General features: G+C 59.0%; 102 protein-coding genes (1 of these 102 only partly in view). 45 read left to right on the top strand and 57 right to left on the bottom strand.

Annotated elements, in window-relative coordinates; genetic code table 11:
• The first annotated feature begins 87 nt into the window (after positions 1–87).
• Both RBB77_RS15795 and RBB77_RS15790 read left to right on the top strand, forming a co-directional pair.
• On the top strand, positions 88–900 hold the full coding sequence (locus RBB77_RS15795) for a GNAT family N-acetyltransferase (protein WP_353062700.1): 813 nt from the start codon (positions 88–90) through the stop codon (positions 898–900).
• Complete coding sequence (locus RBB77_RS15790; RefSeq protein ID WP_353062699.1) at positions 887–1729, top strand: lysophospholipid acyltransferase family protein; 843 nt, start codon at positions 887–889, stop codon at positions 1727–1729. Before RBB77_RS15795 ends, RBB77_RS15790 begins: the two co-directional genes overlap by 14 nt.
• 72 nt (positions 1730–1801) lie before the next feature.
• Here RBB77_RS15790 and RBB77_RS15785 read toward each other — a convergent pair whose 3' ends face one another.
• The gene (locus RBB77_RS15785) at positions 1802–2710 is read right to left on the bottom strand and encodes a purine-nucleoside phosphorylase (RefSeq protein WP_353062698.1); all 909 of its coding nucleotides are present in this window, start codon (positions 2708–2710) and stop codon (positions 1802–1804) included.
• Between the two features lie 468 nt (positions 2711–3178).
• Between RBB77_RS15785 and RBB77_RS15780 the strand changes: the two genes are divergently transcribed.
• Positions 3179–3721, top strand: coding sequence for a hypothetical protein (locus RBB77_RS15780; protein ID WP_353062697.1), 543 nt, complete (start codon positions 3179–3181; stop codon positions 3719–3721).
• 118 nt (positions 3722–3839) lie between these two features.
• Here the strand turns inward: RBB77_RS15780 and RBB77_RS15775 are convergent, their stop codons facing one another.
• The 3 genes from RBB77_RS15775 to RBB77_RS15765 form a co-directional block, all read right to left on the bottom strand.
• Complete coding sequence (locus tag RBB77_RS15775; RefSeq protein ID WP_353062696.1) at positions 3840–4964, bottom strand: PP2C family protein-serine/threonine phosphatase; 1125 nt, start codon at positions 4962–4964, stop codon at positions 3840–3842.
• Between the two features lie 126 nt (positions 4965–5090).
• The gene (locus tag RBB77_RS15770; protein WP_353062695.1) at positions 5091–6326 is read right to left on the bottom strand and encodes a NupC/NupG family nucleoside CNT transporter; all 1236 of its coding nucleotides are present in this window, start codon (positions 6324–6326) and stop codon (positions 5091–5093) included.
• Positions 6327–6420: 94 nt separating this feature from the next.
• Positions 6421–8283 carry a sigma 54-interacting transcriptional regulator gene (locus RBB77_RS15765; protein WP_353062694.1) on the bottom strand — a complete coding sequence of 621 codons (1863 nt, stop codon included), beginning with the start codon at positions 8281–8283 and terminating at the stop codon, positions 6421–6423.
• Positions 8284–8612: 329 nt separating this feature from the next.
• Here RBB77_RS15765 and RBB77_RS15760 point away from each other — a divergent pair, with 329 nt between their 5' ends.
• On the top strand, positions 8613–9203 hold the full coding sequence (locus RBB77_RS15760) for an FkbM family methyltransferase (protein WP_353062693.1): 591 nt from the start codon (positions 8613–8615) through the stop codon (positions 9201–9203).
• Here the strand turns inward: RBB77_RS15760 and RBB77_RS15755 are convergent.
• Complete coding sequence (locus RBB77_RS15755) at positions 9200–9652, bottom strand: hypothetical protein (RefSeq protein ID WP_353062692.1); 453 nt, start codon at positions 9650–9652, stop codon at positions 9200–9202. The genes RBB77_RS15760 and RBB77_RS15755 overlap by 4 nt on opposite strands.
• On the opposite strand from RBB77_RS15755, the gene RBB77_RS15750 reads away from it, so the two are divergent.
• Positions 9651–10076 carry a hypothetical protein gene (locus RBB77_RS15750; protein ID WP_353062691.1) on the top strand — a complete coding sequence of 142 codons (426 nt, stop codon included), beginning with the start codon at positions 9651–9653 and terminating at the stop codon, positions 10074–10076. The genes RBB77_RS15755 and RBB77_RS15750 overlap by 2 nt on opposite strands.
• An 83-nt stretch (positions 10077–10159) precedes the next feature.
• Here the strand turns inward: RBB77_RS15750 and RBB77_RS15745 are convergent, their stop codons facing one another.
• Together RBB77_RS15745 and cdd are read right to left on the bottom strand one after the other, a co-directional pair.
• Positions 10160–11551: a thymidine phosphorylase gene (locus RBB77_RS15745; protein ID WP_353062690.1), complete on the bottom strand. Its 1392-nt coding sequence runs from the start codon at positions 11549–11551 to the stop codon at positions 10160–10162.
• 32 nt (positions 11552–11583) lie between these two features.
• Positions 11584–12018, bottom strand: coding sequence for a cytidine deaminase (gene cdd, locus RBB77_RS15740; RefSeq protein WP_353062689.1), 435 nt, complete (start codon positions 12016–12018; stop codon positions 11584–11586).
• Positions 12019–12103: 85 nt separating this feature from the next.
• Here cdd and RBB77_RS15735 point away from each other — a divergent pair, with 85 nt between their 5' ends.
• The 6 genes from RBB77_RS15735 (at position 12104) to RBB77_RS15710 (ending at position 22160) form a co-directional block, all read left to right on the top strand.
• Positions 12104–14290: a chemotaxis protein CheA gene (locus tag RBB77_RS15735; protein ID WP_353062688.1), complete on the top strand. Its 2187-nt coding sequence runs from the start codon at positions 12104–12106 to the stop codon at positions 14288–14290.
• A complete protein-coding gene (locus RBB77_RS15730; RefSeq protein WP_353062687.1) occupies positions 14287–14820 on the top strand; it encodes a chemotaxis protein CheW in 534 nt (177 codons plus the stop codon). The genes RBB77_RS15735 and RBB77_RS15730 overlap by 4 nt, the downstream gene beginning before the upstream one ends.
• On the top strand, positions 14801–15172 hold the full coding sequence (locus tag RBB77_RS15725) for a response regulator (RefSeq protein ID WP_353062686.1): 372 nt from the start codon (positions 14801–14803) through the stop codon (positions 15170–15172). Before RBB77_RS15730 ends, RBB77_RS15725 begins: the two co-directional genes overlap by 20 nt.
• Before the next feature lie 37 nt (positions 15173–15209).
• A complete protein-coding gene (cheB, locus tag RBB77_RS15720; RefSeq protein ID WP_353062685.1) occupies positions 15210–16442 on the top strand; it encodes a chemotaxis-specific protein-glutamate methyltransferase CheB in 1233 nt (410 codons plus the stop codon).
• Positions 16429–17256 (top strand): CheR family methyltransferase, encoded by an 828-nt coding sequence (locus RBB77_RS15715; protein ID WP_353062684.1) that lies wholly within the window; start codon positions 16429–16431, stop codon positions 17254–17256. Before cheB ends, RBB77_RS15715 begins: the two co-directional genes overlap by 14 nt.
• Before the next feature lie 77 nt (positions 17257–17333).
• Complete coding sequence (locus RBB77_RS15710; protein WP_434557068.1) at positions 17334–22160, top strand: DNA glycosylase AlkZ-like family protein; 4827 nt, start codon at positions 17334–17336, stop codon at positions 22158–22160.
• 2 nt (positions 22161–22162) lie between these two features.
• On the opposite strand, the gene RBB77_RS15705 is transcribed toward RBB77_RS15710, so the two are convergent.
• A complete protein-coding gene (locus RBB77_RS15705) occupies positions 22163–23362 on the bottom strand; it encodes a DUF1624 domain-containing protein (protein ID WP_353062683.1) in 1200 nt (399 codons plus the stop codon).
• Between the two features lie 102 nt (positions 23363–23464).
• On the opposite strand from RBB77_RS15705, the gene RBB77_RS15700 reads away from it, so the two are divergent.
• Positions 23465–24376: an Fpg/Nei family DNA glycosylase gene (locus RBB77_RS15700; RefSeq protein WP_353062682.1), complete on the top strand. Its 912-nt coding sequence runs from the start codon at positions 23465–23467 to the stop codon at positions 24374–24376.
• A gap of 35 nt (positions 24377–24411) precedes the next feature.
• Here the strand turns inward: RBB77_RS15700 and RBB77_RS15695 are convergent, their stop codons facing one another.
• The 3 genes from RBB77_RS15695 to RBB77_RS15685 form a co-directional block, all read right to left on the bottom strand.
• On the bottom strand, positions 24412–27012 hold the full coding sequence (locus RBB77_RS15695; protein WP_353062681.1) for a transglycosylase domain-containing protein: 2601 nt from the start codon (positions 27010–27012) through the stop codon (positions 24412–24414).
• 20 nt (positions 27013–27032) lie between these two features.
• Positions 27033–28832, bottom strand: coding sequence for a proline--tRNA ligase (locus RBB77_RS15690; RefSeq protein ID WP_353062680.1), 1800 nt, complete (start codon positions 28830–28832; stop codon positions 27033–27035).
• Positions 28833–29035: 203 nt separating this feature from the next.
• The gene (locus tag RBB77_RS15685; RefSeq protein ID WP_353062679.1) at positions 29036–30037 is read right to left on the bottom strand and encodes a KpsF/GutQ family sugar-phosphate isomerase; all 1002 of its coding nucleotides are present in this window, start codon (positions 30035–30037) and stop codon (positions 29036–29038) included.
• 168 nt (positions 30038–30205) lie between these two features.
• Here RBB77_RS15685 and RBB77_RS15680 point away from each other — a divergent pair, with 168 nt between their 5' ends.
• From RBB77_RS15680 to alaC, 3 genes are all read left to right on the top strand, one after another.
• Positions 30206–30883, top strand: coding sequence for a TlpA family protein disulfide reductase (locus RBB77_RS15680; RefSeq protein WP_353062678.1), 678 nt, complete (start codon positions 30206–30208; stop codon positions 30881–30883).
• A gap of 26 nt (positions 30884–30909) precedes the next feature.
• Positions 30910–31374 (top strand): protein-disulfide reductase DsbD N-terminal domain-containing protein, encoded by a 465-nt coding sequence (locus tag RBB77_RS15675; protein WP_353062677.1) that lies wholly within the window; start codon positions 30910–30912, stop codon positions 31372–31374.
• A gap of 108 nt (positions 31375–31482) precedes the next feature.
• Complete coding sequence (alaC, locus tag RBB77_RS15670) at positions 31483–32700, top strand: alanine transaminase (protein ID WP_353062676.1); 1218 nt, start codon at positions 31483–31485, stop codon at positions 32698–32700.
• Positions 32701–32867: 167 nt separating this feature from the next.
• On the opposite strand, the gene RBB77_RS15665 is transcribed toward alaC, so the two are convergent.
• Positions 32868–33263 (bottom strand): nuclear transport factor 2 family protein, encoded by a 396-nt coding sequence (locus tag RBB77_RS15665; RefSeq protein WP_353062675.1) that lies wholly within the window; start codon positions 33261–33263, stop codon positions 32868–32870.
• Between the two features lie 165 nt (positions 33264–33428).
• Between RBB77_RS15665 and RBB77_RS15660 the strand changes: the two genes are divergently transcribed.
• The 3 genes from RBB77_RS15660 (at position 33429) to RBB77_RS15650 (ending at position 35170) form a co-directional block, all read left to right on the top strand.
• Positions 33429–33881 carry a DUF1569 domain-containing protein gene (locus tag RBB77_RS15660; RefSeq protein WP_353062674.1) on the top strand — a complete coding sequence of 151 codons (453 nt, stop codon included), beginning with the start codon at positions 33429–33431 and terminating at the stop codon, positions 33879–33881.
• Positions 33882–33958: 77 nt separating this feature from the next.
• The gene (locus RBB77_RS15655; protein ID WP_353062673.1) at positions 33959–34342 is read left to right on the top strand and encodes a GntR family transcriptional regulator; all 384 of its coding nucleotides are present in this window, start codon (positions 33959–33961) and stop codon (positions 34340–34342) included.
• A 123-nt stretch (positions 34343–34465) separates the two neighbouring features.
• A complete protein-coding gene (locus RBB77_RS15650) occupies positions 34466–35170 on the top strand; it encodes a DUF5808 domain-containing protein (protein WP_353062672.1) in 705 nt (234 codons plus the stop codon).
• A gap of 124 nt (positions 35171–35294) precedes the next feature.
• Here RBB77_RS15650 and RBB77_RS15645 read toward each other — a convergent pair whose 3' ends face one another.
• Positions 35295–36695, bottom strand: coding sequence for a DUF418 domain-containing protein (locus tag RBB77_RS15645; protein ID WP_353062671.1), 1401 nt, complete (start codon positions 36693–36695; stop codon positions 35295–35297).
• A 193-nt stretch (positions 36696–36888) separates the two neighbouring features.
• Positions 36889–38409, bottom strand: a complete 1521-nt coding sequence (gltX, locus tag RBB77_RS15640; protein WP_353062670.1) for a glutamate--tRNA ligase — start codon at positions 38407–38409, stop codon at positions 36889–36891.
• A gap of 177 nt (positions 38410–38586) precedes the next feature.
• Here gltX and RBB77_RS15635 point away from each other — a divergent pair, with 177 nt between their 5' ends.
• The gene (locus tag RBB77_RS15635; RefSeq protein ID WP_353062669.1) at positions 38587–39732 is read left to right on the top strand and encodes a serine hydrolase domain-containing protein; all 1146 of its coding nucleotides are present in this window, start codon (positions 38587–38589) and stop codon (positions 39730–39732) included.
• A 9-nt stretch (positions 39733–39741) separates the two neighbouring features.
• On the opposite strand, the gene RBB77_RS15630 is transcribed toward RBB77_RS15635, so the two are convergent.
• Positions 39742–40533, bottom strand: coding sequence for a 3-keto-disaccharide hydrolase (locus RBB77_RS15630; protein WP_353062668.1), 792 nt, complete (start codon positions 40531–40533; stop codon positions 39742–39744).
• Between the two features lie 359 nt (positions 40534–40892).
• Here RBB77_RS15630 and RBB77_RS15625 point away from each other — a divergent pair, with 359 nt between their 5' ends.
• The 3 genes from RBB77_RS15625 to RBB77_RS15615 all read left to right on the top strand — a co-directional run bounded on the left by RBB77_RS15625 (position 40893) and on the right by RBB77_RS15615 (position 43640).
• On the top strand, positions 40893–41477 hold the full coding sequence (locus RBB77_RS15625) for a PEP-CTERM sorting domain-containing protein (RefSeq protein ID WP_353062667.1): 585 nt from the start codon (positions 40893–40895) through the stop codon (positions 41475–41477).
• 306 nt (positions 41478–41783) lie between these two features.
• Positions 41784–43340, top strand: a complete 1557-nt coding sequence (locus RBB77_RS15620) for a multicopper oxidase family protein (protein WP_353062666.1) — start codon at positions 41784–41786, stop codon at positions 43338–43340.
• A 66-nt stretch (positions 43341–43406) separates the two neighbouring features.
• A complete protein-coding gene (locus RBB77_RS15615; RefSeq protein WP_434557067.1) occupies positions 43407–43640 on the top strand; it encodes an alpha/beta fold hydrolase in 234 nt (77 codons plus the stop codon).
• 310 nt (positions 43641–43950) lie between these two features.
• Here the strand turns inward: RBB77_RS15615 and RBB77_RS15610 are convergent, their stop codons facing one another.
• Positions 43951–46407: an ADOP family duplicated permease gene (locus tag RBB77_RS15610; protein ID WP_353062665.1), complete on the bottom strand. Its 2457-nt coding sequence runs from the start codon at positions 46405–46407 to the stop codon at positions 43951–43953.
• 127 nt (positions 46408–46534) lie between these two features.
• Entirely contained in the window at positions 46535–46936 is a 402-nt protein-coding gene (locus tag RBB77_RS15605) for a YciI family protein (protein WP_353062664.1), read from the bottom strand.
• A gap of 832 nt (positions 46937–47768) precedes the next feature.
• On the opposite strand from RBB77_RS15605, the gene RBB77_RS15600 reads away from it, so the two are divergent.
• On the top strand, positions 47769–49091 hold the full coding sequence (locus RBB77_RS15600; protein WP_353062663.1) for a multicopper oxidase family protein: 1323 nt from the start codon (positions 47769–47771) through the stop codon (positions 49089–49091).
• A 35-nt stretch (positions 49092–49126) separates the two neighbouring features.
• The gene (locus tag RBB77_RS15595; protein ID WP_353062662.1) at positions 49127–49984 is read left to right on the top strand and encodes a carbohydrate porin; all 858 of its coding nucleotides are present in this window, start codon (positions 49127–49129) and stop codon (positions 49982–49984) included.
• A 708-nt stretch (positions 49985–50692) separates the two neighbouring features.
• Here the strand turns inward: RBB77_RS15595 and RBB77_RS15590 are convergent.
• From RBB77_RS15590 to ileS, 5 genes are all read right to left on the bottom strand, one after another.
• The gene (locus RBB77_RS15590; protein ID WP_353062661.1) at positions 50693–51175 is read right to left on the bottom strand and encodes a DUF4760 domain-containing protein; all 483 of its coding nucleotides are present in this window, start codon (positions 51173–51175) and stop codon (positions 50693–50695) included.
• 61 nt (positions 51176–51236) lie between these two features.
• Positions 51237–52670 (bottom strand): DUF2252 domain-containing protein, encoded by a 1434-nt coding sequence (locus RBB77_RS15585; protein ID WP_353062660.1) that lies wholly within the window; start codon positions 52668–52670, stop codon positions 51237–51239.
• Between the two features lie 151 nt (positions 52671–52821).
• The gene (uvrA, locus tag RBB77_RS15580) at positions 52822–55812 is read right to left on the bottom strand and encodes an excinuclease ABC subunit UvrA (RefSeq protein ID WP_353062659.1); all 2991 of its coding nucleotides are present in this window, start codon (positions 55810–55812) and stop codon (positions 52822–52824) included.
• Positions 55813–55835: 23 nt separating this feature from the next.
• Positions 55836–56381, bottom strand: coding sequence for a signal peptidase II (gene lspA, locus RBB77_RS15575; RefSeq protein WP_353062658.1), 546 nt, complete (start codon positions 56379–56381; stop codon positions 55836–55838).
• Entirely contained in the window at positions 56381–59350 is a 2970-nt protein-coding gene (gene ileS, locus RBB77_RS15570; RefSeq protein ID WP_353062657.1) for an isoleucine--tRNA ligase, read from the bottom strand. Before ileS ends, lspA begins: the two co-directional genes overlap by 1 nt.
• A gap of 298 nt (positions 59351–59648) precedes the next feature.
• Here ileS and RBB77_RS15565 point away from each other — a divergent pair, with 298 nt between their 5' ends.
• Positions 59649–60731 (top strand): energy transducer TonB, encoded by a 1083-nt coding sequence (locus RBB77_RS15565; protein WP_353062656.1) that lies wholly within the window; start codon positions 59649–59651, stop codon positions 60729–60731.
• Positions 60732–60800: 69 nt separating this feature from the next.
• Here the strand turns inward: RBB77_RS15565 and RBB77_RS15560 are convergent, their stop codons facing one another.
• The 5 genes from RBB77_RS15560 to RBB77_RS15540 all read right to left on the bottom strand — a co-directional run bounded on the left by RBB77_RS15560 (position 60801) and on the right by RBB77_RS15540 (position 65815).
• Entirely contained in the window at positions 60801–62510 is a 1710-nt protein-coding gene (locus tag RBB77_RS15560) for a methyl-accepting chemotaxis protein (protein ID WP_353062655.1), read from the bottom strand.
• Positions 62511–62612: 102 nt separating this feature from the next.
• The gene (locus RBB77_RS15555) at positions 62613–62948 is read right to left on the bottom strand and encodes an energy transducer TonB (RefSeq protein WP_353062654.1); all 336 of its coding nucleotides are present in this window, start codon (positions 62946–62948) and stop codon (positions 62613–62615) included.
• Between the two features lie 49 nt (positions 62949–62997).
• Positions 62998–63609, bottom strand: coding sequence for a class IV adenylate cyclase (locus RBB77_RS15550; protein ID WP_353062653.1), 612 nt, complete (start codon positions 63607–63609; stop codon positions 62998–63000).
• 41 nt (positions 63610–63650) lie between these two features.
• The gene (locus RBB77_RS15545) at positions 63651–64664 is read right to left on the bottom strand and encodes an L-threonylcarbamoyladenylate synthase (RefSeq protein WP_353062652.1); all 1014 of its coding nucleotides are present in this window, start codon (positions 64662–64664) and stop codon (positions 63651–63653) included.
• Positions 64661–65815: an ATP-binding protein gene (locus tag RBB77_RS15540; RefSeq protein WP_353062651.1), complete on the bottom strand. Its 1155-nt coding sequence runs from the start codon at positions 65813–65815 to the stop codon at positions 64661–64663. The genes RBB77_RS15545 and RBB77_RS15540 overlap by 4 nt, the downstream gene beginning before the upstream one ends.
• Before the next feature lie 421 nt (positions 65816–66236).
• Here RBB77_RS15540 and RBB77_RS15535 point away from each other — a divergent pair, with 421 nt between their 5' ends.
• Positions 66237–67553, top strand: coding sequence for a carbohydrate porin (locus RBB77_RS15535; RefSeq protein WP_353062650.1), 1317 nt, complete (start codon positions 66237–66239; stop codon positions 67551–67553).
• Positions 67554–67648: 95 nt separating this feature from the next.
• Here RBB77_RS15535 and RBB77_RS15530 read toward each other — a convergent pair whose 3' ends face one another.
• On the bottom strand, positions 67649–68389 hold the full coding sequence (locus RBB77_RS15530; RefSeq protein ID WP_353062649.1) for a CAP domain-containing protein: 741 nt from the start codon (positions 68387–68389) through the stop codon (positions 67649–67651).
• Between the two features lie 101 nt (positions 68390–68490).
• On the opposite strand from RBB77_RS15530, the gene RBB77_RS15525 reads away from it, so the two are divergent.
• Entirely contained in the window at positions 68491–68916 is a 426-nt protein-coding gene (locus RBB77_RS15525) for a TOBE domain-containing protein (protein ID WP_353062648.1), read from the top strand.
• A 12-nt stretch (positions 68917–68928) separates the two neighbouring features.
• Here the strand turns inward: RBB77_RS15525 and RBB77_RS15520 are convergent, their stop codons facing one another.
• A complete protein-coding gene (locus RBB77_RS15520; protein ID WP_353062647.1) occupies positions 68929–70377 on the bottom strand; it encodes a cytochrome P450 in 1449 nt (482 codons plus the stop codon).
• Between the two features lie 87 nt (positions 70378–70464).
• Positions 70465–71139 (bottom strand): dTMP kinase, encoded by a 675-nt coding sequence (gene tmk, locus RBB77_RS15515; protein WP_353062646.1) that lies wholly within the window; start codon positions 71137–71139, stop codon positions 70465–70467.
• Positions 71140–71239: 100 nt separating this feature from the next.
• Here tmk and RBB77_RS15510 point away from each other — a divergent pair, with 100 nt between their 5' ends.
• On the top strand, positions 71240–71392 hold the full coding sequence (locus RBB77_RS15510) for a hypothetical protein (RefSeq protein WP_353062645.1): 153 nt from the start codon (positions 71240–71242) through the stop codon (positions 71390–71392).
• A 318-nt stretch (positions 71393–71710) separates the two neighbouring features.
• On the opposite strand, the gene RBB77_RS15505 is transcribed toward RBB77_RS15510, so the two are convergent.
• From RBB77_RS15505 to RBB77_RS15490, 4 genes are all read right to left on the bottom strand, one after another.
• A complete protein-coding gene (locus tag RBB77_RS15505) occupies positions 71711–72067 on the bottom strand; it encodes a hypothetical protein (RefSeq protein ID WP_353062644.1) in 357 nt (118 codons plus the stop codon).
• A 176-nt stretch (positions 72068–72243) separates the two neighbouring features.
• Complete coding sequence (locus tag RBB77_RS15500; RefSeq protein WP_353062643.1) at positions 72244–73077, bottom strand: response regulator; 834 nt, start codon at positions 73075–73077, stop codon at positions 72244–72246.
• A gap of 57 nt (positions 73078–73134) precedes the next feature.
• Positions 73135–74130, bottom strand: coding sequence for a UDP-3-O-(3-hydroxymyristoyl)glucosamine N-acyltransferase (lpxD, locus tag RBB77_RS15495; protein WP_353067644.1), 996 nt, complete (start codon positions 74128–74130; stop codon positions 73135–73137).
• Between the two features lie 145 nt (positions 74131–74275).
• A complete protein-coding gene (locus tag RBB77_RS15490) occupies positions 74276–74815 on the bottom strand; it encodes a DUF6982 domain-containing protein (RefSeq protein WP_353062642.1) in 540 nt (179 codons plus the stop codon).
• A 205-nt stretch (positions 74816–75020) separates the two neighbouring features.
• Here RBB77_RS15490 and RBB77_RS15485 point away from each other — a divergent pair, with 205 nt between their 5' ends.
• On the top strand, positions 75021–76925 hold the full coding sequence (locus tag RBB77_RS15485) for a CCA tRNA nucleotidyltransferase (protein ID WP_353062641.1): 1905 nt from the start codon (positions 75021–75023) through the stop codon (positions 76923–76925).
• A gap of 145 nt (positions 76926–77070) precedes the next feature.
• Positions 77071–77208 (top strand): hypothetical protein, encoded by a 138-nt coding sequence (locus RBB77_RS15480; protein ID WP_353062640.1) that lies wholly within the window; start codon positions 77071–77073, stop codon positions 77206–77208.
• On the opposite strand, the gene RBB77_RS15475 is transcribed toward RBB77_RS15480, so the two are convergent.
• The 11 genes from RBB77_RS15475 to RBB77_RS15425 form a co-directional block, all read right to left on the bottom strand.
• Complete coding sequence (locus RBB77_RS15475; RefSeq protein WP_353062639.1) at positions 77205–78032, bottom strand: isocitrate lyase/PEP mutase family protein; 828 nt, start codon at positions 78030–78032, stop codon at positions 77205–77207. The genes RBB77_RS15480 and RBB77_RS15475 overlap by 4 nt on opposite strands.
• Positions 78033–78053: 21 nt before the next feature.
• Positions 78054–78347 carry a hypothetical protein gene (locus RBB77_RS15470; RefSeq protein WP_353062638.1) on the bottom strand — a complete coding sequence of 98 codons (294 nt, stop codon included), beginning with the start codon at positions 78345–78347 and terminating at the stop codon, positions 78054–78056.
• A 93-nt stretch (positions 78348–78440) separates the two neighbouring features.
• A complete protein-coding gene (locus tag RBB77_RS15465) occupies positions 78441–79214 on the bottom strand; it encodes a cytochrome c oxidase subunit 3 (RefSeq protein WP_353062637.1) in 774 nt (257 codons plus the stop codon).
• Between the two features lie 37 nt (positions 79215–79251).
• The gene (locus RBB77_RS15460; protein ID WP_353062636.1) at positions 79252–81093 is read right to left on the bottom strand and encodes a cytochrome c oxidase subunit I; all 1842 of its coding nucleotides are present in this window, start codon (positions 81091–81093) and stop codon (positions 79252–79254) included.
• Positions 81090–81839, bottom strand: a complete 750-nt coding sequence (locus RBB77_RS15455; protein WP_353062635.1) for a cupredoxin domain-containing protein — start codon at positions 81837–81839, stop codon at positions 81090–81092. Before RBB77_RS15455 ends, RBB77_RS15460 begins: the two co-directional genes overlap by 4 nt.
• A 55-nt stretch (positions 81840–81894) precedes the next feature.
• Complete coding sequence (locus tag RBB77_RS15450; RefSeq protein WP_353062634.1) at positions 81895–82098, bottom strand: hypothetical protein; 204 nt, start codon at positions 82096–82098, stop codon at positions 81895–81897.
• Positions 82099–82142: 44 nt separating this feature from the next.
• Positions 82143–82787 (bottom strand): pyridoxal 5'-phosphate synthase glutaminase subunit PdxT, encoded by a 645-nt coding sequence (gene pdxT / locus RBB77_RS15445; RefSeq protein WP_353062633.1) that lies wholly within the window; start codon positions 82785–82787, stop codon positions 82143–82145.
• A gap of 342 nt (positions 82788–83129) precedes the next feature.
• Complete coding sequence (locus RBB77_RS23715) at positions 83130–83492, bottom strand: hypothetical protein (RefSeq protein WP_434557066.1); 363 nt, start codon at positions 83490–83492, stop codon at positions 83130–83132.
• A 523-nt stretch (positions 83493–84015) separates the two neighbouring features.
• Positions 84016–84189 carry a hypothetical protein gene (locus RBB77_RS15435; protein WP_353062631.1) on the bottom strand — a complete coding sequence of 58 codons (174 nt, stop codon included), beginning with the start codon at positions 84187–84189 and terminating at the stop codon, positions 84016–84018.
• A 71-nt stretch (positions 84190–84260) separates the two neighbouring features.
• Entirely contained in the window at positions 84261–85205 is a 945-nt protein-coding gene (locus RBB77_RS15430; protein WP_353062630.1) for a SphA family protein, read from the bottom strand.
• Positions 85206–85460: 255 nt separating this feature from the next.
• On the bottom strand, positions 85461–86168 hold the full coding sequence (locus tag RBB77_RS15425; protein ID WP_353062629.1) for a lipid-binding SYLF domain-containing protein: 708 nt from the start codon (positions 86166–86168) through the stop codon (positions 85461–85463).
• A 280-nt stretch (positions 86169–86448) separates the two neighbouring features.
• On the opposite strand from RBB77_RS15425, the gene RBB77_RS15420 reads away from it, so the two are divergent.
• Positions 86449–87573 (top strand): hypothetical protein, encoded by a 1125-nt coding sequence (locus tag RBB77_RS15420; RefSeq protein ID WP_353062628.1) that lies wholly within the window; start codon positions 86449–86451, stop codon positions 87571–87573.
• Between the two features lie 326 nt (positions 87574–87899).
• Positions 87900–88112 (top strand): hypothetical protein, encoded by a 213-nt coding sequence (locus RBB77_RS15415; RefSeq protein WP_353062627.1) that lies wholly within the window; start codon positions 87900–87902, stop codon positions 88110–88112.
• Between the two features lie 43 nt (positions 88113–88155).
• Here the strand turns inward: RBB77_RS15415 and RBB77_RS15410 are convergent, their stop codons facing one another.
• Positions 88156–88521, bottom strand: a complete 366-nt coding sequence (locus RBB77_RS15410) for a hypothetical protein (protein WP_353062626.1) — start codon at positions 88519–88521, stop codon at positions 88156–88158.
• Between the two features lie 4 nt (positions 88522–88525).
• Positions 88526–89485: a pyridoxal 5'-phosphate synthase lyase subunit PdxS gene (pdxS, locus tag RBB77_RS15405; RefSeq protein WP_353062625.1), complete on the bottom strand. Its 960-nt coding sequence runs from the start codon at positions 89483–89485 to the stop codon at positions 88526–88528.
• Between the two features lie 251 nt (positions 89486–89736).
• Between pdxS and RBB77_RS15400 the strand changes: the two genes are divergently transcribed.
• The 3 genes from RBB77_RS15400 to RBB77_RS15390 are packed head-to-tail and all read left to right on the top strand — an operon-like array spanning position 89737 to position 91051.
• Entirely contained in the window at positions 89737–90132 is a 396-nt protein-coding gene (locus RBB77_RS15400; protein WP_353062624.1) for a (R)-mandelonitrile lyase, read from the top strand.
• Positions 90129–90299, top strand: a complete 171-nt coding sequence (locus tag RBB77_RS15395; RefSeq protein ID WP_353062623.1) for a hypothetical protein — start codon at positions 90129–90131, stop codon at positions 90297–90299. The genes RBB77_RS15400 and RBB77_RS15395 overlap by 4 nt, the downstream gene beginning before the upstream one ends.
• A gap of 32 nt (positions 90300–90331) precedes the next feature.
• Positions 90332–91051, top strand: coding sequence for a glycosyltransferase (locus RBB77_RS15390; protein WP_353062622.1), 720 nt, complete (start codon positions 90332–90334; stop codon positions 91049–91051).
• Between the two features lie 113 nt (positions 91052–91164).
• Here the strand turns inward: RBB77_RS15390 and RBB77_RS15385 are convergent, their stop codons facing one another.
• From RBB77_RS15385 to RBB77_RS15365, 5 genes are all read right to left on the bottom strand, one after another.
• Positions 91165–91707 carry a PaaI family thioesterase gene (locus RBB77_RS15385; protein ID WP_353062621.1) on the bottom strand — a complete coding sequence of 181 codons (543 nt, stop codon included), beginning with the start codon at positions 91705–91707 and terminating at the stop codon, positions 91165–91167.
• A gap of 80 nt (positions 91708–91787) precedes the next feature.
• Positions 91788–92165 (bottom strand): glyoxalase superfamily protein, encoded by a 378-nt coding sequence (locus RBB77_RS15380; RefSeq protein ID WP_353062620.1) that lies wholly within the window; start codon positions 92163–92165, stop codon positions 91788–91790.
• A gap of 30 nt (positions 92166–92195) precedes the next feature.
• A complete protein-coding gene (locus tag RBB77_RS15375; protein ID WP_353062619.1) occupies positions 92196–92480 on the bottom strand; it encodes a hypothetical protein in 285 nt (94 codons plus the stop codon).
• Positions 92481–92546: 66 nt separating this feature from the next.
• Complete coding sequence (locus RBB77_RS15370; protein ID WP_353062618.1) at positions 92547–95042, bottom strand: RecQ family ATP-dependent DNA helicase; 2496 nt, start codon at positions 95040–95042, stop codon at positions 92547–92549.
• Positions 95043–95151: 109 nt separating this feature from the next.
• The gene (locus tag RBB77_RS15365) at positions 95152–95658 is read right to left on the bottom strand and encodes an energy transducer TonB (protein WP_353062617.1); all 507 of its coding nucleotides are present in this window, start codon (positions 95656–95658) and stop codon (positions 95152–95154) included.
• Positions 95659–95830: 172 nt separating this feature from the next.
• On the opposite strand from RBB77_RS15365, the gene RBB77_RS15360 reads away from it, so the two are divergent.
• The 9 genes from RBB77_RS15360 (at position 95831) to RBB77_RS15320 (ending at position 104991) form a co-directional block, all read left to right on the top strand.
• Positions 95831–97030 (top strand): acyltransferase family protein, encoded by a 1200-nt coding sequence (locus RBB77_RS15360; protein WP_353062616.1) that lies wholly within the window; start codon positions 95831–95833, stop codon positions 97028–97030.
• Positions 97031–97295: 265 nt separating this feature from the next.
• Positions 97296–97742 (top strand): rhodanese-like domain-containing protein, encoded by a 447-nt coding sequence (locus RBB77_RS15355; protein WP_353062615.1) that lies wholly within the window; start codon positions 97296–97298, stop codon positions 97740–97742.
• 139 nt (positions 97743–97881) lie between these two features.
• Positions 97882–99474, top strand: coding sequence for a S10 family peptidase (locus RBB77_RS15350; protein WP_353062614.1), 1593 nt, complete (start codon positions 97882–97884; stop codon positions 99472–99474).
• Between the two features lie 142 nt (positions 99475–99616).
• On the top strand, positions 99617–99844 hold the full coding sequence (locus RBB77_RS15345; RefSeq protein ID WP_020713518.1) for a hypothetical protein: 228 nt from the start codon (positions 99617–99619) through the stop codon (positions 99842–99844).
• A 127-nt stretch (positions 99845–99971) separates the two neighbouring features.
• The gene (gene ribB, locus RBB77_RS15340; RefSeq protein ID WP_353062613.1) at positions 99972–101117 is read left to right on the top strand and encodes a 3,4-dihydroxy-2-butanone-4-phosphate synthase; all 1146 of its coding nucleotides are present in this window, start codon (positions 99972–99974) and stop codon (positions 101115–101117) included.
• 294 nt (positions 101118–101411) lie between these two features.
• Positions 101412–102335 carry a GAF domain-containing protein gene (locus RBB77_RS15335; RefSeq protein WP_353062612.1) on the top strand — a complete coding sequence of 308 codons (924 nt, stop codon included), beginning with the start codon at positions 101412–101414 and terminating at the stop codon, positions 102333–102335.
• A 107-nt stretch (positions 102336–102442) separates the two neighbouring features.
• Positions 102443–103219, top strand: a complete 777-nt coding sequence (locus tag RBB77_RS15330; protein ID WP_353062611.1) for a hypothetical protein — start codon at positions 102443–102445, stop codon at positions 103217–103219.
• Between the two features lie 89 nt (positions 103220–103308).
• Positions 103309–104037, top strand: coding sequence for a DUF4440 domain-containing protein (locus RBB77_RS15325; protein WP_353062610.1), 729 nt, complete (start codon positions 103309–103311; stop codon positions 104035–104037).
• Between the two features lie 33 nt (positions 104038–104070).
• Entirely contained in the window at positions 104071–104991 is a 921-nt protein-coding gene (locus RBB77_RS15320) for a hypothetical protein (protein WP_353062609.1), read from the top strand.
• A 74-nt stretch (positions 104992–105065) separates the two neighbouring features.
• Here the strand turns inward: RBB77_RS15320 and RBB77_RS15315 are convergent, their stop codons facing one another.
• A complete protein-coding gene (locus RBB77_RS15315) occupies positions 105066–110987 on the bottom strand; it encodes a choice-of-anchor D domain-containing protein (protein ID WP_353062608.1) in 5922 nt (1973 codons plus the stop codon).
• Between the two features lie 103 nt (positions 110988–111090).
• Positions 111091–111753, bottom strand: a complete 663-nt coding sequence (locus RBB77_RS15310; RefSeq protein ID WP_353062607.1) for an HAD family hydrolase — start codon at positions 111751–111753, stop codon at positions 111091–111093.
• 80 nt (positions 111754–111833) lie between these two features.
• On the opposite strand from RBB77_RS15310, the gene RBB77_RS15305 reads away from it, so the two are divergent.
• Positions 111834–113012 carry a pyridoxal phosphate-dependent aminotransferase gene (locus RBB77_RS15305; RefSeq protein ID WP_353062606.1) on the top strand — a complete coding sequence of 393 codons (1179 nt, stop codon included), beginning with the start codon at positions 111834–111836 and terminating at the stop codon, positions 113010–113012.
• Between the two features lie 57 nt (positions 113013–113069).
• Here RBB77_RS15305 and RBB77_RS15300 read toward each other — a convergent pair whose 3' ends face one another.
• The 3 genes from RBB77_RS15300 to RBB77_RS15290 all read right to left on the bottom strand — a co-directional run.
• Complete coding sequence (locus tag RBB77_RS15300) at positions 113070–113699, bottom strand: MBL fold metallo-hydrolase (RefSeq protein ID WP_353062605.1); 630 nt, start codon at positions 113697–113699, stop codon at positions 113070–113072.
• A gap of 92 nt (positions 113700–113791) precedes the next feature.
• Complete coding sequence (gene secG / locus RBB77_RS15295) at positions 113792–114091, bottom strand: preprotein translocase subunit SecG (protein ID WP_183980833.1); 300 nt, start codon at positions 114089–114091, stop codon at positions 113792–113794.
• 231 nt (positions 114092–114322) lie between these two features.
• Positions 114323–114737: the 3' portion of a response regulator transcription factor gene (locus RBB77_RS15290; protein WP_353062604.1), read on the bottom strand. Its footprint extends 338 nt past the window's final position; the window shows 415 of its 753 coding nt (coding positions 339–753); the start codon falls outside the window, past its right edge; its stop codon occupies positions 114323–114325.

Here is a 114737-nt window from a genome sequence, read left to right as displayed (position 1 = left end):
TGTTCACTTGCCGTGAACACTCTGTTACAGAAGTCGACGCACACTGACATCGAAAGCACCACATTCTGGACGTAGTCAGGAGATTCGATGCTCACAGCAGCTGAGTCGCGGTCCGTCCCACTTCTTCCAAATAAAGCAATGTCGCCGGAGTTGCCGTCGAAAAAAGACATTCGACTGGAGGCCGGAGAGTATGTTGTGCGCCTTGCATTGAGCGAGGGGGAGCGCGCTGCGGCGTACAGGCTGCGCTTTCTGGTATTCAACCTGGAGATGAATGAAGGGCTCGAGTCGGCCTACGTGGATGGGTATGACAAAGACCACTTCGACGATGTGTGCGACCACATGATTGTGCAGGAGCGTGGCACGGGCGAGATTGTGGGAACGTACCGAATGCAGATGGGGGATGTAGCCGGGAAGTATTTCGGGTATTACAGCGAGCAGGAGTTCTGCTTCGCTCCCTATGCGGCCATGCGTGGGCAGATTGTGGAATTGGGGCGAGCGTGCATTCATCGGGAGCATCGGTCGCCTGAGGTGTTGCATCTGCTGTGGCGGGGAATTGCACGGTATGCGCTGGTGAACGGCGCGCGGTACATGATGGGATGCTGCTCGTTGACGTCGCAGGATGCGGAGATGGGCCATGCGGTGTACCAATCGCTGCGGGACTGTATGGTGGAACCGGCGCTGTTGACGGTTGCTACGCCTGCTTATCGACTGCCCAAGGCTGAGGTTCAGATGACGGATGTGCGGGCTCCGAAGCTTCTGCGGGCTTACCTGACGATTGGGGCGAAGATATGCAGTGAACCGGCGATCGATCGCGACTTCAAGACGATCGACTTTCTGACGTTGCTCGATCTGCAGACGCTGCATCCGAGGGTGGCAAAGAGATTTCTTGAGGGGTGCTGAGGTGAGTGGGGTGATCGCAGTGTGGCGATTTCTGCGTTCGCGGCTGCGTGGTTTTTTGTTTGTTGGATTGCTGGTGGCGGCGGTGGTGGATTGTTGCATACGGAGACCGCGGGTTGGTGCGGAGGGGGCTGTATGGATTCATGGATGGTGCCGGCGGATTGTGAAGGTGCTGGGGGTTGAGTGCAGTGTTGAGGGGAGTGTGCCTCGCGGCGGGGCGGTGGTGTCGAACCACCTGAGTTATCTGGATATTCTGCTATACAGCTCGGTGCAGCCGTTTGTGATGGTGGCGAAGACGGAGGTGCGTAGTTGGCCGTTGTTGGGCTGGCTGACGGCGCAGGCGGGGACCGTGTATGTGGAACGTGGTGGTGGGCCGAAGACGTATCCGGGTGTGAATGCGGCGATGGCGGAGGCTTATCGGAGCGGGTTGCCGGTGTTGTTCTTTCCGGAGGGAACTACGACGGAGGGAGCTGAGGTGTTGCCGTTTCGGCGGGGCCTGTTTCACTCGGTGTTGAATGGCGGGGTTGCGTTACGGGTTGCGGCGCTGCGGTACTCGCTTGATTCATGCGGGGTGAATAGGGGTGCGACGGTGGGCGAGGATGTTTGCTGGTGGGGCGATATGAAGTTTACGCCGCATATGTTTCGGTTTCTTGGGCTGCGGGGGCTGAGGGCGAAGATTCGGTTCGGCGAGGAGGTCGTCGAGCGGGCGGACCGGTTCGTGTTGTCCGAGACGGCGCAGGCGACAGTCGCTCAGATGTATGAGGAGTTGTCGCTTGAGGTTGGGCCGAGCTTGGTGTTGGAGCGTGACTCCGAACTGGTGGAGGCGCTTTAGGCTGTCTGCGGACGCTGGGGTTTATATGCGTCAATCTGGGTTACATTTGTGCGGCAATTGTTGCGGTAACGGTTACAGTTTATTGGTTGCTACGAGCTGTTCGGCTGCGATCTGCGGGATGAGGGCAGTGAGGAGGCAGGTGAATTGCTTTTCGGCGTTGCGGCCGATCTCCATAACATCTTCGTGGTCGATGGTGTCGGCTTTTTCCTCTCCGTAGGCGGGGACTCCGGCGGCCATGTTGGTGACGAGGGAGAGGCCGAGGACTTCGAGTCCCATGTGGCGGGCGACGATGACTTCGTGGACCGTGGACATGCCGACGAGGTCGGCGCCCAGGGCGCGGAAGGCGCGAATTTCGGCGGGGGTTTCGAAACTCGGGCCGACGACAGCGAGGTAGACGCCTTCGGTGAGGAGAAACTCCTGGCGGGCAGCTTCTTCGATGGCGAGGGTGCGGAGCCGGAGGGAGTAGGCGGTGGACATGTCGAAGAAGCGTTGACCGGCGCCGGGTACCATGGCGAAGCGAGGTTCGTTGGGGCCGAGAGCGGCGTTGGTTCCGGTGAGGTTGATGTGGTCGGAGATGGCGACGATGGAGCCCTGCGCGAGGTTGGTGCGGATGCCTCCGGCGGCGTTGGTGACGATGAGGGTCTTGCAACCGAGGAGGCCGAGGACGCGGGTGGGGAAGGTGACCTGATCCATGCTATAGCCTTCGTAGGCATGGACGCGGCCCTGCATCACGGCTACGGAGACGCCCGCGATGGTGCCGAGGACGAGATGGCCAGAGTGGCCGACGACGGTGGATTGAGGGAAGTGCGGGATGTCCGCGTAGGGGATGCGTGTGGCGGATTTAACGTGGGTGGCGAAGTTGCCAAGACCGGAGCCGAGGATGATGCCGAGGGAGGGCAGGAGCGGAGTTTTGTTGCGGATGTAGTTGGCGGCAGCTTGCGCTTTGCTGTAGAGGTCGGTGGTCTTGGTGGTCTCGGTCATCACGTTCCTTGCGTCTCCAGGTTCCTGTTTCGGGGGGTACCCCCCTCCCCTTACGGGTGGGTAAATTAGCCGGAATGAACAACTTACATAGGGCCATATTTTGCAAATTCGTCATTGCAAAAGGGTTACAGGTAAATTCGTCCAAAGAAAGGACTTAGCCTGGTCGCTTGGTCTGTTTGTGATCCAGACCTCTTCTAAATTCGTCACTGTTATAAGTCTATCGAGTTGGCAGGGGCAAACATGCCACGGTTTTTGAATTTATTTTTTCCGGAGCAAGGATGCAAAAGACGCGGAATGGCGCGGGTTTGATGAAGCGACGACGGGAGTATTTTTATTTTGCGAGCGTGTTGGGGGCTTGACAGAAAAAAACAGGATGCGTGGTTTGAGGCTTAGGGTGTAGAAAGCGATGGCGAGGGAAGTGTTCAGCGGAGTGTTTGTGCGGAGAGAAGGCATGATCGGATTCGAGCGATGATAAACACGGGTGTGAGTTCTACCGAGGATGTTGCGCAGACGCTTGCCTCCATTCATACGGAGTCTGGTGCAAGTTTGCTGGCGCTGACGGAGGCTTCGCCGGTGCTGCTGATCTTTCTGCGGCACTTTGGGTGTTCGTTTTGCCGTCAGGCGATCAGTGATGTTGCGGATCTTCGCGAGGAACTGGCGCGGCGCGGGGTGCGGCCAGTGTTTGTGCATCTGGGGACGCCGGAGCGCGCGAAGCCGTTTTTTGACTACTACGGGATTGGGGATGTGGAACGGGTCAGCGATCCGGAGGCTAAGGTCTATCAGCATCCGGTGTTCCTGCTGTCGAGGATTCATCCGGCGCTGACGTTGCTGCAGCCTGCGGTGTGGGCTGGGTGGTTGAAGGGTGCGCTCTTCAAGCATGGGATTGGGGCGATCAAAGAAGACGGCCATCAGATGCAGGGGATCTTCTTTCTGAAGGGGCCTAAGATTGTGCGGCAGTTTCGGTATCGGACGATTGCAGATGAGCCGGATTATTTGAAGCTGGTTGGATAGAGGCGTTTGTCCTGCCGGACGGGCCTCCTGCGCGGAGGGCGGCCATTTCGTGGCGGGTATACCTTTTTTTGCTTGGCCAATCCCATGGCCCCCCGTTGGTCGGGAAGGCAGCGGTACATCAGAGAACCTTGACTATGACGACGGTGAGATCGTCTTCCTGTTCTTTCGTTCCGGCGAAGCTGGCGACCGCTTCGGAGATGTCGGTGACGAGGGTGGTGGCAGGTTTGTTCTCTTCGGAGAGGACCAGGGATTTGAGCCGGTCTAGAGAAAACTGTTCTTCGCTTTCGTTCTCCTGCTCGGTAACGCCGTCGGTGAAGAGGGTGATCACGTCGTTAGCCTTGAGGTTGATGAGAGTGTTTGAAAATTCGGCGCTGGGAAGGATGCCCATGATGGGGCCCGCGTTCTCGAGGAGGAGCGACTCGCCTGTTTGTGGACGGAGGAGGAGAGGCGGGTTGTGGCCGCCGTTGGCGTACTCGAGTGTGCGGAGTTTCGTGTTGAAGCGGGCGTAGAACATGGTGACGAATGTGGCGGGCCGGGTGATTTGCTTGAGGCACTCGTCGAGATCTTTGAGGATCGCGGCTGGGCCACTGAGTTCGTGGGCGCGAAGACGCAGGGCTACGGCGAGTGAAGGCATGAGCAGAGAGGCGGCGGCGCCTTTGCCGGAGACGTCGGCTATGACGACGTCCACTATCTCGTCGGAGATCTGGAAGAAGTCGTAGTAATCGCCACCGAGGAGGCGTGCGGTCTGCATGAAGGCTGCGAGTTCGAGCCCAGGAACGATAGGAGCTTTGGGCAACACCTGGCGCTGGACTTGTGCGGCGAGGAGGAGGTCGCTTTCGTATTCGTCGCGCTGGCGGCGAACCTCTGCGGCGAGGCGGGCGCGTTGTTTTGCGATGAGGCTGACGAGAAACGCGACGATGAGAAAGCCGGCGAGAGAGATGATGAAGCGAGTGATTCTGACGTTGGTGGTGTCGCCGACGGGGCCGAAGAACTCCGAGAGGATAGTGCCGAGGACAGCGAGGCCGATTGTGATGGGAAGTGGATTAATGAAGGCGCTGAGGGCGATGGGAAGGACGTAGAGATAGCCGAGGGAGACGTTGGCTACGACGATCCAGTCGGTGTAGGCGACGGAGACAACGGCGAGGACGACGACCAGGTTTAGCAGCCCAGTGGTTTTTACTTCTTCGAATTGAACTTGTTGTTTTTGCTCGGCAGTGCTTTTACTGCTTCTGAGGAATGCCATCGTGCTGAGCTCTCCTGGTTCCCGTTGTGAGGCGCAGTTTGCTGCATTCTCTTCGTCACGCGATCCGTTGGGAGAGAAGCAGGATTGCGGAGAATTTTATTGCAAAGCGTTGGTTGGTTCGAAGTTTTATTTGATGAGCATGGAGACGATGCTGGCGGACATCAGGTTGGCCATTGTGCCGGCTAGCATGGCGCGGAGGCCTAGCTGGGCGAGGTCATTGCGGCGGTTGGGGACGAGGGCGCCGATGCCTCCGATCTGCATGCCGATGCTGCCTACGTTGGCGAAGCCGCAGAGGGCGAAGGTGGCGATGGAGAAGGTGCGTGGGGTGAGGGTGGACTTGATGGCGCCTAGTTGGGTGAAGGCGACGAACTCGTTGATCATGGTGCGGGTGCCGAGGAGGTTGCCGATGGTGCGGGCTTCGTGCCAGGGGATGCCGATGAGCCAGGCGATGGGGGCTCCGAAGACGCCGAGGATGGCGTTGAGCGAATGCGGGAAAGGGATGTCCCCGTGGGCCCAGAGGAAGTCGGAGATGCCGAGCATGATGGCGTTGAAGAGGCCAACGAGTGCGACGAAGCTGATGAGCATGATGGCGACGTTGAAGGCGAGCTTGCCGCCGTCGAGGGTGCCGCGGGCGATGGAGGCGATGAAGTTTTCGTCTTTGTGCTCCTCGTTGGGAGGCATGTGGACGGTGCCGATGGTGGCGGGGACTTCGGTTTCGGGGACGAGCATTTTGGCGACGAGGATGGTGCCGGGCGCGGTCATGATGACGGCGGAGAGGAGGTCCTGCGCGTTGATGCCGAAGCTGATGTAGGCGGCCATGATGCCGCCGGAGACGTGGGCCATGCCGGAGGTCATGATGACCATCAGTTCGCTGCGGGTGGCGCCGGCGAGAAAGGGGCGGATGGTGAGGGGGGCTTCGGTTTGGCCCATGAAGATGCTGGCGGCGACGTTGGTGGATTCGGCGCCGGAGGTTCCCATGGTGCGCTGCATGATCCAGGCGACGACGCGGATGATGTGCTGCATGAGGCCGATGTGGTACATGATCGCGAAGAAGGCGCTGACGAAGATGATGGTCGGAAGGACGGCGAAGGCGAGGACGGCGAAGGGCCCGGGGGTGCCGAGGCGGCCGAAGACGAGGGAGGAGCCATCGACCGAGTGTGCGAGCAGCGAGGTGATGACGTTGGAGACGTTGTGGAGAATGATCTGGCCGGCGTTCCACTTGATGACGAGGAAGGCGAAGACGATCTGCAGGCAGAGGCCCCAGGCAACGGTGCGCCAGCGGATGGCGCGACGGTTGGTGGAGAAGGCATAGGCGAGGCCGAGGAAGGTGATGAGGCCGAGCAGACCGGTGAATCGAGACAAAGGCTTCGCTCCTGCTATTGATGAACGCGATGTAAATGCGTGAGATGAGTGTACCGGGTGCGCGGGGAGGGGAACTAGCGATTTCGGAGCATGCTTAGAGGGGATCGGATTTTAAGTTGAGGTTTCGTGCGAGGCGATGGAGGTATTTGGGATGAATGCCGAGGGTGCGCGCGGCTTCCGGATAACTGCCTTTTGCGTCGCGGAGGGCGGTGGCGAGGAGATCTTTCTTGGACTGGTTTAGGACGTCGTGGTATCTCGCTCCTACCAGTTTTGCGGATTGCTCTTCGAGGATGATGGTGGGGAGGTCTTCGGCGAGGATCTCTTCGGTGAGGCCGAGGACGATGGCGTGCTCGATTGCATTTTCGAGTTCGCGGACGTTTCCCGGCCAGCTGTAACCCATCAGCAGGGAACGGGCTTCGGAGGAGATTCCTTTGAAGGGACGCTTGTTTTTCTGGGCGTACTTTGAAGCGAAGTAGAGGGCGAGGAGAGGAATGTCTTCGCTGTGCTCTCGCAGGGATGGCACCGCGATTGAAACTACGTTGAGGCGGTAGTAGAGATCCTGGCGGAACTCGTTCGCCTTGATGGCTTGTTCGAGATTTTTGTTGGTGGCGGCGAGGACGCGAGCCGGGAAGGCGACGGGGCGAGTTCCTCCTACGCGCTCGAACTCTCTTTGCTGGAGGACTCGGAGGAGTTTGGCCTGCATGGCGGGAGCGAGTTCGCCTATCTCGTCGAGGAAGAGGGTTCCGTCTTCGGCGGCCTCGAGTTTTCCTTTCCTCATGCCGATGGCTCCGGTGTATGCACCTTTTTCGTGGCCAAAGAGCTCGCTTTCGAGGAGGGCTTCGGGGATGGCGGCGCAGTTGATGGCGATGAAGGGACGTTCGCTTCTTGGACTGCTGTGATGGATGGAACGTGCGATGACCTCCTTGCCGGTACCGCTCTCGCCACGAATGAGGACGGTGGAATCGCTTTGTGCGACACGCGCGATGAACTCGCTGACCTGACGAATCTGTCGACTTTCGCCTACGAGGTTGCTGGCGGGATTCAGTTGTTGTTTTAGTTGGGAGTTTTCTGAGCGCAGTGCATCGAGAGCGAGGATGTTTTCGAGTGTGACGGCTGCGATACGGGAGGCCGAGTCGAGAAAGTAGATGTGATCTTCGCGAAACGGCGGGGCGGGATGTTGCGAGGTGAGATAGAGGACGCCGATGGTTCGTTCTATCGCGACGAGGGGAAGGCAGAGGATGTTCTGCGGATTGCCGGAGTCCGGATCGGCGTCGATCTGGACGGCGGTGCGCTCCCAGAAGGCACGATGAACGAGTTCGCGTTGGATTTCGGTTTCTGAAATCGCGTCGGATTGCCGGCTCCAGCGACATATTTCGAGTGTGTCTTCTTCAAAGTCGGTGAGGAGAACGACGGCTCCTTCGTCGGCTGGGACTACTTCAAAGATGAGTTGCAGAAGTTCGCGTTGGAGGAGTTGAGAGTCTCGGATGGAGTTGATGATGTTGCTGATTCTGAAGAGTGCGGTGAGATCGCGTGCCATGCGTCCGACTTCAACTCCGAAGGATGGAAGGCCCGCTGGTGGCGCGATTCGTGTGGTCTCCAACGGAGAGTTGGGAGAAAAGTCGGTTGCGCGTCTTCTTGGGCTATCTGTGATTTCGCTTTCGTGCATGAGGAAGACGAAGTCGGTGTTGCCGATGCGGATGGTGTCACCATGCTCGAGGGATCGGCGCAGGATAGGCATTCCGTTGACGAAGGTGCCGCTTCTGCTGTCGAGGTCGACCAACTCATAGTGCCCGTTCAGTTTCCCGATTTTTTCAATGGTGCAATGTCTCCGAGAGACCGCCGGATCGGCGAGGCAGAGTTGGTTTGCTTCGAGTCTGCCAACAGAGATTGGGCTGTCGATCAGCTCTCGAATGATTCCGGTCAGCGAACCCGAGATGGCGAGGAGCCGCGGTTTCATCGGGCCTCCCTTGCACGAAAGTGTAGCTGATCCGTCCCACAAACGATCTATTGCACGGGCAAAAAAGATAACTTAGGCTTGTGTTTGCTATAGCGGGCATTGTGCGGAAAACGAGAAGGTGAGAAGTTTTTAAATGGCGGCGATTCTGTCAATGAAAGCAAATAAACTCTCCCTTCAGTTCCGGTGATGAAGAAATCGCGTAAGATCGGTTCACTTCCCACAGATACGCACTCTAGAGAAGATCGAAAGGACAGCTCGTGTCGGTAAGATCCGTTGTTCGTAAGGCATTAGGGGTACGTTCCTTTAACTCCGATGAGGACCATCTTCGGATGGTTCCAGACGCACGCATCATCTTTGATGTTGGTGGCAACGTAGGTCAAACTGCAAAAAACTATCGTAAGTTGTATACACAGGCCAAGATCTGGTCCTTTGAGCCGGGGCCTGATCCGTTCCAACAACTGGAACACTGCCTGCCGGACAACTTCATTGCGACGCGGGTTGCTCTTTCAGATTCCAAGGGTACGGTACAACTCAATCTCGGTAAGGAGAGTTGTACGAACTCGATTCTTGTGAGAAGCAATAACGCCTCGAAGACGATCGAGGTAGCAACTGACACCATCGACGATATTTGCAGCTCCAATGGGATCGATCAGATCGATATTCTGAAGATCGATGTGGAGGGAGCAGAGACGCTCGTATTGAAGGGAGCGGAGCGGATGTTCGGCCGCAAGGCGGTTAAAGCTGTCTTCATCGAGGTTTACTTCACTCCGGCCTATAAAGATATGCCGTTGTTCGGGGCTCTGGATGAGCAGTTGAAATCGTTAGGTTTCTATATTTATGGCCTGTATTCCCTGGTGAGAGGGCACGACGAGCGACTTAGTTTCGGTAACGCTCTGTACTTACTGGATAGTTCCTCCTAAAAACGCCTGGCTAGTTTGGGTTTCTCTAGTGTCGGGTTGTTGTAACTTCCGGATGCAGAAGGCCGCCTCGAGCAGGCGGCCTTCTGCTGTTTGCCTATCTCGTGCTCGCGCGACGAACGGTTTGAGGGAATCACCGTGCGATGGTCAGCAAAGGTGCGGGAAAGAGACATTCCGGCGGTGGCAATCGGTGTCGCGGGAACCGATCGGATACTCGGGGGAACCAATCGGATACCGATGGAGGCGGTGTGGGTGGGAGCCGCTGGCTGGTGAATGGAGGCGGCAGTTTCTATCTTGTTGCAACTATTGGTGAGGGTGTTTTCGGCGGGATCTGGGGCGGGTTTGGCTACGCGCTTGCAATATATCCGGGCGTAACAACACTCTCCGGAGAGAACGAAATCCAGAGACCAAACGGGACCTGAGAAAGGAAATCTCACAAAGGAGATCGTCATGAAAAACCTTACTGCTATCGCACTCTTCGTCGCCGCCGGGTTCGTCACCGCTGGTAGCGCTCTGGCCCAGGATCACAAGGTCACAGCAAACGTCCCATTCAACTTCACGGTCCAAGGTCGTACGCTGCCCGCCGGGAATTACACCATTGGTAACGATGCCAACTCGCCGCGAATACTTACGATTGCGGACCGTCAAGACGGTGTTGCTGTCATGGCGATCACGATCCCTGATGCTAGCTCCGCAGCCGACAACAAGCTGGTCTTCCACCGTTACGGAAACCAGTACTTCCTGAGCGAGGTCCGGACAACGGGCGGGGTCATGAGCTGCCACCTGTCGACCTCGAAGCAGGAGAAGTGGGCCAAGGCGCAGACTCAGGAAGCCTCACTGCGCGTGAACAACGATGTACTAATTGCACTGAAATAATCGTTCTTTCTGGTTGAAGGTCCGGCGATCAATGTCGCCGGGCCTTCTCTTGCTTGATAAAGAACCGGTTTCGGGCTCTGGAGTCAGGACCGGGTAATTACTTCGCGGATAGATGGTTGGAGTTGCGGTGGGGTCGCCGCTATGTGAAGAGTTTCGCGGAGCATGGCTTCGGGTTCGTCGAGGAGGGAGACGTCTTCGGTGAAGAGGGTGACGAGGGGTTGACCTGCTTTGATTGGGTCGCCTAGTTTGGCGTGCATTTCGATGCCGGCGTGGGCGCTGACTGGGTCGCCGGGTTTAGCGCGGCCTGCGCCGAGACGTTGGACGGCCCAGCCTACTTGCTTGCAGTCCATGGAGGCGAGGTATCCGGCGTGGGTTGCGGTGAGGGTGCGGGAGGCGGTGGGCTGGTGGTGTGCGGCGGGGTCGTGGAAGAGGGAGACGTCGCCGCACTGGATGGCTACGATTCTGAGCCACGCCTTGAAGGCTGCGCCGCTGAGGAGGAGCTCGTCGGAGAGTTTTGCTCCTGCTTCGGGAGTTGGCGCGTGGCCGGCGAGATGGAGCATCCATCCGGAGAGGATGTTCGAGAGCTGGATGAGGTCGGCGGACATGGGGTGGCGGTCTTCGATGCGGCGGGCGCGCATTATGTCGACGCACTCCCAGACTTCGACCCAGTTTCCGGCGAAGCGGCCGAGGGGTTCGTCGTGATTGGTGAGGAGCGCGATGGTGCGGGTGCCGGAGGATTCGCCGGTCTGGACCATGAGTTCGGCGAGGAGCTTCGATTGCTCGTAGGTGGGCATGAAGGCGCCGCTGCCGGTTTTGACGTCGAGGACCAAGGCGTTGAGGTCTTCGGCTAGTTTTTTGCTCATGATGCTGGCCGTGATGAGGTAGGGCGATTCGACGGTGCCGGTGTGGTCGCGGAGGGCGTAGAGGATGCGGTCGGCGGGGACGAGGCGCGGGGTTTGTCCGACGAGGGCGGCGCCGCACTTTTCGAGGGAGAGGAAGATCTGGTCGAGGGTGAGCTGGGTGTTGAAGCCGGGGATGGTTTCGAGCTTGTCGAGTGTGCCCCCGGTGTGGCCGAGGCTGCGGCCGGAGATCATGGGGACGCAGATGCTGGGGATGCCTGCGGGTGTGGGGGAGGCGAGGCCTGCGGCGGCGAGGATGGGAGCGATGAGGAGAGAGGTTTTGTCGCCGACGCCTCCGGTGGAGTGCTTGTCGACGGTGAAGGTGTGGAGGGGGGAGGCGTCGAAGGTTTCGCCGGAGTAGCGCATGGCGGAGGTTAGCGTGGCGAGCTCCTGCGGGGTGAGGCCGCGATGAAAGACGGCCATGAGGAAGGCGGCGATCTGAGCGTCGGTGACTAGTTGATTTTGTGGCGTGCGGTGGACGAGGGCGTGGATGAAGGCCTGGATTTCGTCGTCGGTGAGAACGCGGCCGTCGCGCTTGTGGAGGACGACGTCGAGGGGATGGATTGTTTGGGTCATCGTTTTTTAATGTATCAGCGGTGGTTACATATTTAGAGTAAAAAGGCGGCGGGTAAGAGCTCGGCGATGGTGGCCTGGGCGATCTTGCCGGCTTCGGCGGGGAAGAAGACGATGGTGTCGGGGGTGCTGAACTCGTGGATGGTCTGGCGGCAGGCTCCGCAGGGTTGGCTGGCGGTCTGGTTGAGGTTGGCGACGGCGATGGCGCGGATGCGGATGCCTGGGCCGTGGAGGGCGACGGCGGAGGTGATGGCGGTCTGCTCGGCGCAGGTGGTGAGGCGGTAGGAGGCGTTTTCAACGTTGCAGCCGGTTACGATGGTACCGTCTGTGAGGAGGAGCGCTGCGCCTACGCGGAAGTTGCTGTAGGGGGCGTAGGCGTGGTGGGCTACGGTGGTGGCGTGCTGTTGCAGACTGGCGATTTGCTCAGAGGTGAGCTCGCTGGGACGATCTTTGGAGAGTTCGGAAGACATGATGTGAGTGAGGCTATCGGGTGCGGGGGACGATAGCAAGGGGTAGGGAGCTCATGGTTGCAGCCCTGCGCCCGATATATGGGATGTGGACGAGCTAACGAAAGAGTTTATTGCGGAGAGCCAGGAGGGTCTGGACCGGATGGAACGGTGTCTGACCGAACTGGAGATGCGACCTGACGATAGTGGATTGCTGGGAGAGATCTTCCGCGCTGTCCACACGATCAAGGGGACGACGGGATTTTTGGGATTCGATCGGCTGGAGAAGCTGGCGCATGCGGGAGAGCATCTGCTGGGATCGCTGCGGGATGGGCGGCTTGCGGTGAGCTCGGATCTGATCAGCGGATTGCTGCGCCTGATGGATGGGCTACGCGCGATTCTGGTGCTGATCGAGGAGACGGGGAGTGAGGGGACTAGGGCGAGCGATGAAGATGGCGAACTGATCGCAGAGTTGGCGATGCTGAACGGGCAGGAGCCGTCGGAGCTGCCGGAGATAGAAGCTCCTCAGATTGCGTTGGTCGATGCGGCGGCCAAGGTAGAGGGTGCTGTGCCGGGCGCGCCGAGTGGCGGCACGGCGTCTGCGTTGCAGCCGACGGTGGTGACGGAGAAGGCGAGCGCCGATAAGACGTTGCGGATTGATGTCGATGTGCTGAATCGCATGATGAACCTGGTGGGTGAGCTGGTGTTGACGCGCAACCAGATGCTACAGAGCGGGATGGAGGCGGCGAATTTTCCGGAGTTGGCACGAAGGCTGGATAGTGTGACGGCGGATCTGCGCGAGACGGTGATGCAGGCTCGGATGCAGCCGGTGGGGAATCTGTTTGGGAAGTTTCCTCGGATGGTGCGGGATCTTGCGCGGACGTGCGGGCGCGAGGTGCGGGTTGAATTTAGCGGGCAGGAGACGGGGCTGGATAAGAGTCTTCTGGAGGCGATCAAGGATCCGCTGACGCATGCGGTGAGGAATGCGGTCGATCATGGGATTGAGTCGCCTGCTGATCGCGTGCTTGCGGGGAAATCGGCTGAGGGATGTCTACGGTTGAAAGCATTTCATCAGAGCGGCTCGGTAGTTATTGAGATCGAAGATGATGGCGCCGGGATTCCGATTGAGAGGGTATTGCAGAAGGCGATTGAACGCAATCTTGTAACGGCGGAAGATGCTGCTGGGATGTCGGAGCGGGAGGCGCTGCAGCTTATATTTCTGCCGGGATTTTCGACGGCTGCAGCGGTGACCACGGTTTCGGGACGCGGCGTTGGCATGGATGTGGTGCGCGCCAACGTGGAGAAGGTTGGTGGGAGCGTTGAGGTTGAGTCGCGCAGAGGCGTGGGGACTACGCTGCGCCTGCGTGTGCCGCTGACGCTGGCGATTGTTCCTTCGCTGGTGGTGAAGAGCGGTGGGCAGGCGTTTGCGTTGCCGCAGAGCACGCTGGTGGAGCTGGTGGACATTCCTGAGCGTGAGTTTGCGCAGGTGGTGCAGAGGATTGGTTCGTCGGAGTTGTATCGCCTGCGCGAGCGGCTGTTGCCGATGGTGTGGCTCGACCGGTTGCTGGGGTTGGACGCTGAGAATCCGGATCAGTCGAAGGGGCACTACCTGGCGGTGCTTGAGGCGGAGGGTTGCAGGTACGGTCTGGTGGTCGATGACTTGATGTCTCCGGAGGAGATTGTGGTGAAGCCGCTTTCGCCTGTGCTGCGTGAGATTGGTCTGTTCTCCGGCGCGACGGTGCTGGGGAATGGATCGCTTGCTTTGATCCTGGATATAGGTGCGACTGCGGCTCGTGCGGGAGTGAAGCCGATTGAAGAAGAAGTTGGCGGGATTGGCACAGGAGAGGCTGCGGTGCATGAGGCTGCGGGCGCGTCGTTCCTGATCTTTGAGGATCGGGTAAGAGAGAGAACGGCGTTGCCACTGGATGTTGTGGAACGGATTGAAAGCGTGCCGCTGGGGCAGATCGAATATGCGGGTGGACGCGCATTGCTTCAGTACCGCGGGGAGCTGCTGCCGTTGAGGGATGAAGGGAGTGTGTTGATTGAGATGGAGACGGCGCGGCAGGCAGGCGAAGAGCCGATGGTGACGGTGCTGATATGCGGTGATGCCAGCGTGGGAGGAGCGCAGCGCGGCGGCATGGTGGTGCGACGAGTGCTCGATGTTTCAACGGGAACGCTGCTCGATCAGGATGAGGCGACCGAGGGGATGGAGCTTGCCCTGGTGAAAGAGAAGCTGACGCTGGTTCATCGTGAGTTTGGAGTGAAGGCGAAGGCTGGATGGCAGGAGGTCGCGTGAAGATAGCCGGTAGGGAGAAGCTTGACGAGATTCAGGATGAGAGCGACGCGGTGTCGCTGTGTTCGCTCTATGCCGGCACTGAGATGTTCGGCATCGATACCAGGAAGATACGTGAGGTACTTGGAGAGCGGGATCTGCAGCGTGTGCCCATGTCGCCGTCATTCATCGCGGGAGTTGTTCCGTATCGCGGCGAGGTGCTGACGACAGTGAATCTTCGCGCTTTGTTGGGTATGGAGGCGCACACGGGGAAGGGCTGCGTGCTGGTGATGGCTGATGACGAAGCTGCGGAACGGTTTGGTTTGGTGGTGGATGCGGTGGGCGGAGTGGTGACGGTGAGTCGGCGAGTATTGGAGGATAACCCTTGCACACTGGAGGCTCGGGGGAAGTGGTTGTTTGATGGCGCGTACAAGATGGAGGCGGGGCTGATGGTGCAGCTCGATCCGCAGAAGTTGTCTCCGTCGCGGTTATCGGAGGTTGGGCTCTTCAAAAATAGTTCGAACGGAGGCATAGATGCGAGCCCTGATCGTTGATGATTCGAGCTTTATCCGCGAGTATTTGCGGCACCTGCTGAACCGAATGGATGTTGTGTGCGAAGAGGCGAAGGATGGCAGCGATGCGCTGGCGGTGCTGGCGGCGGAGGAGTCGTTCGACCTGATGCTGCTGGACGTGAATATGCCCGTGATGAACGGGCTGGAGTGCGTGAAGAAGCTGCGTGAAGCGAAGCTGGGCCCGGAGATGAAGGTGATGATGGTGACGACCGAGGCCGATCACTCGTTTATTACGACGGCGCTCGATAACGGCGCGGACGAATTTTTGATGAAGCCATTTACTCCCGAAAGCCTTCGGGAGAAGATGCTTCTGCTTGGGGTTATCGCTGCTTGAAGCTGTGGGTGGAAGAGGAAGGCTGAGGAAAGCAGAGATGAAACCTTTGGATGAACGGCCGCTCCGCATTCTTGCTGCGGACGACTCGGCAGTAATGCGCGGCGTGATGGGCCAGCTGTTTCGAATGCATGCTGAGGATCGATTGAACGATCTTCCACGCATGGAGTTGTGCGGGGTTGCGCGCGACGGAGTGGACTGCCTGGAGGCGGTGAAGCGGCTGTTGCCGGATGTGCTGGTGCTGGATCTTGAGATGCCGAGGCTGAATGGGCTGGAGGTGTTGCGCCGGTTGCAGGTCGAGAATCCGGGGCTGCCGGTGATTATGTGCAGCGCGCATACGGAGCGTGGGGCGCGGTCGACGCTGGAGGCACTGGCGTGTGGCGCTGCAGACTATGTGACGAAGCCGGCGGAGCAGCGAGACTTTGCTTCGGCGATGCTTTCGCTGTCGCAGCAACTGCTGCCGCGAATTGCTGAACTGGCCAAGGGGGCAAAGCGGAAGGAAGAGAATGCTGTCGCGCGCAGTGGCTCGGGCGGAGCTTTCAAGGCTTCGTCGGGTGTGGCGCCGGCGCGGGCGGCGTATTCTCCGATTGAGGTGGTGGTGATTGGCTTGTCTACGGGGGGGCCTTCTGCGTTGGAGCAGTTGCTACCGAGGCTGCCCGCGGATTTTCCTGTTCCTGTGTTGATTGTGCAGCACATGCCGAAGCTGTTCACCGGTGCGTTGGCGGAGCGGTTGGACAAGAGCTGTTCTCTGCGAGTGAAGGAAGCCTATGAGAACGCCATGATTCGACCTGGCACTATCTGGCTTGCGCCTGGAGATGCGCACATGGAGATTGGTCCGGGCAACGGATTGACGGATAGGCATGATGGCGGTTTGGCGGGGAGGAGCAGCAGAGTTCGACTGCATCAGCGGGAGCCTCTAAATCACTGCAGACCCGCGGTGGACTATCTGTTCTTTTCCGCGGCGCGGATGTATGGCGCGTCGGCCTTGGCGCTGGTGATGACGGGGATGGGGGCCGATGGTCTGGATGGAGCGCGAGCTGTGCATGAAAGCGGCGGAGTGGTGCTAGCGCAGGATGAGGCGAGCTCAGCGGTGTGGGGGATGCCAGGGAAGGTGACCGAGGCTGGCATCGCCAGTGCGACACTGCCGCTTGTGGAGATTGCGAGTGCGCTGAAGGAACGAATCAACTTGGGAAGATTGATGAAGATGGATACGGCACACCATGCAGCGTCCGCGATGGTGCCGCGGCGGGAGATGACCGATGGCCTGTTCTGATACGGATTACGCTTATCTTCGTGAGCTTGTGCTGGAGCAGTCGTCGAACCTGATTGACCCGTCACGCAATGCTCTCTTCGACACGAGATTGACGCCGATCGCAAGGTTGTCGGGTGCGGACAGCCTTGGAGACTTCGTCAATATGTTGAAGGCGGGGAGGCCTGCTCATCTGCATCGGGCGGTTGCAGAGGCGATGACGATCAATGAGACGAGCTTCTTTCGAGATATGAGGCCGTTCGAGATGTTGCGGCAGGTGTTGATCCCGCGATTGATCGAGCAGCGAAGCGAGGAGCGACGTCTTCGGATCTGGAGCGCGGCAAGTTCGACCGGACAGGAGGCTTACAGCCTCGGGATGATGATCGTGGAACATTTTCCCGAGCTTGCGAGCTGGGATGTGAGGATCGTGGGCACGGATATTTCGCGGCACGTCGTTGACTATGCGCGGAAGGGGCGGTATCGGCGGCTCGAAGTAAATAGGGGGCTGCCTGCACGGATGCTGCTGAAGTATATGACCCGGGATGGGGAAGAGTGGGAGATCAATCCACAGGTTCGGTCGCTGTGCGAGTTTCATTATGCAAATTTGTGTGGGCCGCTTCCTTTTCTACCGTTCTTTGATTTGGTGCTGCTAAGAAATGTTCTGCTTTATTTTTCTCAGCAGGATCGCAGGGCGCTCTTCAGCGAGATTCATCGGAAGTTGTCCCCTACGGGCTACCTAGTTCTGGGAAACGCGGAACAGGCGGAGGATTCGACCAATCTGTTTGAGGTTGAGTTTGGGGCTGACTGCTACTTTTATCGTCCTGCGAGCGTCTCGTAGGGATTTTTGACTTAGGGGCTTAGAAACGCATCCAATTGTGTGCGGCAGTTATGCTGCTGACAACGCACATGGAGACTATGCCGCCGAGCTCTGCCAAATCGAAGAAAAGAGTTGTGATTGGGACTACGTTGCCGCCGGAACTGGATCCCGGGGGCGATGGAGTTTTGGCGCTGTTTCATCCGATCACGGCGAAGTGGTTTCGGGCCGTGTTCGATGCTCCGACGGCTCCGCAGGTGGAGGGCTGGCCGGCGATCGCTCGTGGGGAGTCGACGCTGATACTGGCCCCGACGGGCACAGGTAAGACGCTGACTGCGTTTCTGTGGTGTCTTGATAAATTGATGTTGCAGACTGCGCCGGAGGCAGAGCGCGGATGTCGAGTGGTGTACCTTTCGCCTTTGAAGGCGTTGGCCGCGGATGTGGAGCGCAATCTGCGATCGCCTTTGGTGGGAATCGCGAACATGGCGAAGCACGAGGGTATTGCGGTGCGGATGCCTGAGATCAGCGTGCGTACGGGCGATACGTCGCAGAAGGAACGTGCGCGGTTTCGAAAGCATCCGGGCGACATTTTGATTACAACGCCAGAGAGTTTGTATCTGCTGCTGACCTCGGAGGCGGGAGAGTCGTTGCGGTCGGTGGAGACGGTGATCGTGGATGAGATCCATGCGCTGGTGCCGAGCAAGCGTGGGGCGCATATGGCTTTATCTCTGGAGCGGCTGGAGACGCTGACTGGGAGGAAGCTGCAACGGATTGGGCTGTCCGCTACTCAGAGACCGTTGGAGGAAGTGGCGAGGTTTCTGGGTGGGGCAGAGACGTCCGGATATGTGCCTGTGAAAGGCACGAATTTGAGTCATGCTGCGGAGGTTGATGCAGAGACGAACAGTGTGTTGATGGAAGTTGCGGGCAGCGAGGATTCGCGGGTTGACGGGGGAGTGAGTGCTGCGCGGTTTCGTCCTGTCACCGTGGTGAATGCGGGTGCGCGGAAGCTACTGGAGCTGAAGGTGGAGGTTCCAGTCGAAGATATGGCGAGACTAGGGGAGATTCAGGAGCAGCCGAGTGGACCGGCTTCGCAGGGACCGAAGAGGACTTCGATCTGGCAGTCGATTCATCCGCGTTTGCTTGAGATTATTCGCGGGCGGACGTCGACGCTGATCTTTGTGAATGCTCGACGCGTGGCGGAGAGGCTGGCTGGCGCTTTGAATGAGTTGGCTGGAGAACAGGTTGCGTTGGCACATCATGGCTCGCTGGCGGCTGCACAAAGGACAGAGATCGAGGAGTTGCTGAAGGCGGGGAGGATTAAGGCGCTGGTGGCGACTTCGTCGCTGGAGCTTGGGATCGATATGGGGGCGATCGATCTGGTGATTCAGATTGAGGCTCCGCCCAGCGTGGCAAGTGGGATGCAACGGATTGGACGGGCGGGACACCAGGTGGGGGCTCCGTCGAACGGGATTATCTTTCCGAAGTATCGGGCGGATTTGATTGCTTGTGCGGCGGTGACGCGGGCGATGCATGAGGGGCATGTGGAGTCGACGCGGTTTTTGCGGAATCCGTTGGATGTGCTGGCGCAGCAGATGGTGGCGGTGATTGCGCATCCGCCGTTGAACGTTGCTGACGCGGAGAGGCGGACCAGGCACAGGACTGAGGAGGAGGAGAGTCCGGGGGTTAGTTACGCGGCGCTGTTTAGTTTGGTGCGCGGGGCGGCGCCGTTTGCGGGGCTGAGTCAGAGCGTGTTTGATGGCGTGCTGGATATGTTGGCGGGGCGGTATCCGTCGGATGAGTTTGCCGAGCTGCGGCCGCGGATTACGTGGGACAGGAATAAGAACTGGATTACACCGCGCGCTGGGGTGAAGCGGATCGCGATTCTGAATGGTGGGACGATTCCTGATCGTGGAACGTATGGGGTGTTTCTGGCGGGACAGAGGTCGAAGCCGGTGCGGGTGGGGGAGTTGGACGAAGAGATGGTCTTCGAGAGTCGGACCGGAGATACGTTTATTCTTGGGGCTTCGACATGGCGCATCGATGAGATTACGCATGATCGGGTGCTGGTGACTCCGGCTCCGGGTGAGGCGGGGAAGATGCCGTTCTGGCATGGGGACCAGGCGGGGAGGCCTCTGGAGTTTGGGCGACGGATTGGCGCGCTGGTGAGGGAGTTGCGGGATGCTCCGCGCAGCGTGGCAATGGCGCGGTTGACAACGGAGCACGATCTGGAGCCGGGCGCGGCGGAGAATGTGCTGCGGTATTTGGCGGATCAGGAGCTGGCTACGGTGAATGTTCCTGATGACCAGAACATTGTCGTAGAGCGGGTGCGGGACGAGCTGGGGGATTGGCGGGTGTGTGTGTTGACGCCGTTCGGCAGCAGAGTGCACGCGCCGTGGGCGATGGCGGTGACGGCGAAGCTGCGGGCGACGAATGGGCAGGAAGTGGAGACGATGTGGTCGGAGGATGGTTTCGTGCTGCGCTTTCCTGACACCGACGAGGCTCCGGCGATTGATCCGATTCTGCTGGAGCCGGAGGAGGCGGCGGACTTGGTGCTGCGGCAGCTGGGGTCTACGGCGCTGTTTGCGGCGAAGTTTCGGGAGAGCGCGGCGCGGGCTTTGTTGTTGCCGAGGAGGAGAGCGGATGGGCGGACTCCGCTGTGGCAGCAGAGGAAGAGGGCTTATGACTTGCTGAGTGTGGCTAGCCGGTATGCGTCTTTTCCGATTGTGCTGGAGGCCTACAGGGAGTGTCTGCGAGATGTGTTTGACATGCCTGCTCTGATGGAGACGCTGCGGAATATTGGAAGCCGTTCGCTGCGCGTGCATACGGTGGATTCGCGGACGCCTTCGCCGTTTGCTTCGGCGCTGTTGTTCAGTTATGTGGCGAACTATATCTACGACGGGGACGCTCCGCTGGCGGAGCGGCGAGCGCAGGCGCTTTCGATCGATCAGGATCAGTTGCGGGAGTTGATGGGGGATGCGGATCTTCGCGAGCTTCTGGATCGGAGTGCGATTGAAGAAACGGAGGAGCAGTTGCAGTGCGTGGTGGAGGGTTATCGCGCGCGGACGGCGGATGGGGTGCATGATCTCTTGTTGCGGTTGGGGGATCTGAGCCGGGATGAGCTTCGGCTGCGATGTTTAACGGATGAGGTTGCAAGTTCGGTTGCGAAGTTGATGCGCGCTCGGCGGGTGCTTGAGGTGCGGATCGGCGGAGAGAAGAGGCTGATTGCGGTGGAAGATGCGGCGCGGTACCGAGATGGGCTCGGCGTGCCGCTGCCGCCGGGTCTGCCGGGAGCGTTTTTGGAGGAGGCTCATGAGGCTCTAGTAGATCTGGTGCGACGTTTTGCAAGAACGCATGGACCATTTACGACGCATGAGGTTAGTGAGCGGTTCGAACTCGCGGCGGAGAGTGTGGAGGCGGTGCTGCAGCGGTTGGTGCAGAGTGGCAAGGTGGTGGAGGGTGGGTTCCGGCCTGGAGGGATTCATCGGGAGTGGTGCGATAACGAAGTGTTGCGTGCGATTCGTCGGCGTTCGCTGGCTCGTCTTCGCAAAGAGATTGAGCCAGTTGAGCAGAGGACGCTGGCGAGATTATTTACGCGATGGCAGGGAGTGGTGCAGCCTCGGCGAGGACTGGATGCGCTGCTGGATGTGATTGAGAACCTGCAGGGGGCGCCCCTGCCTGCTTCGATTTTGGAGAGTGAGATATTGCCGGCGCGGTTGGTGGGGTATAAGACTGCGGATCTGGATACGTTGATCGCGGCGGGTGAGGTGATCTGGGTTGGGTTTGATCCGATTGGGGAGAGAGATGGACGGATTGGGCTTTATCTGGCGGAGAAACTGCCTTCGCATTGGCCGATGGGTCGTTCGTTGGCTCGGCAGGATGGTGTTCGCTCTGCTCAAGGTGACGGCTCTGATTTCGCGTTGAGTGAGACGGAAGAGAAGATTGTGGAGTATCTGAAGGCGCGAGGAGCTTCTTTCTTTCAAGATTTGCATGACGGGATTGGCGGCGGGTATCCGGGGGAGACGCTCGAGGCGTTGTGGGGGCTGGTTTGGAAGGGGGCGCTGACGAATGATGGAATGGCGGCGCTACGGGCTTACTGCGAGAGGCCTGCGACGAACAGCTCCAGAAAGCCTGCGCGACGGGTGCATCAACAGACGGGATTTCGGTCGCGGCGGACGACTCCGCCTACGGCGCAGGGACGATGGGCGTTGAATTCGGCGGTGTTTGCGAGTGGGCGGTCCGCGACGGAGTGGAGTCATGCGATTGCTCAGCAATTGCTGACGCGATATGGTGTGGTGTTTCGTGAGACGGCGCATGCGGAGAATCTGCCGGGAGGATTTTCGGCGATCTATGACGTGATGAAGGCGCTTGAAGAGAGCGGAAAGATTCGTCGCGGGTATTTTGCGGCTGATCTTGGCGCAACGCAGTTTGCAATGCCGGCGGCGGTTGATCTGCTGCGATCGCTTCGGGTGCAGCAAGATCCGGAGAAGGTGGAGATGTTGCAGTTGGCGGCGACTGATCCGGCGAATCCATATGGTGCGTTGCTGCGGTGGCCTGCAGCGCCGGATGCGGGGTCTTCGCTGACGCGGAGTGTTGGGGCGCGAGTGATTCTTTGCGATGGAGCGTTGGTCGCTTATCTGCGGAGAGGGAATCCGAATCTGCAAGTGTTTCTGCCGGAGGAGGAGCCGCAGCGGTCGCAGGTGGCGCGGAGTTTGGCGGAGTTTCTCGTGAGCAAGGTGCAGGGCCAGGAAGATGCGCAGGGTCGTGGCGGGATCCTGATTGCGAGTGTGAATGGGATTGCGGTGGCGGAGCATCCAATGGCGCGGTTTTTACTGGATGCTGGGTTTGCGGCCGGGGCGATGGGATTTAATGTGCGAAGAGGGCTGCCGCCTCTGCCGGGGCCTCGCGGTGAGGTAAGAGCGAATGCGTGAGCTTACAGGTAGCTGAGCCACCAATCGGTTCGTGTGGCTTTGATGTTGGCGAACCATCGGCAGAGTGGGTAGAGAGAGACTACGACGAAGATCCACACGGCGTAGACGACCCAAAGGGGATATCCGAAGTCTGCGGGGAAGAGTTTTTCGGGGCCACCCATCGCCGGGGGTGAGCTAAAGAGGATTGGGTAGGATTGAGCGCCGTAACGTATCCAGGTGGCAAGAAATGACAGGAGATGGATGAGATAGAAGTGCGCGATGAAGTAGAAGAGAGGGACGCGTCCGAAGACGATGATGGGATTGTTAGTGCTGAATCGGTGGCGTCCGAAAAGCGCGAGGACGATGAGTGCAGGACCTAGCGTCATGAGCAGGTACAGCAGTGAGGGTGGATACTTTGTGCAATTAAGAAAAAATAGCAGCGTGAAGATGATGGAGCGCTGAGGAGACCATTTTTCGGGGTCGCCGTAGAGATTGATTGCGCGGAGAACGATGAAAGCTATCGTGAGCGCGCAGCCGGTAGCAAGGATGATCTTTTGGCGGCGGGCGGGCTCCAGTAGAAAGACGCGACCGAAGCAAAAGCCTGCGGACATGACGGCGATCCAGGGTACGAGTGGGTAGCCGACGACTATGACTAAGCCATGGACGATAAAGGCACCGGGTTGATGGATCACGTTCCAGACTCCTGCATAACTGCCGAAGGATGCGGCGTTGATTGGGTCGAGGAGGTTATGCAGGGCGATAACGGCGATGCTGAAGGCTGCGAGAAGAGGATAGGGAAGTTGGACTAACAGCGCCAACGCTACCATGCAGCCGCCTAACTCCCACATGACGAGAAGAAGGACGGGAAAGCGGGAGGCGAAGTTGAAGTTGTAGGCGAGACGCATGACGGTAAGTTCGAGAAAGATCAGCCAGATTCCTCTCGTTAGCAGAAATCTCGATAGCTGAGTTTTAGTGCGCCCGCGTTGGAGCCACAGAAAAGCTCCGAGGCCAGCTGTAAAGGTGAAGACGGGAGCGCAGAAGTGGGTGATCCAACGGGTGAAGAAGAGGAAGGGATAGGTGCGGGTGAGATCGGTGGGCGAGAAGTACGTCGCGGAGATGTGAAAGAAGTCGCGGGTGTGATCTAGCGCCATGATGATCATGATGGCGCCGCGCAGGGCGTCGATGGATTGGAGACGCGAACTGGGTTTGAGGGTTGTTGTCACTTTGGTGGCTCATTATCGCTTAGAGGAATTGTAGGAGTGAAGAACATTCTGCGGCCGGTTTGATGCATCTGAGAGAAGAAGCTGGTTCGACGGGGAAAACAAATGCCTGAAGGGGACACAATCTATCGAGCGGCGCGGGCGCTGCAGAAGGCGATTGGGGGCAGGGTGGTGACGGGCTTCGATACTGGGTTGGCGAAGCTGGCGCGGGTGAATGAGGATGCTCCATTGGCAGGCAGGACGGTGGAGAAGGTGGAGTCGCGGGGGAAGTGGTGTCTGATTTTTTTCTCGGGTGATTTGATTTTGGTGACGCATATGTTGATGAGTGGGAGCTGGCATCTTTATCGCATGGGGGAGAAGTGGTGGATGGGGCGGGATCGGATGCGGGTGGTGATTCGGACGGCGGAGTGGGAGGCGGTCGGGTTCAATATTCCGGTGGCGGAGTTTCATACCGCGCGGTCGCTTGAGCGGTCGAGCCAGGTGCCGAAGCTGGGGCCGGACGTGTTGAGCGATGAGTTTACGGTGGAGGCGGGTGTGGCTCGGCTGGGCGCGTATGGGAGAGAGAATCCGGATGCGGAGATTGCAGTGGTGTTGCTGAATCAGCGGGTGCTGGCGGGGTTGGGGAATGTTTATAAGAGCGAGGTGGCGTTTGCGGCGGGAGTGAATCCGTTTCGTGCGATGAGGACGATCTCGCAGCGCGAGATGGAGGTGATGGTGGAGGTTTCGCAGAGGTACATGAAGGCGAACGTAGTGGATGGTGCGGGCGATGGGATTGTGACTTACTCGGGGAATCGACGGACGACGCACTCTTCGAATCGAGAGGAACGGCTTTGGGTTTATGGACGACAGGGGCAGGAGTGCCGGCGATGTGGGACCACGGTGATGATGAGGAAGCAGGGGGTGCAGGCGCGGTCGACTTATTGGTGTCCGGAGTGCCAGCCGTGGGTGGGGATGGGGGAGACGGCTGCTCCAGTGGGACGGGCCAGGGTGGTGCGGCGGGGGAAGATTGGGTGTTAGTGCTGGTTACGTACGCGAATTGGGATTCGATCGATCTACTGAGGGGGCGGTGAGGTCTGTTGTTGCGGTTGTTGTTTGTCTTTGTCTTTGCCGCCGCCGAAGATCTTCTGGAAGAAGTTTTTCTTTTTGGACGCCGCGGGTGGTTGGGTGGTGTCGGGGGCGTTGCCGTTTGGGGGCGTGTTGGGATTGACGCGAACGATGGGCGCGGGGGTGTTGGGTGGTGACGTGGTATCGGGAGGCGCGGATTTACCGCCTATGCCGAGAATCTTCTGGATGAGGTTCTGCGGGCTTTCGCTCATCTGGCTGCATGTGTTGGTGGGTGCAGTGCCGTCGAGGAAGGCGGCGTAGAGGATGTTGCTGGGGCAGCTGGAGTCGGCGAGGAGGCTGCTGGTCTTGTCGATGCGTGCGGTGGTTATGCCTTCGGGTGCGGAGAAGGGTTTGACGTCGGAGTACTGGGGAAGCAGGATGGCGCGCTTCATGAACTCGGTCCAGATGGGCTCTGCAGCGTGGGCGCCTTCCATTTTTATGTCGGTGTAGTCGTCGTTGCCGACCCAGACGATGCAGATGAGGTTTGAGGTGTATCCGGCGAACCAGGCGTCGTGGCTGGTGCCAGTTTTACCCGCCGCTGGTGCGGTGAAGCCGTGTCCGCGTACGCCTGCAGCGGTGCCATAGTTCATGACGCCTTCGAGCAGGGACTGGGTGAGATAGGCCGCGCGGGGATCCATGACCTGTTTGGCTTCGGGTGAGAAGTCGGAGACCACGTCGCCATTGGCGTTGCGTACGGATGCGAGCATCCACGGGTTGAGATGGACGCCGCTGTTGGCGAAGACGGTGTAGGCCCCGGCCATCTCAATTGGAGTGGCGTTGTAGGTGCCGATTGCGACCGATGGGGTTCCGCGTGCATTGACGATGCCGGAGGAGCGGGCCAGGGCGGCTACATTATCGAAGCCGACCATCTGGCCGAGCTGAACGGTAGCGGCGTTGAGGGAGTGCGCAAGGGCATAGGCTGCGGTGACGTCGCCACGATAACCACTGATGAGGTTCTTGGGTGTGTATTCCTGACGGCCGTTGTCGTAGGTGAAGGTGGTCTCTTCATCGTTGAGCTGGGTGAGCGCGGTGAAGACACCGCCGTTGTCCCCGAGAGAGAGTCCATTGAGGGAGCTGTTGTAGGCAGCGGCGTAGACGAAGGGTTTGAAGATGGAGCCGGTGGGTCGCTCGGAGACCGCGTGGTTGAGTTGCGAGACGCCGTAGTTGCGGCCGCCTACGAGCGCGAGGATCTGGCCGGTGTGGGGGTTGATCGCTACGAGCGAAACCTGAGGATAGGTGATGGGTCCGGGTTGTTCGCCTTTGGGTGTCTTTTGTTGCTTGCGCACTAACTCGTCGACGTTCTTCATTCCGATTTCGACGGCTTCGGAGGCGGCGCGTTGAAGTTCGGGGTCGAGCGAGGTGTAGATGCGGAGACTCTGGTGAGCGAGGTCCTGGTCGCCGATGCGCTTGACGAGTTGGTCGTGGACGAGGTCGACGAAGTAGGGAGCCTCGCTCGCGTCGATGTTGGGAGGAGCGAGGCGGAGGGGTTCAGCTTTGGCGCGCTCGGCTTCGCTGGCGGTGATGGCTCCGGTCTCGACCATCGAGTCGAGGACTACGTTGCGGCGTGACATCGCGCGTTCGGGATGGCGGTAGGGGTTGAGGCGTGTGGGGGACTGGATGGTGCCGGCGAGGAGGGCGCACTCGGCGAGGTCGAGTTGTTGGAGCGGTTTGCCGAAGAAGGTCTGAGCGGCTTCGCCGAAGCCGTTGATGGCGTAGCTGCCGCGCTGGCCGAGGTTGATCTCATTCGCGTACATCTCGAAGATTTGTTTCTTCGTGAAGCGGTTTTCGAGCTGGAAGGTGATGAGGATCTCGATCATCTTGCGCTTGATGCGTTTTTCAGGCGAGAGGAAGAGATTCTTTGCTAGCTGTTGCGTGAGGGTGGAGCCGCCGCAGGTGCGATGGTGAGTGACGAGGTCGGAGAAGGCGCACTTGGCGATGCGGAGATAGTTGATGCCGCCGTGGTTGAAGAAGTCGCGGTCTTCGATGGCGGTGACGGCCTGGACCATGCGTGGGGGGATCTCGTTGTAAGACACGAGGCGGCGCTTGGTGCGGTTGTTGTCTTCGGAGAGGGCCGTGATGAGCTGGGGCTCGAGCTCGTAGGCGCTGAGGGTTACCCCGTTTTCGGCGGTAATGCTCTGGACGACGTTGCCGGTAGTGTTGATGGTAGCGCCGTCGGTGTTGTGGTAGCTCTCGGGGCCCGGCTTGATGAAGATGTTGTCGGCGTTGAGCTGGTAGGTGCCGAGCTGGGAGTTTGCGTTGTATCCTGCCTGGCGGAGGTCTGCAGCGATTGCGGCGGCGGAGAGCTTCTGTCCGGCACGAACCTCGCGCGGGGCGGCGTAGATCTGCGACACGCTGGCGAAGAAGGGACCGGAGCGGATGCGGTCGTCGACCACATGTTGGTAGTGGTAATAAAAGTAGGCGAAGACGGAGCAGCCTACGATCAGGATGGCGAGCAACGCCAGGAGGGCAATGCGTAGAAGGCGCGACTCCAGTGGGGAAGACTTAGTGCCGGTGCGCGCGTTGCTGCCGTATTTGAGTTTGACTGGCAAGAGACTCTTTCGTTAGACGTTTAGAGGCCAGCTGCGGGGAGCAAGTTGTGCAGCGTAGAGGTAATCTGGCCGGATACCTTCGCGGTGACCTCGTTGATGGCGACCTCTTCGGTGATGCTTTGGAGGCGATCGAGAAATTCTACCTTGCCCTCGGCGACTCCGCGACCAATATTGATTCGATAGGGGATTCCGACGAGATCAGCGTCTTTGAACTTGACGCCGGCGCGCTCGTCGCGGTCGTCGAGGAGGACTTCTAGGCCTGCGGCTTCGAGGTCTGCAGCGATTTTTTCTCCCGCGGCAAGGAGGGCCTCGTCGCCAACGTTGGTGATGGTAACGACAACCTGAAAGGGCGCAATGGCAGGGTGCAGCACGTAGGCGGCGCCCTGGTTGGCAGCTGCGGAGAGTTCGATGGCGGCAGTGAGGATGCGCTCGATCCCGATCCCGTAACAGCCCATGATTGGGGTAATCTCTTTGCCGTCACGATTGAGGACGGAGGAGCCCATGGATTGGGTGTACTTGCGGCCCAGCTTGAAGATGTGGCCGACTTCGACGGCTTTGCCAAGACGCATGGGTTGGCCGCCGATGGGGTCGAGTTCGCCTTCGACGATGTTGCGAACGTCGGCGACAAGTGTTGGCTTGAAGTCGCGGGTGGGCGTGACGTTGCGGAGGTGGTACTCCTCCTTGTTGGCTCCGGCGATGAGGTTGGTGCGGCCTTCGAGAGCTTTGTCGAGGATGATGAGTGTGCCGGGTTTCTTCGGGTGCGGCGCGGCCTCGAGGCCGATGGGTCCGAGGTAGCCAGCGGGGGCTTTGAAGGTGGCTTCGATCTCTTCGGCGACCATGGGGCGAGGTTCTCCGCCTGCAATGGCGAGAAGCTTTGCTTCGTTGAGGGAGTGATCGCCTCGCAGGAAGATGACTACCGGGCGGAGCTTGCCTAATTTGGCGTGGTCGGCTTCAGGGAGCTCGACCATGTAGGCCATGGTTTTGATCTGATGGACTGAGGCGACGTTGAGGAAGGCGCCGACCTCGTCGATGGTGCGGTGGCCGGGGGTATGAACGAGCTCGGGGAGGCCGTCGCCGGTGGGGTCGAGGTTTTCGACGAGAGCAAGCTGAGCGGTGGCTTTTTCGATGTTGGCGGCGTAACCGGAGGGGCTGCTGGCGATGAGGTCTTCGCCTGCTTCGGTGTAGACCATGAACTCCTGGGAGGCGGAGCCGCCCATGGCGCCGGAGTCGGCGTCGACCGAGACGAACTGAAGGCCGCAGCGGGTGAAGATGCGGCGGTAGGCTACATCGTGCTTGTTGTAAGAGACGTCGAGGCCGGCGTCGTCGATGTCGAAGGAGTAGGAGTCCTTCATGATGAACTGGCGGACGCGAAGGAGGCCGGATTTGGGCCGGGGCTCGTCGCGGAATTTGGTCTGGATCTGATACCAGATCTGGGGGAGCTGCTTGTAGCTGCGGAGTTCGTTGCGGGCGATGGAGGTCATGACCTCTTCGTGGGTCATGCCGAGGCAGAGGTCAGCGCCTTTGCGGTCCTGGAGGCGAAACATGTTTCCGCCCATAACGGCCCAGCGGCCTGACTCCTCCCATAGTTCGCGGGGCTGGAGGGTGGGCAGGAGGAACTCCTGGCCGATGCGGTTCATCTCTTCGCGGACGATGGCGACGATTTTATTGATGGAGCGGTTGCCGAGGAAGAGATAGCTGTAGATGCCAGCGCCGAGCTGGCGGATATAGCCGGCGCGGAGGAGGAGCTTGTGGCTGGCGACTTCGGCGTCTGCGGGGGCTTCGCGGAGAGTGGGGATAAAGAGTTGTGACCAGCGATGCATTGTCAAAAAAAATACTTTCCCGCCCATCGCGTTGCAGCATCGTGGGCATTTGAGATGAGTCTTCATTCTAAACCGGGTGTGTACGGATTTATTTGCGGAGAGACCGAATCAAATGCTGTAGCAAGCAATGGGGTTGGGTCATACATTCCGTTGCTATGTCGTTCATGCGGCAAACTTTCTCGGTCATGGTTGATCGCCGCCGGCTAGCTGAGTTGCAGCGTCCACAGATCGTGAAGGTGGACGACGCCCTCTACGTGGCCGCCTAGGGCGACGACGATGAGCGAGGTTATCTTCTTGTCCTCCATAAGGGCGAGAGCTGAAGAGGCGAGGGCACTACCTTCGATCGTATGAGGGTGGGAGTTCATGATTTCGGCGGCGGTGTGTTCGAGGGCGTGGGAGCCATCGCGTTCGAGCAGCCGGCGGAGGTCTCCGTCTGAGATCATGCCGGCGAGATGCCCGTCTTTGAGAACGGTGGTCATGCCGAGTTTTTTTCGGGACATCTCGTAGATGACCTGTGGCATCGGCGTGGCGGGAGCCACTTGAGGAAGAGCGTCGCCTGTGTGCATCAGCTCTCGGACGCGGGCAAGGCGTCTGCCGATGCGGCCGCCTGGGTGCAAGTCGGCGAAGTCTTCAGCCTTCCAGCCGCGGAGACGGCTTACTTCGAGGGCGAGAGCGTCGCCGAGTGCGAGCATGACGGTGGTGGAGGCGGTGGGCGCGAGGTTTAGGGTGCAGGCTTCGGTGGAGACGCTGGCATCGAGGAAGATGTCGCTGGATTGAGCCAGGGTGGATGTGCTGCAGCCGCTGATGGCGATCAGTGTGGCTTCGAGGCGCTTGAGTGCTGGGATGAGGCGAAGGAGTTCTTCAGTTTCGCCACTGTAGGAGAGAGCGATAACGATGCCTTTGGGCGCGAGCATGCCGAGGTCGCCGTGGATGGCTTCGGCGGCGTGAAGGAAGTGGGCTGGCGTGCCCGTGGAGCGCAAGGTAGCCGCGATTTTGCGAGCGATGATGCCGCTCTTGCCTATGCCGGTGATGATGATGCGATTTTGAGCCGTTGCGGCTTGAAGGAGATGCTCGGTTGCCTGGGCGAATGGGGCGAGCATGGTGGTGTCGAGGCGGAGGGCGAGCTCGTTGAGAGCGGCGGCCTCGATGCGGACGAACTCCGATGGACGTGTTGAGGCGGGAGGGATGGTGGATTTGCTGGACATAGTGGCCGAACCATGTCGATGCTAGCAGAGGTCTGGGGTGGGCAGATGGGGATGTGAGATTTGGGAGTTTGTGCCGAATAAAAGCGTGCAAGTCGTGGAGAATATTGTCGTTGCATCGTTTAGAAGGGCTTTGCGTCTAAACTGGGAGGGCTGGTGTGGCGCGAATGCGTGCCGAAAGGATTTGACGTGAAGCGGAGTGGATTGGTTTTTGGAGTAATGGTTGTTGGGATTGCGCTGCTGCTGTGGGCTGGATGGCACAATCTGCGCGAGCGGCGGATCGCGATGCAGCAGGCGCAGGAGAACCATGTGGTTCTAGCGCCGGAAAAGGCAGGAGCAGCGGCAGCGCAGCCGGATTCGCAGTCACCTGAAGCAGAAGCGATGCAGATGCGTGGGAAGGTGGCGCCTGGTTTTACGCTTGCGACCCTGGACGGGAAGAAAGTTTCGCTGAGCGACTATAAGGGCCGGCCTGTTCTGGTGAACTTCTGGGCGACGTGGTGTGGGCCGTGCAAGGTGGAGATGCCTTGGTTTGAGGAGTTCCGCAAACAGTATGCGGCGCAGGGTTTTGAGATTCTCGGGCTTGCTGATGACGTGGATGCAGGCAAGGACGCGATCGCCAAAGTTGCGCAGAAGACCGGCGTGACCTACCCGATTTTGCTGACTGATGGAAAGATTCAGAAGGCGTATGGCGGACCAGATGGGATGGACTATCTGCCCATGTCGTTTTACGTCGACAAGAATGGTGTGATCGTCGAGGAGACGGCTGGACTTGGCAGCAAGGATGAGATCGAGGCGCACATCAAGAAGATTGTTGCTTCGGGAGCAACGCCGGCGGCGGGTGGGCAGTGAGGTGGTTGAGGAGTTTGTCTGCGGGATTGTTGATCGCGTTGCCGGGAGCGTTGGTGGCGCAGCAGGTCGGCACGCTGGATGCACCAGCGGTGAAGCCGAAGTCGTACGTTGTGTATGGTGCGGAGCCGCAGAACGTCACAGCGGGAAAGCGAAGCGTGTTGGAGCTGCGCTTTCGTGTGATGGATGGCTACCATGTGAACTCTCACACGCCTAAGTCGGAGCTGTTGATCCCGACTCGGATTGAGTTGCAACCGACGTCAGGAGTGAAGGTTGAGGCGTTGGAGTTTCCCTCTGGTACTTCGTATAGCTTCAGCTTCGATCCGAGTGAAAAGCTGGATGTTTATTCGGGGGCGTTTACTGTGAAGCTGCCTGTGGTGGCTGAGGCTGGGGCGCATACCGTCGATGGAACGCTGCGCTATCAGGCGTGCGATCATGCGGCGTGCTATCCGCCGAAGAGCCTGCCGATTCAGGTGATCTTTACGGCGAAATAACTGCGGAGAATACAAGTTTCTGTTGGTAGGCTCGGTACGTCGGCCTGTTTTTCTCATGGAGTGGTGGCATCATGGAGAAACAGGATAGACAGGAGCGGGCGGACGGGAATGGACGAATTTCGAAGGCTAACACGGCTGCCGGCGTATGTATTCAACATCACAAGTGAGCTGAAGGCTGCGGCGCGTAAGCGCGGTGAGGACATCATTGATTTCGGGATGGGAAATCCCGATGGTGCGACGCCGAAACACATTGTCGACAAGTTGATTGAAGCGGCGCAGCGTACTGCTACGCATCGCTATTCGTTGTCGCGTGGGGTACCTCGACTTCGTCGAGCGATTTGCAACTGGTACAAGAGGCGCTATGACGTGGATCTCGATCCTGAGATTGAGGCGATTGTTACGATCGGTTCGAAGGAAGGGATTGCGCATCTTTGTTTGGCGGTGCTGGACGATGAGGATACCGTCGCGGTGCCGAATCCGAGCTATCCGATTCATATCTTCGGACCAGTGATTGCGGGCTCGAAGGTGCAGAGTATTCCAATGCGAGGCGGGACTGCGGAGGCGCTGCTGGAGGAGTTGGAGCATGATCTGCCGAGGATGTCGCCGCGGCCGAAGCTTCTGATTCTGAACTTCCCTTCGAATCCTACGGCGCAGTGCGTGGAGCTCCCGTTTTTCGAGAGACTGGTGGCGTTGTGCAAAGAGTTGGGGATCTACATCATTCACGATCTTGCTTATGCGGATATTGTGTTTGATGGGTATCGGGCACCGAGCATACTTGAGGTTCCGGGTGCGAAGGATATTGCTGTTGAGTTCTTTACGCTCTCAAAAAGTTACAATATGCCTGGATGGCGAGTGGGCTTCATGGTGGGAAACACCAAGCTGGTCGCGGCTTTGGGGCGCATCAAAAGCTACTTTGACTATGGGACTTTTACGCCGATTCAGGTGGCGGCGATCTGCGCGCTCGACGGGCCACAGGAGTGTGTGGCGACAATTCGCGATATTTACAAGGAACGACGGGATGTTTTGGTTCCGGGACTGAATAAGCTTGGGTGGCCGGTGGATCTGCCGAAGGCTACGATGTTTGCCTGGGCAAAGATTCCGGAGCAGTACAAAGGGCTTGGATCTGTTGAGTTTTCGAAGAAGCTGTTGCTGGAGGCGAAGGTTGCGGTGAGCCCTGGCGTGGGTTTTGGTGAGCATGGGGATGGGCATGTGCGGTTTTCGCTGATTGAGAATGAGGAGCGGACGCGGCAGGCGCTGCGGGGGATTAAGCAGATGTTTAAAGGCTGGTTGAAAATTGAGTTTTGCAATAAATATTTGCCCCGGTGAGAGCCGGGGCTTTTTGCTGTTTTGCTGGTGTTTTCCGAGGGTGTTTTTGGAAGATGTGGTGTTTTGGTGCTGGTTTTTATGGTGACGAACGTGGTGGACTGTGGTCGTAACGTGGTTGGTTAGCAACGTGTTTTTGGGGGATGAATAATGCGCCACGTTTTCTAGATTTATTTTTGGGGTGGTCCGGCTGGGTCCTGCGGGGGCGGGATGGGGGTGCCTTGATGGAAGGTTATCTGCCATTGGCCATCTGAGTGCGCCCAGATGGAACTGCGGTGCGATTGGCTGATGGCCACTCCGTTGGCGTTGAATCTGGTCGCGCGGTAAGTTGCCAGGATGATGGCGGGGGATAGCTCCCGTACGGCGAAGTCGGTGAGGCGGGAGGCTGGGCGGGGTGATTCGTTCTTCAGGTCTTCGAGGATGGAGGCTTTGTCGAAGACTCGTCCTGAGGCACCGAACTCGATGAAATCGTCGGCGATGAGAGGGGCTACGAGGGCGGGGTCTCGACGGATGGCTGGATCGAGGAGACGCTCTTCGAGTTGTTTGAGATGGTCTTCAATTCTCATGCTGGATTGATTTTATGTGCAGTATGGTAGCTTTCTGGGCGTCGGAGACGACGTTATTCGCGGCGAAGGCCAGACGTTTCGAGCTGGTGTATGCTCGGTTGGCTTCGTCAAGTAGTAGCTGGATTGAGAACTCGGGAGTTTGTTGAAGTCAGGAGCGCTGTTGCGATGAAAAGTCTTTTTGAAGTAGGGACTGTCGAGGAAGTGAAAGGGCGGATGGCGCTGCTGAGAGCTGACAGTGCGCGACAGTGGGGCAAGATGAATGCGGCGCAGGCGATGGAGCACTGCGCGAGGGGTATGGAGTTAGCACTTGGTGATCGGCTCCCGCCGCGGCTGCTCATTGGACGAATTCTTGGACCCATCATCAAATCGAAGGCGTTCGTGGACGGTGAGCCGATGCGTAGGAATTCGCCTACGGTGCCGGGGCTTGCGGTGGCAGTTGAGACGGACTTTGTGCAAGGACGGGAGCGGCTTTGTGGGTTAGTCGACCGGTTTGTTGCGAGTGGGCCGGGTGGGTGTACTGATCATCCGCATAGCTTCTTTGGGCGACTCACGCCGGATGAGTGGTCGGCTTGGATGTATAAGCATCTGGATCATCATCTGCGGCAGTTTGGGGTTTAGTAGAGGCTCTGGTCATGGGTTTTAGGGCCAAATTTTGTGACTTGCCCACTGTATGTTTTTACTATACAGTTTAGGTCGTGCCCGAAGCTTCCGTTCAACTCAATCCGAATTCGGTAGTTCCGGCCTATCGGCAGATCGTTGACCAAATCAGGCTTCATATCGATCAAGGGACGCTTTCTTCCGGCGACTCTCTTCCTTCGGTGCGTAGCCTTGCTACCCAATTAGGCATTCACTTCAATACCGCCGCGGAGGCTTATCGGGAGCTTGCCGAAGAGGGATGGATTGAATTGAAGCACGGAAAACGCGCTGTGGTTCGTCCTGCCCGGTCTGCGCCTGAGTTGAAGACTGTTGAAGTGGAAGGTCTGCGTCAACGGCTTCGCAATCTCGTCGCGGAGATGCGTCTTAAGGGGATTGCCGACAAAACAATCGAATGGGATGTGATTACTACCCTTCAGAGGTGAGAGATGTATCAGGCTGGCTTGTTGATTTCGATCATTTTTTGGCTCTGCGTTTCTCTCGTGATGTTGGTTTTGTGGGTGCAGAGACGTCGGTCGTCGGCTCTCGGCAACGAGCCACATAGGGTGGTGCGTACTGCCAACCTAAAAAGCACAACGGATGAGTTGGGGAATGGATGGTGGATTGGGTTGCTCTCCACTCCTTTGCCAATGGCTGGAACCACTTTGCTGCTGGCAGCGCGATGGCAAACAATTCCAGCTCGGATTTCGATTCATTGGGGTTTGGACGGTCGGCCGAACGGATGGGCGGAGCGAGGTATTGGAAGCATCTTCGGTCTGTTGTTTGCCAGTTTCTTCATGGTGATTGTTTTTGGAGTCATTGGGGAGCTGATTGCGAGGTCGTCACCTGGACACGAAGGTCGCACGGCCGTAATTCGAACGACCAGAAGCGTCCTGCTTGCCTGCGCATGGATGGTTACGATTTTGTTTTGCGGGACTAGTCTCTTGCCTTTAACTCACGATCCATCGAGGCTGATTTCGCTTGTTGCGATAGTGCCGATAGTCTTCAGCATGGGGATGCTGGGCTTTGTTGTTTTTCGGTGGATGCAGATGCCGGAGGCAGTTGCGGCTGCGCAAGACAGCACAGATCCTCGCTTCTGGAAGGCGGGCATTGTGTATTACAACCGTGAGGATAGTGCATTGTGGGTTCCGAAACGATTTGGCTTCGGGTACTCTCTGAATTTTGGGCGACCGGTCTCGTGGATGCTTCTCGGCTTAATTCTCCTTGTGCCGTTCGCGATACATTTCTTCGTTCATGCAAGCACTGTGCGCTAGGTGCAAGCGGTACAGTGCCTCTACTTTTTTGCGCTCCCCCTGGATCATCATCTACGGCAGTTTGGGGTTTAGGCTGCGGGATTCGCAGCTTTGAGGATGGGATATCCAATGACTTGTGGTGTGATTAGGTGGCTTTTTTCAACATGGGCTGGAGCTTCCAGTAGGTGGCGGAGCGCCAAAGCCACTCCACCGGCCCAAACTCGAAGGCCCGGAGCCAGAGGGTGCTGAGGGTTAAATTTATGACCCAGACACTAAGTAGCACATAGTTGACCTGGTAGTAATCGAGTTTTCCGAAGAGCTTCCACGGTCCCCAGAGAAAGACGAACTGGCACAGGACAGAGGTCAGGAGATAGTTGGAGAGGGCGGTCTGCCCTACGGCTGCTATCGGGCGCAACAGTCGATGGAAGGTGTGGCTCTTGATGACGAGAAGGAGCGTCGCCGTGACTGCGAGTCCACCAGTCAATTCCGTTAGCGGATACGGAAGGAAGACCCACTTATAGATTGTCAAGAAGAAGAAACCGCTTTCGTATGCCTTCCAGATTCCTATGATGTAAACGGGGATCGACACAAAAAAGCCAAGCAGGGCCGTCCAGAGATAGGTGTTGAATGAAAGCTCTGCGAGAAAAAAGCCGGTTTTGTAGAGTCCCATGCCAATCAACATGGCTCCCACACTTTCAGCCATTGTGAAAAATGGACTTCGGGAAACAAAGCTCTTCTCGTAGTTGAAGCCTTGGTCGATCAGGTGATTGAGATAACTGACGTGCGCATCGGCTATCTCTTCGTCAATTTTCTGCTTTGTTACTTCGTGCTTTTTGACCAGGTCACTCCATTGCTGCGCTACCTTTTTCTGTTCCGGAGTGAGAGGATGTCCTGCATTTTGGGCGGTAACGACGTTGGCAGCTTTGCTGCTTAACCGGAGCGCCTGCGGCAAACCAATGTACTGCAGTAGTCCGTAGGTCCAGAAGACGAGGATGAGCAAAGAGCCGGCAGTGAAAAGCGTTTTGGGCTTGAGTTTTCGACAGGGGTAGAGGAAAAGAAGTGCGGCCGAGCCATACTGGAGGAGAATATCTCCATTCCAAATAAAGGTGCCGTGAAGCAGTCCGAGAGCAACCAGCCACATATTACGGCGCAGGTGGATGTCCGCCACTTTGTCGGCTGCTCCACGTCGTTCGGCGCGTTCCGTCAACAGAACGACGCCTGCTCCGAAGAGCATGGAGAACAAGAAGCGCATCTTTCCCTCAAAGAACATCCATTTGATGAATAGGACGATGAGGTTGAGGTGTGCGTGAGGGCCTGTGAATGCGGAGTTTGGAGGGATGTCGTGAAGAAACAGTGGGCTACCAAAGTCGTCGATGTTCAGGATAAGGATGCCGAGCAGAGCGAATCCGCGCAATGTGTCAATGCTGGAGATGCGTTCTGCCCGTTTGACAGGGGCCACGGCATGGGGAGGTCCAGCAAGCTCTTCTTCCGTGCCGACAGGGGAGTAGGAATCTAGTGTCGAGGCAGATGTCGCAATCGATGTCAATGTAAAGCCCTTCGTCAAGCGTGGTCTTGTGCGAGGTTTGCTCGTCGTTTCAAACCAGCATTAGGCATGGTGTGAACAGCACGACGAACACTCGTCGTCTATACAACAATCGCGCTTGTGTTTTATTCCCGGATTTAGGAAAGGGCTTTAAATCAATAATCGAAGTTGCAACTCCTGGTGGGACGTCCTGTCGCTACTTTTTCGTCTGAGCTAACTTCTTTTGGGTTTCGAGGAAGCGGCGGACGCGGTCGAGGGTGCGGGATTTGCCGAAGACTACCATGCTCTCGAGCAGTGGCGGGGACATGGTGCTGCCGGTCAGGATCGCGCGGAGAAGCATGAAGTTTTCTTTGACGGACCACTGCTTTTCTTCGCCTAGTTTTTTTAGGGCGGGCTCGAGGGCTTCGTGGGTCCAGTCGGTGGCTTCGAGGACGGTGAGTTGTTCGGCGGCGAAGGCCAGGGTTTCTTCGGGGGTGCGCTTTTTGGGGACGAAGACTTCGGCGGGGGGCATGATGTCGTCGGCGAAGAGGAAGTGGGTGAGGTTGCCGAACTCGCCGAGGGTTTCGATGCGGGTTTGGACTAGGGGGGCTACTTGTTGCAGGTACGCGTCGCTTAGGATTGTCTCGCGCAGGGTTTTGTAAAAGGACTCAGGTGTGAGGGCGCGGATGTATTCGCCATTTAGCCACTTCAATTTTGTGAGGTCGAAGACGGGGCCGCCGAGGCGGATGTTTTTGACGTCGAAGCGGGCGACCATGTCGGGGAGGGTGAAGATGTCGGTCTCGCTGGATTTGGTGGCGGCTTGTGTGGGTGTGGATTCGGTTGTTGGTGCGGGCATGCCGCCGCCCATGAGGCCGAGGAAGTTGATCATCGCTTCGGGGAGGAAGCCGGCCTGGCGGTAGTAGATGAGGGAGACGGGATTTTTGCGCTTGGAGATTTTTGACTTATCCAGATTGCGCAGGAGGGGCATGTGCCAGAAGCGCGGGATCTGCCAGCCGAAGGCTTTGTAGAGCAGGACGTGCTTGGGGGTGGAGGAGATCCACTCTTCGGCGCGGATGACGTCGGTGATGTGCATGAGGTGGTCGTCGACGACGTTGGCGAGGTGATAGGTGGGGAAGCCGTCGGACTTCATGAGGACCTGGTCGTCGACGTTGGAGTGCTCGAAGCGGATGACGCCGCGGAGCTCGTCGCGGAACTCGGTGAAGGCGGGGTCGCCGACGGGGACTTTGAGGCGGACGGTGTAGGGGCGACCTTCGGCGAGGTATGCGTCGATTTGTGATTGGGAGAGCTCGCGGTGGGCGCCGTCGTAGCGTGGCGGGAGCTTGGCGGCGACTTGGCGCTGGCGGAGGTCTTCGAGCTCTTCGGGAGTTTCGAAGGAGCGGTAGGCGGTGCCGTTGGCGAGGAGGAGCTGAACGTGCTCGCGATAGATTTCGGTGCGCTCGGACTGGCGATAGGGGCCGTAGGGGCCGCCGAGGTCGGGGCCTTCGTCCCAGGTGAGGCCGAGCCAGCGGAGGGAGTTGAAGATCTCCTGCTCGGAGGTGGCGACGAAGCGGGCGCGGTCGGTGTCCTCGATGCGAAGGACGAATTTTCCGTTGCGCTGGCGGGCGTAGAGGTAGTTGATGAGGCCGATGTAGGCGGTGCCTACGTGGGGGTCGCCTGTGGGAGAAGGCGCGATGCGGACGCGGATGGGGGCTTCGGTAGTGCTGATGCTATTCGTCATAAAGGCCAAGCGTTAATGCTAGCAGAATGATGGCGGTTTCATGCGGTGTTGCTGATGGGTGAATGTCATTGTGCGAGATGATTTAAAGTCCTGTTTCGATATTGTGGTAGAACAATCGGCGACAGCCTGCGATAGTTTGCCAGAGGTAAGTCGCCAATTCCGAAAAGGAGTTGTTCATTGACGATCTTTCGCATCACTAAGTTAGTGGCCGTAGCAAATTGCCTGCTGCTCGGGTTCGGTCTGCTGTCTCTGTCGGCTCAGACAACGCCAGCCACCAAGCAAATCACCGACGATGTAGTTCCGGGGAATGAGTGGCTGAAGACTTCGCCGGAGTCGGTCGGATACTCCAGCGCCAAACTTGAGGCTATTCGCGGTTGGGTGAAGACACAGGATACCGGATCGATGATGGTGATCGTGCGCGGCCGTGTGATCTTCTCGTACGGAGACGTCTCTCACACCAGCAAGATCGCTTCGGTTCGCAAGAGCGTTCTGGATATGCTCTACGGTGCGGATCTGTTTAATGACAAGATTCAGGATGATTTTTTGAATAAGACGGTGAAACAGCTGGGTTTGGATGACAAGGAGCCATTCCTGCCGATGGAGGAGAAGGCAACGCTCATTCAGTTGATGGCCTCTCGATCTGGAATTTATATGCCGACTGGTAACGGAGACCAGGCAAAGACGCTGCCGCCGCGTGGTTCGGAGTATCCGGGCACACATTATCTCTATAACAATTGGGACTTCGACGCTGCTGGTGCTGCGTTTGAAAAGCTGGCGAAAAAGGACATCTTCCAGGCGCTGCAAGACGATCTCGCGAAGCCGCTGGGCATGCAGGACTTTGTCCTTGGGAAACAGAAGAAGAACTTCTCGCCTGAAGGTTTGCATCCGGAGTACGCGATGTATCTCTCGACCCGCGACATGGCACGGCTCGGGTTGTTGATGCTCGATTGCGGTCAATGGAATGGAAAGACTGTTATCTCCTGCGACTGGGCACGTTACAGCACCTACCTTCATACGCCTTTCCGCGACATCAACCCGACGGGATTTCGTAACTATGGGGAGCCGGGTCGCTGGGGATATGGACTGCTGTGGTGGGTTTGGGATGAGCAGATGTTTCCAGGGGACACATACATCGGTTTCCTTCAAGGTGGATACACGGCGGATGGAACCGGGGGAACGTACATCACAGTGCTACCGGCGATTGGTATGGTGATTGTGCATCAGGTGGATATAGACAAGAATTCGAGCGCCTATGTATCACCTACGAGCTACATGGCCATACTATCGATGCTTGCGAATGCAACGTGCGGAGACGCTTGCTAGTAATGATTTCTATTTGAGTTCGCGGACCCAGATGTTGCGGAAGCTGATTGGTTCGCTCTTGTCTCCGTGGGCCTGGAGCTTGATTGGGGCCGTGTCGTACGGTTTGTAGAATGGCTGGCCGACGTAGAGTGTCTGTCCTTTTAGCTCGAAGTGATTTTGGACCAGGACTCCGTTGAAGAAGACTGTGGCATAGGCGGGAGTCTTGAGGGTGCCGTCTGAGTTGAAGGTTGGTGCGGTCCAGATCACGTTGTAGGTCTGCCATTCGCCGGGTTTGCGATTTGGGTTCGCCAGGGGGATGCCTTGCTTGTAGATGCTGCCGGCCTGACCGTTGACGTAGGTCTTGTTGTTGTAGGAGTCGAGTACCTGGAGCTCGTATCCGTCGTCGCCGGGGCCGGTGGAGGCTAGGAAGACGCCGCTGTTGCCGCGTGCTTGATCGGTGCCGGTGATGTTCTCGGGGATTCTCCACTCGATGTGGAGTTGGTAGTTCTTGAAAGCCTGCTTGGTTTCGATGTTTCCGACGCCCGGTGTCTTGCTGACAGTGAGTATGCCGTCGGCTACAGTCCATTTGGCTGGGGACTTGTCTTTCGTTGAGACCCACTGGTCGAGGTTTTTGCCGTCGAATAGGAGGATTGCGTCGGAGGGAGGAGCGGCGTCGGTGGCGCCGGGTGTGACGATTGGTGGCACTGGTTCGTAGACTTCAGTGTCCTGATGCTTTGGTGCGGCTGGCTGCTGTGCGGCGAGGGAGGTGGCGAGGGTAGTCAGGATTACGAGGGCTGAAAGATTCAAATGGGAATGGCGCATGATTTTAACGAGGGTATACCTTATCTGGCTCGATCATGATCGTGGTTCGGTGGGGATTCGCTGGGGGAGCATCGGTGGTAGGAGATTCTAAGTTGCGGTGCAGGCCGGTTTAGGGAGCATGCTCTTTCACGACAATATCTTCAGTTGTCTGCAAGGTCTTGCAACTTCGCAGAGAGTACATGCGCGCTATCTCTTTTGTTTTGAACAAACGGGTTTGGTAAATGACGTGCATAAGTAGGGGTGCTCCAAGGGTTAGCGCACGACCTAACTTCCCTTACGTGAATTCTTTTCGGCCCCCCTTCGGTTTTTCCTTGCACGTAGGCCCCGCCCTAAAAATCGCAACCTAGGAGAATCAAACTATGAAGATTTTGCACATCGCCGCTGCGACTGCGCTGGGCCTTTTTGTCCCTTGCGCGCTTCACGCAGCATCCCTTTGCCCTGCAGTCGGTCTGGCAACTGCCGGTTGCGATCTCGTCATCACCGTTACGAACAGCGGAACCACGGTAACGACTGGTCCGAGCTTTACGCTTGCCGGTGGGACCTACGATGGCGCTGATGACACGCTCATTGGAATCGTCAACAACTCGAGCAGTTCTCTAAGCTCGATCAACCTCAGCTCCTCCCTTGACATCTTCGGTTTCGATGGCGATGGCATCGACACCTTTGGTGTTACCGGCAACTCGAAAGATACAAGCGGCTATGGTGGTCCGGACACTTTCTACTCGGGGATTAATGTCTTCGATACGGCTGGGACGGTGGATTTCGTTACGCCGCTTGCGGCCGGCGGAGGGAATACCTTTTTCTCACTCGAAGAAGCGCTTGTGCCGTCTCAAGTAGTGGTGGTGCCGCCTACCTCGGCTGTGCCTGAGCCGAGCACGCTGCTTTTGTTCGGAACTGGGCTGGTGGGTGTCTGCGGGGCGATTAGACGCCGGTTCGCTTTGTAGAGCAACTTGCTTCAGTATCTTCGTGCGCCAGTAGGCTCTCATCTGGATTGGGCCTGCTGGCGCTCGAGTTTCCGGTGTTAATTTCTTCCTGAGCATGTTCTTTTGTCGTAAGAACAACGTTCGCTGAACGTCGGGCTCTTGCTGTGCCAAATCATTTTGAGGATACCGATAATGAAGCGAAAGAGCCTATTCGTTAGCGTAGCGTTACTGTGTCTGGCGTCCCTTGTTTCATTGCCTGGGGCTTATGCTGCAGTGTCTGAGACTTCAAATCGCGGAACCTGTCCTCGTTATCCTGCAGGCAGCAGTTTGGTTGAGCCCAAAGATCTGTTTAGCAGTCATGGAATTTTGCAGGTGAGCTTTACCTATGAAACCCGCGTCGATGAGTACGGAAATGTCTTGTACTGTTTCATGAGTGAAGACGGAACCCAGTCACCTACTCTCCACGTCCGCCCGGGTGACGAATTATTGGTGAAGCTGAGGAACGCGCTGCCGCCATCGACGACGCCTTCTTTTCAAAAGCATGCAATGGCGGGCATGAGCACCCTCCCTGAATTCAGCATCTCAGGGCAGTCTCATGAGGCCTCTCCAAACTGCGGTGGAATGGTCATGACGGACACTTCCACGAATCTTCATTATCACGGGACGAATACTCCGCCGACGTGCCATCAGGATGAAGTGATTAAAACGCTTATCAATGCAGGGGAGACATTTCAATACGATGTGCATTTTCCTCTTGATGAGCCTCCCGGACTCTACTGGTACCATCCGCACGTTCACGGAATCTCCGAAGCGGCGGTACAGGGAGGTGCGTCGGGCGCCATCATCGTAGAGGGCATTGAAAATATTAATCGGGAGGTAGCAGGGCTGCCGGAACGCACTCTGATTGTTCGGGACAACCTGGTCCCTGGTGCCCCTGATGCCGATGATGTCCCGGCCTGGGACCTTTCGCTCAACTATATCCCGGTGGCTTACCCAGAGTACAAACCGGTCGTGATACCAGCCAAGCCATTGCAGAAGCAGTTTTGGCGAGTGGTAAACGCGTCGGCAGACACGATCCTCGATCTACAAGTCCAGTACGACGGTGTAGCGCAAGACCTTGAGATCGTCGGGATCGATGGCGTCCCCACCGGGTCGCAGGATGGCAGGTCTGGAGTAAGAACACTATCCAGGAAGCATTTTCTTCTTGCACCAGCCGCTCGTGTCGAGTTCATTCTGAGAGCGCCACCGAAGAGTGTGAAAAATGCGACTCTGCTTACGTTGAATGTCGATACGGGGCCGTACGGAGATAACGACCCGCAACGGCCGCTCGCGGCGATCAAGGTTAGCGACGCGGCGAAAAACCCTTCGCTTGCAGTTGGGGCCGTCTCGGGACCACCACCACTGCATATGCGCTTTGAGGGGTTGTCGGAAGCGAAGCTCGTGAAGCAGCGGAAACTTTACTTTTCTGAGGTACTCTCGGATCCGACAGATCCTAACAGCCCCACTAATTTTTTCATTACCGTGGATGGAGCGACACCGACGCTCTTCGATCCCGACAACCCACCTGCGATCACTACGACCCAGGGATCAGTAGAAGACTGGACCATCGAAAACCACGCTCTTGAAAACCACGAGTTTCATATTCACCAGATTCATTTTCTTGTTCTCGAGCGTGACGGTAAGCCGGTCGAAGGGGAGTATCGCGACATGATCAACGTTCCATACTGGAATGGAAGTGGACCTTATCCCAGCGTGAAACTTAGGATGGACTTCCGTGGGCCCGACATCGGAGACTTCGTGTACCACTGTCACATCCTGGGACATGAAGATAGCGGAATGATGGCAATCATTCGTGTGCTTCCCCAGGGCAGACCAACTCACTGAATTTGGCTTGAGAGTGAACGCAGGCGGTAGGGGAAGGTATCTGGGTCAGCGTCGAACTCCGGAGATGTGAAGGCCTTCTTCATCCATCGATGCGCCGAAGACCTCAAGAAGATTGAAGTGCCCACATTTGTAATGCACGGAGAAGATGATCAGATCGTCCCATTTGCAGATGCGGGGCCGCGTTCAGCCAAGTTGCTCAAGAACGCCGAGACGAAATTCTATCCCGGCTTTCCGCATGGCATGCCGACAGCGAACGCGGAACAAATCAACACCGACCTCCTCGCCTTTATCAAGGCATGAACATCCGCTGTGGAGGGGTATTCGGCAAAGCGAAAGTCCTCCACTGGAAGTGGGGAACACCGGGGCGTTTATTGGGACTAATCCTTGAATAGGATCCATATTCTGGGTCAATGAGCGGGTTGGCTTGTTCCCAACGGTTGAGAACAAGCTTCCTCCCCGAGATACCAGCCTTTCGATGCAACCCCGGACCAAACGACCGACTGGCACTTGGCTGCAAACAACAAAATCTGTGAGATTTTCGCTGAATTCGCTCTCTATTCTGAAAATGAGTGAAGTGATTCCGCCTAACCAAGCAATCGAAATGAGCGAGCTACTCGGAACGTAGCGCTTCCACTGCGTTCACTCTTGCGGCTCGCGCCGCCGGCACAGCTGAAGCAATTACGGCCGCACCCAGAATGACTACAGCGGAACCGACAAACGCAAGTGGTCCCGGCTGATGGATATCCGTTAAGTATTTGGCGATTGCGCGTGCCAGAGCAAAGCCCACCAGCACACCCGCGCCCACTCCGATGCCGGCCATCACCACACCCTCTACCAGAACAGTGGTAAGAATGTTGCGGGGCAGGGCACCCAGGGCCATGCGGATTCCAAACTCACGCGTACGCCCGCTCACAGAGAAAGCAAGAACGCCTGCTACGCCCACCACGGAGATTAAGAGCGCCACGGCGGCGAATCCGCCAAACACAATCGCGTTGAGTCGGTCGGGCGACAGCACCTCTGCGCGAACGTCTCCGAGCGTGCTGGCCTTTTCCACCGGCTGGTCACCCGATATCCCGCGAATGGTTTGTGTGATTGCCGGGACCAGCGCGTAAGCATCCTGATGTGCGCGCACGAACAGGCGGCCGTTCCATCCTTGCTCTTGTTCGCTCGGCTCATAGATCGTCATGGCGGGTGACGGGATGATATTTTCATCGTCGAAGTCGGGTACCACGGCAATGATTCGCCTTGGTTCAGTGCTTATGCCAACAAACTTCATTACCCCGTCCGTCCACCGCAGTGTATGGTTCACCGCGTCCTGCCCTGGATAGAGCATCTTTGCCAGGCTCTGCGTAATGATGACGACGCGTTCCGAACCATCCTTGTCGCTGTCCTTGAAGTCGCGGCCCTCCTGAATCGGCACACCAAACGTGTCGAAGAATCCGGGCGATACCACCCGGAACTTTCCGCGGAAGTCCTGGCCGTCCGCGCGTTTCGCGCCCTGCGCGGCAAATTGAAAGCTGATGTTCAAATGATCGTCACGCCAGGGAGCGGCGAAACCCGAGGATACGTGCTCCACTCCCGGCAGCGCGCTAACGCGGCGTTGCACCTCGCGATAGAACTCATCTACCTGCTGGGGCGTCCGCCCATACGACATCCTCGGAAGATTCACTGCCAGAACGTTAGCCGAATCAAACGGCGGCCGCATCTGCTCCAGCACAAACAGAGTCTTCATCAGCACACACGCTCCGGCAAGCAGCAGGAATGAGGCTGCGATCTGCGTAACGGCAAAGATGCGGAGACGCCGGCTGCTCCCTCCAGCCACGCGTGCTCCCCGGCCGGTAAGGCCGCCTTGCGGCGAGTCTGCCGAGGGAAGCCTTGGAATGAATGCGAGGAAGACGGCCGCGATCAACGCCAGTCCAATCCCAAACCACACCAAACTGAAGTCGAGCGTGAGCTCCTCTGCGCGCACCGAGAACCGCGATGCATAACGGCCCAGCACGGCCACCATCGGGATCGCGAGCGCCACTGCCGCGACCGCCCCGCTCCCACATAGGATCAGGCTCTCAGCCAGCAGCGAACGACGCAGCACCGAAGCGCTTGCGCCGAGCGCTGAACGTATTGCCAGCTCGGGTTCGCGGCGCACCGTTCGCGCCAGTACCAGGTTGGCGACGTTCGAACTCGCAATTACGAATAGCAGAGCCGAAGCCGCGAACAGTATCCACAAGATTGTGTTCGCGCGCGAGTTGATCTGCGCGTGTATGCGCGTTACGTCGATCTTGAAATGGTCTCCAGGTTTGTACACTTCCGGGTGTGCGGCCACCATGGCGCCGTGTATGCTGCGCAGCTCCGCTCGCGCACTGTCGACAGTCGCGCCGGGAGCTAGACGCCCGAAGACTTCCGTCATGCGATGCTCGCGCCCCGTCACCATGGTGGCAGACAGATGATGCGGGCTGGTGACTATATTGGCGATGATCTCCGTTGCTACCGGATAGGGAACGGATGGTTCCAGAACACCAACCACGGTCGCGGGGCGCGCGCCGCAGCAGCTCTCCAGCCGGACAGACTTTCCAATCACGCTGGGATCGGAGTGCAGCGAAGTTCTCCAGAAGTGATAGGTCAGCACCACAGCTCCGGCGGCGTTCTGACCGTCATCAGCGGGAGTCAGCAGGCGTCCAAGTACCGGGTGCAGACCCATCACCTCGAAGTAGTGTCCATCCACCACGCCCGCTGGAATCTCGCGTGGCGTGCCTAGACCCACGACCGTAAAATCGATCTCTGAAAATGTACCCAGTTCCTTAATTGACTTCAACCCGCTGCCGATGTCCTGAATCTCGGGGACTGAGAACGCTGCGTTGTCTTCGCCGATGCCCTGAGCGCTCTGGCGCAGATAAAGCAAGCGATCTTCATCGCGATTCGCCAGCGGACGCAGCAGCACGGCACGCACCACGCTGAAGATTGCGGCGTTGGCTCCGATACCCAATGCCAACGTAAGGGCGACTGTAATCCACAGCGCAGGAACTCGCGCCAAAGATCGCACGGCAATTTTCAAATCGTGAAAGAACCACATCCCGGACCTCCGTTCAAGCAGTTTCCTCTGTTCGCATACAAACCAGGTTCACGCCAGCGGAAAAACATGATTGCCGCCACGCCAGCCTCGGCGATGACACTGGTCATTCTTTCCTTCGTGCCCGTCCTCATCGCGCGGTGGCCTTTCGTCGTCGCTGCCCGCTCTGCCTGATGATTTCGGTCATGTCCCCCGCTGGCCGAATCTCGAAGGTGTTGCCATAGGTCAGTGCCGGATGCTGCGCGATGAGCTGTACGGCATGATTCATATCCCGCGCCTCAAGGACGAGAATACCTCCGAGTTGTTCCTTGGTTTCCGCATAGGGACCGTCGGTAGTTGCCACTTTGCCGTTCTTCCGATGGAGGGTCAAGGCGGTCTCCGGAGACTGAAGCGCTTCTCCACCAACCCAATGTCCGTTGGCGCGAAGATGGTCGTCGTATTGAAAGCATATGTCGAACATGGCGTTTCGCTCGTCTTCCGTCATGCAATCAGATTTGTCTTTATCGTAGTACCCCAAACAGATGTATTTCATCCATTCCATTCCTCGTTGTTTCCTGTGACCCAGAGAGCTGTCGCTCGTCATTCTGTTATCAGATAGTCGTTCGGGAAATCCAAAATCGACAGCAGGCCCATTTTTTTATTGCAACGATCTATCGCCGACGCGGTGGACGCCCTCGGATGTCCCCTTGACTCCCAACCAATCCTACGCAGGAACGAACTTTTACGAGTTTGATCCGACGCAGGGATACTATGTCTGGCACTGTCATGTATCACCCATGAAGACAACGAAATGATGCGACCATATCGGGTGACGGAGTGAAGTAAAAGCAAGAGCCCCGGGTTTGGGAAGTGCTGGACAGTTTGACCTGGCGCTTCGGGAAAATGGGGCCGGGGCTAAGGTTCACAATGAATTCGCTTTGGCTACGATCGATAGTGCTGTCATACAGAAGTTGGGGATAGTCGGAAACCTCGATGAGTGATACATCATCAAGTCACCCGCTGAACTATCCTGCTAGCTCCAGTGAAGCACGGCTCCGCTCTCAGGCGGACGAGAATGGAAAGCTGCTTATACATGAACGCTAGAGCGTCTCCGACTCGGAGTTGGGGCGTAGGTTGGTCAAATAGAGAATTAGGGATATGTAACCGTGCAGCGATAGTCGAATCGGTTGTTTCGATGTAAGCTGTGTACTCGCCTTTTTGGAATGGAAAGAGGAATAGCCTTGGCTCGCAAAAGCTCGCGGCGTTCTTTCATTGCATTAGGAGCTACCTGCGTTGGAGCAGCATCGCTCAATCGGCGTGGCTTTGCTTCCGTACTACCGCCAGTGAGCCCTGCGTTGCCCAATGGAATCAGGTTGCAAGCATCGATGCGAACGCTTGAGGTCGATGGCAAGGCGGCCACTCTCATGGGATTGGAGCAGGCGGACGGTAAGCGGGGATTAACCCTGACAGTCAATCAGCCCTTTGACGTTCTCCTCGAAAATAAACTCCCTGAGCCGACTGCGATTCATTGGCACGGCTTACATCCGCCCAACGATCAGGATGGCGTACCAGGCCTGACGCAGCCGGTCATTGCGCCAAACGCCAGCTACCACTATAACTTCCCCGTGCAGCCATCCGGCACTCACTGGATGCACTCCCACGAGGGTTTGCAGGAAGCATTCCTGCTATCCGCTCCGCTCATCGTCCACACGCCATCGGACGAACGCGCAGACGAGCAGGAGATCGTTCTCTTTCTGGGCGACTTCAGCTTTACTCCCCCGACCGAGATCTTCGCCAGACTTCGCAAGCCTTCGACCCAGGCGATGGCAATGCATGGAAGTGCAGCCGGTGGGAAGAGCGCGAAGACTATGGCGATGGATAAGCCTGACGCCAATGACGTGAACTACGATGCCTATCTCATCAACGACCGCACGCTGGCCGATCCCGAAGTAATTCGGGTTGAGAAAAATGGCAAGGTGCGTCTGCGGATTATCAACGGAAGCTCCGGCACGAATTTTTTTGTCAGCCTCGGAGATTTGAAAGGCGAACTGATCGCCACCGACGGCATGGATGTCAGGCCGATCAGCGGCTCCCGCTTTCCCCTTGCCATTGCGCAGCGCATCGACGTGAGATTGCAGCTTCCGCGTGACGGCGCGTTTCCCATCCTCGCACTGCGTGAAGGCGCAGCAGAACAGACCGGAGTCATCCTGGCTACGCCGGGCGCGTCGATCAAGAAGCTGTCAGTTAAAAATACGGTGCCAGCAGAGATGTTGACGTTTAATCTGGAGAGTCAGCTTGTTGCTGTCAATCCACTGACTTCGAAGCCGATTGATCGAAGTTTCGATCTGCGGTTTCAGGGCAATATGTCCCAATACGAGTGGCCGATCAATGGCATTGTCTTTGATGTCGAACATCCGCGCGGCCAGAAGGCCCAGGTACAGGTAAAGAAGGGGCAGCGAATCGCATTGAAGTTCATCAACGAGACGGGTATGTCTCACCCGATGCACTTGCACGGGCACTCGTTTCAGGTGATCGAGATCAATGGCAAGCCGCTGAATGGAGCTCTCCGCGACACTGTGCTCGTCCCCCCGAAGACTAGCGTCACCGTCGCATTCGATGCGAACAATCCGGGAATCTGGTATGCGCACTGCCACATTCTTTGGCATCTGGCCGCCGGCATGGCAACGTTAGTGCAGTATGAAACATAACAACTCGGCACTGCCGACAGCAGGAGGAGCGAGGTGTGGCCCGTCATCGAAGCATGCTGCGCTACTCAATTGCATGGCTTGTTGCCTGCCTGCTGGCCGCATCCTGCTCCGCTGATGGGCAACTATCCTCCGGGACAAATCGGGTTTCGACGCAACCTAAATTTGGTTGCCAACATCCCGCCGATCCTCATAGGCGTCAGCACGGCTGTAATGACGCCGTATTTGGCGCGGATGAGACATTGACAGGAGGCTGGGACGACATACGGCGAGCAGCGAAGCGGATCGGCATCACACCAACGGCGTCGTATGCCCTCAACATAAATTTGAACTCAGCAAACGGCGAGAACCACGGCGCAGACTTCGCTCTCCAGAGTGGTAACAAAGGTGTACTTGCGATCGGGGAGATCGATTATCTGCACAACCAGAAGGCCAATTCTACTGGCAAGCCAGGGCAGATAACGGTCGGCTTTCTCCATAGCAACAACTCTTTTCCTTCGCTCGTCAACCCGCTCGAGCAGATCGATGGCTATAACGGCGTATACCTGATGGGTCAACATATGGTGTTTCGCCCTGACGGTCCGGGCACATCTCGAGGGGCCACTGTTTGGGGGGAATGGGCGCTGAACTCCAAAGATCTTATCAGCCCTATTCCGACGTTTTGGGGTGCTGGCCTGAGTTATGAGGGCCTCATTCCTGCGCGTAAGAACGATACTGTTTCAGTAGGTTTGGTTTGTGCCGAGGCGAGTAAGTCTGCCCCCGCAAACGCGGAGAAACTATTGGAATTGAATTATCAATGGAGTCATTCTCGCTATTTGACGATCACTCCGCATGGCCAATATTTCTGGAAACGTGAGAGCCGTGATGGCCGAAACGCAGCCGTTCTGGGAATCTAGATTGCACTGACGCTTTGACGTATTGGGCTATATTCCTTCGATTGCTCAATGAGTGCATTGGCCTGTTGTCACCAGCTAAGGTCTGGATTAGGTTTAGCGTTAGTAACCGGTTTCTCGGTACCTACTGGGACTGGTGTCGAAAGCGCTTGTCTGCCAGCATCTTGAACCATTGAGATGGTCGCTCATCCGATTGAGATTTCAAAACGCCCCCGTCCTTAAGAGAAGACGGAAAACTATCTGTGCGAATGAGTTTTCACGGTTTCCATGTTCGGGACTTCGAAACCCTATGCCATCGAGATCATAGGCTAGGTCGTCGATTGTGTGGCCATCGCTCCTTTGGCCTCCTCCTCCAACAGGCGCTTTCTTTCTCGGCGGTCAACTTGTCCGGTTTCGAAGGCGTGGTCGTTTTACGGAAGCCGAGAGAGTCGCTAAATCTACCTACCTGTTCGATCTACGTCTGAAGGCAGTGGCCGACCGACCGGCTGTTCGAACAACTTTCTCAATGAGTTCATAATCGCCAATGCACTCATTGAGCTTCGTACAGACTCAAGACACCGTGCTGTTTCCCGAGTCACGGGCAAACCCGGAAGTTTCTCCCGGGTGCTCCAGCAAAGGCTACTTGCGACAACTGCTAATGCCTCGGCACAGCGGTTGCTGGTGTTGTCCTCAATAAGGGTCTTCGTTGTTGGACAGTGTTTTGGGTTGGAGCTATTTCTTCGCGCGCGGCTTTATTGGAGGACGGCTTCGTGCTTCGACGATGGCTGCGATGTTCTTTCGCATGGATTCGAGACGCTTGCGGCCCGCTCGTGACCCTTCTATGAGTTGTTCGACGTCTATCACAAACTCGGGCAGGTCCATCTCTTCGCGAAACTGGGCCAGATAGGGTTGAATTTTGGCGTATTGGAAGTACATCTCGGGGCAGGTGTTGTAGAGCAACTCTGCATCGAGAGCGCCGCTTCTCACGAAGGCAGCGACCATCTGCCAGTATCCATACACCTGAAGAACGAAGCTGCTTTGCTTGTCGCCTGCGCTTACGATTTGAATGAATTCGCTGGCGGATGCGGGCAGAAACTCGCCGCCTACATAGGAGCGTGCTTCCCGCATGACCGTCTCCCGTCGCAGTTCATACAGCTTCAGAATCAGTTCAGCTTGCCGAATTGCGTTCGCGGTGGTCGTTTTCTTCTTTCTCATCGGCCCACGATAACAGGCGTATCAAGATTTGGTCTGCGAAAAGACAAAGAAGATAGAGCGGTCAGGCGACGGCGGAGACTTTGATTCGCTTGGTGCGCGCTGCTTCTTTGAGTTTGTCGTAGTCGCGTTCATTTTGTTCGCTGTACGCAAAGGCGAATTTTGTGAGGGCTTCGTCGATTTCGTCGGTCTTACCGAGATAGCCTGCGATGGTTGCCGGGTCTCCCGATTTGGCGTGCGCCAAGGCAAGGCCCCAGCCACACAGGTCGCAGTACGCTACCATCCCCTTGTGGTTCGTGGTCGCGGGGTCGAACTCGTAGCTGCCTTTCATGTCGCGAAGCTGACGAACGTAGAAGTTGGTTTCTTTGAAAGCTCCCCATCCCAGAAGGATGTCCGGAGAACCCTGGATCAGGTGTTGGCCGGAGACTACGCGAAGGCCTTGGTTCTGAAATTTCGGTCCCTTCAGGTAAGGTGCGAGTACGGACTCCTCCGCTTCCTTATATTGCAGGAAGAGTGGATCGCCTTCGTCTTTGCCTCGCATGAACGCTATCCAACAACGTGTTCCGACACTGCCGACACCGACAACCTTTCGTGCGGCGTCCAGCACCTGATAGCGCGAGATGAGTTGTCTGCGGTCCTCGGTCAAGGAGGCGAGATATTGTTCGAGGAAGAGTCCTAGAGCTTCGCGAATCGGCATGCCGTGCTCTGTCTTGGTTTCGCGCACGACGAACGGAGCGTTTTCGACGATCCGTTGTTTGTTGTCGACCAGGTCCGTCATCTTCTCCAAGACCTGGAGGTGTGATCCCTTCTTCGCCTTGTTAATGGCTTTCTTCCATAGGTCCAGCCGATTTGGGGGCGCTGCGGCCAGGATGTCGTCTTCGTGAATGACGGAATACCAGGTGGCCAGATAGCCCATGTCGGCGAATTCGCGCATTCGTTGCCGATAGGATCTCACGATTGCGCGGCTATATTCCTCGCAGTCTGCATGGTCTTTTCCGATGAACTGACCGGCGACGACGGCGCTGGTTGCGAGTCGTTTCAGGTCCCATTCCCACGGGCCGGGAATTGTTTCGTCGAAGTCGTTGATGCCGAAGACGAGGCTGCGTTCGGCGGAGGCGAAGACGCCGAAGTTTGAGACGTGCATGTCGCCGCAGAGCTGTACCTGAAGGCCAGTGACTGGCGATGAGGCGAGGTCCTGCGCCATGACGGCTGCTGTGCCACGTAGGAACGCGAAGGGTGATTGCAGCATTCGAGCGTAACGGACGGGGATGAGCTCCTGGAGGCGAGTTTTTGCCTGGGCCTCGAGGATCGCCACGGGATCTTTGCGGTTCTTCGGGAGTTGGTGGTCAGCGAGGCTGGCCCTTGGCACGGTGGTTCGCAGGCGTTTTCCAGCGTCTTCGCGGTCGGCTACGGATGGACGCGGCGCGGTGAACTGATCGGCGAGCTTTTTGCTGATGGATGGAACCTTGGCGGACGATGCTTTTTTCGATTTGGGCATTCGTGGTTCCTCAAGTGGAAGCTCTCTCTTCGTCTGCTTCCCGAGGACCCGATGCCGGTCAGATGTGTCTTTGAGCCCTTCAGGAGATAAAGTTTGTCGAAGGGAACAAATGTTCTCCTATGCCGTGCTCTACGTCAAGTCTGTTTGTGGGCTAGGCGGTGGTCTGGAGTTCAGGTTCGGCTTTCGGGGCGGCGAGGTCGAGGACCGGGGCGAGCCAGTGGCCGGTGTGGCTTCTCGGGTTAGCAGCGATCTCTTCGGGGGTGCCGGTGGCCACGATCTGGCCGCCGCCGGAGCCACCCTCGGGGCCCATGTCGATGACCCAGTCGGCGGATTTGATGACGTCGAGGTTGTGCTCGATGACGAGGAGGGAGCCGCCGCCTTCGATGAGTTTGCGGAAGGCGGCGAGGAGTTTGGCTACGTCGTCGAAGTGGAGACCCGTGGTGGGTTCGTCGAGGATGTAGAGGGTGCGGCTGCGGGCTTTGGCGGCGGTGTCGTTGGAGCTGCGGATGGTGATGCTGCGTGCGGTGGCGAGGTGAGAGGCGAGTTTGACGCGTTGGGCTTCGCCGCCGGAGAGCGTGGTGGCGGATTGGCCGAGGCGAACGTAGCCGAGACCGACCTCGTCGAGGACATAGAGCTTGTCGACGATCTTGGGGTGGCCGGCGAAGTAGACGAGAGCTTCTTTGACGGTCATGTTGAGGACGTCGTGGATGTTCTTGCCTTTGTAGCGGATGTCGAGGATGGTGGATTTGTAGCGTGTTCCGTTACATTCTTCGCAGGGGAGCTCGATGTCGGCCAGGAACTGCATCTCGACGGTGACGGTGCCGTCGCCTTCGCAGACGTCGCAGCGGCCGCCGGGGACGTTGAAGGAGAAGTGTCCGGGACCGAAGCTGCGGCGCTTGGCGTCGGGTTGGGCGGCGAAGAGGGCGCGGATGTCGTCGAAGGCTTTGATATATGTAACTGGATTGGATCGCGGGGTGCGGCCGATGGGGGATTGATCGACGAGGATGACGTCGTTGAGGTGGTGGGTGCCGGTGAGCTCGCGGTAGAGGTGCGCTGGGTCGGCACCTTCGGTTTGGCCGAGAGCTTGCATGAGAGCGCGGTAGAGGACCTGGTGGACGATGGTGGATTTTCCGGAGCCGCTGACACCGGTGACGCAGCAGAGGAGGCCGAGAGGGATGTTGATGTCGACGCCGCGAAGGTTGTGGATGCGGGCGCCGGTGAGTTTGAGGTGCTCGCGGCCGGGTTCGCGGCGGTGTTTGGGGACGGGGATGGTGAGGCGGCCGGAGAGATATTTTCCGGTGATGGAGTTTGGGTTTGCGGTGACTTCGGCTACGGTGCCTGAGGCGAGGAGATGGCCGCCTAGCTCTCCTGCTCCGGGGCCGAGATCGAGGAGATGGTCGGCGGCGCGGATGACGTCGGGGTCGTGTTCGACGACGAGGATGGTGTTGCCGAGGTCGCGAAGGTCTTTCATGATGCCGATGAGCTTGGCGGTGTCTCGGGTGTGGAGACCGATGCTTGGCTCGTCGAGGACGTAGAGGGCTCCGACTAGGCGCGAGCCCAGGGAGGTTGCGAGCTGGATGCGCTGGGCTTCGCCGCCGGAGAGGGTGGAGCTTAGGCGGTCGAGGGTGAGGTAGTCGAGGCCAACCTGGAGGAGGAAGTGGACACGCTGACGGACTTCTTCGAGGATTTTGCCGGCTACTTCTAATTGTGCTGGTGAGAGTTGCAAATTGTCGAAGAAGGTTTGCGCGGCGGTGATGGTGAGGGCGCTGGTCTCGCAGATGTTTTGATTGTTGATAAGGACGGCGCGGGCTTCGGCGCGGAGGCGCTGGCCGCGGCAGTCGGGGCAGAGTGCGTAGCCGCGGTACTTCGAGAGGAAGACGCGGACGTGGAGCTTGTATTTTTTGCGTTCGAGGGCGGCGAAGAAGCCGCGAATGCCGGGGAAGGTGCCGTTGCCGTCTTCGATAAAGGCTTGCTGTGTGGGTGTGAGGTCGTACCAGGGAACGTCGGTCGGAATGCCAGCGGCTTTGGCGGCACGTTTCATCTCGCCGTGGTGGGGGCGGTATTTTGTGGTGGTCCAGGGGGCGATGGCGCCTTCATCGAGGGTCTTCGATTTGTCGGGAATGATGAGGTTGGGGTCGAAGTCGATGGTGTTGCCGAAGCCCTGGCAGCGCGGGCAGGCGCCGTAGGGGTTGTTGAAGGAGAAGAGGCGTGGTTCGGGTTCGCGATAGGCGCGGTGGCAGGTGGTGCACTCGAACGCGGCGGAGAAGCGCAACTTCGTTGGGTTCTCGTTGTCTTGGCTGGCCAAGCTGTGGAACTGGACTTCGCCGGATTCGCGGTAGCCGGTTTCGATGGCGTCTACGATGCGGGCGCGGCTTTCGGAGGTGATGGCGAGGCGGTCGATGAGGACGAAGATGGGTTGGGTGAAGTCGAGTTCCAGGAGGGATTCGGGCGTGGAGAACTCTACTATTTTTCCTGATTGGTAGAGGCGGTTATAGCCGCGGCGGCGCAGTTCGGTGAGGCGATCTTTGAGTGCGTCCGTGAGGGTGAGGGTCTCGATGGCTGCGGGCTTTGTCGACTTCGCGGATTTCTTTGAGGCGGTCTTTTTGGGCTTGGGGGCTTCGACCTCGACGTCGGGCGTGGCGATCTGCATGGGCGCGAGTTTGACTTCGGTGCGGATGATCGGAAAGAGGACGTGGGTGCGGGTGCCTTCGGGTAGGGCGAAGAGTGTGGTGATGATTTCGTCTACGGTGTCGTGCTTGACGATGCCGCCGCAGTGGAGGCAGGTTACGGTGCCGCAGCGGGCGTAGAGGAGACGGAGGTAGTCGTAGATCTCGGTTGCGGTGGCGACGGTGGAGCGGGGATTGCGGGTCTGATTTTTTTGCTTGATGGCGATGGCGGGGGCGAGGCCGTCCATGTGGTCGACGTCGGGCTTTTCGATGCGCTCGAGGAACTGGCGGGCGTAGGCGGAGAGGCTTTCGACGTAGCGGCGCTGGCCTTCGGCGTAGACGGTGTCGAAGGCGAGGGAGGATTTGCCGGAGCCGCTGACGCCGCTGACGACGGTGAGTGCGTTGTGCGGGATGTCGACGTCGATGCCCTTGAGGTTGTGGGTTCGTGCGCCGCGGATTGTGATCTGGTCATTCATAGGGAGTGATTAAAGGGTGAGGCTTAGGCGTCCGTTGGTTGAGGGCGGAAGATTTCGATGAGGAGGAGGCAGGCGCCGATGACGATGCAGCTGTCGGCGAGGTTGAAGTCGGGCCAGTGGTAGTTGCCGATGTGGACTTCGAGGAAGTCGACGACGTAGCTGTAGCGAACGCGGTCGTAGAGGTTGCCGACGGCTCCGCCGAGGATGAGCGCGAGAGCGACGGAGCTGACAGTGAGGGCGCGACCTGCTCGCCAGAGCATTCCGATGAGGACGACGGCCGCGATTACGGAAAAGGCGATGAGGATGTTGCGGACGGTTGTGGGTGAGGCGGATTCGGCGAACATGCTGAAGGCGGCGCCGGTGTTGTGGACGTCGGTGATGCGGAAGATGCCGGGGATGACGGTGTGAGCCTGGCCGTTGGGAAGTTGCTGAACGACGATGCGTTTGGTGATGCGGTCTAGGATGACGACTGCTGCGGCGATAGCGAGCGCAATACCGCGGCGATCGCGTGGTTCGGTCGCGATGGCTGGCGTTGCGGCTTCGTAGGTCGTCTTGTTCGGTGAGGACATCAGGCTTGCGGCTCCGTTGAGTTGCTGGGTGGTGCGTTGTAGGGTGGGAAGTGGATGGCTTCGAGAGCGTCGGCGCAGCGAAGGCAGACGGTTGGGTAGTTGGCTTCGTTGCCTACGTCTTCGGTGAAGCGCCAGCAGCGCTCGCACTTGCTACCTGCGGCAGGTTTGGCCTGGACGTAGAAGGCTCCCTTTTCTACGTTGCCTTCGGTGATGATGGCGTTGGAGATTTCGACCTGGGCTACGCCAAAGAGCTCGGGGAGTATGGATTTGTATTGCTCGAAGACCGGGTTGGGTTTTTCGGCTACGCTGTTGAGCCAGCCGAGGACTATCTGGGTCTCGGAGGGCTTGTTGCTGATGGTCTTTGCGGTGCGCGCTTCTTCGAGGACCTTGAGGACTTCGTCGCGAAGGGTGAGGAGCTGGTCCCATTCTTCTTCGATCTGGCGGGTGCTGCCGGGGACGAGGTCGGTCAGATCAGGGAAGAGTGCGAGATGAACGCTGGGCTCACGAGTTGCTGATTGCGGTAGGAGTGCCCAGACTTCGTCGGCGGTGAAACTGAGGATTGGGGCGATGAGGCGGGTGAGAGTTTCGGCGATGCGCCAGAGGGCGGTTTGTGCGCTGCGGCGGCCCGGGTGGTTGGGGGCGAAGGTGTAAAGGCGATCTTTGAGGACGTCGAGGTAGAGCGCGCTGAGGTCGGTGTTCACGTACTCGTTGAGCGCGTGATAGGCGCGGTGGAACTCGAAGTCGTCGTAAGCGGCGCGAATCTTGGCGTCGAGTTCGGCGGTGCGGGCGAGGATGTATTGGTCTAGCGGCTGCAGGTTTGCGAAAGCGATGGCGTCGGTCGCGGGGTTGAAGTCGTGGATATTTCCGAGGAGGAAGCGCAGGGTGTTGCGCAGCTTACGGTAGTTGTCGCTGACGCGCTGCATGAGGTTTTCGCTGGCGGCTACGTCTTCGCGGAAGTCGACGGAGGCTACCCAGAGACGGATGACTTCCGCGCCGAGACGCTTGGCGATGTCTACGGGATCGACGCCGTTGCCGAGGGATTTGGAGAAGGCGCGGCCTTGCTCGTCGAGGGTCCAGCCGGAGGTTGCGACCATCTTGTAGGGGGCGTGGTTGCGGACGGCAACGGAAGTGAGTAGCGAGGAGTGGAACCAGCCGCGGTGCTGGTCGCCGCCTTCGGTGTAGAGGTCGGCGGGGGAGTGGAGTTCGGGCTCGAGGTCGAGGACGGCGTGCCAGCTTGCGCCGGACTCGAACCAGACATCGAGGATGTCCATCTCTTTGCGGAACTCCAGGTGGTGGCAGCTTGCGCAGGCGGTTCCGGCGGGGAGGAGCGTTGCGGCTTCGTGGCTGTACCAGGCGTCGGCGCCCTCTTTTTTGAAGAGATCGACGATGCTCTGGTTGACGGCGGGTTCGTTGAGTGGCTCGCCGCACTTGTCGCAGAGGAAGACGGCGATGGGAACGCCCCAGATGCGCTGGCGGGAGATGCACCAGTCGGGGCGGGTGGCGATCATGTTGGAGATGCGCTCTTCGCCCCAGGCCGGATCCCAGACGACTTTCTTGATCTCGTCGAGGGCGCGCTGACGGAAGGTTGTCGTGGTGCCTTCGTCGGTGATCATCGGGGTCTCCATGCCGATGAACCACTGCTCGGTGGCGCGGACGATGACGGGGTTGTGGCAGCGCCAGCAGTGCGGATAGGAGTGTTCGAAGCTGGTGTCGCTCAGGAGTGCGCCGCGCTCGCGGAGGAGCTCGATGATGGGCGCGTTGGATTTGAAGACGGTGAGGTCGGCGTAGGGTTCGGCCGGCTGGCCGCCATGTAGGTCGGTGTGACGCTGCTTGCCGGCGTTGTCGACGTATTGGATCTCGGGGAGGTGGTAGCGCTGGCCGGTGTAGAAGTCGTCGACGCCGTGGGCGGGTGAGGTGTGGACGGCTCCGGTGCCTTGCTCGGCGGTGACGTAGTCCGCGGTGACGCCGAGGATGCTGCGATCGAGGAATGGGTGCTGGAAGGTCGCGTGCTCGAGATGATTGCCGGTGAGGACGGCGACGATGTCGGCCTGCGACGCCGGCTCGGCGGGGTTCTTCGCGCTCATCAGACGGCAGTGGGTAATGACCGAGGACATGAGCGCTTGCGCGACGATGTAGGTGCCGCCTTCGCATGCCAGAGCTACATATTCGAGGAGTGGGTTGAAGGCTACGGCCTGGGACGCGGGGAGGGTCCATGGGGTAGTGGTCCAGATGATCGTATAGAGATTTTTTACGGCGGCTAGCGACGGAGCGATAGCCGCGGGGTCGCTGGTGAGGGCGTAGCGGACGTAGACGCTAGGTGAGGTGTGCTGTTCGTATTCGACTTCGGCTTCGGCGAGGGCGGTGCGGTCGTGGATACACCAGTAGACGGGCTTGAGGCCTTTGTAGACGAACTTCTTCTCGAAGAAGTCGTAGAAGGTTTCGACGATGCTGGCTTCGTAGCCGAAGCTCATGGTGAGGTAGGGATCGTTCCAGCGGCCGAAGACGCCGATGCGCTCGAACTGGCTGCGCTGGAGGTCGACATACTTCTGTGCGTACTCGCGGCAGGCGTGGCGGACGGCGATGGGGTCCATCTCGAGCTTTTTGCGGCCTAGCTGCTCGTCGACTTTGATCTCGATGGGGAGGCCGTGGCAGTCCCATCCGGGGACGTAGGGGGCGTCGAAGCCGGCCATGGTTTTGGTTTTGACGACGAAGTCCTTGATGCACTTGTTGAGGGCGTGGCCGAGGTGAATGGCTCCGTTGGCGTAGGGAGGGCCGTCGTGGAGGATGTACTTGGGCTGTCCGGCACGGGCGGTGCGGATCTGGGCGTATAAGTCACTTTGCTGCCACGCTTCGAGGCGCGCGGGTTCGTTCTGGGGCAGATTGGCCTTCATGGGGAAGGCGGTCTGTGGCAGGTTCAGCGTGGACTTCAGCGCCTTGACTTCGGGTTTTGCCTGGGTAGCTTCCGACATTCGGTCCTCTTGGTTCGTTGTGACAAAGATCCAGTTTGTGGCAAACCTCTATTGTAGACGGCGCGGAGGGGTGGTACATAGGATGGCAAGGAGACATTCCCATGGTGACGTGCGTCCAAGGTAACGAGCGTCCGCTGGCGAATGTTTGTAGAATGTTAACAATCACGCGCTGTTGCCAGAGCCGGGCGAGAACCGGACTGGCGTTTGGAACGTAAGAAGAGCAGTAGATTCAGGGCGGGCAAGATTTTGGAAGTGGTGTGCGGAGGCTGCGGCTTTCTGCACCGAGGCGAAACAGCTTATGGCGAATAGTTTATTGACACCACCACCGCAGATAGACCCAGAGAGACAGGCTCCGACCCTGCGACCGGCAGATGCTCCAAAGTTGAACGAAGAGACCGATGGGTCCATGTGGACGTCGTTCTTTGCGAATCTTCGGGATGCCTTCAGCAAGTCAAACGAAGCTCCACTGCAGCTGGAATCGAAGCCAGTTGATAGCGATATGGTGATTGAGGAAGAGGGAGTCTTTGCGTCCCTTGGGAGCAGCATTCGGGATGTGTTTTTCCCGGTAAAACTGCCGCCTCTGGTACTGGAGTCGAAGCCGATCGCTGTCGTCGATCGGATGAAGACTAAGCAAAATCCGATTGCGACGACCTCCGCGGTCGTAATCTACGGGTTGATCATTCTGCTGATCGCGTTTTTGCTGGCGAAGAAGGTTCAGTTTTCCGCCCCCGTAAGAACAATGCAGGTGACGGAGCTTTCGGTTCCACCGCAGGCTCCGCCGAGAGCTCAGGCGATGGGCGGAGGCGGTGGACAAAAAGGGCCAACTCCTGTGGTTAAGGGATCTCCTCCGAAGTTCGCGGATACGCAGATTGTGCCGCCGAACAAGCCTCCGCTGGTCGAACCGAAGATCAAGATAGACCCGACGATTGAGGTGCAGCAGGATGTGAAGATGGCGAGCAACCTGCCGCAGGTCGGAGTTCCGAACTCGCCGATTATTGGGCCATATTCGGGCGGCGGCGGCACCGGTACCGGTCTTGGATCGGGTAATGGATCGGGGCTTGGGCCGGGTTCGGGAGGCAATACCGGTGGCGGACCGAGGCGGATTGGCGGAGGGGTTTCGGCTCCTGTGCTGATCTTCTCGGTTGAGCCGGAATTTTCTGAAGAGGCCCGGAAGGCGAAGGTTGCAGGAAATGTTCTGGTTAACCTCTGGGTCGATACCAACGGAAATCCGAGCCACGTTCACGTGATTCGCGGCGTTGGCATGGGTCTGGATGAGAAGGCGATGGAAGCGGTGAGACAGTACAAGTTCAAGCCGGCGATGGAGAACGGCAGGCCTGTTCTGGTCGAGCTGAACGTTGAGGTCAACTTCCAGATCTTCTAAGGTCGTTTTCTGTTGAACGAAGAGGCCCGCTGTGTGCGGGCCTCTTCGTTTGGGGACGATGCTGGTTGTTTATGCGGGTTGGAAGGTAGCGTGGCGTTTCGTGTTGCTGCTCTCGACGCGAAGCAGCCTTGAGTCTGGTGCGGACCTGAGGCTGAAACGGTCGACCTGCTGCTCGAGTGTGACGGCGGTGGTGCGGAGGGATTCGATTCCAGCCGCGGTGGTGGCCATCTCGGTGAGATTTTCGTGGCTGAGGGAGTGGATGGAGTGCAGGCTGGCGCTGGACTGGTCTGCGGCGGCGGTCTGCTGGGAGGCGGCGATGGCGATCTGGGCGATCATGCGATCGACGCGCTCGGCCATGCCAATGATGCGCTCGAGAGCCTCGCCGGCCTGGTTGGTGGTGATGACGCCCTGCTGCACGGTGCCGGTGCCGCTCTCCATGCTGGCGATGGCGGTGAGGGTGCGATCCTGAATGCCTTGAATCATGCTGGCGATCTCGCCTGTGGCCTGAGCGGTGGACTCGGCGAGACGGCGGACCTCTCCGGCGACTACGGCGAAGCCACGGCCCTGGTCGCCAGCGCGAGCGGCTTCGATGGCTGCGTTGAGGGCGAGCAGGTTGGTCTTGCGGGCGATCTCGTCGATGACGGTGACGATCTGCGAGATGCGGCGGGAGTCGTCGCCGAGGAGGCCGACGGTGGCGGAGGTGTCGCTGACGGCGGTGGCGATGGAGTGCATGCTGCCGAGAACCTGCTTGACGATGGTGCCGCCTTCGCGGGCGGTTTCAGCGGCGCTGCGGGCAGTCTCTGCAGCGGACTGGGTGTGGCGGGAGACCTCGGCGATGGAGGCCGACATCTCCTGCATGGCGGTAGCGGCCTGTTGGGTCTGCTGGCTCTGCTGATCCATGCGGCGATGGATCTGATCGCTGGCCGAGCCCATGGTGGCGGCGCTGCCAGTAATGGTGGAGACGGTCTCGGCGAGTGTTCCGATGATGCCGGCGAGATTGGTCTGCATCTTCTGGACGGCGTGCGCGAGGGCGCCGGTCTGGTCGGTGGTGTCGAGGGCCAGCGGCTGGCCGCTTAGGTCGCCCGCGGCGATGGCGTCGGCGCGCTGCATGACGACGTTCAGGGCATAGGCGATCTTCCGTCCGAGGTAGACCGATACCGTGATGCCGATGAGAGAGGCGATGATGGTGCCGAGCCAGAGGACGATGAGGGTGAAGTGGTTGGCTCCGCGGAGTTGTGCCTGCTCTTCATTGGCGAGGCGGGTCTGCGACTGCGCGATCTCGGTGATGTTGGAGAAGAGGCTTTTTTCGAGAGGCAGGATCTGGTTCTGCAGGGTGTCGTAGGCTGCAGCGGAGCCTTGCGGTGTCTTCGATTCGTTCAGGGTCTCGACCTTCTCTTCGAGTGTCTTGAGCGCGGCGAGATCGGAGTCAAGTGCGATCAATCGCGGGGCGTCGGAGCCGAGATCAAAGTGGGAGGTCTGCTGGTGAAGCAGCGCGAGCGAACTCTCGGCCTGCTCGAACTCTTGGCGCCTGGAGTTGCGATAGAGCGCGGAGGAGTTCGCGTCGATGCCGAAGAGCATGTAGGACTCAAGCAGGCGAACGGTGTCGGTGAAGTGGGAGCGGATGTCGCGACTGGACATGATGACGGGGATGCGGTTCTCCGTGACCATGTTCGAGAGGACGTTGGCCTCCTCGATGTATCGGTGGGCGATACTTGCGCTGAGAACGGTAGTGGCGACGATAGCGCCAGTCATCAGGAACATCTTCGACTGCAGTTGCATGAGGACCTCGGAGCGAAGTTAGGAGCGTAGATCGATTTAAAGCGTTGGCAGATACCGCCGGGACGAATCTCGGCGGTGATTTCGGTTGCGAGTATGCCTGGGTTACTGACCGTCGATGTTGAAGTTGACTTCGACTTCGGATTCGGTGGCATCAGAGTTTGGAGCGAAGCGCCAGTGAGTGACGGCGTCCTGCGCAGAGGGCGCGAGGAGGGCGTGGCCCGACTCCACCTTGGTGCCTGAGACGGTGCCGTCGGCTTTGATGGAGACGAGAAGAACGACCTTGCCGCCGACGTGCATGCGGCGCGCGAGCTCTGGGTAGGCTGGGGCTGTGCGGGAGACGATCGCACGATGAACGTCGCCAGCGAAGGCAGTGCCGACGCAGAGGGCAACGCTTCCGGCAAGAAGAAGGGGGCGCGAAGAGCGAAGTGGAATTGCCAAGGAAAACCTCCGGGGTACAGAGGTTGTATCGGCGGAGGTGGGGGAGGCTTTAGCGGAGAGAGAGTACGGGAGGCGTGATTTCGGCGAAGGTGAGGTTCTCGGCGGGGCTGCCGGTGCGTTGCTTCCAGTCGAGAAAGAGCTTGCCGTAGCTGTCGGTGAGGCAAGTGGCCGGGTCGATGTGGAGTGCGACGAGGGTCTGGTCGATCCAGGCGGTGGGGCCTTCGAGTTCGGCGTAGGTGCCGATGGGGGTCTCGTCGAGGACTAGGTGAGCGGTTATCTCGGAGTCTGCTGAGTGAGACCACTCGGTGCGGTACTTCTCGTAGGTGAAGGCTGGACCGTAGCCTAGTTGCTGGAAGATCTCGGCCATGGCATCGCGGTCGCTAACGGTGGTCTCGGTCTCGATGCGGATCTTGTAGCGGGTGGTGTCGACGGGGGCCTGCTCGTCGGGGAGACGCTTGTGGGTGAGGGTGAATATGTCGCCGTACTGACGGAGGCGGAGGATCTGCCTGCGGGCGCGGAGGTCGCGATTGGGAGTGTCGTAGAGGGTGTTGTGCTCGAAGGTGCGTGGGGTGATGAGCTGGAAGCCGAGTTGCGGGAGGCGGGTTTGGAGAGCTTCTGGATCAGGGACGGGAAACTTGAGTTCGATCTCAGAGTTCTTCATGGGGGGAGTATACGGCTGTGGCCCGGTGAAAAACGTGGACCTTAGTTTGTTTTTGCGGCTTTTTTTAGACGGTCGCGGATGGCGAGTCCGAGGCCTTCGGGTTTGGGTAGAGGGCAGAGGATGGCGGTGACGCCGCGGGCGTCGAGATCTCGAAGACCGGCGAAGAGAGTTTGGGCTAGAGTTGTGGGGTCTTCTATGGAACTCCAGGGGAAGACTTCGGTGTGGCCGGTGGGGATGATCCAGCCGCTTGGGAGCATGACTCCTATGCGGCCCTCGGTGGTGGCGAGGTGGGAGTTGAGGTCGGCTTCGCTGTCGACCAGGATGAGATGGGCGCGGGGGGCGTAATGGCGGATGCCGACACCAGGGGATGGCAGGCTCTGCGGGGTGGTGGTTTGCTGGGGTGCGGTGTAGGTGGTGACGGGACCGCCGATGGGTTCGAGCATGGCGGGGGTGATGGCGCCGGGGCGGTAGAGGATCATCGGGGACGGATTGGGGTCGAGGACGGTGGATTCGACGCCTACGCTGGTTGCGCCGCCGTCGATGACGGCGTCGATGCGGTGGTCTAGATCCTGGAGGACGTGGGCTGCGGTGGTGGGGCTGGTGTGGCCGAATCGGTTGGCGCTGGGCGCTGCGAGGGGGAGGCCTGTGGCTTCGAGGAGTGCGTGGGCGAGCGGGTGCGCGGGCATGCGGACGCCTACGAGCGGGCGGTTGGCGGTGACTGCGTCGGGGATTTTTTCTGTGCGGGGAAGCAGGAGGGTCAGGGGGCCGGGCCAGAAGGCTTTGATGAGGCGCTCTGCCCGCTCAGATACGGTGGCTACCTCGTCGAGCATGGCGCGGTTGCTGACGTGGACGATGAGGGGGTCCCAGTGGGGGCGGTCTTTGGCGAGGAAGATGTTGGCGACTGCGTTGGGGTCGAGCGCGTTGGCTCCGAGACCGTAGACGGTTTCGGTGGGGAAGGCCACGGTGCCGCCGTTGCGGAGGATCTCGGCGGCGCGGGCGATGTCTTGCGGGCTGGTGGAGAGGCGCAGCGTGGTGTGTTCGTCGGGCCTGCTCATCTTGCGGCGAGTTGGCCGGCGAAGGCGTCGAGGGAGAGGCTGCGGAGGAGGTTGCGGCGCATACCGCTTTGGACTTGATCCAGGCCGCGTGAGGCGGATTCGATCCAGGCGAAGTTGAGGGAGGAGCTGAGGCGGTCGAGTTCGGGACGGAGATCGGTGTTGCGGAGGAGTTCGGGTGTGCCTGCGCCTAGAAGCAGGAGGTCTTCGAGGAGGAGCGAGAGAGTGCGGAGCAGGGCTGCGGTTTTTTGTTGGCCTTCGGCTCCGGCGCGGTAGGTTTCGGTCATCTTGAAGAGGGCGGTGTGGTCAGGCTCGGCAGTGCCACTGCTGGCTGCCGCGGCGTTACGCAGGAAGAGGAGGGCATCGGCGCGGGCTGCGGTGTAGGCTTCGAGGTCGAAGCCTAGGGCTTTTCCGGCAGCGCCTTGTGCGAGGCGTGCGATGAGGGTTCGCTGCTTGGGCGGCACGTCGGGGCGGCGGTCGGCGAGGAGCATCTCGATCTCTTCGACGGGAAGGGCGCCGAGGCGGACAGTTGCACAACGGGAGCGGATGGTGGGAAGAAGTTCGCCGGGGTTTTCGGCAAGGATGATGATGTGGACTGTGTCGGGTGGCTCCTCGAGGACTTTGAGGAGGGAGTTGGCGGCTTCCTTCATGAAGTTGGCCGCGGTGAGGATGAAGATCTTGCGCGGGGCCTCGCTGGGGAGGTAGTGGGCGCGCTGGATGACGGTGCGGATCTGACCGAGCTTGATGAGGAGTTGCGGTGGGTCGGGTGGGACGATGAGGACGTCGGGGTGGGGCTGGACGAGGACGCGGGTGTCTTTCTTGTCGGTATCGCGAAGCTCTTCGCGGACGGCTACGGCTTTGTCGATCTCGTCGTCGAGATTGGCTGCGCTGGCGATGCGGGTGCAGTTGTGACAGACGCCGCAGAAGTTGGCGAGGGAGACGCCGTTGGACCAGAGGTCGCGTGGCTGACGCTGGCACTCAACGGCCATGGCGAGCATGAGGGCGAGGGTGTACTTTCCTGCTCCGTTGGGGCCGGCGAGGATGAGGGAGTGGGGGAGGCGGCCGGCGGCGATGGCGGTGCGGAGGTGCTCGATGGCGGTGCTGTTGCCGAGGAAGTCGTTGAAGGTGGCGGGCAGAGCGGTTGGTGTGGTCACGATTTGTCCTCCTCCTCGGGCGTAGATTCGGTGCAGCTTCGGGATGGTACCCCGGTGGTACTGTTTGGTGCTAAAGTATTCGGTCTATGAAGGTTAAGTCTGGACTTCGTTCGGAGTTCTTCCTTCAAGAGCAGGTCTCGGGTCAGTTTCTTTCCAGAGCAATCTCCTGTTTCTATGATACGCGTTGGAAGAGGGGTAATGCGCCAAACCGGAGAAGCTCTAAAAGGGGCTTGATTCGCGGGTTTTGTGTTGTGTCCCAGGGCTTTGGGGGTTGACAACGTTTTCCATGTTTGAGTTTCGGCCATGTTGCCGGCGCAGGATACTCACGCGAAGATTTATGCCTCGGATGATGGCGCCGGTGCATCAAGTCGGCAGTCATTTTTTTGGATGAGCAAGGTCAACGGATTCGCTAAGGAGTTGTGTGAACGTCAGGAAGTACGTAGGTAAGACAATTGCGTTGATCCTGATGGGCGCGTCTCCTGCTCTGGTGGGTCAGAACATCAAGATCGTCAGGCCGGGTGCTACCTCTGAGACGACTCAATACCAGCCGCAGTCTGAGCCGGCGATCAACGAGCCGCTGTCGAGGTACCCGCAGGAGCTGGACGCGGCTTCGGCGGCGCTGGGGTTGGTGCCGGCGGATCCACTCTTTCATACCGATCCTTTCAGGTTCGTTACCAAGGCAGCGGATATGGGTGGAAGCTGGCTGGAGACTAGTGCGCGGCTTCGATTCGGAGCGACGTATACGTTTCTGAATCAATATGCGACGGTGATTCCGGATACGGCGCAACGTCATGACCAGGTGAGTGGACGTCTCGACTTCACGGGAAACTGGGCAGTGTACGAGCACGGGAGCACGGCAGGTTCGATTGCTTTGCTAATCCGTTCGGGAACAAATATTGGGATGAGTCAGCAGTGGAACCTGAGCGACCAGATGGGGTCGGGAATTTTTCTGAACTGTCTCCAAGGGGGCGGGGCGCAAAGGCCAATTAGCGTGAACGTTCTTTATTGGCGGCAGGATTTCATGCATAAGAGACTGTCGTTTTATGTGGGCAAGCTGCATCCGAATCAGTTCGTCAGCCTGAGCTTTTTAAACAATGATGAGAGAACTCAGTTTTTGAATGGAGAGAACGACGGCAACCTTGCCATTGCTTCGGATGGGACCTATGCGGGCGGAGGAGCGGTTGATTTTCAGATGACGCACCACTTGTATATGCACGCGTTGGCGATTGACACCATCGGTTCGCAATACACAGGGATTGGAACGATGGGGGACAATAAATTTCTTGAGGGGATCGAGTTCGGCTGGTTTGCGGGTGCGCCTGGGAGCAAGTATCTGAAGCTGCGTGTTGGGGGATGGCGTGACGATACGAAGAGTTCGGGGAGCGGGCACGGTGTCGCGTTTGGTTTCGATCATGAGTATGCAAATGGCTGGGCGCCGTTTGGACGGTATGGTTTCGCGACAGAGACGGGAACGGCGATCAGACAGACCGACACGTTGGGATTGACGAACGTCAGTCCGTTTGGCCGGCGGGGCGATATGTTCGGGACGGCGTTCAACTACATTCAACCGACGCGTATGGGGAAGCGACACGAGAGTATCATCGAGACGTTTTATCGGATTCGCATGACCAAGAGCATGGAGATTGGGCCGGATGTGCAGGTGTCGATTCATCCGATGTATGCGGCGAAGAGTTATACGAGCGTTCTGCTGAATGCTCGTATGCGGATTATTTTTTAGGACTAATGCGCCCTGCGCGGGCGGCGGTCACTTCGTGACTTGTATATCCCTTCGGTGGGCGCTCCCGTTGTTCGGGGGTTGATATCTTGCGAGCGTCAGTAGAGGAGCACGACTGTGTTGTAAGTGGTGAACTGCGGTTGTTTGCTGGCGCAGACTGCTACTTCGGCGGTGGTGTATCTGCCGGTGGCGATGGCGCGGAGGAGAGCGTCGGGCAGGAGAGTTGGGTCGGGGCCATCCCACTGGACGACTAGCTTGGGAGAGCCTGCGGCGCCACTTTGCATGGTGCAGGTTTGGTGAGCGTCGGCATTGGATTCGGCGGGGGCTATGCCGTGCTCGAGCAGGATCTGGGCAACTTGTTTTTCGAGTGAGTCGTTGGACTGGACAGTCGCGCTGCGAGAGAAGTCTTCGACAGCAGAGAAGAGTCCGTGGTTTTGTGTGACGGAGATTCCGATTGCGTTGAGATTGGGATCGAGGATATTGGCGCGGTGGCCAGGGCTGTTCATCCAGGTTTGATGGATGAGGGGGACGTCGGTGCCGCGGCCAACGTTTTCGGCGATGGTGGTGAAGTGGGCTGCGGCTTGCGCGCCTCGAGTGGTGAGGTCGGGTTCGCCGGGGTATTGATGAAGGAGTTCGCCGGGTTCGTTGCGGACGCGTTGGACGTGAGTTTTGGCTGCGGATGCGAGGGCGTTGTCCCAGTGAAGCGGGGGGAGGTTGTGCGCGGCGCGGGCTTGATTGGTGAGTTGGACGAGAGTCTGCTCGGGCGCAGTGGCTGGGGGTTGGGCGTTGAAGGAAGACGTCGTGAGAAGGAGAGCAAGCAGAAAGCTTCGTGCGTGCATTCTTTTTTGCATGTGTGGTTGGAGCTGACAGGCGGGACGAAAGTTGGCTGTGTGGATAGGCTTTTTGAGTTTTGGATACGATGGTGGCGAGGTGAATGCGAATGAAAACAAGTGCGCGCAATACTCTGGCGGGAACGATCAGCAAGATTACAACGGGCGCAGTGAACTCCGAGGTGATATTGGCGACTGAAGCCGGGAGTGAGATCGTTGCGGTGATTACGAATGGCAGCGTGGAGGCGATGGCGCTGAAAGTGGGGATGAAGGCCTGGGCGTTGGTGAAGGCGAGTTGGATCATCGTTGGGAAGGATTTGGACAAGAGCAAGATCAGCACTCGAAATATTTTGTGCGGAGTGGTGGAGGTGATTCACCAAGGCAGCGTGAACGATGAGGTGTCGATCAGGCTGCAGGGCGGAGAGCTGTTGACCGGAGTGATTACGGATGGAAGTCTGCATGAGTTGGCTCTGCATCTGGGCGAGCCGGTGTGTGCGGCGTTCAAGGCTTCGAGTGTGATTATTGCGGTGGATTGATTCGTTGCGGGATTAGCGAGGGATGAGCTGCATCATGAGCGGGTCGCGTGGGCGGAGGGTGATCTTGGCTTGTACTTCGGGTGGGGTGGAGCCGAGGTAGGTCATGCGCCAGCGCTGGGCGAGGGTGGCGATGCTGAAGACGCCTTCCATCCAGGCGAAGCTTTCGCCGATGCATTGGCGGCTGCCTCCGCCGAAGGGGAAGTAGGTGAATTTGGCGCGGGCGGCTTTGTTTTCGGGGGAGAAGCGGTCGGGGTCGAAGCGGAGTGGGTCGGGGAAGTATTGGGGGTCGCGGCCCATGATGTATTGACTGAAGAAGAAGTGCGCGCCGGCGGGGATGGTGTAGGGGCCGAGGGTGATGGGCTTGGTGGACATGCGGCCCATAGCCCAGGCGGGCGGGTAGAGGCGCATGGATTCGGCGAAGACTTGTTCGGTGTAGCGGAGGGCGGGGTAGTCGGCTAGGGTGGGGAGGCGTTGGGTGGGGCCGGTGCCTAGGACTGCGTCTAGTTCGGCGTGGAGTTTGGCTTCGATATGCGGGTTCTGGCTTAGGAGATACCAGGTCCAGGTAAGGCCGTTGGCTACGGTTTCGTAGCCGGCGAGAAAGATGGTGAGGACTTCGTCGCGGACTTGCTCGTCGGACATGCCGGTTTGTTGGGTGGGGTCGTCGGATTCGTATTTGCTGGCCAGGAGCATGGAGAGGAGATCTCCGCGATCTGGTTCGCCGCGGGTGGCGGCTTCGCGGTGCTCTTGGATGAGGCGGTCGACTACGGCGTCGAGGCGGGCTTTGGAGCGGCGGAACTTCATGATGCCGGGGATGGGGAGGTGGATGAAGGATTCGATTTTGGGGAAGGCGACGATGAAGTTATAGAGGCCCATGATGGTGTTGACTTCGTCGTTGATGCTGCGGATGTCGGCGGTGACCTCGGTGTTGAAGAGCGTGCGGGCGACGATCTCGAGGGAGAGCTGCATGCTGGCGGCGGAGATGTCGATGTGCTGGTTTGGGCGCCAGGCTTCGCGCTGGTGGAGGGCGCAGGCTACGATCTGGTCTCCGTAGGCGGCGATGCGCTGGCGGTGGAAGGCAGGCGCGGCGATCTTGCGCTGGCGCATGTGGATGGGGTCGTCGGAGGTGATGAGGCCTTCTCCGAGGAGGACCTTCATGCGGCGGACCGTGCGCTCTTTGACGAAGCTGGAGGCTTGAGTCACCAGAATCTCGCGGATGTACTCGGGGTCGTTGATGAAGATGATGGGGGTGCCGAGGAATCTGTAGTGGGCGATGTTGCCGTAGGTCTTGAGGAGATGCTCGAAGAGGAGGATGGGGCTGCCGAGTTTGACCCAGGGCTTGAAGGAGTAGAAGGGAAGCGAGTGCTTGAGGCCAGGCGGCATGCGGCCTTTGCCACGAGCGTTTGATGGGCTAGCAGAGGTCGGTTCGGGAGCGGCTTCGAGGGTCGGGGTGGGGATGGTCATGCTGGTGCCTGGTTCTTCTCTTAGACGAGGAGAACACAGTTCGGCGGAGCGAGGTGGGGAGCGTTGACGCGGTGGAAAGATGGTTGGTCAGGCTTTGGCGTGGTCGAGGCGGGAGGCGACGATCTTTTGGATGCAGGCTTGAATCTGGTCGATGGAGGCGTCGTCGCGGATTGGGACGACGCGGTGAGGTTCGCGGGCGGCGATCTCTTCGTACTTCTGGTAGATGCGGCGGTAGAAGTCGTCGGGCTCGCGCTCGAAGCGGTTTTCGTCGGTGCCTTGCTTTTCGACGTGGCGCTGGTTGCGGCGGCGGGCGCGGCGGAGGGAAGATTCGAGCGAGGGGAGAAGGAGGAGGGTCAGGTCGGGCTGGAGGTTGTCGCAGGCGGCGGCGTGCATGGCGAGGATGCGCTCGCTGCCTAGTTGACGGCCTCCGCCTTGATAGGCCTCGGAGGAGTCGGTGTAGCGGTCGCAGAGGATGATGGAGCCGGCGGCGAGGGCGGGGAGGATGACTTCCGAGATGGACTGGGCGCGGTCGGCGAACATGAGAGCCATCTCGGCGGCGGGGGCGATGGGACCGAGGGCGGCTTCGGAGCGGGAGTCGAGGAGGATGCTGCGGATGCGGTCGCCGAGGGCGGTACCGCCGGGTTGGCGGAGGGTGACGACGGTGTGACCTTCGGCTTCGAGAGAGGTGGCGAGGCGGCGTAATTGGGTGGTCTTTCCGGAGCCGTCGAGGCCTTCGAAGGTGATGAAATATCCGCGGGGCATAAGGTTCAGCTTACCGCAGATGAGGTAGACGGCATCTTACGTTGGTAGGCAGGCGCTGCGTTCCTGTTGCGCGCCCGTCGAAGCAAGCGAGGAGGATGAGATGCTTACCATCGCTTTCATTGCAATGATCGTTGCGGTACTAGTAGTGGGCGGGGTGATTGCGTTGATGATGAGAGATCAGAGACGTAAAGGACATAACGGAGATGCTGCTCCGGCCACGCATGGACGAGCTTCCGGGTTTCACTCGCGGTAGGTAGCCATACGTAGTGGCTTCTGTTGGCTACCAGGGAGGTGGGATATCTCTGTCCAACGGCGATTGGAGTTTTTGCCGCTAAATATATTGCCAGTTTAAGTGTGGAAAGCCTATTATGTTGCGCGCTGCGGAAAGCGATGGCAGCTGAGGGCTCTAAGTTATGACGGTAGTCGTTTTTGCAATGCTCTTTGTGGTATTGGCGCTGGGTACTGTAGTGGCTTTGATGCATCGGGCACACAAGCATGCGGTTCGGCTCAGTTCGTTAGAAGTCGCGACTGAAATGCAGGGTGGAAATTTAGAAATTTAGACTGCATCAGGCTATTTGCCTGCTGTGACGGTCGTGTCGGGTTGCCATGTGACTCCGGTGGGAGTGATCGCGATAGACAACAAACCTTCGGCTCCTTCTTTGAGGAAGGGGCCATCGGCCTTGTGGTCCTGATGGGCGCTGTCGGTGTAGAGAAGCTTCATGGGACCGGAGCCTAAAACTTTGAACCGGTAGTGGAAGTCGGAGCCGGGGGCGAGGTTTTGTGTCCCGAAGCTGGCGCTTGGATAGTCGACCTCGATGAGTTCGATGGGCTGTCCTGTGCGATTGCTGACCGTGGTCGCTACGTAAGGGGAGTGGCAGCCTACGGTGGTGAAGCTGGTGAGAAGGACGAGCGCGGACAGAGGACGCATAGGGTTCAAGGTTATCAGGGAAAGTCTTGATGGCTGGGTCGTCTGAGGGGGAGCGAAAGACAGCGGGTTTCTCCACTGCGCGGGACGAAAGCCGTCTCGCTTCGGTCGAAATGATCAGACTTTTATGTTGCTTTGCCGCCGCCGTCCTATTTCGTTATGCGATCGAACGCCGTTGTCTAGATGAAGGGGAGAAGCTCTGAGTTGCGGGTGGGCTTGTCGAGGATGCGTGCAGTGAGCACGGCTCCGGAGCGGTTGTCGTGCAGGGTGATGGGGAAGGCGAGGACGCTCCACGTAAGCTGTGGTTCTTGCGGGCGGGGTTGGGCCAGCAGGCCGCGATGGGTGCGATCGATGTAGGTTTCGCGGGTGAGGCAGACGGTCTGGAGGACGTCGCTCCAATCGCGCATGAAGGGACGCATCTCCTCGTAGACGCTGCGGCCGATGAACCACTCGCGGGGTTGGCCGAGGTATTCGGCCACGCTGTCGTTGCAGTACTGCCAGATGCCGTTCTCGTCGAAGATCTGAACGAGAACGTCGGCGCCGATGGCCATGGCGATACGGGAGTAGAAGAAGTCGCGTGCGTCGACGACGACGGGTGCTCCGCGGCGTTTGGCCTCGAGAGAGCTTAGGGCGTCGAGGAGGTCTTCGACAGAGCTATGACCTTTGAGCAGATGCATGTCTTCGACACCACCGAAGTAACGGTCGATGGTTGCCGAGAGGATGATGATGGGGACGTGAGGTCGGCGGCGGCGAAGCAGAGCTGCTACCTCGGTTCCGAACTGGCCGGCTCCGAGGTGGTAGTCGAGGACGGCGATGTCGATGTTGTTGAAGAGGTCGGTGGCTTCTTCGATGGTGGCAGCAGGAACTGACTCGTAGCCGTGTTGCCGCAAGATGGCGGCGCGGAGGTGGAGATTGGTGGGCTCGTCATCGAGCAGAAGTACGCGAACGGGTTGTGCTGTAGTGCTTTGCATCTCGTTGGTGCCGTTACTGAGACTTTCGGGAGGTTCCGCCATGGTTGTACCCCCAAGTGCTTCTAAAAGTTATATACGAGGAGGTCACTAGCTGGATGGTTATTTTAGTTTGGACTTTAGATCCCTCAGGAGTTCGGGGAGGCGATTGAAGAGCGCGACGGAGCGAAGCCACTGTCGGTTGTCGATGGCGGGGTAGCCGCTGACGACCTTTCCGGGGGCTACGTCGTTGGGGATCCCGCTTTGCGCGGTGGCGATGGCGCCGTCGCCGATGGTGCAATGGCCCGCGACGCCGACCTGGCCAGCGAGGATAACGTTTTTGCCGACGATGGTGGAACCGGCGAGGCCGACCTGAGCACAGAGAAGGGTGTTTTCACCTACGGTTGAGCCGTGACCGACCTGGACGAGGTTGTCGATCTTGGCTCCGGCGTGGACGCGGGTTTCGCCGATGGAGGCGCGGTCGATGCAGGCGTTGGCCTGGATCTCGACGTTGTCTTCGAGGATGGCGGGGCCGGATTGAAGGATCTTGTACCAGCCACCGTCGGATTGGCGGGCGAAGCCGAAGCCGTCGGCCCCTACGATGGCTCCGTTTTGGAGGGTGACGTTGTCACCGAGCTGGCAGTGCTCGCGGACGATGGCGTGGGCGTGGGCGAAGAAGTTGTCGCCGATGGCGGCGTGCGGGTAGAGGACGACGTGAGGAAGGATGATGGCGTTGTTGCCGACGGTGACGTGATCGCCGATGACGGCGTAGGCGCCGATGTGGGCGTTGGCTCCGATGGTTGCGGTGGGCGCGATGGCTGCCGTGGAGTGGACGCCTGCGGTGTACGCGGGGGCGTGGTAGAAGAGCTCGATGGCTCGGGCGAAGGCGAGGTATGGATTTTTGAGGCGGAGGGTGGCTGCGGGGATCTCAGGGAAGTCGGGCTCGACTAATACGGCTGTTGCCTGTGTGGTGTGGGCGAGGGAGGCGTACTTCGGGTTGGCGACGAAGGCGAGAGCTCCGGAAGTGGCGGTCTCAATGCCGGCTACCTGAGTGATTTTGGCGGAGGGGTCGCCGTGAAGGGTGGCTCCGAGATGAGTTGCCAGGTCGGCCAGGGTGATGGATTTCGTGGGGGCTTGCATGGGGAAGATTGTAGAAGACTGGGGCTTATACCGTGGGGAAGAGCGGGTTTCTCCACCGCGCGCGACAACAGGCTGTCCCGCTTCGGGCGAGATGACAGATTTTTCGCCCTTGAAAGGTTGCGAATCAGTTGGGGCGGGTGTTGGGTGGGATGAGGTTGGTGAAGAGGTCTTCCTGGAGGCTGGGGACCGAGGAGGCGGGTAGGGGCTTGCGGCGTGAGGGGGAGGTGATGACAGCCAGGAGTTGAAGCTCAGTGATTGAGGTGCGGGGGACGAAGATGCGCTGGGTGTTGGAGCGGACGTCGGGCGGCGTGAGCTGGATACCGGCGTCGTGGATGAGGTCGTCAGTGAGGGTGATGTCGATGGGAGCGAGGCCCTCGAGCAGATCGCCGGAGCGGAAGGTGAGCCGCAGCCAGAGGCCTTCGGTGCGCGGCTTGGCGAGGAAGGTGCGGCGGGTGAGGCGCTCGGGGTTTGCGGTGTCATTCAGGTTGAACTCACGGACGTAGCAGACGTACTTTATGTCATTGAGGCCAAGAGGGATGACTCGTCCGCTCAGGTCGAGGAGATCGATGGAGCGATTACGGACGAAACCCGAGAGCGGCAGGTAGCCGGGGAGGGTTTCGCTTGTGAAGCGGCGGACGATGACCTTCTTGTGCGCAGAGGACATAAGGACTCGCGGATTGTCGCATACCAGGGACTAGAGCAACGAAAAAGGTGCATTCAGAGTAGTCAATTCGCTAACGCTGTGTTACATTGGCCTTTTGCGTTTACCTGTGCTCACCATTATAAACGCTTGATTCGTCGGAGCTTAGCTTGGCTTTGCCGGATTGAAGTGTCCCGGTTTGAACCGGCTTGGAGTAAAAGTACCAGTTATGGCTGACTACATCTACCTGCTCGAAAATCGCCTTTCTCAAGCGCAGCGCTCCGCGTTGCTGGCTGTGCGTGAAGTAGCTCGCGCCAAAGGACTTACCGTGTTTCTGGTGGGGGGCGCGGTAAGGGATATGACCAGCGGATCGCCGGTTCGGGATCTGGATTTGGTGGTTCAGGGTAACGCCCTCAAGTTAAAGAAAGATATAGAGAAAGCTCACGGCGTTATCACCGGAGAGTGGGAGGCGGGGCAGGCGCTCTATGTGCGGTTTCCTGGTGGCGTAAGGATGGAGATTGGCAGCACATTGACGGTCACTTATCCGAAGCCGGGTAAGCCAGTGGTGAAGGCTGCGACGATTTTGGATGATCTGCGGAGGCGTGACTTTACCGCAAACGCCATGGCGCTCTCATTGAACGACGGATCGTATGGGCTGCTGATGGACCCGCTGAACGGGGTCGCGGATATCGAGAATCGCGAGCTGCGGCTGGTGAGTAACTATGGGTTTATCGAAGATCCGGTGAGGATGATTCGGGCGGCGCGGCTGATGGCGCGGTTGAGCTGGCAGATGGATGAGAAGACCCAGGCTCGGTATGAGACTGGTAAGCAGGAGGGGTACATCTCGGCGATGGACGAGTTTCATCGCGGGTATGAGACCGAGGAGATCTTCCATGAGGAGGATCCGCTGCGGGTGTTGACGAGGCTGGAGGCTGAGGGTTGGGTGAAGCACCTGTTCCCGGCGCTGTCGGCCGCTAAGGCGAATGTAACGGAGCTCGAGAAGCTGCGGGACTTGCAGGGGCAGCTGCAGATACAGGGGATCCATGCTGAGGCATCGGGCGCGAACTTCCCGTATTTGACGGCAAAGATGGCTCCGAAGGACGTCGCGGCGTTGAAGAAGAGCTTCGCGCGGCAGGGATTTGTGGCGGAGATCGAGGCGCTGGAGGATGAAGCGAAGGCGTTCGCGACGGAGCTTTCGGGCAAGGGAGCGGCGACGCCGTCGCAGGCCTGGAAGTTGCTGCATTCGGCGAAGCCGGAGTCGATTCTGTGGGTGGCGCACACCTCGAAGAACGCGGGGATTCAGAACAAGTTCAAGGGATTTCTTACGGAGTGGGCTCAGGCGAAGCAGAAGCTGCCTTACACGTTGATGCAGGAGATGCGCATCGTACCGGAGCTGCCTGTGTATGGTGAGCTGCTGGACAAGCTGTTCTTCGAGTTGATGGATGGAAAGCTGGGGACGGTCGAGGAGATGAAGGCTTATCTTGAGCCGTATTCGCCACCGGCACCTCCTCCTCCCGTTCATCTGCGCAGGCCACGTGCGGCGAAGAAGGATGCTAAGCCTGCGAAGAGCCGGAAGAAGGCTGCGGTGGAAGGGAACGGAGAGGGCACGGAGGCGATCGCGGCTTCTAGTTCGGATGAGGTTTCATCAAGTGCTCCGGCGGCGGCTAAGAATGGGGCTGGTGTGAAGGCTCCGGCTGCGGCGAAGAAGGCTGTTGCGCCGGTGAAGCCCGTTGCTCCGGTTGCGAAGAATGGTGCGGTGACGGCGAATGGGAAGACGGTCACGAAGGTTCCGGTGAAGGTTGCTGCAAAGAGCGTAGCTGTGAAGGCTGCGGCGAAGAAGGCTCCGGCGAAGGCTGCGACTAAGGCGCCAGCGAAGAAGGCTGTGAAAGCTGTTGCGAAGGCTCCGGCGAAGGCAGCGGTCAAGAAGGCTCCAGCAAAGGCTGCGGCAAAGAAGACTCCTGCGAAGGCCGTCGTGAAGAAGGCTCCTGCAAAGACTGCGGCGAAGAAACCAGTGCCTGCCAAGAAGGCTGCTCCGGCGAAGAAGGCGGTTGCGAAAGCTCCTGTGAAGAAGGCAGCGACCAAACCTGCTCCGGCGAAGAAGGTTGTGAAGAAGGCAGCGAAAAAAGGACGCTAATTCGGGTTCGGTTTCTGATCGACGTAACAAAAGCGCAAGCTCGAAGGATTGAGCTTGCGCTTTCTCTTTGGTGGTCTTTGTAGTTGCCTTCCGAGATCGAGGCGACAAAATAAATTTTGCGTGGCTGAAATTTCAATGAAAGTGGTTGAGATTTTTCGCATGGACCGATGCGCAGGTTCGGATAGTCGCAGCTCACGGCTCTGAGGTCTTCGATGAGTTCGAGTGGTACATGCGGGCGATGAAAGTGGAGCGGGTGAGGGGTGTGCCTTCGCAGAAGGATTAGCGTTTGGGATGTGCCATGTAGTTGGCCATCTCTGAGCTCGGGACGGCTTCGGTGGCGAAGTTGAAGGTGCCGTGATCTTTCACTTCGCGTGCTGCACGTAGGAACCCGCCGAATGCGGCACGGGCGAATGCTCCACCTACGCTGATTCTTTTGACACCGGCGGCGGCGAGATCTTCTACGGAGAAGGTCGCTCCTTTGAGACCTGCCAAAACGTTGACGGGTTTGGAGAGGGAGGCGCAGACGGTTCGAATTGCGTCCAGCGTGGGGAGTCCGGGGGCGTAGAGGACGTCGGCGCCTGCTTCTTCGAAGGACTGGAGGCGACGTATGGTGTCGTCGAGATCGGGTCTGCCGTGAAGAAAATTTTCAGCGCGCGCGGTGAGGACGATTTGATGACGATGAGCGGCTTCGGATGCTGCCACGATGCGATCTTTGGCCGCTTGCAGTTCGTAGATCGGATTGGATGTATCGCCTGTGGCATCTTCGATCGATGCGCCGACAAGTCCTGTTGCGGCGGCTAGTCGAATGGTTTCGGAACAGAGGTCGGGTGAGTGGCCGAATCCGTTTTGAAGGTCGGCCGAGACGGGGAGTGTCGTGGCCCCTGCGATCTCGCGAGCATTTTCCAAGGCGTGTTCACGGGTTACTTCTGGAGCGGAGTCCTGATATCCGATGGAGAAGGCATAGCCAGCGCTGGTTGTGGCGAGGGCTTCGAAGCCGATGGCGGCGAGGATCTTTGCGGAGCCTGCGTTCCATGGGTTGGGAATCACGAAGGCTCCCGGGCGTGCGTGGAGGGCTTGAAAGGCTTTGTATCTCTGGTCGCGGGTCATCTTTGGAGTTCTCTCTGCTGGCTAGCGGTGGCGCTTGAAGAGGAGGAGTGAGCCGAGGAAGACGGTGCTGGCTGTCGCGGTTAACAAAATAATTGCGTGGCGATAGGCGGCCTGGGTTTTCGGCGGGGTTGCGGCGGTGTTGTCCTGGCATTGGGTGCAGCCCTGGGCGCGGGCTGGTGGGGTGAAGAGGAATGCCGCGAGCATCAGGCCCAGAAAAGCCATCGAGAGAGTGGGCCAACGGAAAGAGATGCAGATCCTTCGACTACGTTTCTCGCGATGAGGCTGTGAGAGGCTTCGCTCAGGATGACACGTCATTTTTTTTGATCCTGATTGAATTGTGTCCATCCGGCTTGAGCTTGGTCCATCCCAGTTGGAATCGATGTCAGCATTACATCTGATGGCGCAGGCTCATTGGAAGAAGACCAGGAGGGTGAAGAGGAAGATCCAGAGGAGGCCCATCGCGTGCCAGTACCAGGCGGCGCCGTCGACAAGGATCTGGCGGTTTTCGAGCTGACGAGAGACGTAGAGGCCAGTGAAGGCGGCGATAAGTGCGCCGATGCCGAAGAAGAGGTGAACGGCGTGAACGCCAGTGATGAGGTAGAAGAAATGGCTGCTCTGGTTGGTCTTGAAGAAGACGTGTTGGACGGCTAATTGACGCCAGGCTACCCACTGACCTGTGAGGAAGAGTAAGCCGAGAGCGATGGTTGCCGAGAGCCAGGGGAGAGCGCGGCGGGTGATTGGTTTGCCGAGGCCAAGCCACTCGTCCATGACGTCGGTCTCGCGGAACATGTTGCGGCGGGCGAACTCGATGGTGCCGGAGCTAAGAAGGAGGACGACGGTGTTGAGCCACAGGATGGGCGGGATGGTGGTGGGGAGCCACTCGTTGACGTAGTGGTTGTAGGCGTCGAAGTGGCCGGTGGACTGATTGACGAAGAAGGTGCTGACGATGGCGACGAAGAACATGAGGTCGCTGGCGAGGGCGAAGAAGATGCCCATGCGATAGCGATGAAGGCGCTCGTACGGACCGCGTCGGCCGTGGGGGCGTTCGTTCCAGTTGTCGTTGTCACCGCCGCCGCCGGTGCGCTTGTCTGTGGGTGGACGTCGGCCTGAGCCGTTGTCGTGGTCTTCAACGCGTCGTTTTCGTTCTTGCTCGGTTTTGTTGGGAGTGATGATGGCCGGCATGAAGTTGCCCTCTTGGTCGACGCGCGTTGTGGACAGCTTACTCCGGTTTCGAGTCTGTGGCTTTTTCTATTTTGTCCTGAGCGAAGGAGACGGGCGCCCACTGCGGCAGGAACGAAATTTCAGTACTGGTGAATTGATAGTGGCAAGGAGTGCGATGAACGGATATCTCTGCTGTATCGGATGCAGGTGATGGGGTGAAAGGATTCATGGTCGGGTGCCATTCGAGTGTTGTGGCTCGCCATGGATTAGACGACGCGAAGGCTCCTTTGTACAGGGTGCGCGTGAGATTTATGAAAAAGAGAAGTTGGGCGGCGGCGAGGAAGATGGCCGCGTAGGTGATGAAGCGGTTTAGGGGGAGGGTATGGGAGAGTAAGGCGCCGGCAGGGCTTAGAGAGCTTCCGGGGCTTGGGATGCCGGTGAGCTGGGCGTAGTGGCGGGGTTCTCCGGCTAGGCCGGTGAGGTGCATGGGGAGGAAGACGGCGTAGGCTCCGATGAGGGTGCACCAGAAGTGGAGATGGCCTAGAGGCTCGGACAGGAGGCGGCCGGGATGGCTGCTGGTGGCGGTGATGAGGGGGAACCAGTAGTAGGTTGCGGCGTAGAGGCCGAAGATGCCGGCCATCGCCATGATGAGGTGGAAGTGGGCGACGACGAAGAAGGTGTTGTGGAGATACTCGTCGAGGATGGGCTGGGCGAGGATGGGGCCGGTGAGGCCTCCGGTGATGAAGAGGCTGACGAAGCCTAGGGCGAAGAGCATGGGGGTTTTGTAGGACGGGCGGGAGCGCCAGGTGGTGGCTAGCCAGCTGAGGACCTTGGCGGCTGCGGGGAGCGCGATGGCCATGGTGGAGATGGAGAAGGCAGAGCTGGCGAAGGGGTTGAGGCCGGCGACGAACATGTGGTGTCCCCAGAGGAGTATGCCGAGGAGGCCGATGAGGAGCGTGGTGACGATCATGGTGCGGTAGGCGAAGACGCGACGGTGGCTGAAGTTCGCGAGCAGCATGGAGGTGAGGCCCATGCCGGGGAGGATGGCGATGTAGACCTCAGGATGTCCGAAGAACCAAAAGAGATGGAGCCAGAGGAGAGGGCTGCCGTTGCCGCTCTGGTGCAGGACGCCGTTAACGAGGTCGCCGTTGGGGAGGAAGAAGCTGGTGCCGGCGTGGCGGTCGCAGAAGAGGAGCAGGATCGCTGCGAGTAGGACGGAGAAGGCAATGATGCTGAGGAGTGCGGCGGTGAACCAGCCCCAGACTGTGAGGGGAAGACGCTCCCAGGTCATGCCGGGGCAGCGGTTGCGGAGGATGGTGGTGAGGGTGTTGATGGAGCTGGCAGTGGAGGCTATGGCGAAGAGTGCGATGGAGGCGAGCCAGAGGTCCATGCCGAGAGCCTGGCCGGGGCCTGAGCTGGGGACTGCGCTGAGCGGAGGGTAGGCGGTCCAGCCGGAGATGGCGGCTCCGCCGGGCGCGAAGGTGGAGGCGAGAAGGGTAATGAGGGCGATGGCGGTAAGCCAGAAGCTGGCGGCGTTGAGGCCAGGGAAGGCCATGGTGCGAGCGCCGATCTGGGCGGGAAGGATGAGGTTACCGAAGCCGGCTTGAGGCGCGGTGGTGAGGACGAAGAAGAGCATGATCGTGCCGTGGATGGTTACGAGCGCGAGGTAGTCTTCGGGGAGGATGGGGCCGTGCAGTGCAAGTGGCCAGTCGGGCCAGACGAGGTGGATGCGCATCAGCAGCGAGAGGAGAGTGCCGATGATGACTGAGACGAGCGCAAGGATCAGGTATTGGATTCCGATGATGCGGTGATCGGTGGAGAAGACGCGAGCGAGCACCGGCGTGGGGCTTAGTTTGTTTGCCTGGGGCTGCGACGGGGGGATGTTGGAGTGCGGGGTCATTTGGCCGCCTTTTGTTGCGTGGCGAGCCAGTTTGCGAACTGGTCGGGCGGGAGGATGCGGAGCGTGGCGTTCATTCGGTAGTGCCCCAGGCCGCAGAGTTGGGTGCAGAGGATCGCGTAGGTGCCGGGGGTGGTGGGGGTGAAGTGGAGGTGGATGGTCTGGCCGGGGACGGCGTTCTGCTTGAGGCGCATCTCGGGGATGGAGAAGCCGTGGATGACGTCCTGGGCGTTGAGGCGGAGGTCGACCTCGCGGTTGGCGGGGAGGACGAGCTGGGAGGAGACATGGTCGTCGGCGGAGTGAGGATCGTTGGGGTCGATGCCGAGGGGGTTGCCTTCGCCGGGTGCTACCAGGTTGGGGTGGGTGAGGCCGAAGGTGGCGTCGGGACCAGGGTAGCGGAAGTACCAGGCGAACTGGACGCCTGTGACCTCGACCTGGAGGGCGGTAGGTGAGGCTCCGGTATAGCGGGTCGCGGCCCAGAGGCGTTCGGCCTTGACGGTGAGGGTGGAGAAGAGCAGGGCGAGGGCGGCGAGCGGCAGGTACTCGATACGCCAGAGGTGGTTTGGAGCGGAGTGGCGGCGGGCGAGGAGGCCGGTGAGGAGGATCAGGTGAGCGAGGGCGAGGAGGGCGAGGGCGATCCAGAGGTTGAGGAGGAGGTGATGGTCGAGCGCGGGTCCGTGTGCGCTGGCGTCTGCGGGCAAGGACCAGGGAAGTAGTGTTGCGGCGCTGGTGAGGCGGGACCAGATCACCTATGCAGGATATCTTGTCTGTAGTTTTGTCTGCGAGGCTGCAAATCTGGTGTTTTTAGCCGAGTCTTTGGAGGAGGTAGGCGTAGCTGAGCACGAACAGGATGACTGCGGCCATCCCGACCAGGAGCGGCGCCAGAAGACCGAGATCGATCCACGGGACTACGTTGTCGGGCTGATTGGCTTTGTCGGCGAAGAGAGGGGATGCCTCTTCGGATCTCTCAGGGGCAGAGACATCCGTCGTAGCTGAGGCGGAGCGCATGATTCGATGATAGTTACGACGACATAAAGAATTCGTAAAGATCGCTACGAATCGACGGTGGCGTGAGTGTGGATCTGATGGGAGTGAATCAGGTCAAGGAAGAGCTGGTGGATGCGGAGGTCGTGACCAAGCTCCGGGTGGAAGGTGGCGGCGAGGAGATGGCCCTGACGGACCAGGACGGGGAAGTCGTCGCGGGTGGCGAGGGTTTCGACCTCAGGCCCGGTGCGGGTGATGCGGGGGGCGCGGATGAAGACCATCTCGAGTGGGCCACCGGGGAGTTTGGTGGGGGCAGTGAGGATGGAGGAGTCGATCTGGCGGCCGTAAGCGTTGCGCTCGATGGTGATGTCGAGGGCGGAGAGGGAGATTTGCGGGGGATTCTGTACGTCGTTCGCGAGCAGGATCGCGCCGGCGCAGGTGCCGAAGGTGGGGAGGGTGCGGACCAAAGAAGCGAGGGATGCGAGGAAGCCATGGCGTTCCAGGAATTTGAGCATGGTGGTGGACTCGCCCCCGGGGATGATGAGGCCGTCTATGCTAGGAACTGCTTCGGAGGTAAAGAGTTGGTCTGGGGTTCGTATGAGCCGAGTGGTAACGTCGAGGCAGGCAAGGATTTTGGCGTGCGCTTCGTAGGCGCCCTGGAGGGCCAGGATGCCAACGGTCGGGGAGCTGGATGCTGTGCGATTATTGGTCATGCCGGATACCCCCCTCCCCCCCCCCATATGCGTCCTGTAAATACCTTTATATCAGGTACTTACAGGGAAATAATTTGTAAATTCGTCTAACCAAAGGGCTTATCGTCAAATTCGTCTTAGCAAAGGACTTACGGCAGATGAGATTCGGTTCGAAGATCCTTTTGGCAAAGATATTCTTGCCACCCTTCCAGTATAGAAGAGTGGAGAGGGTAAATGTGCCACGCGTAACTCTGGTTGCCACAGCGGTTTAGCGCGAATGGGGGCTTGACAGGTTTTGTGAGGATCTCTTTCAGCGCAAACGAACATGCCTTGCAGGTGCCAAGATCTGTTGGCTGCCTGCGTTTATTCTTTCGGCGGGATATAGGGGTCAAATGTACCCATCTTAATCGGCGGGTACTTTTTCAAGCTTGCCTCCCACTCGCCGAGCAGCTTCGTCATGGGGACGGTCACGAAACCGGCCTTTACTCCTGCATCACGCTCTTCTTTAAGATCGGTAAGAAGGTTGACGACGCGTGGAAGGGGTAGGGTGACTGGCGGGTCGTACATATTTACCTGCCAGATGAGGTGCATCTTCCAGTTGTGCCATTTCACGGCCTGAAGGCGGTCGGCGACGTATGCCGGGAAGCCTTCGCGGTTGGAGTTCTCCTGCTTGCCTAGAAAGAAGTCGAGCTGATCGACACCATCTATCGCAAGATCGGTCGGCACTTTCGCGCCTGCAACACGAGCAAGTGTGGGGTACATGTCGACGATGTGGACGATCTCGTTGGAGACACGACCAGCAGGAATTTTTCCCGGCCAGCGAATGATAAAAGGGAGCGCGGAGAGAGGCCTCCATCGCCGTGAAGTAAGTTCCGCGCCATGGACCAGAGTCGCCTTGCCACGGATCGGTGGCTTCGGGGCCGTTATCGCTGCAGAAGACGATGATCGTGTTGTCCTCGATACCGGCGTCGTAGATGGCATCGAGGATTTGGCCGGTGCGATAGCCCTGTGCGGAGAGTAGCTCAGCAATAGTGATTTCCCAGAGTGTGAGACCGTCCGCCTGACCGCCGATCGGGACGGCGTAAGTGCCGGAGCGGATGGAGAAGCGGCCAGTCATGAGAGCGGAACGCGAAGGTGTGCACTAAGCCTCGACGTTGAAGTTGAGCAGGCGAGTGCCTTCGGCTGCAAGCTTATCGATGCGCGGCGTGGGGGCTCCACGCAGAATGCCCCCGCCGTAGACGCCGAGTTCTCAGTAGCCAAGATTATCAGTCAGAATGAAGACGATATTAGGTTTGGTGGCGGAGTCCGTCGTAGGTTGGGCGCAGGCAGTAGCTCCAATCGATGCAAGTAAGACGATGACTGCGTGACGAGAATGCCGTGCAATGAGAGTGAACGCACTGGAGGTTGCATTTCTTATGCGCATCGTTCCTCCGTTCGGGTCGCGACCTTCTATCTCCCTATCTCCGGTCTCAGAGCAATCACGCATCCACAGCGTCACTTCGGGGGTGTCGGGGGAGGAAGGAAATGAAGAAATGTGATGCTGAAGACGAGAACCTGGCCTGACGTGCGAAGCCGGACCCCAAACTGATCCTCGTAACGAACGTCGAAGGCTAGGTGATGCTTGATGTCCGTATACTTCCACTCGCCGCCGGCGCCGAAGCCGCGGTCGAGATCGCCCTTAATTAGAGGGTTGATGCCGCTTCCCGAATCTGGGGAGAGCTTCTGCGAAGCGTAGCCGACGATGCCAGCGTTCATCTGGTATTTGAAGAAGCGCCGGCCGAAGCTGTACTCGCCTGTAAAGATCGGCCCAGGCTTCACATCAAGGCCTGACTTGCTCATATTGATCTCCCAGGTGGTGAGGCCGGAGGCATTCCACAACTTCTTCTTGTCGATGTTGTAGGTGAGGCCTGCCTGGATCTGGTGCTCCCAGAAACCGAGACCAGGGTTAAGTGGCGAGCTAGGGTTGAAGTCTCCGCTCGGAGCATAGAACGCATAGTTTGCTGTGTAACTTACCTTGCCCTTCTGCCAGCCCAGGCCGATGGGTTCAAAAAGGATGTCGGAGACACCAGCGGACTCAGCGGAGGCATCAAAGACATTGGCGGTGAATCGGGTGTTGAGGACGGGAACCATAAAGGCCAGGTTGTAATCGCCTCCGAGAATCTTCTTGGGAGTGACGACGCTGTACGCTGCGATAACGCCCGCTACATCGATGTCGGGCCTCAAAACAGTATTGCCATTGGTGCCTTTGATGGAATTGATGGGCTGGACGAGGCCGAAGGCGGCGGCGTAGAGGCCGGGGGGTGCGGTGGAGCCGTTTTCAAGCCCGGTGAAGCCTCCGATGTAGTGGCCAAGCTGCTGCGCGGGCGACGAGAGCGATAGAGCGGCAAGAGCAGTCAGTGCCAGGAATCGCGAAGGGACACAAGAGAAGACCGGCTTCATGGTGGATCTCCTAAGGAACATAAAGTTCAGACAGGGAGATGCAATGCGTAAGCGCTTGAGAACGGGATCATTGTACGCGCCCGCGTGAGATGAACAAGTCGGCGTTGGTGCTGATGTGTCGGTTTGCTTGACTGACTTTTCCGGCTCAGGTGAGACGAACTTTGAGTGGTTGGGACAGTGACGAAAGAGGCCGGAGTTTGAAGTCCGGCCTCTTTTTTGTCGCGGTCAATCATGGTTGGATTAGGGATAGTTGGATTAGTGGGCGCCGCTGGCGTGGAACAACTGGTTGACGGTGCGGATGAAGTGCTGTGAGCCAGGCTTGGCAGGGATGCCGCCGGAGAGGATGCTGTCGTAGGTGACGTCGCTGCCGTAGTAGGTTTTGGTGTCGTCGGTGTTCTGATGGACTACGTCTCCGGAGAGGTCAACTCCGGCGAAGACGCCTTTGCTGCGCGAGTAGGTGAGGAAGGCGGCGCTGGCGGCTTCAGTGGTGGAGGCTGAGGTGTTGCGTCCGACCGGGCCGGCAGCTACGGAGGCGTCTCCGCCGAGCTTCAGCTTGTCGTGGAGAAGGCGCTGGAAGGCGTCCTGGGTGGTGCCGACGAGGACGAGGTCGGTAGCCTCGCCGCCGGCCTGAAGGCCGAAGCTGGCGCCGCTAAGCTGGATGAAAGCTGGGGCGCTCCAGCCGTGGCCGGTGCGGCAACTGACGACGCCCTGGCCGTATTGTCCACCTATGATGAAGGCTCCCTTTTTGAAGCCGGGAACGACCGCGACGCAGGTGGCTTTGGCGGCGATGTCGTCAGGGATGCCTTTGTCCGGGGTGTCCATGAGCTCGTGAAGGACAACGCCAGCGGCTTCGATACGCTGATCGAGTTTTTGGATGTCGGTGGCGGCGGAGGCGGCGACGGTGAGGGATACGGTTAGCACCGCAGTCGCGCAGAGTGTTCGAACCAACTTTTTGTTCATCATATTTCTTTCTCCCTTGTTTCGCCTGATTTCAGTATCTGAAATTGAATGACTGTGATGCGATGCATATGTAACAGGAGGAGTTGTGCATGGTTGTGATTGATGAGCGGGGTGAGTATGACGATCGATAAATTTACGAAGAAAAATTGTCGGCCAAGCGCAACTAATTTGCGAGATTGAAAGAAGACAGCGCCTCCACAAACATGTGACAAATGTTGTGTTGTGGGAGGGATAGTGTGGCTTTCCAGCGGGCTGAAGCCAGCTCGTCAAGGAGAACCACCCTATGAAGAAGCAGAGCAGCACGATGTCGAATCCGCTGGATCGCCGCTCGTTTATGAGAGGCGGACTGGTGGCAGGGGGCGCAGCAGTGATGGGCGCCGGATTGTTGAACAGCAGCAAACAGGCTGTCGCGCAGGACTATGACAGTAGACGTGGTCTCAACAGAGGGGATGCAGCGATTCTTCGATTTCTGGCCGCTGCGGAGCTGATCGAATCGGATCTTTGGACGCAGTATGCGGAGTTGGGTGGTCTGACGCCAGGCCAGAAGCCCGTAGAGGACATCCCAAACTTCACACCGATGAATACCTATCAGGGATCATTGATGGCCCTTGATAGCGATGGTCCGCAGTACATTACCAGCAATACTCTGGATGAGGTCAGCCACGCAGAGTTTTTGAATGCGTATCTTGTATCGAAGGGAGCGGATCCGGTTAATCTCGATCAGTTCCGTACGCTTCAGGGAAGCAAGGCGACAGGCGCAAAGAACATTGGCCGGCTTACGAACCTGATGCACCTGAACGTCGATACGAGCTGGTTTACGCGTTATCGGAGCACGACGAACCCCGATGCTGGTGCAACGTTTCCGCAGGCGGTTACGATCACCAACCGCAGTGCGATTCCTGTGACGAATGCCGACTTCAACAATCCAAATCATATTCAGGTGATCGCCAACATTGCGGCGTTTCACTTTGGTTCGATCGAAGCTGGTGGTTCGAGCCTCTACGCGAGTATGTCGCAAAAGGTTTCGAGTGCAGAGGTGCTGGAGATCACGCTGGGCATTGGCGGCGATGAGATTGCGCACTTTCTGGAGTGGGTCGACTTCGCGGGTAATGGATGCCAAACGCCGGTTGCTCCTGTGACAGACAATGGGCTGACGTTTCCTAACTTGTTCGCGAACCCAGGCACTCCCGAATTTCAGCCGAACCTGATCTTCCCGGTGCCTGCTGAGTTCATCAGCCCAAACCTTCCCAAGTGCGCGACCATTCGACCTTTGACCGACAAGTTTGCCGGACCTAAGGCTGCGGTTGCAGCTTTGACTGGTTCGGGGCTTTTTACCGGGCAGAGCAATGGGTTCTTCGCTACGCTCGAGATTCTTGCCGATCAAGCTGAAGCTGCAAGTCGTTTCTGATCTTCCGCTGATCCTTTAAGTGCTCAAAACCAACGGAGCTCTGGGGTATCTGGAGGATTTTCACTTCAGTAGACTGGAGCTCCTTTTTCCGCAAGCGGCAGCGGCTTTGGCGGCAGTACATCCTTCGTGGGATGGGTTAGAAGGCGGGTATCGGGTATACCGGAGAGGTGTTAGATCTTCGGGCCAAATTTTGGGTGTGTGTCGTGCCGTTGTTGATGGGTCTGCCTGTGAGGGCATCGGTGCCATCCGTGGTTTCTGTGTGTAGATTTGGTTCGACGGTTCCGGAAGAGATTGTTGCCACAGATTCGGTCGATAGCGAGTCCGCGATGCGTGAGAGTCTCAGGCGCGATGCGGCGGATCATCCGGGCGATTTTGTGGTGTTTCTGACGCGGACGGGTGCGGATCACTTTGTGAGGGAACACCGGGACGATGTGGAACGCGAGACGAACAGCAGGGTCGTGTCGCGGGGCATCGTGGGGTACTGGCAGGGCAAGACGCTGGTGGTGCTGCCGTGGGCTCCGTTGAAGAACTTTCAGTAGCTATGATGCGCTGCGGCTCGTGAAGCATTTCATAGCGTGAGTCTCAGCTGGGACGATGATTTTTAGGTGTGATCTCGAAAAACCCAACTTTGAAGCCTGCCCATTGGAGGGCTCCAGTTATGCGACGGAGAATAACGTTCTGCGTCGCTTCGTCAATGCTTTGAGAGGGAGCGTCTTCCCACGCGAGGCTTGGTGGAAGAAAAAGATCCATCTGTCCCGCTGCGCCTTCGCCGCTAAAGGTTATTAGACGTCCGTTTTCGCGGTAGTCGAAGCGATCGACCCGCCAGGAGCTGCCCGAATAAGTCAGCGACCAGTTTTCGTTGTCGCAGTAAATCGCATTCTTAAACCATGGCTTACGCAGTGAAGGAAGAGGCGACACTTGGTCCTGAAGGACAGCTGATCTTCCCATGTGTTTACCAGCCGCGGGTTTGCATGAGGTCTCGCTCTTCGATGGCTGCTGCGGCGAGACCTTTCATCGAACCGATGACGGCTTCGCTGGCTTCGGCGACGATCTTGGGGTCGTTGAAGTGGGTGGTGGCGATGACGATGGCGCGGGCGCGGCTGACGGCCTCTTCGCGCTCCTTCGGATCGTTCTCGACGTCGAGCGGTGTGGCGCGCTCCTTCATGAAGATGCCCGAGCCTACGAAGATTGTTTCGGCGCCTAGCTGCATCATGAGAGCTGCGTCGGCGGGGGTGGCGATGCCGCCTGCGCTGAAGTTGGGGACTGGGAGCTTGCCGGCTTTCGCTACCATGCGGACGAGTTCGTAAGGGGCGCCGTGGACCTTGGCGGCGTTGTAGAGCTCTTCGTCACCGAGGACTGTGAGGGCTTTGATCTCGCGGACGATCTGGCGCATGTGCTGGACAGCGTGGACGACGTCGCCGGTGCCGGGTTCGCCCTTGGTGCGGATCATGGCTGCGCCTTCGGCGATGCGGCGAAGGGCTTCGCCGAGGTTGCGGGCGCCGCAGACGAAGGGCGTGGTGAAGGCGTGCTTGTCGATGTGGTAGGTCTCGTCGGCGGGGGTGAGGACTTCGGACTCGTCGATGAAGTCGACACCGAGGTGCTGGAGGACCTGGGCTTCGGCGAAGTGGCCGATGCGGGCTTTCGCCATGACGGGGATGGAGACGGCGTTGATGATCTGCTTGATGAGCTTGGGGCTGGCCATGCGGGCGACGCCGCCTTCGGCGCGGATCATGGCGGGGACGCGCTCGAGTGCCATGACGGAGATGGCTCCGGCTTCTTCGGCGATGCGGGCTTGCTCAACGTTCATGACGTCCATGATGACGCCGCCTTTGAGCATCTCGGCGAGGCCGAGCTTGAGGCGGAGGGACGGGGAGCCGAAGTTTCCGTTGCCGTTGAGGGTGGGGTCTGCCATGGTGTCTCCTTACTTCTTTACGTAGTCGTATGTTGCTGTGCGCGGGCGGTGGCGCGCTGGTGTGGCTTATGTCCGCAAGACTTTTAAGTTTAGCAGGTCACTTCGTGACGTGTGTCCCCCTTCGATTGGCTCTCCCGTTGGTCGAGGAAGAATCTTTCCGGGAGGCTCGGGCGAAGCCGGTATACACACCACGAAGTGTGGCGCCCGCTCAGGGTGCACGCGCAGCTCGATCCGCCATTAGAATGGCATTTATGGAGATCAAGCGCAGCGGTTCGCAGCCCTCGGGGAAAGGTCCGGCAGAGTGGTTTACAGGCACGGTTCGGATTGACCCGCTCTTTCAAGCGCCCGATCCGGCATTTGTTGGTGGTGCCAGCGTCACGTTCGAGCCGGGAGCGCGCACTGCGTGGCATACGCATCCGTTGGGGCAGACTCTGATTGTGACTGCGGGATGTGGCTGGGTTCAGCGGGAGGGCGGCGCGGTTGAGGAGATTCATCCGGGCGATGTGGTTTGGTTTGCTCCGGGAGAGAAGCATTGGCACGGGGCTACGCCGACTACGGCTCTGACGCACATCGCGATTCAGGAACGACTGGATGGCAAAGCGGTGGAGTGGATGGACCACGTCAGCGAGGAGCAATACCGGCGGTGACCCACTTCGTGGGTGCACACACCTTCGGGTCGATGAAGATCTTCGCGCCGACCAACGAAGGATATGGCGAAGCCGTTAACGAGTTTGAGGCTATTGGGCTGGATTTAGCTGAAAATTCAACGGTGGTTTATCCGGATCCGAGGGTTGCAGGCTCAAGCTTCGCATAAGGGGCGGTGTGTGCCCTGACGGAGGCTCCGGAATGGTTGGTGAACTGACGATCGTGATTCCTGCCAAGAATGAAGTGGCGATGCTGCCGAGGTTGCTGGAGTCTCTTTGCAAACAGGACTATGTGGGGATGGCGGGGACGCGTGTGCTGGTGGCAGATGCGGGTTCGACTGATGGGACTGTAGAGGTGGCGCTGGGATTTCGCGATCGGCTTGCGGTTGAGGTGGTGCCGGGTGGGTTGCCTTCGGTGGGGCGGAACGCGGGCGCGAAGCTGACTGCGACGAAGTATGTGTTGTTTCTGGATGCGGATGTGGAACTGCCGGAGCCTACGTTGTTGCGAAGGGCGCTGTGGCGGATGGAGCGGCGAGGATTGCATCTGGCGACTACCAACATTGCTTGCCGGCAGGGTAGTTTTTTCGATGATCTGCTGTATGCGGGAAATAACCTGATGCAGAGGGTGGGATCGTTTACGAAGCCGTTTGCTACGGGGATGTTTATGCTGTTTGACCGCGAGGTTTTTTGGGCGCTGGGTGGGTTCAATGAGCGGGCTTTGTTTGCTGAGGATTATTTGCTGTCGAAGGGCGTGGCGCGGCAGCGGTTTCGGATTGTGCGCGGGCGGGTGCTGACGACGAATCGGCGGTTTCAAAAACTCGGGCATTGGCGAATGGTTTGGATGTTCTTCAAGACGATGGTGCATACCTGGGATGAGGAGTATTTTCTCGAGGACCAGGGGTATTGGGGTGAGGCTGGGTAGTTTGTTGACGCTCGTCCGCCGGACGGGCCCACTACGCGTGGGGCGGCCACTTCGTGGCTTGTGTACCTTTTCTGGGAATCATAAGGGGCCTGGGTTCGGCCGTTGGCCGGAGATCAGGCTGGCGGTGGGGTGATGCCGGCGGCGAAGAGGAGCTTTTCGTCGATGGCGATGAAGAGGCCCTTGCTGCGGGCGAGGACCGTGCCATCGGAGTGTTGGATTTCGGCCTGATGGAAGAGTTTGCGGCCTGGTGTGCCGTCTTTCGCGGGGCGGTTGAGATGGCGGCCTATGAGGACGAGCGGTTGGTAGAGCGGGACTGGACGAAGGTAGTCGATCTCCATGTGGCGCGTCATGGCGAGGACGTTGAGGGGACGGTTGAGCTTGCTCATGGCTTCGTCGAGCAGGGCGGCGACGATGCCTCCGTGGATGTGACCCGGGGGGCCTTCGTGCATGCGGTCCAGCTGGAAGTGGCAGGTGGCGGTGATGGCCTCGGGGTTGGAGGTGTCGGTGGTGAAGGTGAGATGAAGGCCCTGAGGGTTGGCGGGGCCGCAGCCGAAACAGTGATTGGCGCGTTCGTCGATGGTGGGATTGCCGTCCATCGAGATGGGGGTGTGGCGGGCGTTGTCGGAGGTTTCGGAGTTGCGCTCGGGTTCGGTCATGGCTGGCTCGTCCTATCGGACGTTAGCACAAAAAAGCATGAAATGAATAGTCATTCAGTCGGGTTTGCGAGCGCGCGTGATTACTTAGCGATTGGCTCTCCGACAAATACCAGGCAGTCGTTGGGATCGGAGATGTGGAATTCGGTCATGCCGTAGTCGCGGTCGAAGAGATCTTTGATTGTGTAGCGATTTTTGAAGGATTTCACGTGCTCCCACAGGGGATGGATGCCGGAGACCTCGATGTAGATTTCGGTGTGGCCGCGGACGCAGTTCATGACTTCCTCTGACGCGGCTTTTTGAAAGTGGATGGTTTGGCCGTCTCGCTCCACTATGGAATACGCCGGCGACTTCATGATGGGTGTGAAGCCGAGAACTTCTCGATAGAACGCAACGGTCTCTTCCATGTCGGCTACTGCCAATATGGGGCTGATTCTCTTGGCCGCTGTTGCGTCCGGCATTGTTGGCCTCCGTGATTGCGACCTGGCGCCTTATTTTTCAGTGAAGACTGATGTGGGAGCTTTGAGGGTGCGCTGGGCTCCGAAGGCGAGCAGTTCGTAGAAGAAGAGGAACAGGCAGGTGGCGATGATGACGCCAAGGATGTGAATGAAGGTGTGCGGAGCAGAGGTGAAGCGATCAAAACGGTGCTCCTGCGCGATCATGAACGCCTGACGCCCATGTCGAACTACCAACTGACTACTGTGGACGAAGGACAAGCCCAGGAGTAATCCCATAATCAATGCGGCGATGAGTTTGCCCGAAAGATGGCGGTTCATTTGGCCTCATGTTGCTCGAAGTTTCGTCTACTGAGCGGGGCCAGTTTACCTTATGCGGCGTGGAGATCAGGTGGTGCAGACTTCTATGATTCCGGGGCCGAATTTTTCTACTTTTTCGAGGCCTAGGCCCTGAATAGATTTGAGCTGGGTTAGGGTTTGTGGTCGGGCGAGGACTATGTTGCGGAGGGTGGTGGAGGCGAGGACGAAGAAGAGAGGGAGGCCGAGGCGTTCGGACTCGGCTTTGCGCCAGTCGCGGAGACGTTCGTCGAGGGCTTGTTGGTCTGGGGTCAGGGATTCGATTGGGTCGGGTGCGGTGGCGCGCTGGCGAGTGAAGGTTTCTGTGGGGATGCTATTGGCGGTAGAGAGGAAGGCGGGTCTCTCCACTTCGATGCGCTCCGGTCGAGATGGCGATTCTTTTGTATGCGGGAGGGCTCTTGTTGTGGCGGAGGTGACGTTTGGCGAACGGGTGACGCGAGGGTTGGAGGAGTCTATGATGCCGCTGGTAGCTTCGGCGCGGCAGAGAGCGATGAGGTCTGCGCCGTAGCGGTCGGCTTTTTCCTGGCCTATGCCGGAGACGGTGAGGAGTTGGGAGATCGTCTGCGGAGCTGCGAGGACGAGGTTGTGGAGGACGCTGTCGCCGAAGACGATGAAGGCGGGTTTGCCGGTTTTGGCGGCTTCGGTTTTGCGCCACTCTCGGAGGTTGGCTTCGAGGGATTTTTGCGTTGGCGTGTAGGCTGCGGTGGTTTGGTCGCGCTCGGCTTTGAGAGAGGCCTTGGATGGTTTGGCTTTGTTGCTTGTTCCTGATTTTTTGCGCGACGTGGCGGCTTGGCCTGCGTCTTTGAGGAGGAGATCGGGAGGGAGGGGGCCAGTTAGGGTGCGGCCTTCGTGAGTGAGGGCTGCTTTTTTGTAGGTGACGACGTTGCCTTCGGGATTAGTCCACTGATCGGTGATCAGTGTGATGAGGCCGGAGCGGGTGAGGGCGTCGAGGAGAGTGTCGAAGACTTTGCGCTCGGCGGCGGGGGTGTTGCGCAAGGGGCCCGTGGAGAGCTCGGTGTGGAGTTTGCCGGTGGCGCGGGTTTGGCCGTCGAGTGCGCGGAGGATGGCGCGGAGTTGGCGTTCTTCTTCGGTGGTGGGTTGACGGAAGGTTTGTGCTGTGGCGCTCAGCGGGGCGCAGAAGTCGCAGTGGCCGCAGGGGCGGAGGCCGTCGTCGGTGTCGCCGAAGTGCTGGATGAGCGCGGCCATGCGGCACTGGGCGGATTCGGCGAACTGGACCATGCGGTCGATTTGAGAGCGGCGGAAGTTGATTTGTTCGTCGTAGCCTTTGCGCCAGGCGGCGCTGCGGGGGGCGTCTTCGGCAGCGCGGACGTTGCCGCCCATGTCGATGTTGGCGGCGCCCTGGGCGATGAGTTTTTCGACGGCCTTGTCGAAGGTCTCGGCTTCCATCTGGAGTCGCTGACGGAGGAGGTCGGGCATCTGGTAGTCGCTGGTGAGAAGGGCGGCAACGCGGGTGAGGTCGGTGATGGCGGGGTAGTCGCGCTCGAGGAAGAAGTCGTGCATCTTGCGGTCGGCGAAGGAGTGGAGGAGCACGGTGCGGGAGGGTTTGCCGTCGCGTCCGGCGCGGCCGATCTCCTGGTAGTACTGCTCGACGGAGCCGGGGAGTGCAGTGTGGACTACGGTGCGGACGTCGGCTTTGTCGATGCCCATGCCGAAGGCGATGGTTGCTACCACTACTTCCAAATTGCCGGAGAGGAAGTGGCGCTGGACGCGCTCGCGTGTGGCGGGGTCGAGGCCGGCGTGGTAGGCGGCGGCAGATCCGCCTAGTGTGGAGGCGAGGTCTTCGGCGGCTTTGCGTGAGGGTGCGTAGACGATGGCGGGGCGGTTGGATTTTTCCTTGAGGAGGTTGGCGGTGAACTCGTTGCGGCGGGGCTTGGAGAGCTCGACGACCTCTATGGCGAGGTTGTGGCGACGGAAGCCGTGGATGAAGAGGTCGGGTTGGGTGAGTTTGAGTTGGGTGATGATGTCGCGCTGGACGGTGGGCGTGGCGGTGGCGGTGAGAGCGATGACGGGGGCAGGGCGCAGGGCGGGGAGGAAGTCGCCGAGGGTGCGGTAGTCGGGGCGAAAATCGTGGCCCCACGCGGAGATGCAGTGGGCTTCGTCGATGGCGATGAGGGAAGGCTTGCGGCGGGCGAGCATTTCAGGGAAGTTGGGGACGCGCATGCGCTCGGGCGCGATGAAGAGGAACTGGAGGGTGCCGTCGAGGTAGTCGCGGCAGGCTTGACGGGCTTCGTCGCGGGAGAGGCCGGAGTGGATGCGGGCGACGCGAAGGCCGGCGGCGGTGAGCTTGGTGGCCTGGTCGTCCATGAGCGCGATGAGAGGGGAGATGACGAGGGCGGTGCCACCGCGGGCGATGGCGGGGAGCTGATAGCAGAGGGATTTTCCTGCTCCGGTGGGCATGACTAGCAGGACGTCGCGGCCATCGGTAGCGGCGCGACATACGGCCTCCTGGTTGGCGCGAAACTCAGCGAAGCCGAAGGTTTGATGGAGGAGGGTTTCGAGGTTCATGCTGCTAGATCGAGTTTCGCATAATCTTCGCGTGAGGGCGAAGCGGCTTGTGTGGAACTCGAGGTAGATAGCTTGAGTCCTGGATGGAGTTTGACTTCGTTAGGTGGAGCTAGAAAATCATGTAGTTCACTTCGACGTTCAACCGATGCGGGACAGGAGTGCCGCGGTAGGTCGCGGGGGTGAACCGATACTGCGCGACGACTTTGACAGCGTTCTGGTCGAGTTCGAGGGCTGCCTCACGTTGCTTCGCGGCCACCGTATCGGCGATCGATTTCGCGACGTGTATGTCAGTTGCCGTGCCGTTCGTAGTCACGATCAGAGAGACTAGGCAGTCGCCTCCAATCTTTTTCTTTCTCGCTTTTTCGGAGAATTCTGGCTCGACAGAGAAGATGAGCTTCGGAGGTGTAACTCCGTCTCCAGCGTGATAGATGCCGAAGAAATCTGGATTGGGGAGCGACGGTTTGGGACTAGCTTGTGCGTCCGGCTTCTTGTTTTCTGGGGATGATGCGGCGGGTGAAGCCTGTTGCGGGAGAGCCAAAGCTGGATTCGCGAAGACGACGGTTTGAACCGTAACTCCGATGAGGAACGTTATGACGCTGAGCTTTGTAGCGGTCATGGTGTCGTCCGAAATTCATAGAGAGAGTAGCAGGTATTGCACGACTCTGAATGTTTTCAAATCTCAGCCTTAGCTTTGGTCAAGCGCAGGTTGAAGTTTGGGTGCCCGAATGTGCTGAATCGATTAAATAATGGACTTTGCTCTTTGTTGTCTGTAGAAAGTTGACACGTCTATGACGGGTTTAATTTTGCAGAAGAAAGATTCCGGGGTTGGTGTGCGCGATGCGAGGTTGATGTCTCTCGATGTTTTGCGCGGTCTGACGATAGCTGGAATGATTCTGGTGACCGATCCCGGAACTTACAGCGCGGTGTATTGGCCGTTGCTGCATGCACAGTGGAACGGTGCGACGCCGACCGACATGATCTTTCCGTGCTTTTTGTTTATGAGTGGGGTTGCGATTACGCTTTCGTTCGCGGCGAGGATTGAACGTGGGGCCGACCGCGGGACGCTCGCTCGGCACATCGTCGCGCGCTGCGTTGTGCTCTTCGTGATTGGCCTGCTGGTGAATGGGTTTCCTGACTACGATCTGCATACGGTGCGTATTCCGGGGATTCTGCAGCGAATTGCGATCTGCTATCTTTGCGGCGGCATGATCTATCTGTGGAGTCGCGGCGATGGGCGATTTCGTGGGCGTGGCATTTTTATGATTGGAGCCTTGACGGGTTGTCTTCTTGGTGGGTACTGGGCGGTGTTGAAGCTTGTGCCGGTGCCTGGGTTCGGAGTTGGCCGTCTGGATTCAGTGGGCAATGTTGCGGCTTATGTGGACCGCGCCATCATTGGGACTCGGCATATGTGGGCGTACGGGACTACGCCTGGGTACGGAGTGACGTATGACCCTGAGGGGATCCTTTCGACGGTGACTGCGTTGGCTACGCTTTTGATCGGTGTGCTTGCGGGGGAGTGGATGCGTGGCAGACGCTCGGATGGGCAGAAGGCATTGGGGCTGGCTTTGGCTGGGTTGGTGCTTGTGCTGGCGGGGTGGTTTCTGCAGCCCTGGCTTCCTATCAATAAGAAGATTTTGACGAGTACGTTTGCGCTGTTCAGCAGTGGGGTAAGTCTGCTGGCGTTTTGCGTGTGCTTTGTGATCCTTGATATGAGGCGGTGGCGGTGGTGGGCTCGGCCTGCGCTGATCTTTGGCACCAATGCGATCTTCGCGTTTGTGCTTTCAAATGTGATCACTACACTGAGCGACCGGATTCATGTGAGGGCTGGTGGCGCTGACTTGAGCCTGCATGCGTGGGGATACCAGTATGGTTTTGCTTCGTGGATGAAGCCGATCCATGCGTCTCTGGCGTATGCCATTACGATTGTCTGCCTTAATATGTCGATCGTGGGTCTGCTTTATCGGAAGCGGATCTTCCTGCGGATTTGAGACGATAAGTGAAAATGCGCGAACAGATCCTTCAGTCGGAACGAGATGGCATGAATCGTGTCATTGCGAGTGCAAAGTGTATGGTTAGGTTGGTCGGGCGAGAGCTCTTTGCTTCAGGGGAATTTCATCTGCGGCGGTTTTGAGCGGACTTTGTTGAGGAGGATGTGGTTTTGGGACTGCTCGATCTGGTTACTGGCGCAGAATTCATCGCATCTTTCGGCACGGGACTTCAATCAGATAGTGCAGGGAAGTTGGGAGGACCAAAATGTATCTGATTCTCATTTGCGTAGTTGGGTTTTTGGTCTTGCTGTTCGGATTTTTCAGGATAAGGCAGTTGCGGCGAAGGCGAGAGCTGGAGGCGCACAGCATCGATGCGGACTCCCTTCGGCAATTGATGGAAGAAAATGCGGATATTCTGCTGTTCGATGTTCGGCAGCCGCTGGATTTGCTGGCGCATTCGGAGATAATTCCTGGCGCGAGGAGGCTTCCGCCGAAGGAGGTGCTTCACGAGGCTACGCTGATTCCGAAGGAGAAAGAGTCGGTGATTTATTGCACGTGCGTTAGCCAGAGTACGAGCCGGATGATTCTGGAGAGAGCGTTAGAGCTCAACTTTACCAAGATCAAGTTCCTGAAGGGTGGACTGGATGCGTGGAAGGCGAAGGGGTATCCGGTCGAGCGTTATACGACGCCGTTCCATCTTGATACGGCGTAAGTAACACCGAAGTATTAGCACCGGGAATGCGGAATTGCGGCTTTGTAGAGGCGGTCGGAAAGGTATGATGATCGCGTCGACAAAGCCGCAATTTGTTTTGGATTGCGTCGGATTTGGATAGCGCTCCCGGAGAAGTGAATTGACTCAGACCGAGGCTTCGAAGTTTTTGTTGGTATCTCGGATGCCATACGCTGTTGTTGCATTGATGGTGGTGTTAATGTCGGTGCCTGCATTCTCTCAGTCTGCCGAGAGTAAGCAACATGCTGGGGAAGCCGAGCCGAAGAAGGAAGAGCCGAGCGTTCCAATTCCCGCAGAGGCCAGTTCGGTGACGAAGCATGAGTGGGCCGCCGGTGGGCGGATGGTTCACTACACGGCGACCGCGGGAAATCTGCTGATACGAGACGAGCAGGATAAGCCGAATGGAAGCATCTTCTACGTGGCTTATACGGAAGATGGGGTGGATGCGAAGAGCCGGCCGATCACTTTTTTCTACAATGGCGGACCGGGCGCGGCGACGATCTGGTTGCATATGGGATCGTTCGGGCCAGTGCGGGTGGTGACGCAGAGTCCGGAGGCAACGGGGCCGGCTCCGTTTGAATGGGTGCAGAATCAATACAGCCTTCTGGATAAGAGCGACCTTGTGTTTGTCGATGCGCCGTTGACGGGGTTTTCGCGTGCGGTTGGGAAGGGAACGGTCAAAGACTTTGCCGGGACCGATCAGGATATTGTGGCGTTCAGGAAGTTTATTGTGCGGTACATTACGGCGAATCAACGGTGGAATTCGCCGAAGTTTTTATTTGGCGAGTCGTATGGAACGACGCGTTCGGCGGGGTTGGTGAGTGCGCTGCAGAATGATGGGGTCGAGTTCAATGGCGTGACGCTGCTGTCGTCGATTTTGAACTACAACAGGCGTAATTCCGGGCTGGACTATGAGGCGGTTGGGTACCTGCCTTCGTTCGCGGCGATTGCGTTTCACTATCACAAGGTGAAGACGAGCCTGAGTCTGGCTGAGTGGGTGGAGCAAGCGAGAGTGTTTGCGCGGGGACCTTATGCGGAGGCGTTGCAGCAAGGGGACAAGTTGCCGGCGGCGCAGTTCGATGCGATGGCGGCCAAGGTGGCGGCGATTACGGGGCTCAGTGTGGAGTATGTGAAGGAGGCCAAGCTGAGGATTTCAGCGACGCGGTTTCGCAAGGAGTTGTTGCGCGAGGATCAGCGAACGCTGGGTCGATATGATGCTCGGTTTATGGGATGGGACCAGGACTCGGCGGGGGAGAACCCGAGCTACGACCCGTCGGATACGGGGATCAGCGGAGTGTATGTGGGGGCGTTTCATGAGTACCTTCAGAGGGAGCTGAAGTATATGAGTCAGGAGCCTTATTACACCTCGGGGCCGGGGGTGAATGAAGCCTGGGACTTCAAGCACAGAGCTGCCGGGGCCGTGAGCGGACGTGGAGGGGAACAGACTGCGCCCGATGTTGCGGTGGATTTGGCGGATGCAATTCGGAAGAACCCGAAGCTTCGGGTGTTTTCGGCCAATGGTTACTTTGATTTGGCTACGCCATTCTTTTCAACGGAGTACGACCTGAGCCATATGGATCTGCCGGAGAAACTGGTTGATAACGTGCAGTTTGGTTACTATCCGGCGGGTCACATGGTCTATCTGAATGTGGATGCGTTGAAGGAAATGAAGGCTGATCTGGTGAAGTTCTATGGCTTGGCTCAGCAGCGCTAAAACCACTGCAAGAATGCCTTATGGGAGGTAGCGGAGCGGCTTGCTTTTGCCGTGTAAATGCCTTAGAATGAAGGTTGCGTTAATTTCCCAGAGAGTAAAACGCGAAGTGCGGAATCAAATATTGAAGAGGTACTGAGAAAACATGGCAAAGCGTCGTGGAAATCCCAACTGGGGCAAGCCTGAGCCGATTGGGCCGGTTGTTCCAACGGTAACATCGTTCGAGCAGGTTGTGAAGGAGTTCAAGCTCACACCCGATCAGTACATTCGTTCGACTCGGCTCCGTGAGTGGGCCCGTAGAAACAAGAATTCGAAGTACATTCCCGAGGCTCTTTTAGAGGCGTGGGGATTCGAGATCGAGTCCACGCTGTAAGCGTTTGGTTTCAATTTTGCAATTTGGTTGTAAAAAGACAGCGCTGCCCCGAGTGGGTGGCGCTTCTTTTTTGCGTCGGACGTAATATGAGAGGCGTCGAAAGAGATGCAGTTGGAAGGCGGGGACTATGTTTGCTGACGTGGCAGAGGCGGTAGCGGAGTTCAAGGCGGGGCGGATGGTGGTCGTCGTGGACGATGAAGACCGCGAGAATGAAGGCGACCTGACGCTGGCTGCGGAGTTTGTTACGCCGGAGGCCATTAACTTTATGGCGAAGTATGGCCGGGGTTTGATCTGTTTGACGCTGACGGAAGATCGTGCGGATTATCTGCGGCTGGGGCCGATGACACAGGAGAATACGTCTCGGTTTGGGACCGCGTTCACCGAGAGCATCGAGGCGCGGGAAGGCGTTACGACTGGGATCTCTGCTGCTGACAGGGCTCATACGATCAAGGTTGCGATCGACCCGCGCTCGACGGCGCATGATCTGGCTCGGCCGGGGCATGTGTTTCCACTGCGTGCGCGGAAGGGTGGCGTGCTGGTGAGGGCGGGGCAGACAGAGGCTTCGGTGGATCTGGCGCGGATGGCGGGGCTGGTAACCGCTGGTGTGATCTGCGAGATCATGAACGACGATGGGACGATGGCGCGGGTGCCGGACCTGGTGAAGTTCTGCGCGGAGCATGGGCTGTTGATGGTGACGGTGGCGGATCTGATTCGCTATCGGCTGCAGCATGAGCGGTACATTCATCGCGTGGCCGAGTCTCTGGTGCCTACGGCGCATGGTGAGTTCCGCATGATCGCATATGAGAGCGAGGTGGATGGCGGAGAGTCGCATATTGCGCTGGTGTATGGGGATGTGAGCGGTGAGGAGCCGGTGACGGTGAGGGTGCATACACACTGCCTGGCGGGGGATGTTTTTTCTACGACGCTGTGTGATTGCAAGGCCGTGGTGGATCAATCGCTGAAGATGATTGCGGAGGAAGGCAAGGGAGCGCTGGTGTATCTGCACAATGGCAGCGCGGGTTTTGGCGTGGATAAAGCGGTGACGCCACCGCGGATTGTGCTGCATCGGGAGCAGCGGGCTCGGGAGGGGAATGATGACCGGGCGCACAGAACGCTGCGGCAGGTGGGGCTGGGCGGGCAGATTCTGTCGGATCTGGGGATTCACAAGATTCGGCTGCTGACCAATACTCCGACGCATGTGCCGGCGCTGCAGGGGTTCGGGATTGAGATCGTGGAACAGGTGCCGGTTTCGATAGGGTCGGTTCGGCGGTAGACGTTTAAGAAAAAAATGCTGGCGTGGTGGGTTGGGGGAGAACTGCGCTTTGTGGGCGGTTTTTCAGGGGTGTTTTGGGGAAATGCGCGTTTTTGCGGTGGTGTTTTTGTGGTGGCGTTGTGGTGGGGTGTGTGGCTGGCGTGGTGATTAAGCCGCGTAATTTTTGGGTTCTGGAAATACGCCACGTTTGAGAGAGATTTCTTGAGTTTCTTTTCTGGCGTGGGCTATGATCTGTAACACCTCCCCTGAACAGTATGATGGATGCTTCGGTTTCTGACGGAAGTCGGAGATGACGTGGCTTCGATTCTTTGCGGATTCGACCGCGCAGGTAGTTGGGCCGAGAGGGCGAAAGGGTTTTATCAGATGAGTACGGTCGATTCGATTACGGCGGATACGGGCCTCGAGGTGATCGACCTTGTTGAGGATGCTTCGTTTGCGGAGAGACATCTTCATGAGCGCGACGTTGTGACCCAGATGGAGGGGATGCGCCGGGTAGCGCGTGCCTTTATCGACAACCCCGATGCGATATTGCAGGAGCTAGTGAATGCGGCGGTGGAGTTGTGCGGCGCGGACAGTTCGGGTATCAGCATCCAACAGGACACCGGAAGAGATGAGGATTATTACCATTGGGTCGCGACTGCGGGGGCGTACTCGGGATTTCTGAATGCGGTGCTTCCGCGTTCGCCGAGTGCGTGCGGCGTTTGCCTGGAGCGAGGACGGCCACAACTTTTTCGCGTGACGCAGCGTTTCTTTGATCTGTTGGGAGTCGAAGCGCCTGAGGTGACCGATGGGATTCTGCTTCCGTGGGATGAGGGGGAGACTCGCGGCACGATCTTTGTTATGGCTCATGGGCGGGATGAGGCGTTCGACGGGAACGACGTGCGGATGATGCAGGTGCTGGCGGATTTTGTGGCGATGGGTGTGAGGCAGCAGCGGCAGCAGAAACAGCTGATGGAGCAGGCGATGCTGGGTGCCGCGGCTGGGATGGCGAATGAGTTGGCTCACAGGATCAATAATCCGCTGCAAAGCATTACGAACCTGGTGTATCTGGCGGCTGCAGGCGGGGTGTCCGGAGATGCGAAGACGTTGGCCGAGGAGCTTTCGGTTCCGATTCAAAGGCTGTCTGTGTTGGCTGCGCGATTGCTTTCGCTGCCTACGGCTGCGAATCGGCGGCCAGAGACGGTTGACGAAGACCTTCGCGTGATGACGGCGGAGTAAAAGCTCAGGGACAACGGAAGAACCTCTTTTTCCTAAGCCGCGATCTTTTCCTGAGTGACGATTCGGGTGGATAATGGCTTCGCTTTCTTGCGAGGAGGAGAGCCGTGGTGAGTCGAGTTCGCTTTGAGAGAGCAGCTTTATATCTGTTGTTGGGAGGCGTGGTTTTCTGTGCTGTAGGGAAGGCTCAGCTGATGCCCGCGCCGCCGCAGATGCCTACGATACCGCAGGCGCCACCAATACCGGATGCTCCGACGATGCCGCCGGACTTGCAAGCTCCGCAGGGGCCGCCGCCGGATGCGCCGCAGCAGAGGCAGCAACAGCAAGATCAGGCGAGAAGAAATAATCAGCAGGGGGCGTCGGGATCGGCGGGGTTTATGGGGGCGTGGTGCGCGCAGGGAGACCCTTCGAAGCAGGCTTCGATCAGCAGTAATGGACCGATCCTGAACCTGCGGAATGAGAGTGGGAGTACGTCGATTGGGAACTTCCAGGGCGACAATCAGATCGTCGCGCCGGAGTGGCAGTTTGTGACGGGGACGCTTAGTGGAGATGGACGGCGGATCAATTGGTCGAATGGAACGTTCTGGGCCAGGTGTTACGGCGGCGGTGGTGGTGGGGGTGGTGGTGGGTATCGACAGCCGAATCTGAATGGGAACTGGTATCCGAATGGGAATCGATCGCTGCAGTGTTCGATTCAGCAACGGCGGGGAAATTTGACGTTGCAGAACGAGGTGGGAGATAGAGCTACTGGATCGTTCAATGGCAAGTGGGGTGTGACGACGAACTGGCAGGGGACCAGGATCACGGGGACGATAAGCAAGGATGGGACTCGGATCGATTGGAGTAATGGGACGTACTGGGTTCGGTATCGGCTCTATGGACAGTAGGCAATTGATCTGCTGAGGGAACTCTGAGCTTTGGGTGGCGTACCTACTGTGCAGAATGGTGGGTCGGAGTTTGTCTGAAGGAGAGTGAGATGAAGCCAGTTCTGGTTGCTTCGTTGGTGATTGCGGTCTTCGTGTGTCCGGTGGCGCGTGGAGTGGATATATCGAAGATTACCGAAGTGGAACTAGTTCAGCGGACACAAGAGCTTTACGATGCGGTTGGGCCTGGTAATCAGGCGCCTTGGAAGAAGTATGTCGCAGAGGATGCGATGTTCTTCGATGAGAAGGGCAGGGCGATGGATAAGGCTGCACTGATGGAAGATCTGCAACCGTTGCCTGCGGGCTACAGCGGGACGATTCGGGTGGTGCGTCCGAAGTCGCTGCTTACGGTGAACGTTGCGATTTTGAGTTATGACTGCGATGAGGTGGAGACGGTGTTTGGGCGGGAGCTGCATGCACGTTATCACTCGACCGACACGTGGTTGTATCGGAATCAGGCGTGGCAGATTGTTGCGAGCCAGACGTTGCGGTACTACGAAGATCCGGCTGTGGGTGAGGTCGCGGAGGCTCTGTTGAATGATTATGTGGGCAGGTACGAGCTGGCTCCGGGGAATGTAGCCACGGTGACGCGGCAGGGGAGTGAGTTGTATGCGCAGCGCAACTCGGGGAAGCCGTATCAGCTCTTGCCGGAGTCTCCGGATATGTTTTTTCGTGCGGGAGTTGAGGGGCGGCGGTTGTTTCATCGCGATGCGGCGGGGCATGTGGACATGATGATTGACCGCAGGAATAACGAAGATCTGCTTTGGAAGAAGATTCGATAGTGCGCCATAAATTCTGATTGGGAAGAGGTGTTTGTGCCGCCGACTACTAATGTTTGGATTTGCGTTGCGGGGGTGATTGCTCTTGTTGTTGGGTTCGTTGCCGCGAGAAGAGAGTTGCAGACGGCGGTAGGGCTGGACAAACTGGTTGCCGTTGGCAGGGTGCTGTTTGCGGCACCGTTGGCGGCGTTTGGGGCGGAGCATCTGGTGCTCGGCAAGGTGATTATTGGGGCTGTTCCGGTGTGGATGCCGGTGCGGTTGTTCTGGGTTTACTTCGTTGGCCTTGCGTTGATTGCTGCTGCGTTTAGTTTGGCGCTTGGGATACGGGTTCGTCTGACTGCGACGCTGCTTGCGATCATGTTTTTTCTGTTTGTGGTGATGCTGCATGTGCCGAATGCGGTGGCGCAGATGCACGATAGATTCATCTGGAATGTGGCGTTGCGGGATCTTAGTTTTGGTGCGGGTGCGCTGGCGCTTGCGGGATTTTTGTGGTCGCGGGATGGCGGCGAGAATGTAGCGGTGTGGGTTGGGCGGGTGGTTTTTGGTGTTGTGCTGATGGTGTATGGGGTGGAGTTGATACTTTTTCCGCAGTTTGCGCCAGGGGTTCCGTTGGAAAAGCTGACGCCGTCGTGGGTGCCTGGGCCGCATGTTTGGGCGCTGCTGACTGGGCTGGTTTGTATTGGGGGTGGAGTGGCGATATTGATTCGGAGATATTGCCGCGATGGGGCAGCGGTGGTGGGTTTGGTGATGACGCTGCTTACGGTTTTTCTTTATCTACCGATTTTGCTGATGGCGTCTGGGGTACCTGCGGTGTTGGAGGGGGCGAACTACGTTTGGGATACGTTGCTGTATGCCGGTGCGGTGCTGCTGGTGGCGGAGGGGGCGCCCAAGGTGCGGTATGGTGTCGCTTTGGCTGATGAGGTCGGAGGGGCGACAGCAGATCCCCTTCGGGGATGACGACTAGAAAGGCAACGGCAACTGCAACTGCAAATACAAAAGAAACTGTAACGGTTACAAAATAATTGTTCCGCTTAATGGCCGGCTGTGACGATTAGGTTGAGGGTGACTGTCTGGGTGAGTTCGACACCGGTGGTGGAGGTGGCGGTGACTTGATATTGGTAAGTGCCGGGTGGGGTGAAGCGGAGGTTGGGGTCGGTGCCTCCGCGGCCGCAGCCGGAGATCCAGAGCGCGGGTAGGGTGAGGAGGATTGCGAATAAGAGCAGGCGTGTGGGGTGGGATTTTTGCGGGCTGCTTGATTTTGATTTCCAGAAGAAGAGGAAGGATAGGGGCAGGAGACAGAGGAGGGTGCGGTTGTGTGTCGTGTGGGTGTTTTGTGAGGTGGTGGGTGCGACGTCGGCTACGGTGTTGAGGTTGGCGATGGAGTTTTGTGCGGCGCCGTTGAGGTTGATTCTGGAAGGGAGCAGCGAGCAGGTGGCGTAGGGGCCGGGGGTGACGGGGGTGCAGTTGAGGACGACGGTGCCGCTGTAGTTGGATTGTGGGGTGAGCGTGAGGGTGTAGTCGGCGGCTTGCTCGCTGGGGATGGTGAGGGTGGCGGTGGGGCCTCCGTTGACGGTGAGGGTGAAGGTGCCGTTGGGGACGCCGGTGCCGGTGAGGGGGATGTTGAGGTTTTGGAGGCCAGTGTTCGGGTCGGTGGAGGTGATGACTCCGTTGCGCGGGCCGAGGGCGCTGGGGGCGAAGGTGACGGTGATCTTGCAGCTGTTGCCGGGGGCGAGCGTGGTGGAGGTGCAGGGGACGGTGATGGCGTAGTCGCCGGTGATGGTGAGGGCGAGGTTGGTGAGTGGAGCGGTGCCGGTGTTGGTGAGGATGAGGGTTTGGGCGGCGGAGGCTCCGATGGCGATGCTGCCGAAGTTGAGGGTGGTGGGGACGGCTTGCAGGTGGGATTGGATGCCAGTGCCCTGAAGACTGACGTTGATGGGCAGTTGGGTGAGAGAGGAAGCGACACTGAACAGGCCGCTGTGTGCGCCGGTTTGGGTGGGGGTGAAGGTGACTTGGGCAGTGCAGCTGGTGGAGGGGGCGAGGGAGCCTCCGGTGCTGGGGCAGTCGCTGGCCACGGTGTAGTTTGGGCTGGCGCTGAGGCCGAAGAAGACGGCTGGGGTGGCGCTGATGTTGGTGATCTGGACCGGAAGGGTGGCGCTGCTGCCGAGTTGGACGGAGCCGAAGTCGAGTGAGATGGGGGTGACGGTGATGGGGGATGGGGTAGCGATACCGAGCAGGCTGATGAACTCGAGTGCGGTGCTGGAGTCGGAGACGATTTCTATGGCGGAGATGCGGTTGGTGGTGGTGTTGGTGGCGACCGGCTGTGGTGCGAAGGCGATGATGATGGTGCAGCTCTGCGCGGGGATGAGGGTGGCGCAGGCGGATTGGACGGTGAAATCCGGTATGAAGTGGATGGGTTGGATGTGGAGGGTGGTGGTGCCGGTGTTGGAGAGCGTGACGGTTTGGGTTTCGGTGGCGTCGCCGACCTGGGTGGGACCGAAGGTGAGGGAGCTTTGCGAGAGGGCGTAGGAGACTAGCGGGGCGGCGTTACTGGGCGCGGCTACGGTGATTGGGGCGGCTCGGCCGGTGAGGGTGAGGAGATCGGGGGCGCTGAGAGCGTCGCTTTCAATGATGAGGGTGCCGGAGTCTGGGGCGGCGGGGCCGGGGGTGTTGGCGGTTTGGTTGATGGGGGTGTAGGCGAGGGTGGTGGCGCAGCTTTGGTTGGCGGCCAGGGTGTTGACGCAGTTGGTGGCGGCGATGAGGAAGGGCCACTGGCTGGTGAGGCGGCGGATGGTTAGTGAAGCTGTGCCGGTGTTGGTGAGGGTGACGGTTTGGGTGGTGCTTTGGCCGGAGGAGACCTGGCCGAAGTCGAGGACTGTCTGGCCGGGGATGATGTTGCCGGAGATGGTGAGGATGGCGGAGCCGATGCCGAAGCCTTCGACAAAACCGAGGCCGTTGAGGGTGGAGGAGCCGTCGGTGGGAGTGGCCTGGGCGAAGAGGGTGCCGGTGATATCACCGTTGGTGAGGGGGAGGAAGGTGACGTTGAAGTTGCAGGAGGCGTTGGGGGCGAGGGCGGCGCAGGCGGGGCCGCTGAGGAGGAACTGGCGGGGGAGCGCGATGTCGAGGGCGAGAGATTTGGCGGTGAGGTTGGTGATGGTGAACTGACGGGTTGCACCGAGAGTGCTGGTGGGGGCGGAGCCGTAGTTGGCCTGGTTGGGGAGGATCTGAAGGCCGGCGCTCTCGGTGGTGTAGGCGCCGGAGAGCGGGACGGTGTAGGTGGTTGGGCCGGTGGCGGAGCTGGTGACGGGGATCTGGAGGGTGTCGGTGACGGTGGCGTTGGTGGGGACGAAGTTGACCGTGATGGTGCAGGCTGCGGCGGGGGCGAGGTTGGTGCAGTTGTTGGTGGAGCTGAAGCTGGCGGTGGTATTGGTGGGAGTGGCGATCTGGAGGGTGGCGGTGCCGGTGTTGGTGAGGATGATGTTTTGTTGCGTGGAGGAGAGGCCGGGGACGTTGTTGAAGATGAGTGCGGTTGGGTTGAGGGAGAGGCCGGGGTCGGGCGAGCCGAAGCCGGTGAGGGTGGCGGTGATGGGGCCGGTGGAGGCCTGGAGGGTGAAGGTGCCGGTGCGCGCGCCGGTGGCGGTGGGGGAGAAGTTGACGTTGAAGAAGCAGGAGGCGTTGGGTGCGAGTGGGCCGCTGCAGGCGGAGCCGCCGGTGGGGGCGGTGCTGAGGGCGAAGTCGCCGGTGGAGATGGGGGCGGTGAGGTTGACGGCGGCGGTGGTGAGGTTGGTAACGGTGAAGAGCGAGGGGGCGCTGGTGCTATGGACCGGGACGGTGCCGAAGTCTTGCGTGGTGGGCGCGAGTATGAGTCCGGAGAGAGCTATGCCTGTGCCGGTGAGAGCGAGGGGGGATGGCGTGCCAGAGGCGGAGGAGGTGAGTGTGACGGCGGCGGTTTGAGTGCCGGGGGCCGACGGGGTGAACTGCACGCCTAGCCAGCAGTTGGTGCAGGTGCCGGTGAAGGTGGAGAGGAAGGCGGAGGTTGGCGGCTGGCCGTGGCCGAAGCCGATGTCTTCGACGAGGATGGCTTTGAAGTCGGGCGCGGAGGTGGTGGCGGTTAGGGTGCTGAAGGGGGCGTTGACCTTGTACCACTGGACTGACGGCTGGCCTACGAGGACGTTGCCGAAGGCGAGGGTGTTGTTGGGTGCGGTGACGATGGCGGTTCCGGTGCCGCTGAGGGTGACGTAAGAGGGAGAGGAACTGCCGGCAGTGACGGAGAGGAGGCCTTGACGGGTGCCTGGTTGCGATGGCGCGAAGGTGAGGACGACGGTGCAGGTTGCGTTGCCAGCGAGGGTGGCGGCGCAGTCGGTTGCGTCGGTGAAGTCGCCGGTGAGGGTGAGGGCGAGCGGGAAGGGGACGGCGCCGATGTTGTCGATGGTGACGGTCTGGGTGGTGCTGGAGGTGCTTGTGACGAGGACGGCGTTGGGGAAGCTGATGGTGGCGGGGGTGACGGTGAGGTTGGGGTTGGCGGACTGGCCGATTCCGGTGGGCTGGGGGTGAGTGGCGCCGGTGATGAGGACGGTGAGGCCTTCGTCGAGGGTGAGAGTGGTGGAGTCCGCTGATGGGGCTACCGGGGAGTTATAGGTTATTTCGAGCTGGCAGACGGTGTGGGGTTCGAGCGTGGTGGGGCAATGGTCTGTGAGGGTGAAGGGGGCAGCGAGGGTGACGGGCGTGTGAGTGACGGCGTTGGCGGAGTTGTTGGAGATGTAGAGATAGCGAGGGAGGGTGGGGCTGGCGTCGGAGCCGGTGCCGAATTGGGTGCCGAAGTCGATCTCGGTGGCGGAGAGATTAAGGTCTGTCGTTTGGGAGTAGGCGGTGAGGAGGGCGGAGTCGGTGCCGATGGTCCAGGGGATCTGGGCGAAGCCGTCGTTGGCGGAGGAGCTGGAGGGAGTGAAGCTGAGGGTGATGTGGCAGGTGGCGTTGGCGGCGAGGGTTTTGGTGTTGCCGGTTGCGGCGGGGCAGTCGCTGGAGGATTCGGCGAAGATGTAGGGCGTGGATTGGTTGCTGCCGAGTTGCGAGGGGAAGGTTTGCGGGGTGTTGCTTAAATTTGTAACTGTGATGGTTCGTGTGGCGATGGGGCTGGTCGCGGTTTGTATGCCGAAGTCGAGTTCGCGCGGGGAGAAGACGATTGCGTTTGGTGTGGCTGTGGTGGCGGGGAGCGTGACGGTTTGCGCGGTGGCGTTGCTGGCCTGGGCGGTGACGGTGCCGGGATTGGTGCTGGTGCTGGTGAGGGCGATGTTGCAATCCGCGCTGGGAGCGAGGGTGGTGGGGCAGTCGGTGGCGAGGGTGAAGTTTGTGGCTGTGAGTTGGAGGTTGGTTGCGGTGCTGCTGCCTAGGTTGCGGAGAGTCAGGTTGGGGGAGTCGTCGGTGGAGAGGGCGAGGCTGGGGGCGGCGGTGGTGGGGTTGAGTTTGGCGAGGTAGGCGGCAGAACCGGCGCAGAGGCTGCCGGTGCAGGAGCCGGTGGGGAGAGCGGCGGAGCGGAGGGTTGAGGGGAGTGCGGCGGTTGGGGTGTTGAGGAGCGGGAGGTCGTAGGTTTCGGTGGCGAGGAGACTGGAGCTTGCGGTGGGTGAAGCGCTGCCGGCGAAGGTCGGTTGGCCGAGTGCGTCGACGGTGAGGCTGGTGAGGATGACGGGGGCGCTTGCGAAGGCGAGGTTGGTGGTGGGGATTCCGCCGAGGCGGATGGTTTGGTCGATAGTGTTTTGTTGGGTTATGCGAAGGGCGTAGCTGTTGCCGATGGTGGAGAGAGCGGTGAGCGGGAGGAGCCAGGCGGGGTTGTTGCCTGTTGCCGATACCCAGGCGGCGCCGGAGGGTGCGGGGGTGACGGAGGATTGCGTTCCGGGGGCGAGGAGTTCGGAGGTTAGGAGTGTGCTGCCGTCCAGGGAGAGACGGAGGAGGGTCTGGTAGTTGGTGTTGACCAGCGGGGAGGAGACAGAGGCGATGGGGAACTGGCCGGGGGCGATGGAGCCGGTGAGGAGGAGATTTTGGGCGACGGGGTCGATGGCGAGGGAGGAGATGCCGGGGCCGGGGATGAAGGTGGAGAAGACGATGCCGTCGCCGGCGGGGGTGAGTTTGGTGAGGAAGCCGGAGGTGGTGGTGAGGATGTCGGGAATAATGGCGGAGAGGGTGGGATAGCCGGTGGAGGTGGTGTAGCCGGCGATGTAGGCGTTGTCGGAGGGGTCGGCTGCGATGGCGGCGGGGGCGGTGTTGCCGTTTTGGCCGCTGAGGTAGGTGGCGTAGAGGAGGGTGGTGCCGGTGGTGTTGAACTTTTCTACGAAGCCGTTTTGGAGGGAGCCTGAGGCGGGGGATTGGATGATGCCGGAGGGGGTGACGGGGAGCGCGGAGCCGAAGATGCTGCCGGTGAGGAAGACGGCGTCGGAGGTGGCGGCGATGGCGGAGGCGGCGGTGCGAGGGCTGCCGGCGTAGGTGAGGAAGATTGGATTTAAGTTTTGGTCGAACTTGCCGATGAACGAGTTGATAGATGTATCGGCCGCGTTGGGAAAGGCTGCGCCGGAGGTTGTGGTGAGGATGCCGGAGGTGGTGGTGCCGGTGATGTAGAGGTTGCCTGCGGGATCGGTGGCCATAGCTAGGCCGATGTCGCCGGTTGAGCCTAGATGGGTTTGGGCGAGGATGTTGGTTGCGGAGGCGTCGGTTTTGAGGAGGCGGATGCCGTCGCCCTGGTCGAGCAGGAGATAGAGGTTGCCGGCGGAGTCGGATTGGATGGCGTTGAACTGCGCGGAGCGCGCGTTCGAGGGATCTGGGTTCGAAGAGCCGAGCAGGCCGGTGAAGAGGAGTTGCTGGGGGCCGGTGAGCTGGGCGGCCAGGGGAAGGGAGGCGATCAGGAGGAGAGCGATGAAGCCGCAGAGACCGGCAACTGTACGTCGGAGAGAGAGCGGTGTCTTCATGTTTTGTTAGCTGCGGGCAGTACGCTGGTGCAGCCTGACCTTAAATATTCCTTGCGCTGGCGCTGTTGGGGTGGAGGAATTGGGACGATACGTTACCGAGGTACTATAGCTTCCCGTTTTGGGAGGCCGTATTCCGCTCAAGTTGTAGGAGGTGGTCGAGCCCGCGGGCGTGCATCTCCTGCTCGAAGGCTGGGTGAGTGGAGTACTGGATGGCCTGCATGCCAGCGGCGAGGGCTGCGGCGATGTTCTCGGATCGGTCGTCGAGGAAGAGGATGTTTTCGGGGGGAGTATTGAGACCCTGGGCGGCGTGGTGGTAGATCTCGGGTTCGGGTTTGGCGAGATTGACGGCGTGGGACCAGGTGTGATGGTCGAAGGATTCGATCCAGGCGTGGCGGGCGCGCAGGCCTGCTTCCATGGCGTCGGGCATGTTGGAGAGGATGCCGGTGGGGATGCCGGAGCGCTGGAGTTGGCTGACCCATGCGAGCATGGGTGGGTTGAGGGTGGACCAGTAATCGGTGTCGGCGGCGACGAGGTCGGTGAATTGTTGGGGTGTGAGGGCGATGCCGGCGCCTGAGGCAGCGGTGTGCCAGAAGGACTCGGCGTTGAGGTCGCCTCGGTCGTAGGCGTGACGGTGTGCCCAGTATTCGCGGTGAAGAATCTCCTCGTTGAGGCCAGTGATGGAGAGCATGCGGGTCCAGGCGGTGGGGTCGGGTGGGCCGGAGAGGACCATGCCGTAGTCGAAGAGGACTGCTTTGATTGGGGGCATTAATGGCAATTGTAAGGGACGTTGGGATTTGAGGATGTGGGTTGCTGCTACTTCGTAGCAGGCCGCATTAGGATGATTGGGTGAGCTATCGGTTTTCTGCGCGGACTGGTTGGGATGTGGGGGCGAGTGGGTTTGCTGCGGCGATTCGTGAAGCGCGGGTGGCAGGGCGGAAGCTGGTCGACCTGACTGTTTCGAATCCCACGGTTTGTGGGTTTGATTATGATGCCGAGGCTATTCTTGCGCCGTTGGCGAGCGGGGAGGCGATGACGTACGATCCGGATCCTCGTGGGATGAGGTTCGCGCGGGAGGCGGTTGGGGGGTACTACGGGGAGCATGGCGCGGATGTCGACCCGGATAGCGTGGTGCTGACGACGAGTACGAGTGAGGGGTATGGGTATCTGTTTCGGCTGTTGTGCGACGCGGGTGACGAGGTGCTGGTCGCGCAGCCGAGCTATCCACTGTTTGATTTTCTGGCGGATCTGGAAGATGTGCGGCTGAAGCCTTATCCGCTGTTTTATGACTATGGGTGGTGGATCGATTTTGCGGGGCTGGAGAGCAGGATTGGGCCGCGGACGAAGGCGATTGTTTTGGTTAATCCGAATAATCCGACGGGTCACGCTACCGGGGCAAAGGAACGAGCGAGGCTTGAGGAGATATGCGCTCGGCATGGGCTGGCGTTGATCGTTGATGAGGTGTTTCTGGATTATCCGTTGGAGGAGGGTGCGAGGCTGGAGAGCTTTGCAGTTGGGCCGCATCCGGTGTTGACGTTTGTGCTGAGCGGGATGAGCAAGATCGCAGGGTTGCCGCAGATGAAGGTGGGTTGGATTGTGGGTTTCGGGCCGGAGGGGGATCGAAACCGGGCGATGGGGCGGCTGGAGGTGGTGGCGGATACCTTTCTGTCGATGAACGCTCCGATGCAGAGAGCGCTGCCGGTGTGGTTGGCTGGGAGGCGGGGGATTCAGGAGCAGATTCTGGATCGGGTGAGGGGGAATCTGCGGTCGGTGGCGGAGAGTGGAGTTGAAGTGTTACGGGTGGAGGCGGGGTGGAGTGCGATCCTGCGGTTGCCGCAGAAGCTTGCTGAAGAGGATATGGCGGAGAGGTTGCTGAGGGGGGCGGGGGTAATTGTGCATCCGGGTGCGTTTTATGGGATTGCCGGAGCTGGCCGCGTAGTGGTGAGTCTGTTAGGGCAGATGCTGGAGTTTGATGACGGGATTCAGAGAATAAAAACGGTAACAGGGTTGAACCACGGTAGTTACTAGTTCATGTGATGCGTGTAAAGCTCTGCTTTCGGTTATGCGTATAACTAATTCTATTTATTAGTTTTGCAAGAATGGATTTGAGTCCCGTTCCGTGCCGATGGTGGTTCGGGAGCCGTGGCCGGGGATGACGGTGGTGTCGTCGGGCAGGGTGAGAAGTCGCTCGTGGATCGAGCTCAGGAGCTTGCGGGTGTTGCCGCCGGGTAGGTCGGTGCGGCCGACGGAGCCGGCGAAGAGTGTGTCCCCGGCGAGGAGGAGGGATTGGGTGGGGATGTGGAGACAGACGCTTCCTTCGGTGTGGCCGGGAGTGTGGAGGATGGAGCCGGAGAGGCCGGTGACGGCGATGAGCTTGCCATCCTCGAGGGTGTCGTCGGGAGCGGAGACGGTGGGGGTGGGGATGCCGAGCCAGCCGGCTTGAATGTCCATCATTTTGACCAGGGGGAGGTCGTGCTGGTTGTAGAGGATGGGGGCGCCGGTGAGCTGCTTGAGGCGATGGGCTCCGGCGATGTGGTCGATGTGGGCGTGGGTGATGACGATTTTTTTGACGGTGAGGCCGTGGGTGGCGAGGACGGCCATGATGCGGGGAATGTCGTCGCCCGGGTCAACGACGATGGCTTCGTGGGAGTTCTCGTCTCCAAGGATGGAGCAGTTGCATTGCAGCGGCCCGACGGTGAGGATCTCGTGGATCATATGGTTTGGCCTGGGAGGGTGGGTGTAATTTGAGCAGTGAAATGAAAGATGCGCAAGCCGGTGGCCTGCGCATCTCGGAAGACTGAAAAGGACTACTTCTTGGCTGGCGTTGTCTGGTGGGTCGGGTGCGCGGTGCCGGAGAGGACGGAGTGGTCTCCGCCTGCGCGGGACAACAGGATCGTCAGGCCGATGGAGGTGAGCATGAAGACGATCGCCGAGTAGGTGGTCAGCTTGGTGAGGAGGTTGGCTGCGCCGCGAGGACCGAATGCGGTCTGCGAGCCTTGACCGCCGAAGGCTCCGGCGAGGTCGGCGGACTTGCCTTGCTGCAGGAGGACGACACCAATGAGGAAGAGACAGACGACAACGTGAATGATGACGAGAAGAATAACCATCGGAGCTGCTTGGTACCTCTTGAGCCCGGAGACATGATCTCCGGAGAATGTTCGGATGGGTGCGGAGCAGGGAGTTGATCTCTCTGCTCAGGATATCTGCACCTTAGCCTAAGAGTTAGTGTATCACCGGTTCTGAAAGAAACCCACCGAGTTGCCGGAGATATGGATCCTGCCCGTAGACGAGTGCAACGGCAGATTCCCTACCGGGATGACAACGAGAAAGGCAACTTCCTATGCTGTTTTGATGATTGTGATTTTGTTAGAGGGCATAGGATTCGAGGGGCGATTTTGTACCGGGGGCGGGTTGCGAGGGGTAAGCGCGTACAAGACGGCCTCCATCCGGTTCGAGACTCCGAGTTTGTCGTAGATGCGGAATAGGTGATTCTTAATGGTGTGCTCGCTCAGTTTGAGGACCGTGGCTAGTTCGGAGTTGCTGAGACCGTCGGATAGAAGATGCAGGACCTGTTGCTCTCGTGTGGTGAGCAGCGGCTTGCCGTGGCGGTCGATGACGTTCGTAGATCTTGGGTGAGACAAGGAAGAGACCAGGTGAGCGAGCAACTCGTTTTTTGCCCAGATCTGTCCCTGATGGACGCACCGGATGCACTTGCACAGGAGTTCGAATCGAAGGTCGGCGCTGCCGAAGATT

This window comes from Tunturibacter psychrotolerans (assembly GCF_040359615.1).
Lineage (GTDB): Bacteria > Acidobacteriota > Terriglobia > Terriglobales > Acidobacteriaceae > Edaphobacter > Edaphobacter psychrotolerans.
This window is presented reverse-complemented; position numbering and strand designations above follow the sequence as displayed.

Excerpts from the sequence above, each read along its gene's own strand:
- RBB77_RS15795 (WP_353062700.1), top strand. The coding sequence starts at position 88 with ATGCTCACAGCAGCTGAGTCGCGGTCCGTCCCACTTCTTCCAAATAAA.
- RBB77_RS15785 (WP_353062698.1), bottom strand. The coding sequence starts at position 2,710 with ATGACCGAGACCACCAAGACCACCGACCTCTACAGCAAAGCGCAAGCT.
- RBB77_RS15780 (WP_353062697.1), top strand. The coding sequence starts at position 3,179 with ATGATAAACACGGGTGTGAGTTCTACCGAGGATGTTGCGCAGACGCTT.
- RBB77_RS15775 (WP_353062696.1), bottom strand. The coding sequence starts at position 4,964 with ATGGCATTCCTCAGAAGCAGTAAAAGCACTGCCGAGCAAAAACAACAA.
- RBB77_RS15765 (WP_353062694.1), bottom strand. The coding sequence starts at position 8,283 with ATGAAACCGCGGCTCCTCGCCATCTCGGGTTCGCTGACCGGAATCATT.
- RBB77_RS15760 (WP_353062693.1), top strand. The coding sequence starts at position 8,613 with ATGGTTCCAGACGCACGCATCATCTTTGATGTTGGTGGCAACGTAGGT.
- RBB77_RS15750 (WP_353062691.1), top strand. The coding sequence starts at position 9,651 with ATGAAAAACCTTACTGCTATCGCACTCTTCGTCGCCGCCGGGTTCGTC.
- RBB77_RS15755 (WP_353062692.1), bottom strand. The coding sequence starts at position 9,652 with ATGACGATCTCCTTTGTGAGATTTCCTTTCTCAGGTCCCGTTTGGTCT.
- RBB77_RS15745 (WP_353062690.1), bottom strand. The coding sequence starts at position 11,551 with ATGACCCAAACAATCCATCCCCTCGACGTCGTCCTCCACAAGCGCGAC.
- cdd (WP_353062689.1), bottom strand. The coding sequence starts at position 12,018 with ATGTCTTCCGAACTCTCCAAAGATCGTCCCAGCGAGCTCACCTCTGAG.
- RBB77_RS15725 (WP_353062686.1), top strand. The coding sequence starts at position 14,801 with ATGCGAGCCCTGATCGTTGATGATTCGAGCTTTATCCGCGAGTATTTG.
- cheB (WP_353062685.1), top strand. The coding sequence starts at position 15,210 with ATGAAACCTTTGGATGAACGGCCGCTCCGCATTCTTGCTGCGGACGAC.
- RBB77_RS15715 (WP_353062684.1), top strand. The coding sequence starts at position 16,429 with ATGGCCTGTTCTGATACGGATTACGCTTATCTTCGTGAGCTTGTGCTG.
- RBB77_RS15710 (WP_434557068.1), top strand. The coding sequence starts at position 17,334 with ATGCCGCCGAGCTCTGCCAAATCGAAGAAAAGAGTTGTGATTGGGACT.
- RBB77_RS15700 (WP_353062682.1), top strand. The coding sequence starts at position 23,465 with ATGCCTGAAGGGGACACAATCTATCGAGCGGCGCGGGCGCTGCAGAAG.
- RBB77_RS15690 (WP_353062680.1), bottom strand. The coding sequence starts at position 28,832 with ATGCATCGCTGGTCACAACTCTTTATCCCCACTCTCCGCGAAGCCCCC.
- RBB77_RS15685 (WP_353062679.1), bottom strand. The coding sequence starts at position 30,037 with ATGTCCAGCAAATCCACCATCCCTCCCGCCTCAACACGTCCATCGGAG.
- alaC (WP_353062676.1), top strand. The coding sequence starts at position 31,483 with ATGGACGAATTTCGAAGGCTAACACGGCTGCCGGCGTATGTATTCAAC.
- RBB77_RS15665 (WP_353062675.1), bottom strand. The coding sequence starts at position 33,263 with ATGAGAATTGAAGACCATCTCAAACAACTCGAAGAGCGTCTCCTCGAT.
- RBB77_RS15660 (WP_353062674.1), top strand. The coding sequence starts at position 33,429 with ATGAAAAGTCTTTTTGAAGTAGGGACTGTCGAGGAAGTGAAAGGGCGG.
- gltX (WP_353062670.1), bottom strand. The coding sequence starts at position 38,409 with ATGACGAATAGCATCAGCACTACCGAAGCCCCCATCCGCGTCCGCATC.
- RBB77_RS15630 (WP_353062668.1), bottom strand. The coding sequence starts at position 40,533 with ATGCGCCATTCCCATTTGAATCTTTCAGCCCTCGTAATCCTGACTACC.
- RBB77_RS15625 (WP_353062667.1), top strand. The coding sequence starts at position 40,893 with ATGAAGATTTTGCACATCGCCGCTGCGACTGCGCTGGGCCTTTTTGTC.
- RBB77_RS15610 (WP_353062665.1), bottom strand. The coding sequence starts at position 46,407 with ATGTGGTTCTTTCACGATTTGAAAATTGCCGTGCGATCTTTGGCGCGA.
- RBB77_RS15605 (WP_353062664.1), bottom strand. The coding sequence starts at position 46,936 with ATGAAATACATCTGTTTGGGGTACTACGATAAAGACAAATCTGATTGC.
- RBB77_RS15600 (WP_353062663.1), top strand. The coding sequence starts at position 47,769 with ATGCGAACGCTTGAGGTCGATGGCAAGGCGGCCACTCTCATGGGATTG.
- RBB77_RS15590 (WP_353062661.1), bottom strand. The coding sequence starts at position 51,175 with ATGAGAAAGAAGAAAACGACCACCGCGAACGCAATTCGGCAAGCTGAA.
- RBB77_RS15585 (WP_353062660.1), bottom strand. The coding sequence starts at position 52,670 with ATGCCCAAATCGAAAAAAGCATCGTCCGCCAAGGTTCCATCCATCAGC.
- uvrA (WP_353062659.1), bottom strand. The coding sequence starts at position 55,812 with ATGAATGACCAGATCACAATCCGCGGCGCACGAACCCACAACCTCAAG.
- lspA (WP_353062658.1), bottom strand. The coding sequence starts at position 56,381 with ATGTCCTCACCGAACAAGACGACCTACGAAGCCGCAACGCCAGCCATC.
- ileS (WP_353062657.1), bottom strand. The coding sequence starts at position 59,350 with ATGTCGGAAGCTACCCAGGCAAAACCCGAAGTCAAGGCGCTGAAGTCC.
- RBB77_RS15565 (WP_353062656.1), top strand. The coding sequence starts at position 59,649 with ATGGCGAATAGTTTATTGACACCACCACCGCAGATAGACCCAGAGAGA.
- RBB77_RS15560 (WP_353062655.1), bottom strand. The coding sequence starts at position 62,510 with ATGCAACTGCAGTCGAAGATGTTCCTGATGACTGGCGCTATCGTCGCC.
- RBB77_RS15550 (WP_353062653.1), bottom strand. The coding sequence starts at position 63,609 with ATGAAGAACTCTGAGATCGAACTCAAGTTTCCCGTCCCTGATCCAGAA.
- RBB77_RS15545 (WP_353062652.1), bottom strand. The coding sequence starts at position 64,664 with ATGAGCAGGCCCGACGAACACACCACGCTGCGCCTCTCCACCAGCCCG.
- RBB77_RS15530 (WP_353062649.1), bottom strand. The coding sequence starts at position 68,389 with ATGCACGCACGAAGCTTTCTGCTTGCTCTCCTTCTCACGACGTCTTCC.
- RBB77_RS15525 (WP_353062648.1), top strand. The coding sequence starts at position 68,491 with ATGAAAACAAGTGCGCGCAATACTCTGGCGGGAACGATCAGCAAGATT.
- RBB77_RS15520 (WP_353062647.1), bottom strand. The coding sequence starts at position 70,377 with ATGACCATCCCCACCCCGACCCTCGAAGCCGCTCCCGAACCGACCTCT.
- tmk (WP_353062646.1), bottom strand. The coding sequence starts at position 71,139 with ATGCCCCGCGGATATTTCATCACCTTCGAAGGCCTCGACGGCTCCGGA.
- RBB77_RS15510 (WP_353062645.1), top strand. The coding sequence starts at position 71,240 with ATGCTTACCATCGCTTTCATTGCAATGATCGTTGCGGTACTAGTAGTG.
- RBB77_RS15505 (WP_353062644.1), bottom strand. The coding sequence starts at position 72,067 with ATGCGTCCTCTGTCCGCGCTCGTCCTTCTCACCAGCTTCACCACCGTA.
- RBB77_RS15500 (WP_353062643.1), bottom strand. The coding sequence starts at position 73,077 with ATGGCGGAACCTCCCGAAAGTCTCAGTAACGGCACCAACGAGATGCAA.
- RBB77_RS15490 (WP_353062642.1), bottom strand. The coding sequence starts at position 74,815 with ATGTCCTCTGCGCACAAGAAGGTCATCGTCCGCCGCTTCACAAGCGAA.
- RBB77_RS15485 (WP_353062641.1), top strand. The coding sequence starts at position 75,021 with ATGGCTGACTACATCTACCTGCTCGAAAATCGCCTTTCTCAAGCGCAG.
- RBB77_RS15475 (WP_353062639.1), bottom strand. The coding sequence starts at position 78,032 with ATGACCCGCGACCAGAGATACAAAGCCTTTCAAGCCCTCCACGCACGC.
- RBB77_RS15470 (WP_353062638.1), bottom strand. The coding sequence starts at position 78,347 with ATGACGTGTCATCCTGAGCGAAGCCTCTCACAGCCTCATCGCGAGAAA.
- RBB77_RS15465 (WP_353062637.1), bottom strand. The coding sequence starts at position 79,214 with ATGCCGGCCATCATCACTCCCAACAAAACCGAGCAAGAACGAAAACGA.
- RBB77_RS15460 (WP_353062636.1), bottom strand. The coding sequence starts at position 81,093 with ATGACCCCGCACTCCAACATCCCCCCGTCGCAGCCCCAGGCAAACAAA.
- RBB77_RS15450 (WP_353062634.1), bottom strand. The coding sequence starts at position 82,098 with ATGCGCTCCGCCTCAGCTACGACGGATGTCTCTGCCCCTGAGAGATCC.
- pdxT (WP_353062633.1), bottom strand. The coding sequence starts at position 82,787 with ATGACCAATAATCGCACAGCATCCAGCTCCCCGACCGTTGGCATCCTG.
- RBB77_RS15435 (WP_353062631.1), bottom strand. The coding sequence starts at position 84,189 with ATGCGCATAAGAAATGCAACCTCCAGTGCGTTCACTCTCATTGCACGG.
- RBB77_RS15430 (WP_353062630.1), bottom strand. The coding sequence starts at position 85,205 with ATGAAGCCGGTCTTCTCTTGTGTCCCTTCGCGATTCCTGGCACTGACT.
- RBB77_RS15425 (WP_353062629.1), bottom strand. The coding sequence starts at position 86,168 with ATGATGAACAAAAAGTTGGTTCGAACACTCTGCGCGACTGCGGTGCTA.
- RBB77_RS15420 (WP_353062628.1), top strand. The coding sequence starts at position 86,449 with ATGAAGAAGCAGAGCAGCACGATGTCGAATCCGCTGGATCGCCGCTCG.
- RBB77_RS15415 (WP_353062627.1), top strand. The coding sequence starts at position 87,900 with ATGCGTGAGAGTCTCAGGCGCGATGCGGCGGATCATCCGGGCGATTTT.
- RBB77_RS15410 (WP_353062626.1), bottom strand. The coding sequence starts at position 88,521 with ATGGGAAGATCAGCTGTCCTTCAGGACCAAGTGTCGCCTCTTCCTTCA.
- pdxS (WP_353062625.1), bottom strand. The coding sequence starts at position 89,485 with ATGGCAGACCCCACCCTCAACGGCAACGGAAACTTCGGCTCCCCGTCC.
- RBB77_RS15400 (WP_353062624.1), top strand. The coding sequence starts at position 89,737 with ATGGAGATCAAGCGCAGCGGTTCGCAGCCCTCGGGGAAAGGTCCGGCA.
- RBB77_RS15390 (WP_353062622.1), top strand. The coding sequence starts at position 90,332 with ATGGTTGGTGAACTGACGATCGTGATTCCTGCCAAGAATGAAGTGGCG.
- RBB77_RS15385 (WP_353062621.1), bottom strand. The coding sequence starts at position 91,707 with ATGACCGAACCCGAGCGCAACTCCGAAACCTCCGACAACGCCCGCCAC.
- RBB77_RS15380 (WP_353062620.1), bottom strand. The coding sequence starts at position 92,165 with ATGCCGGACGCAACAGCGGCCAAGAGAATCAGCCCCATATTGGCAGTA.
- RBB77_RS15375 (WP_353062619.1), bottom strand. The coding sequence starts at position 92,480 with ATGAACCGCCATCTTTCGGGCAAACTCATCGCCGCATTGATTATGGGA.
- RBB77_RS15370 (WP_353062618.1), bottom strand. The coding sequence starts at position 95,042 with ATGAACCTCGAAACCCTCCTCCATCAAACCTTCGGCTTCGCTGAGTTT.
- RBB77_RS15365 (WP_353062617.1), bottom strand. The coding sequence starts at position 95,658 with ATGACCGCTACAAAGCTCAGCGTCATAACGTTCCTCATCGGAGTTACG.
- RBB77_RS15360 (WP_353062616.1), top strand. The coding sequence starts at position 95,831 with ATGACGGGTTTAATTTTGCAGAAGAAAGATTCCGGGGTTGGTGTGCGC.
- RBB77_RS15355 (WP_353062615.1), top strand. The coding sequence starts at position 97,296 with ATGTATCTGATTCTCATTTGCGTAGTTGGGTTTTTGGTCTTGCTGTTC.
- RBB77_RS15345 (WP_020713518.1), top strand. The coding sequence starts at position 99,617 with ATGGCAAAGCGTCGTGGAAATCCCAACTGGGGCAAGCCTGAGCCGATT.
- ribB (WP_353062613.1), top strand. The coding sequence starts at position 99,972 with ATGTTTGCTGACGTGGCAGAGGCGGTAGCGGAGTTCAAGGCGGGGCGG.
- RBB77_RS15325 (WP_353062610.1), top strand. The coding sequence starts at position 103,309 with ATGAAGCCAGTTCTGGTTGCTTCGTTGGTGATTGCGGTCTTCGTGTGT.
- RBB77_RS15315 (WP_353062608.1), bottom strand. The coding sequence starts at position 110,987 with ATGAAGACACCGCTCTCTCTCCGACGTACAGTTGCCGGTCTCTGCGGC.
- RBB77_RS15310 (WP_353062607.1), bottom strand. The coding sequence starts at position 111,753 with ATGCCCCCAATCAAAGCAGTCCTCTTCGACTACGGCATGGTCCTCTCC.
- RBB77_RS15300 (WP_353062605.1), bottom strand. The coding sequence starts at position 113,699 with ATGATCCACGAGATCCTCACCGTCGGGCCGCTGCAATGCAACTGCTCC.
- secG (WP_183980833.1), bottom strand. The coding sequence starts at position 114,091 with ATGGTTATTCTTCTCGTCATCATTCACGTTGTCGTCTGTCTCTTCCTC.